Source organism: Amycolatopsis sp. NPDC052450 (assembly GCF_044547565.1).
Classification (GTDB): domain Bacteria; phylum Actinomycetota; class Actinomycetes; order Mycobacteriales; family Pseudonocardiaceae; genus Amycolatopsis.
The window spans coordinates 6995-121734 of sequence record NZ_JBIUAQ010000003.1; the positions used below are offsets into that span (position 1 = coordinate 6995).

102 protein-coding genes, 1 tRNA gene and 1 pseudogene (1 of these 104 cut by a window edge) are annotated in these 114740 nt (G+C 67.8%); 49 read left to right on the forward strand and 55 right to left on the reverse strand.

The window, feature by feature from the left end; genetic code table 11:
* Nucleotides 1-487: 487 nt before the first annotated feature.
* Together ACIHAO_RS07400 and ACIHAO_RS07405 are read left to right on the forward strand one after the other, a co-directional pair.
* Nucleotides 488-1213: an AraC family transcriptional regulator gene (locus ACIHAO_RS07400; RefSeq protein ID WP_199749136.1), complete on the forward strand. Its 726-nt coding sequence runs from the start codon at nt 488-490 to the stop codon at nt 1211-1213.
* A 91-nt stretch (nt 1214-1304) separates the two neighbouring features.
* Nucleotides 1305-2030: a TetR/AcrR family transcriptional regulator gene (locus tag ACIHAO_RS07405; RefSeq protein ID WP_396555418.1), complete on the forward strand. Its 726-nt coding sequence runs from the start codon at nt 1305-1307 to the stop codon at nt 2028-2030.
* Between the two features lie 30 nt (nt 2031-2060).
* Here the strand turns inward: ACIHAO_RS07405 and ACIHAO_RS07410 are convergent, their stop codons facing one another.
* Genes ACIHAO_RS07410 through ACIHAO_RS07430 form a run of 5 tightly spaced genes read right to left on the reverse strand, consistent with a single transcriptional unit; the run spans nt 2061 to nt 11578 of the window.
* Nucleotides 2061-3725 carry an acyl-CoA carboxylase subunit beta gene (locus ACIHAO_RS07410; protein ID WP_396555420.1) on the reverse strand — a complete coding sequence of 555 codons (1665 nt, stop codon included), beginning with the start codon at nt 3723-3725 and terminating at the stop codon, nt 2061-2063.
* Complete coding sequence (locus ACIHAO_RS07415) at nt 3722-4750, reverse strand: NAD-dependent epimerase/dehydratase family protein (protein WP_396555422.1); 1029 nt, start codon at nt 4748-4750, stop codon at nt 3722-3724. Before ACIHAO_RS07415 ends, ACIHAO_RS07410 begins: the two co-directional genes overlap by 4 nt.
* A gap of 21 nt (nt 4751-4771) precedes the next feature.
* Nucleotides 4772-5284 (reverse strand): flavin reductase family protein, encoded by a 513-nt coding sequence (locus ACIHAO_RS07420; RefSeq protein WP_396556040.1) that lies wholly within the window; start codon nt 5282-5284, stop codon nt 4772-4774.
* 28 nt (nt 5285-5312) lie between these two features.
* Complete coding sequence (locus ACIHAO_RS07425) at nt 5313-5780, reverse strand: acyl-CoA thioesterase (RefSeq protein WP_396555424.1); 468 nt, start codon at nt 5778-5780, stop codon at nt 5313-5315.
* On the reverse strand, nt 5780-11578 hold the full coding sequence (locus ACIHAO_RS07430) for an SDR family NAD(P)-dependent oxidoreductase (protein WP_396555426.1): 5799 nt from the start codon (nt 11576-11578) through the stop codon (nt 5780-5782). The genes ACIHAO_RS07425 and ACIHAO_RS07430 overlap by 1 nt, the downstream gene beginning before the upstream one ends.
* A gap of 448 nt (nt 11579-12026) precedes the next feature.
* Here ACIHAO_RS07430 and ACIHAO_RS07435 point away from each other — a divergent pair, with 448 nt between their 5' ends.
* The 11 genes from ACIHAO_RS07435 (at nt 12027) to ACIHAO_RS07485 (ending at nt 25412) form a co-directional block, all read left to right on the forward strand.
* Entirely contained in the window at nt 12027-12998 is a 972-nt protein-coding gene (locus ACIHAO_RS07435) for a hypothetical protein (RefSeq protein ID WP_396555428.1), read from the forward strand.
* Nucleotides 12999-13008: 10 nt separating this feature from the next.
* Entirely contained in the window at nt 13009-13995 is a 987-nt protein-coding gene (locus tag ACIHAO_RS07440) for a DUF1702 family protein (protein ID WP_396555430.1), read from the forward strand.
* A 397-nt stretch (nt 13996-14392) separates the two neighbouring features.
* Complete coding sequence (locus ACIHAO_RS07445) at nt 14393-15409, forward strand: DUF1702 family protein (RefSeq protein WP_396555432.1); 1017 nt, start codon at nt 14393-14395, stop codon at nt 15407-15409.
* Complete coding sequence (locus ACIHAO_RS07450; RefSeq protein ID WP_396555434.1) at nt 15406-17352, forward strand: CRTAC1 family protein; 1947 nt, start codon at nt 15406-15408, stop codon at nt 17350-17352. The genes ACIHAO_RS07445 and ACIHAO_RS07450 overlap by 4 nt, the downstream gene beginning before the upstream one ends.
* 5 nt (nt 17353-17357) lie before the next feature.
* Nucleotides 17358-18398 carry an enediyne biosynthesis protein gene (locus ACIHAO_RS07455; RefSeq protein WP_396555436.1) on the forward strand — a complete coding sequence of 347 codons (1041 nt, stop codon included), beginning with the start codon at nt 17358-17360 and terminating at the stop codon, nt 18396-18398.
* Nucleotides 18395-19756, forward strand: coding sequence for a cytochrome P450 (locus ACIHAO_RS07460; RefSeq protein ID WP_396555438.1), 1362 nt, complete (start codon nt 18395-18397; stop codon nt 19754-19756). Before ACIHAO_RS07455 ends, ACIHAO_RS07460 begins: the two co-directional genes overlap by 4 nt.
* A 43-nt stretch (nt 19757-19799) precedes the next feature.
* A complete protein-coding gene (locus ACIHAO_RS07465) occupies nt 19800-20354 on the forward strand; it encodes a DUF5987 family protein (RefSeq protein ID WP_396555439.1) in 555 nt (184 codons plus the stop codon).
* Nucleotides 20351-21988: an FAD-dependent oxidoreductase gene (locus ACIHAO_RS07470; protein WP_396555442.1), complete on the forward strand. Its 1638-nt coding sequence runs from the start codon at nt 20351-20353 to the stop codon at nt 21986-21988. Before ACIHAO_RS07465 ends, ACIHAO_RS07470 begins: the two co-directional genes overlap by 4 nt.
* Before the next feature lie 211 nt (nt 21989-22199).
* Complete coding sequence (locus tag ACIHAO_RS07475; RefSeq protein WP_396555444.1) at nt 22200-23000, forward strand: TIGR03084 family metal-binding protein; 801 nt, start codon at nt 22200-22202, stop codon at nt 22998-23000.
* Entirely contained in the window at nt 22997-24016 is a 1020-nt protein-coding gene (locus ACIHAO_RS07480; RefSeq protein WP_396555446.1) for a carboxymuconolactone decarboxylase family protein, read from the forward strand. Before ACIHAO_RS07475 ends, ACIHAO_RS07480 begins: the two co-directional genes overlap by 4 nt.
* A 16-nt stretch (nt 24017-24032) precedes the next feature.
* Entirely contained in the window at nt 24033-25412 is a 1380-nt protein-coding gene (locus ACIHAO_RS07485) for a DHA2 family efflux MFS transporter permease subunit (protein ID WP_396555448.1), read from the forward strand.
* A gap of 851 nt (nt 25413-26263) precedes the next feature.
* Here ACIHAO_RS07485 and ACIHAO_RS07490 read toward each other — a convergent pair.
* Both ACIHAO_RS07490 and ACIHAO_RS07495 read right to left on the reverse strand, forming a co-directional pair.
* Nucleotides 26264-26695: an SgcJ/EcaC family oxidoreductase gene (locus tag ACIHAO_RS07490; protein ID WP_396555450.1), complete on the reverse strand. Its 432-nt coding sequence runs from the start codon at nt 26693-26695 to the stop codon at nt 26264-26266.
* 31 nt (nt 26696-26726) lie between these two features.
* Entirely contained in the window at nt 26727-27905 is a 1179-nt protein-coding gene (locus ACIHAO_RS07495; RefSeq protein ID WP_396555452.1) for an acyl-CoA dehydrogenase family protein, read from the reverse strand.
* Nucleotides 27906-28172: 267 nt separating this feature from the next.
* Between ACIHAO_RS07495 and ACIHAO_RS07500 the strand changes: the two genes are divergently transcribed.
* The 5 genes from ACIHAO_RS07500 (at nt 28173) to ACIHAO_RS07520 (ending at nt 33338) form a co-directional block, all read left to right on the forward strand.
* Nucleotides 28173-29570, forward strand: a complete 1398-nt coding sequence (locus ACIHAO_RS07500; protein WP_396555454.1) for an FAD-dependent oxidoreductase — start codon at nt 28173-28175, stop codon at nt 29568-29570.
* Between the two features lie 56 nt (nt 29571-29626).
* Entirely contained in the window at nt 29627-31006 is a 1380-nt protein-coding gene (locus ACIHAO_RS07505; RefSeq protein WP_396555456.1) for an FAD-dependent oxidoreductase, read from the forward strand.
* 147 nt (nt 31007-31153) lie between these two features.
* A complete protein-coding gene (locus tag ACIHAO_RS07510) occupies nt 31154-32140 on the forward strand; it encodes a sigma-70 family RNA polymerase sigma factor (RefSeq protein WP_396555457.1) in 987 nt (328 codons plus the stop codon).
* Between the two features lie 5 nt (nt 32141-32145).
* Complete coding sequence (locus ACIHAO_RS07515) at nt 32146-32739, forward strand: TIGR03086 family metal-binding protein (protein ID WP_396555459.1); 594 nt, start codon at nt 32146-32148, stop codon at nt 32737-32739.
* A gap of 59 nt (nt 32740-32798) precedes the next feature.
* Nucleotides 32799-33338 (forward strand): pyridoxamine 5'-phosphate oxidase, encoded by a 540-nt coding sequence (locus ACIHAO_RS07520; protein ID WP_396555460.1) that lies wholly within the window; start codon nt 32799-32801, stop codon nt 33336-33338.
* A gap of 318 nt (nt 33339-33656) precedes the next feature.
* Here ACIHAO_RS07520 and ACIHAO_RS07525 read toward each other — a convergent pair whose 3' ends face one another.
* The gene (locus ACIHAO_RS07525) at nt 33657-35114 is read right to left on the reverse strand and encodes an MFS transporter (RefSeq protein WP_396555461.1); all 1458 of its coding nucleotides are present in this window, start codon (nt 35112-35114) and stop codon (nt 33657-33659) included.
* A 185-nt stretch (nt 35115-35299) separates the two neighbouring features.
* Complete coding sequence (locus ACIHAO_RS07530; RefSeq protein WP_125785570.1) at nt 35300-35878, reverse strand: dihydrofolate reductase family protein; 579 nt, start codon at nt 35876-35878, stop codon at nt 35300-35302.
* A 251-nt stretch (nt 35879-36129) separates the two neighbouring features.
* Between ACIHAO_RS07530 and ACIHAO_RS07535 the strand changes: the two genes are divergently transcribed.
* Together ACIHAO_RS07535 and ACIHAO_RS07540 are read left to right on the forward strand one after the other, a co-directional pair.
* Nucleotides 36130-37278, forward strand: coding sequence for an acyl-CoA dehydrogenase family protein (locus tag ACIHAO_RS07535; protein ID WP_396555463.1), 1149 nt, complete (start codon nt 36130-36132; stop codon nt 37276-37278).
* Nucleotides 37279-37331: 53 nt separating this feature from the next.
* Nucleotides 37332-38492: an epoxide hydrolase family protein gene (locus ACIHAO_RS07540; protein WP_396555465.1), complete on the forward strand. Its 1161-nt coding sequence runs from the start codon at nt 37332-37334 to the stop codon at nt 38490-38492.
* A 13-nt stretch (nt 38493-38505) separates the two neighbouring features.
* On the opposite strand, the gene ACIHAO_RS07545 is transcribed toward ACIHAO_RS07540, so the two are convergent.
* The gene (locus ACIHAO_RS07545; protein WP_396555467.1) at nt 38506-39402 is read right to left on the reverse strand and encodes an alpha/beta fold hydrolase; all 897 of its coding nucleotides are present in this window, start codon (nt 39400-39402) and stop codon (nt 38506-38508) included.
* Nucleotides 39403-39478: 76 nt separating this feature from the next.
* Between ACIHAO_RS07545 and ACIHAO_RS07550 the strand changes: the two genes are divergently transcribed.
* Both ACIHAO_RS07550 and ACIHAO_RS07555 read left to right on the forward strand, forming a co-directional pair.
* Complete coding sequence (locus ACIHAO_RS07550) at nt 39479-40105, forward strand: winged helix-turn-helix transcriptional regulator (protein ID WP_396555469.1); 627 nt, start codon at nt 39479-39481, stop codon at nt 40103-40105.
* A gap of 24 nt (nt 40106-40129) precedes the next feature.
* Complete coding sequence (locus ACIHAO_RS07555; protein ID WP_396555471.1) at nt 40130-40897, forward strand: class I SAM-dependent methyltransferase; 768 nt, start codon at nt 40130-40132, stop codon at nt 40895-40897.
* 261 nt (nt 40898-41158) lie between these two features.
* Here ACIHAO_RS07555 and ACIHAO_RS07560 read toward each other — a convergent pair whose 3' ends face one another.
* The 3 genes from ACIHAO_RS07560 to ACIHAO_RS07570 all read right to left on the reverse strand — a co-directional run bounded on the left by ACIHAO_RS07560 (nt 41159) and on the right by ACIHAO_RS07570 (nt 42245).
* Nucleotides 41159-41593, reverse strand: a complete 435-nt coding sequence (locus ACIHAO_RS07560) for a hypothetical protein (RefSeq protein ID WP_396555473.1) — start codon at nt 41591-41593, stop codon at nt 41159-41161.
* Between the two features lie 77 nt (nt 41594-41670).
* Complete coding sequence (locus ACIHAO_RS07565) at nt 41671-41961, reverse strand: hypothetical protein (RefSeq protein WP_396555475.1); 291 nt, start codon at nt 41959-41961, stop codon at nt 41671-41673.
* Between the two features lie 17 nt (nt 41962-41978).
* A complete protein-coding gene (locus ACIHAO_RS07570) occupies nt 41979-42245 on the reverse strand; it encodes a hypothetical protein (RefSeq protein ID WP_125785575.1) in 267 nt (88 codons plus the stop codon).
* 143 nt (nt 42246-42388) lie between these two features.
* Between ACIHAO_RS07570 and ACIHAO_RS07575 the strand changes: the two genes are divergently transcribed.
* The 3 genes from ACIHAO_RS07575 to ACIHAO_RS07585 are packed head-to-tail and all read left to right on the forward strand — an operon-like array spanning nt 42389 to nt 44393.
* The gene (locus tag ACIHAO_RS07575) at nt 42389-42823 is read left to right on the forward strand and encodes an XRE family transcriptional regulator (protein WP_396555477.1); all 435 of its coding nucleotides are present in this window, start codon (nt 42389-42391) and stop codon (nt 42821-42823) included.
* A gap of 2 nt (nt 42824-42825) precedes the next feature.
* A complete protein-coding gene (locus ACIHAO_RS07580; RefSeq protein WP_396555479.1) occupies nt 42826-43308 on the forward strand; it encodes an ImmA/IrrE family metallo-endopeptidase in 483 nt (160 codons plus the stop codon).
* Nucleotides 43305-44393: an MAB_1171c family putative transporter gene (locus ACIHAO_RS07585; RefSeq protein ID WP_396555481.1), complete on the forward strand. Its 1089-nt coding sequence runs from the start codon at nt 43305-43307 to the stop codon at nt 44391-44393. The genes ACIHAO_RS07580 and ACIHAO_RS07585 overlap by 4 nt, the downstream gene beginning before the upstream one ends.
* 9 nt (nt 44394-44402) lie before the next feature.
* Here the strand turns inward: ACIHAO_RS07585 and ACIHAO_RS07590 are convergent, their stop codons facing one another.
* Complete coding sequence (locus ACIHAO_RS07590; protein ID WP_396555483.1) at nt 44403-45080, reverse strand: hypothetical protein; 678 nt, start codon at nt 45078-45080, stop codon at nt 44403-44405.
* The gene (locus tag ACIHAO_RS07595) at nt 45080-46564 is read right to left on the reverse strand and encodes a glycosyltransferase family 2 protein (RefSeq protein ID WP_396555485.1); all 1485 of its coding nucleotides are present in this window, start codon (nt 46562-46564) and stop codon (nt 45080-45082) included. The genes ACIHAO_RS07590 and ACIHAO_RS07595 overlap by 1 nt, the downstream gene beginning before the upstream one ends.
* A gap of 428 nt (nt 46565-46992) precedes the next feature.
* Between ACIHAO_RS07595 and wecB the strand changes: the two genes are divergently transcribed.
* Both wecB and ACIHAO_RS07605 read left to right on the forward strand, forming a co-directional pair.
* Nucleotides 46993-48213 (forward strand): non-hydrolyzing UDP-N-acetylglucosamine 2-epimerase, encoded by a 1221-nt coding sequence (gene wecB, locus ACIHAO_RS07600; RefSeq protein WP_396555487.1) that lies wholly within the window; start codon nt 46993-46995, stop codon nt 48211-48213.
* Complete coding sequence (locus ACIHAO_RS07605) at nt 48210-49931, forward strand: DUF2334 domain-containing protein (protein WP_396555489.1); 1722 nt, start codon at nt 48210-48212, stop codon at nt 49929-49931. Before wecB ends, ACIHAO_RS07605 begins: the two co-directional genes overlap by 4 nt.
* A gap of 51 nt (nt 49932-49982) precedes the next feature.
* Here ACIHAO_RS07605 and ACIHAO_RS07610 read toward each other — a convergent pair whose 3' ends face one another.
* Complete coding sequence (locus ACIHAO_RS07610; protein WP_396555491.1) at nt 49983-50465, reverse strand: hypothetical protein; 483 nt, start codon at nt 50463-50465, stop codon at nt 49983-49985.
* A gap of 249 nt (nt 50466-50714) precedes the next feature.
* On the opposite strand from ACIHAO_RS07610, the gene ACIHAO_RS07615 reads away from it, so the two are divergent.
* A complete protein-coding gene (locus tag ACIHAO_RS07615; RefSeq protein WP_396555493.1) occupies nt 50715-51599 on the forward strand; it encodes a hypothetical protein in 885 nt (294 codons plus the stop codon).
* A gap of 60 nt (nt 51600-51659) precedes the next feature.
* Here the strand turns inward: ACIHAO_RS07615 and ACIHAO_RS07620 are convergent, their stop codons facing one another.
* From ACIHAO_RS07620 to ACIHAO_RS07645, 6 genes are all read right to left on the reverse strand, one after another.
* Entirely contained in the window at nt 51660-52745 is a 1086-nt protein-coding gene (locus ACIHAO_RS07620) for an SAVED domain-containing protein (RefSeq protein WP_396555495.1), read from the reverse strand.
* A 151-nt stretch (nt 52746-52896) separates the two neighbouring features.
* Nucleotides 52897-53127, reverse strand: coding sequence for a hypothetical protein (locus tag ACIHAO_RS07625; RefSeq protein WP_396555497.1), 231 nt, complete (start codon nt 53125-53127; stop codon nt 52897-52899).
* Between the two features lie 114 nt (nt 53128-53241).
* Entirely contained in the window at nt 53242-54498 is a 1257-nt protein-coding gene (locus ACIHAO_RS07630) for a tetratricopeptide repeat protein (RefSeq protein ID WP_396555499.1), read from the reverse strand.
* Nucleotides 54495-55661, reverse strand: coding sequence for an ATP-binding protein (locus ACIHAO_RS07635; RefSeq protein ID WP_396555501.1), 1167 nt, complete (start codon nt 55659-55661; stop codon nt 54495-54497). The genes ACIHAO_RS07630 and ACIHAO_RS07635 overlap by 4 nt, the downstream gene beginning before the upstream one ends.
* On the reverse strand, nt 55658-56101 hold the full coding sequence (locus ACIHAO_RS07640) for a hypothetical protein (protein WP_396555503.1): 444 nt from the start codon (nt 56099-56101) through the stop codon (nt 55658-55660). The genes ACIHAO_RS07635 and ACIHAO_RS07640 overlap by 4 nt, the downstream gene beginning before the upstream one ends.
* 205 nt (nt 56102-56306) lie before the next feature.
* On the reverse strand, nt 56307-56513 hold the full coding sequence (locus ACIHAO_RS07645) for a hypothetical protein (protein ID WP_396555505.1): 207 nt from the start codon (nt 56511-56513) through the stop codon (nt 56307-56309).
* Between the two features lie 638 nt (nt 56514-57151).
* Here ACIHAO_RS07645 and ACIHAO_RS07650 point away from each other — a divergent pair.
* Both ACIHAO_RS07650 and ACIHAO_RS07655 read left to right on the forward strand, forming a co-directional pair.
* Nucleotides 57152-57436 (forward strand): annotated as a pseudogene (locus ACIHAO_RS07650) (fatty acid desaturase); the annotation flags it as partial.
* 167 nt (nt 57437-57603) lie between these two features.
* Entirely contained in the window at nt 57604-57819 is a 216-nt protein-coding gene (locus ACIHAO_RS07655; RefSeq protein ID WP_396555507.1) for a hypothetical protein, read from the forward strand.
* A gap of 53 nt (nt 57820-57872) precedes the next feature.
* On the opposite strand, the gene ACIHAO_RS07660 is transcribed toward ACIHAO_RS07655, so the two are convergent.
* Together ACIHAO_RS07660 and ACIHAO_RS07665 are read right to left on the reverse strand one after the other, a co-directional pair.
* Nucleotides 57873-59147 (reverse strand): threonine/serine exporter family protein, encoded by a 1275-nt coding sequence (locus ACIHAO_RS07660; RefSeq protein ID WP_396555509.1) that lies wholly within the window; start codon nt 59145-59147, stop codon nt 57873-57875.
* A gap of 128 nt (nt 59148-59275) precedes the next feature.
* Nucleotides 59276-60076: an SAM-dependent methyltransferase gene (locus ACIHAO_RS07665; protein ID WP_396555511.1), complete on the reverse strand. Its 801-nt coding sequence runs from the start codon at nt 60074-60076 to the stop codon at nt 59276-59278.
* 134 nt (nt 60077-60210) lie between these two features.
* On the opposite strand from ACIHAO_RS07665, the gene ACIHAO_RS07670 reads away from it, so the two are divergent.
* Nucleotides 60211-60954, forward strand: a complete 744-nt coding sequence (locus ACIHAO_RS07670) for a DUF6597 domain-containing transcriptional factor (protein ID WP_396555513.1) — start codon at nt 60211-60213, stop codon at nt 60952-60954.
* Nucleotides 60955-61038: 84 nt separating this feature from the next.
* On the opposite strand, the gene ACIHAO_RS07675 is transcribed toward ACIHAO_RS07670, so the two are convergent.
* From ACIHAO_RS07675 to ACIHAO_RS07695, 5 genes are all read right to left on the reverse strand, one after another.
* Nucleotides 61039-62325, reverse strand: a complete 1287-nt coding sequence (locus ACIHAO_RS07675; RefSeq protein WP_396555515.1) for a cation:proton antiporter — start codon at nt 62323-62325, stop codon at nt 61039-61041.
* A gap of 96 nt (nt 62326-62421) precedes the next feature.
* Nucleotides 62422-63762 (reverse strand): NAD(P)/FAD-dependent oxidoreductase, encoded by a 1341-nt coding sequence (locus ACIHAO_RS07680; RefSeq protein ID WP_396555517.1) that lies wholly within the window; start codon nt 63760-63762, stop codon nt 62422-62424.
* Between the two features lie 49 nt (nt 63763-63811).
* Nucleotides 63812-64921, reverse strand: a complete 1110-nt coding sequence (locus tag ACIHAO_RS07685; protein ID WP_396555519.1) for a beta-ketoacyl synthase N-terminal-like domain-containing protein — start codon at nt 64919-64921, stop codon at nt 63812-63814.
* Nucleotides 64918-66111, reverse strand: a complete 1194-nt coding sequence (locus ACIHAO_RS07690) for a beta-ketoacyl-[acyl-carrier-protein] synthase family protein (RefSeq protein WP_396555521.1) — start codon at nt 66109-66111, stop codon at nt 64918-64920. Before ACIHAO_RS07690 ends, ACIHAO_RS07685 begins: the two co-directional genes overlap by 4 nt.
* Nucleotides 66112-66133: 22 nt before the next feature.
* Nucleotides 66134-66409 (reverse strand): acyl carrier protein, encoded by a 276-nt coding sequence (locus ACIHAO_RS07695; protein ID WP_396555523.1) that lies wholly within the window; start codon nt 66407-66409, stop codon nt 66134-66136.
* A 264-nt stretch (nt 66410-66673) separates the two neighbouring features.
* Between ACIHAO_RS07695 and ACIHAO_RS07700 the strand changes: the two genes are divergently transcribed.
* The 9 genes from ACIHAO_RS07700 (at nt 66674) to ACIHAO_RS07740 (ending at nt 74142) form a co-directional block, all read left to right on the forward strand.
* Nucleotides 66674-67672: an AfsA-related hotdog domain-containing protein gene (locus ACIHAO_RS07700; RefSeq protein ID WP_396555525.1), complete on the forward strand. Its 999-nt coding sequence runs from the start codon at nt 66674-66676 to the stop codon at nt 67670-67672.
* 22 nt (nt 67673-67694) lie between these two features.
* Nucleotides 67695-68327 (forward strand): HAD family hydrolase, encoded by a 633-nt coding sequence (locus ACIHAO_RS07705; RefSeq protein WP_396555527.1) that lies wholly within the window; start codon nt 67695-67697, stop codon nt 68325-68327.
* Nucleotides 68324-69028: an SDR family oxidoreductase gene (locus ACIHAO_RS07710; protein ID WP_396555529.1), complete on the forward strand. Its 705-nt coding sequence runs from the start codon at nt 68324-68326 to the stop codon at nt 69026-69028. Before ACIHAO_RS07705 ends, ACIHAO_RS07710 begins: the two co-directional genes overlap by 4 nt.
* Before the next feature lie 207 nt (nt 69029-69235).
* Entirely contained in the window at nt 69236-70750 is a 1515-nt protein-coding gene (locus ACIHAO_RS07715) for an acyl-CoA carboxylase subunit beta (protein ID WP_396556042.1), read from the forward strand.
* Nucleotides 70751-70781: 31 nt separating this feature from the next.
* Nucleotides 70782-70964, forward strand: a complete 183-nt coding sequence (locus tag ACIHAO_RS07720) for an acyl-CoA carboxylase subunit epsilon (protein WP_396555531.1) — start codon at nt 70782-70784, stop codon at nt 70962-70964.
* Nucleotides 70957-71955: a beta-ketoacyl-ACP synthase III gene (locus ACIHAO_RS07725; protein ID WP_396555533.1), complete on the forward strand. Its 999-nt coding sequence runs from the start codon at nt 70957-70959 to the stop codon at nt 71953-71955. The genes ACIHAO_RS07720 and ACIHAO_RS07725 overlap by 8 nt, the downstream gene beginning before the upstream one ends.
* Nucleotides 71956-71969: 14 nt before the next feature.
* Nucleotides 71970-72245 carry an acyl carrier protein gene (locus tag ACIHAO_RS07730; RefSeq protein WP_396555535.1) on the forward strand — a complete coding sequence of 92 codons (276 nt, stop codon included), beginning with the start codon at nt 71970-71972 and terminating at the stop codon, nt 72243-72245.
* The gene (locus ACIHAO_RS07735; RefSeq protein WP_396555537.1) at nt 72242-73396 is read left to right on the forward strand and encodes an acyl-CoA dehydrogenase family protein; all 1155 of its coding nucleotides are present in this window, start codon (nt 72242-72244) and stop codon (nt 73394-73396) included. The genes ACIHAO_RS07730 and ACIHAO_RS07735 overlap by 4 nt, the downstream gene beginning before the upstream one ends.
* A 119-nt stretch (nt 73397-73515) precedes the next feature.
* Nucleotides 73516-74142: a class I SAM-dependent methyltransferase gene (locus ACIHAO_RS07740; protein ID WP_396555539.1), complete on the forward strand. Its 627-nt coding sequence runs from the start codon at nt 73516-73518 to the stop codon at nt 74140-74142.
* A 185-nt stretch (nt 74143-74327) separates the two neighbouring features.
* On the opposite strand, the gene ACIHAO_RS07745 is transcribed toward ACIHAO_RS07740, so the two are convergent.
* The 3 genes from ACIHAO_RS07745 to ACIHAO_RS07755 are packed head-to-tail and all read right to left on the reverse strand — an operon-like array spanning nt 74328 to nt 76059.
* Nucleotides 74328-75107, reverse strand: coding sequence for a thioesterase II family protein (locus ACIHAO_RS07745; protein ID WP_396555541.1), 780 nt, complete (start codon nt 75105-75107; stop codon nt 74328-74330).
* Complete coding sequence (locus ACIHAO_RS07750) at nt 75104-75541, reverse strand: MaoC/PaaZ C-terminal domain-containing protein (RefSeq protein ID WP_396555543.1); 438 nt, start codon at nt 75539-75541, stop codon at nt 75104-75106. The genes ACIHAO_RS07745 and ACIHAO_RS07750 overlap by 4 nt, the downstream gene beginning before the upstream one ends.
* Nucleotides 75538-76059 carry a MaoC family dehydratase N-terminal domain-containing protein gene (locus ACIHAO_RS07755; RefSeq protein WP_396555545.1) on the reverse strand — a complete coding sequence of 174 codons (522 nt, stop codon included), beginning with the start codon at nt 76057-76059 and terminating at the stop codon, nt 75538-75540. Before ACIHAO_RS07755 ends, ACIHAO_RS07750 begins: the two co-directional genes overlap by 4 nt.
* 45 nt (nt 76060-76104) lie before the next feature.
* Between ACIHAO_RS07755 and ACIHAO_RS07760 the strand changes: the two genes are divergently transcribed.
* Nucleotides 76105-76896: a BTAD domain-containing putative transcriptional regulator gene (locus ACIHAO_RS07760; protein WP_396555547.1), complete on the forward strand. Its 792-nt coding sequence runs from the start codon at nt 76105-76107 to the stop codon at nt 76894-76896.
* Here ACIHAO_RS07760 and ACIHAO_RS07765 read toward each other — a convergent pair.
* From ACIHAO_RS07765 to ACIHAO_RS07775, 3 genes are all read right to left on the reverse strand, one after another.
* The gene (locus ACIHAO_RS07765) at nt 76887-77528 is read right to left on the reverse strand and encodes a response regulator (protein ID WP_396555549.1); all 642 of its coding nucleotides are present in this window, start codon (nt 77526-77528) and stop codon (nt 76887-76889) included. The two genes, ACIHAO_RS07760 and ACIHAO_RS07765, sit on opposite strands and share 10 nt — an antisense overlap.
* A complete protein-coding gene (locus ACIHAO_RS07770; protein ID WP_396555551.1) occupies nt 77518-78636 on the reverse strand; it encodes a sensor histidine kinase in 1119 nt (372 codons plus the stop codon). The genes ACIHAO_RS07765 and ACIHAO_RS07770 overlap by 11 nt, the downstream gene beginning before the upstream one ends.
* Before the next feature lie 74 nt (nt 78637-78710).
* Nucleotides 78711-79358: a DedA family protein gene (locus ACIHAO_RS07775; protein ID WP_396555553.1), complete on the reverse strand. Its 648-nt coding sequence runs from the start codon at nt 79356-79358 to the stop codon at nt 78711-78713.
* Between the two features lie 101 nt (nt 79359-79459).
* Between ACIHAO_RS07775 and ACIHAO_RS07780 the strand changes: the two genes are divergently transcribed.
* Entirely contained in the window at nt 79460-82183 is a 2724-nt protein-coding gene (locus ACIHAO_RS07780; RefSeq protein WP_396555555.1) for an AAA family ATPase, read from the forward strand.
* Nucleotides 82184-82187: 4 nt separating this feature from the next.
* Here ACIHAO_RS07780 and ACIHAO_RS07785 read toward each other — a convergent pair whose 3' ends face one another.
* Together ACIHAO_RS07785 and ACIHAO_RS07790 are read right to left on the reverse strand one after the other, a co-directional pair.
* The gene (locus ACIHAO_RS07785) at nt 82188-83201 is read right to left on the reverse strand and encodes a hypothetical protein (protein WP_396555557.1); all 1014 of its coding nucleotides are present in this window, start codon (nt 83199-83201) and stop codon (nt 82188-82190) included.
* A 33-nt stretch (nt 83202-83234) separates the two neighbouring features.
* A complete protein-coding gene (locus tag ACIHAO_RS07790; protein ID WP_396555559.1) occupies nt 83235-84692 on the reverse strand; it encodes an MFS transporter in 1458 nt (485 codons plus the stop codon).
* Nucleotides 84693-84915: 223 nt separating this feature from the next.
* Here ACIHAO_RS07790 and ACIHAO_RS07795 point away from each other — a divergent pair, with 223 nt between their 5' ends.
* The gene (locus ACIHAO_RS07795) at nt 84916-85452 is read left to right on the forward strand and encodes an ester cyclase (RefSeq protein WP_396555561.1); all 537 of its coding nucleotides are present in this window, start codon (nt 84916-84918) and stop codon (nt 85450-85452) included.
* Nucleotides 85453-85587: 135 nt separating this feature from the next.
* Here ACIHAO_RS07795 and ACIHAO_RS07800 read toward each other — a convergent pair whose 3' ends face one another.
* On the reverse strand, nt 85588-87768 hold the full coding sequence (locus tag ACIHAO_RS07800) for an MMPL family transporter (protein ID WP_396555563.1): 2181 nt from the start codon (nt 87766-87768) through the stop codon (nt 85588-85590).
* 532 nt (nt 87769-88300) lie between these two features.
* Here ACIHAO_RS07800 and ACIHAO_RS07805 point away from each other — a divergent pair.
* Nucleotides 88301-88954: a MerR family transcriptional regulator gene (locus ACIHAO_RS07805; RefSeq protein ID WP_396555565.1), complete on the forward strand. Its 654-nt coding sequence runs from the start codon at nt 88301-88303 to the stop codon at nt 88952-88954.
* A 356-nt stretch (nt 88955-89310) separates the two neighbouring features.
* On the opposite strand, the gene ACIHAO_RS07810 is transcribed toward ACIHAO_RS07805, so the two are convergent.
* The 16 genes from ACIHAO_RS07810 to ACIHAO_RS07885 form a co-directional block, all read right to left on the reverse strand.
* Nucleotides 89311-89712 (reverse strand): nuclear transport factor 2 family protein, encoded by a 402-nt coding sequence (locus ACIHAO_RS07810; protein ID WP_396555567.1) that lies wholly within the window; start codon nt 89710-89712, stop codon nt 89311-89313.
* A 187-nt stretch (nt 89713-89899) separates the two neighbouring features.
* Nucleotides 89900-90613 (reverse strand): 3-oxoacyl-ACP reductase FabG, encoded by a 714-nt coding sequence (gene fabG, locus ACIHAO_RS07815; RefSeq protein ID WP_396555569.1) that lies wholly within the window; start codon nt 90611-90613, stop codon nt 89900-89902.
* Nucleotides 90610-94377, reverse strand: coding sequence for an amino acid adenylation domain-containing protein (locus tag ACIHAO_RS07820; protein WP_396555571.1), 3768 nt, complete (start codon nt 94375-94377; stop codon nt 90610-90612). Before ACIHAO_RS07820 ends, fabG begins: the two co-directional genes overlap by 4 nt.
* The gene (locus ACIHAO_RS07825; protein WP_396555573.1) at nt 94374-95585 is read right to left on the reverse strand and encodes an acetyl-CoA carboxylase biotin carboxylase subunit family protein; all 1212 of its coding nucleotides are present in this window, start codon (nt 95583-95585) and stop codon (nt 94374-94376) included. Before ACIHAO_RS07825 ends, ACIHAO_RS07820 begins: the two co-directional genes overlap by 4 nt.
* Nucleotides 95560-96570, reverse strand: coding sequence for a hypothetical protein (locus tag ACIHAO_RS07830; protein WP_396555575.1), 1011 nt, complete (start codon nt 96568-96570; stop codon nt 95560-95562). The genes ACIHAO_RS07825 and ACIHAO_RS07830 overlap by 26 nt, the downstream gene beginning before the upstream one ends.
* A complete protein-coding gene (locus ACIHAO_RS07835; protein ID WP_396555577.1) occupies nt 96567-97991 on the reverse strand; it encodes an MATE family efflux transporter in 1425 nt (474 codons plus the stop codon). The genes ACIHAO_RS07830 and ACIHAO_RS07835 overlap by 4 nt, the downstream gene beginning before the upstream one ends.
* On the reverse strand, nt 97988-98854 hold the full coding sequence (locus tag ACIHAO_RS07840; protein ID WP_396555579.1) for a hypothetical protein: 867 nt from the start codon (nt 98852-98854) through the stop codon (nt 97988-97990). Before ACIHAO_RS07840 ends, ACIHAO_RS07835 begins: the two co-directional genes overlap by 4 nt.
* The gene (locus ACIHAO_RS07845; protein WP_396555581.1) at nt 98851-99096 is read right to left on the reverse strand and encodes a hypothetical protein; all 246 of its coding nucleotides are present in this window, start codon (nt 99094-99096) and stop codon (nt 98851-98853) included. Before ACIHAO_RS07845 ends, ACIHAO_RS07840 begins: the two co-directional genes overlap by 4 nt.
* Nucleotides 99075-100841 carry a carbamoyltransferase gene (locus ACIHAO_RS07850; protein ID WP_396555583.1) on the reverse strand — a complete coding sequence of 589 codons (1767 nt, stop codon included), beginning with the start codon at nt 100839-100841 and terminating at the stop codon, nt 99075-99077. Before ACIHAO_RS07850 ends, ACIHAO_RS07845 begins: the two co-directional genes overlap by 22 nt.
* On the reverse strand, nt 100838-102022 hold the full coding sequence (locus tag ACIHAO_RS07855) for a beta-ketoacyl synthase N-terminal-like domain-containing protein (protein ID WP_396555585.1): 1185 nt from the start codon (nt 102020-102022) through the stop codon (nt 100838-100840). The genes ACIHAO_RS07850 and ACIHAO_RS07855 overlap by 4 nt, the downstream gene beginning before the upstream one ends.
* On the reverse strand, nt 102019-102777 hold the full coding sequence (locus ACIHAO_RS07860) for a hypothetical protein (RefSeq protein WP_396555587.1): 759 nt from the start codon (nt 102775-102777) through the stop codon (nt 102019-102021). Before ACIHAO_RS07860 ends, ACIHAO_RS07855 begins: the two co-directional genes overlap by 4 nt.
* Nucleotides 102774-103514, reverse strand: a complete 741-nt coding sequence (locus ACIHAO_RS07865) for a hypothetical protein (RefSeq protein ID WP_396555589.1) — start codon at nt 103512-103514, stop codon at nt 102774-102776. The genes ACIHAO_RS07860 and ACIHAO_RS07865 overlap by 4 nt, the downstream gene beginning before the upstream one ends.
* Nucleotides 103514-104596 (reverse strand): hypothetical protein, encoded by a 1083-nt coding sequence (locus tag ACIHAO_RS07870; RefSeq protein ID WP_396555591.1) that lies wholly within the window; start codon nt 104594-104596, stop codon nt 103514-103516. Before ACIHAO_RS07870 ends, ACIHAO_RS07865 begins: the two co-directional genes overlap by 1 nt.
* Complete coding sequence (locus ACIHAO_RS07875) at nt 104593-104826, reverse strand: acyl carrier protein (protein ID WP_396555593.1); 234 nt, start codon at nt 104824-104826, stop codon at nt 104593-104595. The genes ACIHAO_RS07870 and ACIHAO_RS07875 overlap by 4 nt, the downstream gene beginning before the upstream one ends.
* A gap of 43 nt (nt 104827-104869) precedes the next feature.
* Nucleotides 104870-105697 carry a 2OG-Fe dioxygenase family protein gene (locus tag ACIHAO_RS07880; RefSeq protein WP_396555595.1) on the reverse strand — a complete coding sequence of 276 codons (828 nt, stop codon included), beginning with the start codon at nt 105695-105697 and terminating at the stop codon, nt 104870-104872.
* Nucleotides 105698-106547: 850 nt separating this feature from the next.
* Nucleotides 106548-106620, reverse strand: a tRNA-Ala gene (locus ACIHAO_RS07885).
* Nucleotides 106621-106889: 269 nt separating this feature from the next.
* Between ACIHAO_RS07885 and ACIHAO_RS07890 the strand changes: the two genes are divergently transcribed.
* A complete protein-coding gene (locus ACIHAO_RS07890) occupies nt 106890-109043 on the forward strand; it encodes an RICIN domain-containing protein (protein ID WP_396555597.1) in 2154 nt (717 codons plus the stop codon).
* Between the two features lie 101 nt (nt 109044-109144).
* A complete protein-coding gene (locus tag ACIHAO_RS07895) occupies nt 109145-109699 on the forward strand; it encodes an HdeD family acid-resistance protein (RefSeq protein WP_396555599.1) in 555 nt (184 codons plus the stop codon).
* Here the strand turns inward: ACIHAO_RS07895 and ACIHAO_RS07900 are convergent.
* Complete coding sequence (locus ACIHAO_RS07900) at nt 109686-110411, reverse strand: hypothetical protein (protein ID WP_396555601.1); 726 nt, start codon at nt 110409-110411, stop codon at nt 109686-109688. The two genes, ACIHAO_RS07895 and ACIHAO_RS07900, sit on opposite strands and share 14 nt — an antisense overlap.
* Before the next feature lie 25 nt (nt 110412-110436).
* Here ACIHAO_RS07900 and ACIHAO_RS07905 point away from each other — a divergent pair, with 25 nt between their 5' ends.
* The 3 genes from ACIHAO_RS07905 to ACIHAO_RS07915 all read left to right on the forward strand — a co-directional run.
* A complete protein-coding gene (locus ACIHAO_RS07905; protein ID WP_396555603.1) occupies nt 110437-112092 on the forward strand; it encodes an FAD-dependent oxidoreductase in 1656 nt (551 codons plus the stop codon).
* Entirely contained in the window at nt 112089-113510 is a 1422-nt protein-coding gene (locus ACIHAO_RS07910) for an ATP-binding protein (RefSeq protein ID WP_396555605.1), read from the forward strand. Before ACIHAO_RS07905 ends, ACIHAO_RS07910 begins: the two co-directional genes overlap by 4 nt.
* A gap of 366 nt (nt 113511-113876) precedes the next feature.
* Nucleotides 113877-114740, forward strand: the 5' portion of a protein-coding gene (locus ACIHAO_RS07915; RefSeq protein WP_396555607.1) for a hypothetical protein. The gene runs 225 nt beyond the window's last position; only the first 864 of its 1089 coding nucleotides appear in the window; its start codon is at nt 113877-113879; its stop codon lies off the right edge, out of view.

Here is a 114740-nt window from a genome sequence, read left to right on the forward strand (position 1 = left end):
GGGGGGGGCGGGCCCCCCCCGGGGGCCCAACCGGGGGGGGGGGGGTGTGGCGGCCCATTTTTGGTTTTGGGGCCCCGGGCGTCCCCAATGCCACATTGGGCGCGTCCCGGTGGTTTGTGAACGGAATATTACCGAGTTGATCAAAGGGGTGTACGTTATCCTAGTGGTGGCCCCTAAAGCAGGCTACTTCGGTTATGCTCAACTCGACGGCCGAATTCATTGTCGGTAACCATCCAAGAAAGTGTCACTCGTTCGGCGCAATCTCTCTGCCGAACAGCGGCGGCCTTGCCGCCGAATGGCCGACCCGCCGAAGTCGGGACTTTGTTAGTGTGTTATTGACTAAGTACTTAGTGTGATATGCCCGCTGTGAGCATTGCCGCCCCCTTTATCGCCTGATATGTTGACTGCCATGACGTAGGGGGTCAGGGGGCTGGGGGCTATGGACAAATTCTCAGAGCAAGTCGTTGTCGAGCGTGTGATCGTTTCGATGCAGGAGAATCTTGGCGAGCGCCTGACAGTGGACGATATGGCGCGGAGTGCCATGTTCAGCAAATTCCACTTTACCAGAGTCTTTCAACGGGTGACCGGGGTTTCGCCGGCGCGTTTCCTGTCCGCCATGCGGATCCAGGAAGCGAAGAGACTGCTCGTTTCCACGGCGTTCACCGTCGCGGATATCAGTTACCAGGTCGGCTACAACAGCCCTGGCACCTTCAGTTCGCGATTCAAGGAGAGCGTCGGGGTTTCGCCCATCGCGTACCGGCAATTGCGCGGTTACGCGCCAGTCCCGGCGCAGCGGCGCGGTTCGGAATTGGAGAGCCGGTCGTCGACCCTCCGTGGCGATATGCAGGTCTGCGGTGAAGGGGAACGTGGCCTGACCTTCGTCGGCCTGTTCCGCGACCCCATTCCGCAGGGCAACCCGGTCAGCTGCAGTGTGCTGTCCGAACCGGGGGACTTCGTGCTCGAGAACGTGCCGGAGGGAACCTGGTACCTGCTCGCCCAGTCCGTCGCGCCGGGTGCCGAGGAGACCGTGACCGGTTCGATCGGTCCGGACGGCGCGCCGTTCGTCGGTTCGCGCGGCCCGCTCGTCGTGCATCAGGACGTTCCGGTGATCGATGTGGACCTGGACCTGCGGCCCGCCAGGGCGATGGACCCGCCGGTGCTGCTCGCCCTGCTCGACGTGCGGACGGCCGCGCTCCAAGAACGCGCCAGTTGAGTTCGTCCCGCCGCTCGCTCGACGATCTTTGCGAACAGTTCACCGCGATCATCGAAGGGTACTAGATGTCGATATTCGGCAGGTCCGTTTCATGAGCCCGCGCAAGCCGGACCCGAAGGCGAAGCGGGCGTTGCTGGAAATCGGGGCGAGGCTCCTGGCCGAAGAGGGGCCGGGAGCCTTGTCGACGCGCCGGGTGGCCGCCGCGGCGGGAAGTTCGACAATGGGGGTCTACACCCATTTCGGCGGCATGCGCGGCCTTGTCCGTGAGATCGTCCACGAGGGTTTCGCCCGGCTTCAGCAACATATGACGAGTGTGTGCAAGACGGCTGATCCGGTGGCCGACATGGCGCTGCTCGGCCGCGCTTACCGGTATACGGCCTTGGCGAATCCGCATCTGTACGCGGTGATGTTCGGCGGTGCCTCGCTCGCCGGTTTCTCGTTGTCGGAGAAAGATCGGCAGCACGGCCGGTACACGTTGTCGAACGTCGTCGAGTGCGTGGGCAGATGCCTTTCCGCCGGTCGTTTCTCCCCGGCCGACGCCGGGCTGGTGGCGCATCAGATGTGGATCGCCACCCACGGCCTGGTGACCCTCGAACTCGGCGATTATCTGCTCAGTCCGTGGGACGCCGATCATTGTTTCGAGGTGCAGCTGGTGGGTTTGATGGTGGGCGCCGGCGACGGAAAGGAGGAGGCGAACCGATCCGTCGCCGGATCGCGCGAACGTATGCGCGCCGAGTTCCCGGCGGCGGCGGGCGCGGTGCCGAACGGGTCGCCCGCGGCCGCGCCTTCGCCCACCGGTTGCCTCTGCGGCTCCTGAACACCGGGCTCCTGAACACCGGAGCCCTCGTTACAGCGGCACGTTTCCGTGTTTGCGCCGGGCGGGCTGGCGCTGCTTGTCCTTCAGCATCGCCAGCCCCGAGGCCACGGCGGCCCTGGTCCGCGCCGGATCGATGACGTCGTCCACCAGGCCGCGTTCGGCCGCGTAGTAGGGGTGGACCAGCTCGTCGAGGTACTCGTCCATCAACGTCGTGCGCAGTGCCGCCGGGTCGGCGGAGTCGGCGAGTTCCTTGCGGAACAGGACGTTCACGGCTCCCTCCGCCCCCATCACCGCGATTTCGTTGGTGGGCCACGCCAAGGACAGGTCGGTGCCGATGGACCGCGAGTCCATCACGATGTACGCGCCGCCGTAGGCCTTGCGCAGGATGACCTGGATCCGCGGCACGGTGGCCTCGCAGTAGGCGTAGAGCAGCTTCGCGCCGTGCCGGATCACCCCGGCGTACTCCTGCTCGGTGCCCGGCAGGAAGCCCGGGACGTCGACGAGGGTGACGAGCGGGATCCCGAACGCGTCGCAGAAGCGCACGAACCGGGCGGCCTTCTGCGCGGCCTCGATGTCCAGAACCCCGGCCAGCACCAACGGCTGGTTGCCGACCAGCCCGACGACCTCGCCGTCGACGCGGGCGAACGCGCAGACGATGTTGGCCGCCCAGCCCTCGTGCAGTTCCAGGAACTCGCCGTCGTCGACCAGTTCGGTGATCACCGACCGCATGTCGTAGGGCTTGTTGGGTTCGGCGGGCACGATTTCGGCCAGTCGCGGGCGGCTGTCGTGCCGCGCGTCCCGCGGCCTGGCGCGGGGCGGCAGGTCGAGGTTGTTGGCGGGCAGCATCGACACCAGATACCGCACGTCGTCCAGGCAGCTCTCCTCGTCGTCGTGCACGAAGGTGGCCACACCGGATCGCTTTCCGTGCACGTCGGCGCCGCCGAGTTCGTCATGGCTGACCCGCTCACCGGTCACGGCTTCGACCACGTCCGGACCGGTGAGATAGAGCTTCGCCGTGTCGCGGACCATGAACGTGAAGTCGGCCAGCGCGGGGGAGTAGGCCGCCCCGCCGGCACACGGCCCGAGCACCACGTTGATCTGCGGCACGATCCCCGAGGCGGCCACGTGCCTGCGGAAGATCCCGCCGTAGCCGTCGAGGGCCAGCACCCCTTCCTGGATGCGTGCGCCGCCGCTGTCGTTGATCCCGATGATCGGCGAGCCGGTCGACAGCGCGAGGTCCATCACCTTGTGGATCTTCGCGGCGTGCGCGGCGCCGAGTGAACCGCCGAAGATCGTGAAGTCCTGGGCGTACACGAACACCCGGCGGCCGTCGATGGTGCCCGAACCCGCGATCACGCCGTCGGTGTGCGGCCGGTTCTCGCCGATCCTGAACCCGCTCGCGTGGTTACGCCGGTAGAGCTCGATCTCGGTGAAGGAGCCGGGGTCGAGCAGCAGGTCGAGCCGCTCGCGCGCGGTGCGTTTGCCGAGGGCGTGCTGCCGGTCCACCCCCATGGCGTTGCCCGCCGTCGCCCGCTCGTGGAGCGCGTCACGCTGCTCGCGCAGCAGGCTCATCGTCCGTTCGGGAGGCGGTGCGGGGGCGGGCGCCGGCCGGTCGCGGCGGTGCCCGTTGACCGGGCGCGGCGGATCGGGCCGGTGGTGGGGCACGGGGATGAAGTCGAACTCCGCGGTGCTCATGCCACCGCCTTCGCGATCCGGCCGGACTGCCGGTCGGCGAGCAGTCCCCGTTCGTGCAGCCAGCGAACCGTGTCGCGCATGGAATCGGCCACCGGCCGCGCGGTCACGCCCCCGGTGGGTTCCCCTTGCGCGACCCCGGTCGCGCAGCCGCACAGGTAGATCGCGCCGTACTCGGCCGGGATGTGCCACGGCCACACACGCTGCAGCGCGCCCGTCAGGCGGCCGACCGGTGTCATCGCCTTGGCGGGGAGGAAGACCGCGGGCAGCGCCCTGGCGGTCACCTCGCGCAGGGTCCGGACGTAGTCCCGGGTGGACAGATAGGTGCCGGGGCCGAAGAACCGGTTTCCCGACAGGATGTCGGCGTCGATCAAGCGCGCGTGCAGACTCGCCGTGTCACGGACGTCTCCCACCGGGAAGCCGCCGGCGGGCCAGATCGGCATGAGACCGCGTAAAGCGTTGCGCAGCCGGGCGTTCTGGTCGCCGAGATACGGGTCGTGTGGCCCGATGAGCGCGGACGGATAGGTGATCACGACGGGCGCTCCTTCCCTCTGGTGACGCCGCGCGATCTCCTCGGCGGCGGCTTTGCTCGCGAGATAGGGCTCGCGCGCGGTACCGACCGGCGTGTCGGCCCGCAGCGTGCCCGCCGCGGCGGGCAGCATCGCCCCGACCGTGGACACGTGCACGATGCGGCCCGCCCCCGCGCGCCGGGCGGCGCCGAGCACCACGTCGGTGCCGATTTCGTTGGTGCGCCACATGACGCGTCGTTGCCTGCTGTCGAAGGAGTACACGGCGGCCGCGTGCAGCACGGCGTCGGCGCCGCGCACCAGCGCGGCGACCCGGCGTTCGTCGGTCACGTCCCCGGTGATCACCTCGATCGCGCTCGTGTCGACGCCGAGCGGTGCCAGTGCTTTGTCCACAGTGGACTCGTCACGGACGAGCAGGCGCAGGGAATGGCCCGCCCTGGCGATCGCGGCCACCGAGTGGGAGCCGAGGAATCCGGTCGCGCCGGTCACGCTTACCAGCATCGAACGTCTCCGTTTCACGGGTCAGGCCACCCGGTGGAAGGCGCCGGCGTAGAACACCAGCGCCTTCTGGTCGGGGATCCGGCGCGAATCGAGCACCCGGCCGAGGAAGATGGAATGGTCGCCGCCGTCATAGGACTCGGCCAGCTCGCATTCCAGCCAGGCGAGCGAACCGGACAGCAGCGGAGCACCCGTGCGCGGGCCCGGCACCCAGTCCACCGCGTCGAACTGGGCCACCCCGTTCGGGCGGCTCCGGTCGGCGAAGTACCGCGCCAGATGTTCCTGGTCGGCGCCGAGCATGGACACCGCGAACGTGCGTGACGACATGATCGCGGCGTGCATCCTCGCCGTCCGGCTGATGCAGCACAGCACCAGCGGCGGTTCGAGCGACACCGAGCTGAACGCGTTGGCGGTCATCCCGTGACAGCGTTCGCCGGGCGCGGTCACGACGGTGATCCCGGTGGCGAACTGGGACATCGCCTCGCGCAGTGAGACCGGCGCCGGATCGGCAGCCTGCCGGAAACCGGCGGTGGACATCGGCACGGACTGCCCGTTGCTGGTCATGTCATCCTCCCGCGGTCATGAGCGCCGCGCGAGCGGCGGACGGCGATTCGGCGTACGGGGCGAGTGCCGCCCGCAGTTCTTCGGGCACCCTGGCCGGGACGGTGTCGGCGTTGGGGCCGCGCATGCACGCGACCCGCTGCCGTCCCTTGGCCACCATGAGCTCGACGCCTTCCTTGAGGTGCACGTAGTCGAAGCTGAACTGGATCTGGGTCTGCGTCAGTTCTTCGAGCCGCATGCGCACCGACAGGTCGTCGAAGGCGGTGATCTCGGCGTAGAACTCGCATTCGACCTTGAGCGTGAACAGCTTCAGGTCGTCCTGGAGTTCGGCCAGCACACCCGGCGCGCGATCCCGCAGGAACATCTCCCGGCACCGTCCCTGCCAGCGCAGGTAGTTGACGTAGTAGACATTGCCGACGATGTTCGTCTCCTCGAACCCGACGGTGTGCCGGATCTCGAAATAGCCGGGCATCAGCGCCCCTCCTTGCCGGTCAGTACCGCGAACACGACCGGATCGGGGAGGTCCTCGATCCGGGTCACCCAGGTGGCGATCACCGCGTCCCCGGCGGACAGGGTCACCCACCGGTCGGCGTGGACCTTGTCGACGGTGAGCGCCTGGGTCGTCGCGCCGGCTTTGCGCAGGCATTCCAGCGCGGCCCAGATCCGGGTTCCCGCCACGGACATCTCGTCGCCGAGCAGGCTCAGGACGGACAGCTGCCGCTCGCCGAGCAGTTCGGCCCAGTCCCGTTCGGAGCGGGTGAGCGCCACCTCGACGTCACAGCCGATCCGTCCGGTGCCCGCCAGTGCCAGCGTGAGGCCCGCGCCGTGGGCCGCGGAGACCTCGGCGCCGTCGATCTCCGGCTTGCCGTCGGGCCGGTAACGCACCGATACCGGCGTGTTCAGTGCCCTGCCCAGTGCGAGCGCGGTCTGCGCACGCCGCTCGGGGACGGCCACCGTCTTGGGGTCGGGTTCGACCACGACCGCCCTGCTGCCACCGAGCACCCGCTCCAGCGAGCGCTCCAGGTAGCCGCTCAGCATGGGCGCGACCCACGGGCCGGCGCCGTCGTTCTTGCGGACCGCCCGCAGCGTCAGGCCTTCCCAGCGCTCCAGCAGTGCGCCGTCCGGCGTGAACAGGTCGATGTCGTAGGTGTAGCTGTCGCCGTCCTGCACACGCTCCTTCGCGTCGAGCACGACATAGTCGGGCACGTCGTCCGGCGGCATGAGGTGGATCCGCTCGATCCGCTCGGGCAGCAGGGTGGCGTCCGGGACGCAGCATTGCAACGCGTGCATCGCGGTGTCCCGCGTGCCCGGGTCGGCGAGCACCATCTCCTGCGGCAGGAACGTGTCGAACCAGCCGGTCTGGTGACGGGCGTCGACCTCGGCCACGGCGTGCCGCGCACCGGCCCGCCGGTAGCCGAGCAGCCGCTGGAAACGCTTGCCCTGGAACATGATCCCGCCGTAGAGCTCGGCGGCGGGGTCGACCGGGACCGGGGGCAGCCCGGTCGCGACGGCCGCCGGTTCCCCGGACAGGTCCGGCCGCGGCCAGCGCAGTGTCGCGCGGAAGTGGTCGGCGCCGAAGCCGGTCTCCTCACTGCGGATCACCACGTCGACGGTGTCGCCGTCGACGGCGAGCGCGGCGAGGCGGATCGTGGTCGAGCCGTCCGGACGCACCACGATCGGCCGGAGGAACTCGAGGTTCTCCAGCACCGGGGGACCCTCGTTCCCGGAGAGCGCGACGGCGGCCTGCGTCATCGCCTCCATCCCGATCACCGCCGGGAACAGCAGGTCACCGTCGAGCAGGTGATCCGACAGGTAAGGGTCGCTGCTCTCGGACAGGCCCGCCTCGGTGACCAGCTCGACACCCGGGTAGTGCACGAGAGTGCGGTCCAGGAAACGCCCCAGCGGGAGCGCCGGACGTCGCAGGGTCAGCGTCGGCAGCCCGCCGGTACGCCCGCTCACCACCAGCACCGGTCCCAGTTCCGGGTCGCCGAGCACCTGGCGCAGGACCGCGAGGCCGTTTTCGGTGGAGATGGGGGTGATGCCGTCCCGTTCGAGTGCCTCGACGACACCCAGCCGCTCGCCCATGCCCGCGCCGGACCAGACCGACCACTCCAGTGCGATCGCCCGCGCCCGCGGGTGTTCGGCCTGGAAACGCACGGCCAGTTCGCTCATCCAGTCGTTGGCGGTGGCGTAGTGCGCCTCTCCGCGCAGGCCCGCCCGGCCGATGATGCTGCCGAAGGTGATGAGCAGTTTGATCCGGTCCTGATCGACGGCGGCCAGTACCGCGCGCAGCCCGTCGATCTTGGGCGCCAGTGTCGCGCGGAACTTCTCCTCGGTGAGGCTGTACAGCGAGTCCGGCTCGTTGCGGCCCGCGCCGTGCAGGATCGCGGTCACCGGGCCCAGTTCCGCCTCGGCGGCCGTCACCGCGGCGGCGACCTGGCCTGCCGAAGTGACGTCGGCGCGGTGATACGAGTACCGCACCCCGGCGGCTTCGAACCGCTCCAGGTTGGCCGCGAGTTCGGCGTCTTCCGCCGGGTCGGCACGGCCGAGCAGGGCGAGCCTCGCGCCGGAATCCTTGGCGACGGCCAAGGCGCTTTCCGCGGTGATTCCCTTGCCGCCACCGGTCACGAGCAGGACGTCCGTGTCGCCGAGGTTCGACGGCTCGGCGGCGAGCCGGGGCATCGGCCGCAGCACCGGGACCGAGCGCGTGCCGTTCGCGGCGTACCGCACCTCCGCGAAACCGGCGGTGCCCGCGGTCTCGGACACGACCCGCGTCACCGCGAGCCGGATCCCGTCCGGATCGACCGTCAGGACATCGGGGAGCTCGACGATCGTGGTGGGCGCCGAGGGGTCTTCCAGATGCAGTGTCTTGGCCAGGCCCGAGGCGCCGAGCCCCTGCTGGACGACGACGAACCGGGTGCCGTTCGGCCGGGACACCGCGGCGCGGCCGGCGTCGAGGAACAACCCGGCTTGGCGCTCGTCGCAGTCCGGAGGCAGGCACAGCAGCACACCCTCGCCGAGGCCGGCGGTGGCCAGCGCCGCCCGCAGCGGCTCCGCGAGCGGGTGTCCGTCCGGGGCGAACACCGCCCAGTCACTCGTCTCCGTGCCGGCGTGCGGCGCGGCGACGGCGCGCGGCTGCTCGGTCCAGGTGACCGCGAACGGGCGCACCCAGGACGCCACCCCCGCGGCCTCTCCCGACGGCTGCCCGGCGTCGTGCGCGGTGTCCGCGAGCTGGTCGATGATCTCGGCCAGCTCACCGAACCGCGCGGTGGCGAAGTTCGGCGTCGCGGTGAGCGGCGGCCTGCCGAGCTCGCGGGTGACCTCGTTGACGATCTGGCCGACGGTGATCGAACTCAGGTGCAGGTCGTCGAGCGGGTGGGTGTCCGGGCCGACGGCTTCCAGCGGAAGCTCGACGCGCTCGGCCGCCAGCCTGCGCAGCAGTTCCAGCGTCGAGGTCTTCGTGTCCGCTTCCTCGGCCACGGTGCCCGCCGGGTTCCGCACATCGGCGGCGTCGGCGGCGACGAGCAGATCCGCGCTGATCTCCGGCGCCGTTTCGCAAGGGCTGGCAAGGAAACTGAACTCGGTGTCCGTCGGCAGCGGTTTCACCGCGCGTCCGGCGTACAGGACGGCGGTGTCGATCGAGGCGCCCGCCGCATACGCGGCACCGACCACGGACAGCAGCGGAGCCAGCGACGTGTTGTCGGTGTCCATCGACAACACCGGTGTGTCCGGGGAGATCCCGGTCAGCAGACCGGCGAGGACCCGGCCGGGCCCGACCTCGAGCGCGAGATCCGCGCCCTCGACGGCCTTGGCGGCGGCGGCGTGGAAACGCACCGGCTCCAGTACCTGCTCGCGCAGCAACTCACGCAGGTCGGTGTCCGGGGCGAGGACGTCGCCGGTCACGGTGGACACGACGTTCCCTGTCAGCGGGCGGAAGCCGATCCCGGCGAGCCGTTCGGCCATCGCGCCCGCCGCCGGGGTGACGAAGGGGGAGTGGAACGCGTGGGAGACGTTGATCCTGGTCGCGTTGACGCCCGCGGCGACGGCCTTCTTGCAGACCAGCTCGACCGCCTCCACGGCGCCGGAGACGACCGTCTGGTCGGGCCCGTTGTAGCCGGCGATGACCACGCCGAGCCCGTTCGCCAGGTGCAGCGCCTTCTCCGGGTCGGTCCCGAGGCTCGCCATCGTGCCGCCGCCCCGGCTGGCACTGGCCATCACCTTGCCGCGGATCGCCGCGAGTTCGAGCACTTTCGTCCCGTCCATCGCCCCGCCCCAGGACAGCGCGGTGAGTTCACCGAGGCTGTGCCCGACGGCCGCGTTCGCCTCGATGCCGAGGTTGTCCAGCACCCGCAGCGCGGCCACCGAGCCCGCCACGATCCGCGGCTGCGCGACCTCGGTGGCCACCTGGTCGCCGTGGGCGGACACGCCCGCCTCACGGAAGATGCTTTCGGCGATCGGGAACCGGCGCCGGATCGCGCCGACCGCGCCGCGGCCGGAACCCTGGCCGGGGAACAGGAAGGTGATCTTCGGTGCTTTGGCACCCGAGCCCGCGAAGATGCCGTCGGACGCGTTGAAGATCTTGGTCGTTCCCGAACCGAGCAGGGCGCGGAGTTTGCCCAGTTTGCGGACGGCTTCCTCGGGCCCGGTGGCGACGAGCGCCGCACGCAGGGGCCTGCCGGACAGCGAGCCGGCGAGAGTGAAGGCCAAGTCGGAAAGTTCGGCGTAGGACAGCTTCGCGACCAGTTCTTCGAGACCCGCGATCTTGTCGCACAGCGCGTCCGCGTCGTCCGCGTCCAGCAGCAGCACCTCGGCGTCCTGACGCCCGCCGACCAGGTTCGTGGCGCGGTTGGGCAACTCGGTGCGGCGCCGCACCCCCGGCGCCTGCTCGATCGCGATATGCGTGTTGATCCCGCCGAAGCCCATGGCCGAGACACCGGCGCGGATTTCCTGGTCCCGCGGCCACAACCCGGCTTCGGCGGGGACGAACATCGTCGCGTCGTCCTCGAGCAGCAACGGATGCGGATCCTGCTGGCCGGTGCCCGGCGGGATGACCTGGTTGTGCACCGAGAGCGCGGCCTTGATCAGCCCGGCGACCCCGGCCGCGGCCTTGGTGTGCCCGAAGTTGCCCTTGACCGAGCTGAGCGCGGCCTTGGGGGCGCCAGGGGCGGCGTCACGGCGGGCGGAGGACAGCGCGGTGATCTCGGTGGCGTCGCCCAGCGCGGTCCCGGTGCCGTGGCCCTCGAAGTACGAAACCGACCCGACGTCGTAACCCGCCCGGTGGTACGCGCGGGAGATGGCCAGCCGGTGCCCGCTCGCCTCCGGGCGGGTGATGCCGCCCTTGCCGTCCGAGGACACACCCCAGCCGGTGATCGACGCGTAGATCTTCTTGCCGCGGGCGAGCGCGTCCTCCTCGCGCATCAAGACCACGACGCCGGAGCCCTCGCCGGGCCAGAAGCCGTTGGAGTCCCGGTCGTACACCTTCATGTCGCCGGTGGCCAGCGCGCCGGTCTTGGCGAAACCGATCACTTCGAACGGGTCGATCGAGAGGTCCACACCGCCCGCGAGAGCGACGTCCAGATCGCCTTCGATAAGGGATTTCGCCGCTGTGACAACGGAAAGCAGGGACGAGGAACAGGCGCCGTCGACGGTGTACCCGCCGCCGGCGAGGTCGAAGTAGTTGCAGATCCGCCCGGCGATGGTGTTGGCGAGCCCGCCCGCGAGGGTGTCCTCGTCGATCGGCGGGAACGGCGCCTTGTACTTCGGCTCCAGGGTCTGGAGGAACTCGGCGACCGTGCCGTCTTCCCAGCCCTTTTCGGCCAGCGCGGCGGCCACCGTCCGGCGCACGTACGGCCAGCGCAACCGCATCAGGTTGGCACGGGCGAATTCACCGGTGAGGCTGTTGCCGATGACGACGCCGGTGGACTGCTTCGGAAGTCCTTCACCGCCAGGGAAATCGGCGTCGGCGAGCGCCTGTGCCGCGACGTCGAGGGCGAGCCAGTGGGTCATGTCGGTCGACCGGAACGTGCTGCCCGCGACCTTGTACTGCACCCGGTCGAACTCGAAATCACGCAGTACGGCGGCCTTGCTGGAATAGAAGCGATCCGGCGCCGCCGGATCGGCCGAGAAGTAGTCGGTGTGGTTCATCCGCTCGTCGGGGAGACGGCGAAACGCCCGGCGACCTGCGAGGACGTTGTCCCACAATTCGTCGGTGGAACTCGCGTCCGGATAGCGTAGGCCGATGCCGACGATTGCTATTCGCGTGTTGCTCATCATTCTCCGGGTCCTCCGCCGATGATGTCGATAAACAGAAATGCACTCGCCGAATGCGGCACTTATTCGGTGAAAGGATAAACTCGCCAACCTGCTACCCGAGGCTGCCTGTTGACGTCTCCCGGGGCATCTTCGAATGTGCGGTCAGTCGGCCTGTGAGCAGCCGAAACGGCATAACGGCGTGATTCATCGGGATGGCGCGCAATTCCATGGAAGCGTTATGAATCGACGGCTCCCGGTAGGCTGACCAGGCGGTTACGCTGGTGTCCGACGGGGTGGCCCGGTGATCACGAAGCGGGCCCGCACCGAGGCCGGACGGCGTACATCGGGTATTGAGCACGATCCCGAACATCTTGTCGGAATGTGCGGTCATCCCCTTCGGCGGCGTCTCGCGGGGCGATTGTCGTTTATGTTGTCCGAGGCACAGCTCTCGGGCGAGGGGACGCAGATGGTGCAGCAAAGCGTGAAATCCGCGAAGGCAGGCGACTCACTCGCGTCATCGGCGTTCGTGCCGGGATACGTTCCCGGCAGGCGATGGTTGATCATCTTACTGAGCTGTCTCGGCGGATTCCTGCTGACGGTCGTCTGGTCGGCGGAGTTCGTCGACCGGGTCATCGGCGACAACGTGGCCAACACGCTGCTCGGGCACGACGTGAAGGAAACCCCGATAGCCGGGGTCGCCGCGGGGATCATGTTCGCCTTGGTCTCCGGTATCGCCGGCACGTTCACCGCGTGCAATATCGCGGTGTTCGGCGCGATGGCGCCCATGCTGGGCTCCACCGGAAGCAGGTGGACGAGGTTCGCGCAGGCCTTGAAACCGTTGGGCTGGCTGTCGGTCGGGATGATCGCGATCTCGGCCGCCTACGGTGCGCTGGTCGGCTTCGTCGGCACGAGGATGCCCCAGTTCGCGACGTCGCCGAACGCGCCGGGCGCCTTGTCCGCGCGCAGTGTCCAGTCGCTGGTGGTGTTCGGGCTGATCGGCCTGATCATGTTCTATCTGGGACTGGCCGCGCTCAAGGTGGTGCCCGACCCGTTCGCGCGTGTCTCGCGGCGTTTTCCCCAGGCGCCGATGGTGTTCATGGGAGTGCTGATCGGCGGCTTCCTCATCGGCAGGCCGTTCGCCCTGTTCCGGCAGATGTTCCGTGACGCGGCGGAGAGTCACAACCCGCTCTACGGCGCGGCCGCGTTCGTCCTGCAGTCGGTCGGGAACATCGTGATCATGGCGATCCTGTTCCTGATCCTCGCCACCTTCGCCGGTGGACGGCTCCGGCGGTGGATCGCCGCCAGACCGAGCAGATTGACCGTGCTGATCGCGGTCTCACTGATCGTGGCCGGCGTGTTCACCGTCCTGTACTGGGATGTCCGCCTGCTGGCACGGCGCGACATCATCCCCTGGTACCCCGTCGCCCCGTGGGGCTGAGGAGCAGACCATGCCCACCGCACTCGGATCCGTTCGCAGGTACGTGCTGACCCCGCAGTTGCGCGACGTGACCTTCGCCAGACGCGGGTTCCCGGCGGCGGCCGCGCCCGCGGCGGGCACCCTCGAGGCGATCCCGCAGGCGGTGCTCTGCGGGTTCGAGTGGGGGATCGACGCCAGGGATCAATGGGAGCTGGAGCGCAGGCTCGAACTGGTCCTGCCCGAGCAGCTCGGCTTCGCCTACGAGGGCGCGACCATGGCCTGCACCGTGCTGGACGCCATGCGCGGCGGCCGGGGCACGCGGACACGCGAGCTGCTCGAAGGACCGGGCGCGCCGCATATCTTCCTCGCCTACATCGGGATCGGCTTCGCCATGGCCCGGCTGCCGAGGGCGTTGTGGGGCAAGGTGATCCCGGCGCTGAGCTCGTCGCCGTACCACCCGACGATGAGCTGGCTCGCCGTCGACGGCTACGGCTTCGACCGCGCCTACTTCGACACCCGGAAATGGGTGGACGAGCAGCGGGTCCCGAAGCCGTATCCGTGGCAGGGCTGCCCGGAGTACTTCCCGCGAGCGATCGACCAGGGGATCGGGCGGGCACTGTGGTTCATCAACGGCGCCGTTCCCGAGGCCGTCGCCGAGGCTGTCGGACGCTTTGGCGAGGCACGCGGACCGGACCTGTGGAGCGGGGTCGGTCTCGCGGCGACCTTCGCCGGTGGTTGCCCGCCGGACGGGTTGGCGGACCTCCGCCGCGCGGCCGGGCGCTACCGGCCCGACCTCGCGCTGGGCATGGTGTTCGCGGCCAAAGCCAGGGTCCACGCCGGTTTCGTGCCGGAACACAGCGAGCAGGCCGTTCGCGCGTTCGGCGACCTGACCGTCGCCGCGGCCGTGCGGCTGGCCGACGGGACCGCCGTCCACGACGGCGGAAGCCCCGCCGAACCGCCTTATGAGCTGTGGCGGCAGAAGATCCGCGCGCATTTCGCTTCGCTCGACGCCGGCTGAGGTCGGTACCGGGGGTCGTGAGTGGCGATTCGGGATCTTGAGGGTATGGCAAACTTGGCGTGCTCTGGGGAAGCCGGGTCTGCTCCCAATGTGGCATTGGGGACGCTGACCGTCCCCAATGCCACATTGGGGGCATGAGGCCGCGGCGCGACCCCCGGCACCGACCAGGCCACGTTTGCCGTACCCTCCTCGCCACTCGCGGCCCCTTCGCGCCTGACTGCGGCCGAGGGTATCCATGGGGCATTCGGTCGCCAGAGTTTGTCTCTTGTGGACGGTCCGGGTACGTCGCGTAGGCTCTTCGCCGCCAGTCGGTGTCCATTGTGGACATACTTGACGCTGTACCAGAGCACATTCGGAGTGGCCCGCACCGCCGCCCACCTGTGAAGCTCTGTTCGGGATGAATCGCCGAACGAGGGACATACGGAGGCGGATCACATTGGCGACAGGTTGGCGCGCACTAAGACGCCGGGTCTTGACACCGAATGTTTCGGCGACATTGCTGGATGTTCGCGGTTTTCACAAAAAGAACCCGGCCGCTCAGGAAATGCTGGAGAGCGTCGGTAAAACGTTCCTCACCGGATACGGGTACGCCGCCGAGGCGCGCACCGTCGAAGAGGCCGCGGAGAATCTGGAAACCGTACCGGCCAGATTCCGCGGATTCGCGTACGAGGGTGCGGCCATGGGATTCACCGTCCGGGACAGGCTGCCCTTGGGGCCGAGCGGGCTCACCGAGAAATTCCTGGCCGGTCCGGGTGCGCCGCATATCTACATGATCTACGTCGGGATCGGCTGGGCGATGGCGCGGCTGCCGAAGTTCCGCTGGCCGAAGAGCGCGACCACTGATCCGCTGCTGCGCTGGCTCGTGCTGGACGGGTACGGGTTCCATCAGGCCTACTTCCACACCGCGCGCTACGTGCACGAGCAGTACCAGGAGCGGGATTTCCCGTGGCCCGAAGGCCGCCCCCGCTATGCCGCCAACGCCATCGACCAGGGGATCGGCCGCGCGATGTGGTTCGTCGGCGGTACCGATGCCGCGCGTGTCACGTCGATGATCGGCCAGTTCCCCGAGTCACGCAGGGCGGATCTGTACAGCGGGGCGGGGCTCGCCGCGACCTATGCCGGCGGGGCCGACGAGCAGGAGCTGCGCGTGTTCGCGGACCGGGCGGGCCGATTCCGTCCCCAGGTCGCACAGGGCAGCGCGTTCGGCGCGGAAGCGCGGATCCGGGCCGGACTGCTCGTGCCGCACACCGAAACGGCCACTCGGATCCTGTGTGGTTTCTCCGCCGAGAAAGCGGCGCAGATCACCCAGGACCTCCGCCCTGACAAAGTCGTCGACGGCGAATCGCCCGCTTTCGAGGCGTGGCGCGATCGTATCGCCGGAGAATTCGTCTCTCTTGGAGGTGTCAGTCAGTGAAGTCTGTAGCCGGCTGGTTGCGCAAGCAACTACCAGGCGTCGTCGCGCTGGTATTGATGGCGGCCATGTTCGTGGTCGCCGAAAAGCCTGCGACCTCCGCCGCCGAGACGGCGAATCTCGCCGGGAAATTCGGGTTCACCCCGGTTTCGATCGCGATGCCGAGTGGTTTCCCGCAAAAGGAGATCCGCAGGGTCAACAAGGACTATAAGCATATCGACGCGTGGATCTCTTCGGTCGGCGCGGCCATCGCGATGAACGACGTCGACGGTGACCGCCTTGCCAACGATCTCTGCGTCACCGATCCGCGGATCGACCAGGTCGTCGTCACCCCGACGCCGGACGCGAAGGCGGACCGGTACGCGCCGTTCGCGTTGTCGCCGGGCCCGCTGCCGATGAACGACCGCATCGCGCCGATGGGCTGCCTGCCGGGCGACTTCAACGAAGACGGCCGGACCGATCTCCTGGTCTACTACTGGGGACGCACCCCGATCGTGTTCCTGGCCAAGCCGGACGCGACCAAGCTCACCCCCGCCGCGTTCATACCGGCCGAACTGGTCCCCGGCAACGGTGGCGCCGAGTACAACGGTCCGCAGTGGAACACCAACGCGGTCGCCTTCGACGACTTCGACGGCGACGGGCACGGCGACATCCTCATCACGAACTACTTCCCGCACGGTCCGGTGCTCGACGACCGGGTGTCCGGCGGTGTCGAGATGAACGACTCCATGTCGGCGGCCTACAACGGCGGCGAGGACTACTTCTTCCGCTGGACCGGCGCGACGACAGGAGCGAGCCCGTCGGTGAGCTATCAGCGCGTCGACGACGCGCTGCCGGTCGACGTGTCGAAGGGCTGGGAGCTGGGCGCGGCGGCCAACGACCTCGACGGCGACGGCCTTCCGGAGCTCTACCTCGCCAACGACTTCGGGCCGGACAACCTCCTGTACAACCAGTCCACCCCCGGCAAGCTGAAGTTCTCCTTGGTCAAGGACGTGCGTTCGCCGGTCATCCCCAAGTCCAAGCAGGTCGGCATCGACTCGTTCAAGGGCATGGGTGTCGACTTCGGCGATCTCGACGGTGACGGGCTGTACGACATGTTCGTCAGCAACATCACCTCCTCGTGGGGCATCGAGGAGAGCAACTTCCAGTTCATGAACACGGCCAAGGACCAGGCCGACGTGCGGGCCAAGCTCGCCGAGGGCACCCCGCCGTTCGCCGACACCAGTGGTCCTTCGCGCACCGCGTGGTCCGGATGGGGCTGGGACGTCAAGACGGGCGACTTCGACAACGACGGCGCCGTGGAGATCGCGCAGGCGACCGGCTTCGTCAAGGGCCAGGTGAACCGGTGGCCGCAGCTGCAGGAGCTGGCCACGGCCAACGACGGGATCCTGTCCAGCCCCGGCGCGTGGCCGAACGTGAACCACGGCGACGACATCGCGGGCAGCCAGCGTCTCGCCTTCTACGCCCGCAGTGCCGACGGGACCTACGGCGACATCTCCGGGGCGTTGAAGCTCGACGTGCCGGTGCCCACCCGCGGTATCGCGACCGGTGACTCCAACGGTGACGGCAAGCTCGACTTCGCCGTGGCCCGGCAGTGGGACCAGCCGGTGTTCTACCAGAACGTCGCCAAGGACAGCGGTGCCTACCTCGGGCTGCACCTGTTCCACGAGGCGGCGACCGGACAGGCTCCCGGCACGCCGGCGGTCGGTGCCCAGGTGACGGTGACGACCCCGGACGGACGCAAACTCGTCGGCCGCGTCGACGGCGGCGGTGGCCACTCCGGCAAGCGCAGCAACGAGGTGCACATCGGCCTTGGCGACCTCGACGGCCCGGTCCAGGTCCACCTGAAGTGGCGTGACCGAAGCGGGCAGATCCACGAGCAGGACCTGAAGTTGACCGCTGGCTGGCACACCCTGCAGCTGGGCGCCCAGGCCAAGGAGAAGTGATCGGTATGGCTGACAACACGACGAGCACCGCGGCACCTCCGCGGCACGACCCCAAGGTCACCATCGCGTTGCGCAACTTCGCGATGTCGATCTCGGTGTTCAACATCATCGGCTACGCGCTGCTGGGTTTCGAGCAGCCGTGGATCTGGCCGTTCATCGCGCTGGCCACCGGTTACACCGTGGAGATCGGCCTGGAGGCGCTCGCCGCCCGGGTCGACCACCGGGCACCGCGCTACGCGGGCCGGGGCGTTCGAGGGATGGTGGAATTCCTCTATCCGGCGCACATCACCAGTCTCGCCATGAACATGCTGATCTACGTCAACGACCAGGTCTGGGTGCTGATCTTCGGCGTGGTGGTCGCGGTCGGCACGAAGTGGGTCCTGCGTGCCCCGGTGCGGGGCAGGCTTCGGCACTACATGAACCCGTCGAACTTCGGCATCGCCGTACTGCTGCTGATCTTCCCGTGGGTGAACATCGCGCCGCCGTACCACTTCACCGAGCATGTCTCCGGCTTCGTGGACTGGCTGGTGCCCGGGATCATCATCCTCGGCGGCACCATGCTGAACGGGAAGCTCACCGGCCGGATGTGGCTGATCGGCGCCTGGGTGATCACCTTCGCGTTGCAGGCGATCGTCCGTGGCATCTTCTTCGACACGTCCATTCCCGCCGCGCTCGGCATGATGACCGGTGTCGCCTTCATCCTCTTCACCAACTACATGGTGACCGACCCCGGGACCAGCCCGTCGAAACCGGCTTCGCAGATCGCGTTCGGTGCCGGCGTGGCGATCATCTACGGCTTCCTGATGGTCGCGCACATCGCGTACGGCATCTTCCTCGCGACGGCGATCGTCTGTCTCGTCCGCGGTTTGTTCCTGTGGGGCCTGCACTTCTCCAACAAGGCCCGTGAGGAGTTCGAGGCGAAGCAACGGGCCGAGGCCGCCACACCGGAGACCAACGGTGACGGCAAGGTGACGGTCTCGCTGACCCCCGCGCCACCGGCGACCCTGGACGGCACGGGCGAGGACAAGAAGGTCGTGCGGACATGACCGTCGCGCCGCAGCGGGCCCGGTCGCTGTCCGGCCCGCCGCGTACCCAGACGTTCGGTCTGCTCAAGAAACTCATCGGTGACCGGCTCGCATTGATGACCTCGGCGGCCGACACCTATGGGGACGCATCCCGGATCGCCATCGGGCCGAAGACGCTCTATTTCTTCAACCATCCGGAATACGCGAAGCACGTGCTGGCCGACAACAGTGGCAATTACCACAAGGGAATTGGCCTGGTCCAGGCGAAACGCGCCCTCGGCGACGGTTTGCTGACCAGCGAGGGCGAGCTGTGGCGCAAACAGCGGAAAACGATCCAACCGGTGTTCCAGCACAAACGCATCGCCGCGCAGGCGGGTGTCGTCGCCGAGGAGGCCGCGAAACTCGTCGGCAGGCTCAAAACGCATGTGGGCGGTGGCCCCGTCGACATCGTCGAAGAGATGACGGGGCTCACCCTCGGCGTGCTCGGGCGGTCCCTGCTAGACGCCGATCTGGGCACGTTCGACTCGATCGGGCATTCGTTCGAGGCGGTGCAGGACCAGGCGATGTTCGAGATGGTTTCGCTGAGCATGGTGCCGACGTGGATCCCGCTGCCCAAGCAGCTGCGGTTCCGCAAGGCGCGCAAGGATCTCGACCGGATCGTCGAGGCACTGGTGGTCGAGCGCAAGGCCGATCCACGCGTCGACGGCGACGACGTGCTGACCCGGCTGATCGCTTCGACCAAGGAGGAGCCGCGGCCGGAGGTCGCCAAACTGCGGATGCGGGACGAGCTGGTCACGCTGCTGCTCGCGGGCCACGAGACGACCGCGAGCACGCTGGGCTGGACCTTCCATCTGGTGGACCGGCATCCGGAGGTGTTCGAGCGGCTGCACGCAGAGGCGGTGGAGGTGCTCGGCGATCGGCCACCCGCCTACGAGGATCTGCACCGGCTGACCTACACGACCATGGTGGTCGAAGAGGTCATGCGGCTCTATCCGCCGGTGTGGATCCTCACCAGGCAGGCCCAGGAGGCCGACGACATCGGCGGCTATTCGGTCCCGGCCGGCGCCGACGTCGTGGTCTGCCCCTACACCCTGCACCGGCATCCGGAGTTCTGGGACGACCCTGGTCGGTTCTCGCCGGAACGGTTCTCCGCGGAGAACACGGGCAGCCGTCCGCGGTATGCCTACATTCCCTTCGGTGCCGGTCCCCGGTTCTGTGTCGGCAGCAATCTCGGCATGATGGAAGCGGTGTTCGTGATCGCGATGATCAGCCGCGAGCTGCGACTGAAGAAGCGGCCGGGATACGAGGCCGTCGCGGAACCGATGTTGTCGCTGCGCGTTCGCGGTGGCCTGCCCATGACCGTCCATTCGGCACAGTGAATTCCCCCGTAGCACTCCGGTCAGATGACGAGGGTATCGGAATATGGATGATTACCAGCTTCAGACGATGACGCTCGAAGCGTTCGCGGACACCATCATCCCCGGCGAGAAACGAGCACCGGACGACCGGGCGATCGCGGGGGTTTCGGACGGGGGCGGCGCGGTCGCCGCCGGTGCCATCGAACTGCTCGAGTGGGACGCCACGGGTGTCTCCGAAGGTCTCGGACCGTTGTCGGCCGCGCTCAACGGGCACGCGACGGCCTACGCGCACGAGTTCGGTCTCACGCTGGACGAGTCCGTCCCGCCGTTCGTGGCCCTGGCGTTCCCCGACCGGACCGCGCTGGTGGAGCGGCTCACCACGCCGGGCCATCCGGAGAAGGACGGGTGGGTCCTGCTCGCCCTGTTCAGCAACATGGCCTACGACAGCGCCGCGCACATGAGCACGACCGACGCGATCGAACAAGGACATCCCGGCCTGCTCGCGATGGGTTTCGCCAAACCGGAATCCGACGGCCTGTGGCGGTTCCCGAAGTATTCGTACGGCAGGGTGCTGGCGAAGTCGCATCCCGACACCACCGAATCAGGGAGCCTGGCATGAACGCGACCGAGAAGACCGATGTCGTCGTCATCGGCAGCGGATTCGGTGGCGCCATCGCCGCCTACCATCTGGCCGCGGGCGGGGCGAACGTCGTCGTCCTCGAACGCGGGCCCTGGCTCTCCGGTGAGGACTTCGACCACGACTACCTGCTCGGCAAGTCGTACACCCGGGTCTTCGATTTCGTGGCCGGCGACGGGATGAGCGTGCTCGGCGGGAACTGCGTCGGTGGCGGCAGCGTGGTGTACTTCGCCGCGCTGCCGCGAGCGCCGCGGTTCGTCTTCGACCGCCACGGCAGCATCGGGCGCCGCATGTGGCCCGAGGCCATCAGCCGCGACACGCTGGATCCGTGGTACGACCGCGTCTCGGAAGTGGTGCCGGTCCGCAAGCAGAGCTGGAGCGAGGTCACCTACGCCGGCGGGCTGTGGGCCGCCGCGTGCAACCACTCCGGCCGGACCGCCAACCCCGTCCCGGTCGGGATCGACGCCGCGAAATGCACCAACTGCAACTGGATGATGGCGGGCTGCCGGTTCGACGCCAAGCAGTCGCTGCTGTTCAACTACATCCCCGGCGCGGTCAGCCACGGCGCCGACATCCGCCCGCTCCACGAGGTTCAGCGGATCACCAGGAACGACGACGGCGACTACCGGATCCACTACACCCGCGTCGACGAGGTGGACTACCGGCTCCAGGAGCCCGGCGGCGCCATCGACGCCAAGATCGTCGTCCTCGCGGCGGGCGCCGCGGCCACCCCCGTCATCCTGCAACGCTCCGAGCCCGAACTCGGGCCGATGCCCCACGCGGTCGGCCGGTACTTCTCCGGGAACGGCGAGCGGCTCAACACCGCGCTCATCGACGAAGACCGCGTCAGCGAGGTGCTCGGCCTGTCCCGTGAGGACGGACCGGCCTACGCCGCGAACCAGATCGGCAAGGGCCCGGTGGTGGCGAACTGGGACAAGCTCGACGGCTCGCGGCCCGAGTACACCCGGTTCTCCCTGGAACAGCTGTACTTCCCGCCAGGGCTCGGCACGATCCTCGCCCAGGCTCCGGACGCGACCGGCCCGGCCTGGTTCGGCCTCGCCAAGAAGGAAATGCTCAGTAAGTGGCGGTCATGGCTGACCATCTTCCTGATGACCGAAGACGACAACGAGGGCGTCTTCGGCCCGCCGCCGCCGACCGGCAACGCGTACCGGATCTCCCAGCAGATGCTGGGCCGCGGTTCGCTGCGGTACGACCCGACGCCGAACACCCTGAGCGGCTGGGCGATGGCCGACGCCGAGGTCAAGTCGATCCTGGAACGCGACGGGCTGGCCAAGGTCATGCCGTGGACCAACGACGTGGTCGGTGCCTACACGGTGCACCCGCTCGCGTCCTGCCGCATCGGCGACGATCCGGCGACCTCGGCCCTCGACGACCGGCACGAACTGCGCGACCACCCCGGGATCTTCGTCACCGACGGCTCCGCGGTCCCCGGCGCGCTCACCGTGAATCCGGCCTTGACGATCGCCGCGCTGGCCGAACGCGCCATTCCCGCGATCGTCGAAGCGGCGCGGGAGCGCGGGGTGCGGGTCGAGTACGGCGCCCCGCTGCCGTCCAGGGTGACGACGACGGCGCCCGTAACGGCCCCCGTCAGTTGAGAGCGCTCACCGGTCCGTGAAGGCCTCCTTGAGGGACCCAGAGTCCCTCAAGGAGGCCTTCACGGACCGGCCAACACTCGCGACGGGAGCTTGTCCATTGTGGACATATCGGCTGCCGGTTCGGCGCACGATGGGACATGACAGCGCACCGGCGGCACCGCCAAGCTAAGTCCAAGGAAATCCTTGTCGATTCGCGTGAAAGGTGAACGGCGTGGCCGGTTTGCGGGAAGTCATTCAGGATCTGGACGCCGACGGCGATGAGCTCGACGCGCTGCTCGCGTCGCTCACGCCGGAACAGTGGGCTACGCCGACCCCGGCGCCGGGGTGGACGATCGCGCATCAGGTGGCGCATCTCGCCGCGACCTTCCGGATGGCGGGGCTGGCCGCGGCCGATCCGGAGGGGTTCAAGAACCTCGCCGGCAGCCTCGGGCCGGATTTCGACGCGAACGTCCACGCCGCGCTGTCGCAGTTCCTGCCGGATCCTCCCGCCGTGCTGTTCGACCGGTGGAAGGCCGAACGCACCGCGGCGTCGAAGGCACTGGCCGCCGCCGATCCCGCCGGTTTCGTTCCGTGGCTGGTGAATCCGCTGCCGCCGTCCATTCTCGCGAGTGCCGGGATGATGGAGATGTTCGCCCACGGCCAGGACATCGCGGACGCGCTCGGCGTGCGCCGGACCCGGACGGAACGCCTCGGCCATCTGGTCGCGTTCGCGGTGCGGACGTGGGACTTCGGCTACCTGGCCAGGGGGCTCACGGCGCCGGCCGAACAGTTCCGGTTCGATTTGGTGTCGCCCGCCGGTACCCGGTGGGGTTTCGGGCCGGAGGACGCCACCCAGCGCGTCGAGGGTCCGGCGGAGGACTTCTGCCTGCTGGTCACCCGGCGCCGTCACCACTCCGACCTCGCCCTGGTGGCCACCGGCGAGCACGCGGCACAGTGGCTGGAGATCGCACAGGCCTACCGCGGGCCCGCGGGCGAAGGACGCGAAGCGGGACAGTTCAGTCAGGGATCATGACCTCCAGGCTGTTGCGAACCGCGTTGCGCCGCTCGCTCAGGCAGATCCGCTACGTGACCCCGGTCGCGCCGCGGCGGGCGACGGGGCTGGTGGCGGACGTGTACCGCCAGGTCGAACGCGACTTCGGCATGCTCGCTCCGCCGATGGCGCTGCACGCCGCCGCCCCGGCGGCGCTCGCCGGGAGCTGGATGATGTTGCGGGAGACGCTGGTCGCGCCCGGCCTCGTCGATCGACGGACGAAGGAACGCGTCGCCACCGCGGTGTCGCGGTCGAACGAGTGCCCGTACTGCGTGACGGTGCACGGCGCGACGGTGCGGGGGATCGGCGCCTCGGCGGATCTGACGGCGGACATGGACATCGCTGCCTGGGCACGGCTGCCCGGGGTGGCGGAAACCCGCCCGTTCCCGGCCGACCACACCGCGGAACTCGTCGGGGTCGCGGTGTGCTTCCACTACCTGAACCGCATGGTGAACGTGTTCCTCGACGATTCGCCGCTGCCGGACGGGATCCCGGCGGCGGCCCGCGGCGCGGCGGAGGCCTTCTTCAGCAGGTTCATGGGTGCGGTGGCGGCCAAACCGGGTGAGCCCGGCACGTCGCTCGGGTTGCTGCCGCGGGAACCGCTGCCGCCGGACCTGCGGTGGGCGGCGGGCAACCCCGTCATCGCGGCCGCGTTCGCCAGTGCCGCCGCGGCGATCGACGCCGCCACCCGGGACAGCGTCACCGAGGGAGTCGCCGCGCTGGTCCACGCCCGGTTGGCCACCTGGGATGGTCAGCCGGCCGGACCGAGCCGGGCCTGGGCCGAAGAGGCGATCACCGTGTTGCCCGCGTCCGAACGCGCGGCCGGTCGGCTCGCGCTGGTGACCGCGATGGCCTCCTACCAGGTCGACGAGACGATCGTGGCGGAGTTCCAGCGCGTCCATCGGGAGGACAGGGCGCTGGTCGAGGTGACGTCATGGGCGAGTATGGCGGCCGCGCGAAGGATCGGTGTACTGAAAACCGGCCAGGATGCGCGGTGACCTGACGCGGACCGGAATGCGGTCCGATCCCTGGCTCGCGCTCGGCGTGCTGTGCCTCGCCAACTTCCTGATCCTGCTCGACACCACGATCGTGAACACCGCGGCGCCGGTGATGATGCGCGTGCTCGATGCCGGGATCGACGAGATCCTGTGGATCTTCAACGGTTATCTGCTGACCTTCGCCGCGCTGCTGATCGTCTTCGGCCGCCTGGGCGACCTCGTCGGCCCGCGCGCGGTCTTCATCGCCGGGCTGGCCGGGTTCACCGTCGCATCCGTCCTGTGTGGACTGTCGACCACCCCCGGGACGCTGATCTTCTTCCGGGTTCTGCAAGGTGTCGGCGCGGCGGCCCTGGTGCCCCAGGCACTCGTGTTGATCTCGGTGATCTTCCCGGCACGGCGCCGTGGCGCCGCGTTCGGGATCTTCACCGCGGTCGCGGGCCTGGCGTCGGTGAGCGGGCCGACGCTCGGCGGCCTGCTCGTCACCGAGTTCGGCTGGCAGTCGGTCTTCTACCTCAACGTGCCGATCGGCCTGATCGCGATCGTCGCGACCTTGCGGCTCGTTCCCGCCCCGCGCACCGCACGCTCGCACCGGTTCGACCCGGTCGGCGTGCTGCTCGCCACCACCGGCCTGACCGCGTTGGTGTTCGGGCTGATCGAGGGGGAGCGGCACGACTGGGGCACGGTGGCGGGCCCGGTCTCCATCCCGGCGATCTTCGGCGCCTCGGTGGTGTTGCTGGTGACGTTCGTGCTGTGGGAACGGCGCCGCGCGGAACCGCTGGTGCCGCTCACGCTGTTCCGTGACCGGAACTTCGCCATCGCGACCACGATCACGCTGATCACTTCGTTCGCGTTGTACGGCCTGCTGCTGGTGTTCGTGCTCGAGACGCAGACACTGCTCGGCATGAGCCCCGTCGAGTCCGGGCTGAGCGCGCTGCCCTGGACGCTGGCGCTCAGCGCGGTCGCTCCGGTCGCCGGCAGGCTGACCGACCGGATCGGCGGCAAACCCCTGCTCGTTTCCGGGCTCGCGCTGTTCGCGCTCGGCGTGCTCGGCGTCGGTCTCCTGCCGGACTCCTCGTCGACCGCCGCGGTGTTCGTCCTCCCGCTGATCGCGGTCGGCGTCGGACAGGGCCTGACCCTGGCGCCGGCGACGACCGAGGCCATGCGCGACATCACCCCCGGGGATTCCGGTGCGGCGTCCGGGATCCTGAACACCGCCCGGCAGATCGGCGGCGCGCTCGGGGCGGCCGTGGCAGGCGCGATCCTGCAAAACCGCGTCACCGGGGAACTCGAGCAGCACGCATACCTCTCCGCCGCCCGCACGGCCCTCGCCGTCCTGGCCGGTGTACTCGTGGCCGGTGCCGCCCTCGCCACGCTCATGAAGCCCAAGCCACGTTGAGGGCACGAAACCCGGCGTGTTCCGCCTTCAATCACGCGTGTCTCGCCTTAGCGAAGTACATGAAGGCCCCCTTCCTTGCGCTAGTGTCCCGAGTCGGAAGTTCGTGTGGTACTTCGGCGTGGTGCCGAAGGATCTTGTTCTTGTTTTGTGCGGTGAAGATGCTGGCTGCTGAGGCCGTGAGCACTTCGCTGACTTCAAGGTAGCCAGGATGCCTTCATGGCGAGGTTCCGGACCGGCTACGGGAGCCGGCCCCGTCTTGAGTGTCCATAAGGGACACTTTCGGGCGGCGATATGTCCGGCTTGTGGATAAATGTGCGGTTTTTCGGTGGGGTGGGGGGGGGGGGGGGGGGGGGGGGGGGGGGGGGGGTGGGGGGGGGGGGGGCCCCCCCCCCCCCCCCCCCCACCCCCCCCCCCCCCCCCCCCCCCCCCCCACCCCCGCGCAATGTACCCAAAATGGACACTTGTGCCTGCCCGGCGTCCTTTGTGGACGGTCAAGAGCCTCATCTTCACCTCATGACCCCCGGACCAGTCGCGAAACGGCCGGATATCGATACGGATTTACGGCGCGAACTTCCGGTTCAGGACACTAGGCGCAAGGAAGGGGGCCTTCATGTACTTTCACGACCGGCCGCCGAGGTCACAGCCGCCCACCGTCACCAGGGACCACATCCAAAGGTAGCGAAAGCCTCCTTCCCTACCTTCAGAGTAGGCAAGGAGGCCCTCACGGCCAGGAGAACGCGTATGCAGGAGGCGACACGCGAAATCGCACATATGGCGAAGGCACCCGCACACGCCGATGCGCCCGAACGCCGTCCTCTGACTGGACGTTCGGGCGCAAGACCGGCGTGGTGTCAGTTCACCGACGTGCCGGGGACGGGAAGGCGCTGGGTGGCGGGGCTGTTCTGGTAGGCGGCGAGTTTCCACTCGCCGTCCTGCTTCACCACGAACCACGCCGCGCGGATCGCCTGCGCGTCCGAGACCTCGGACTCGCCGGGTGCGAGTACTCCGCCCTGGGTCAGCAGCAGGCCGACCTCGTTCGAGAAGAACCGGATGTCGACCGGCTTGCCGGTCACCTGGGTGCCCTTGTACTGGTCGGCGAAGGCGTCCTTGAGGTAGGCGCGGATCTCCTCACGGCCCTTCTTGTACAGGCCCGGCAGGATCATCGTGCCGTCCTCGGTGAAGACGTCGGCGAAGGTATCGGCGTCGTTGTACGCCCACGCCGAAATCACCTTCTGCGTGAGCGCGGCGACCGCGGCCTGCTCCGCCTTGGTGCTGGAGTCCATGGGTTCCCTTCCCTTTTCCGGATTTCGGCGATCAGAAGTACAGCGTGTTGGGTTCGAGACCGCAGAGCACGCGGCCGTACAGCTCCGTGTTGGTGTCGGGGTGCATGAGCGCGTGCAGGTTGACGGCCTGGACGTCCCGCTGGATGCGCTGCATGGGCACGTCCGTGTAGATCGACGACCCGCCGCTCGCGGTGCTGAAGATGTCCACCGCCTCTTTGACGAGCGCGCATACCGCGCCCATGTCCGCGCGCGCCTGCGCACGCTCCTCCAGCTTCCACGAGGTGCCGTCGACGCTCTTGGTGTCCACCAGGGACGTCAGGCGCTTGCCGTGGAACTCCGCGGCGTCCAGTTTCAACGACGCGCTCGCGACCTGGAGGTGGGTCAGCGGTGCCTCCCGCTGACTTTCATAGGCCGTGTAGGTGATCTTCCGGTTCGGCAGGCGTTTGAGGAAGAACTCCTTGGCGGCGTTGCCCATCCCGAGCACGCTGCCGACCGACGAGGCGGACGCGACGGGCAGCAGCGGGGCCCGGTAGATCGGCGCGTCGGCGTTCCGCACGCTCGCGTACTGCCCCTGCAACATGGCGGGGAGCGGCATGATGCGTGCCTGCGGGACGAACACCTCTTTCGCCACCGTGCTGACACTGCCGGTGCCCTTGAGCCCCGAGGTGTGCCAGTCGTCGACGATCAGCAGGTCCGACATCGGCACCAGGGCCATGATCGGATAGGGCTCGCCCTCGCCGCCGACCAGCACGGCGATGACCTCCTGCCAGTGCGCGTGATGGGCACCGCTGATGAAGCCCCATTTGCCGTTGATCACCACGCCGCCGTCGGCGGGGGTGGCCATCGCGGTCGGACTGAGCGTGCCGCATACGCGAACGTCGGGTGTCGAGAACACCTCGTCCTGGACCTCGTCCGGGAATTGCGACGCCATCCAGGTGGGAATCCAGTACACCGCCGCGGTCCACGCGGTGGACCCGTCCGCCCTGCCCATTTCGGCCGCGACGTCGAGAAGTGTCGCGGTGTCCGCCTCGAATCCGCCGTACCGCTTCGGTGTGCGCAATTTGAACACGCCGGCGTCCGCCAGTGCGTCGATCGTGTCGTCGTGGAGCCGACGGTTTTCCTCGGCCCAGCCTGCCTTGTCTCGGAGACTTGGCCGCAGCTCGGAGATACGCCGCACCAGTTGCTCACGCGTGGGAATTTCGGTGGACAAGACTGAAACCTCCTCGTGAAGGCGTGGACGGAACGCGTTCACCGCCGTCTGTCCGCCCCGGTGTGCAAGACGCTTTCACCGTGGGTGGGCCGGGGCATCTTCGATCGTGCCGCGTTGGATCGGGCGCACCCGCGCACAACCAGAGATGCGTGACCGGGCACGACACTGTCATGGTCGGTCCATTGCCGCCGCACCCTCAAAGATGCGCCGCCGTTCCGCCTGCTGAAAGCATTACCCGAGCTGATCACGAGAAAGGGGACTGGCGCCGTGAGTAACGTGACCGGGAGACGGGCGATCGTACTGGGCGGCAGCATCGGCGGAACATTGGCCGCGCGGGTGCTCGCCGAATTCTTTTCCGAGGTGCTGATCGTCGATCGCGACGAGATCGTCGGCGTTTACGAGGCACGCAAGGGAACTCCGCACACCCGGCACGCACACGGCCTGCACGCTCGTGGCCATTTGATCATCGAGGAATTGTTCCCCGGTTTCACCGAAGAATTGCGCGCCAATGGCGTGCCGACCGGTGATCTCGGGGAAATGCGCTGGTTCTTCGACGCACGGGAGTTGCGGCCGTCACGCACCGGATTGATCTCGGTGACGGCGCCACGCCCCTTCCTGGAAGGGTATCTACGCGCTCGCGTCGCCGAATTGCCGAATGTCAGGGTTCTGGAAAAGCACGACATTCTCGGCCTGCTGGCCACACCGGGCCGGGACCGCGTGATCGGGGCACGGGTCCGGTCGCGCGCCGAGGGCGCCGAGGAGGAGACGCTGGCGGCCGATCTCGTCGTGGACGCGACCGGGCGTGGCTCGCGGACTCCCGCCTGGCTGGAGGAATTCGGTTACGCCCGCCCGCGTGAGGACAAGGTCAAAGTCGGCCTCGCCTACACGACCCGGCTCTACCGGACGCGGCCGGAATGGTTCGGCGGCGTGCAGTCGATCAACCCGGTCGCCTCGCCCGCGCATCCGAGGGGCGCGTTCTTCGGGCAGATCGGGAAGGACACGTGCATCCTTTCGCTGACCGGGATCCTTGGCGACCATCCCCCGACGGAACCCGGCGCGTTCCTCGAATTCGTCCGCTCGCTGCCGGTGCCGGACATCTACGACGCCGTCCATGACGCCGAAGGACTGGACGCGCCGGTGAGCTTCGGCTTCCCGGCCAGCGTCCGGCGCCGCTACGAGAGCCTTTCCCGCTTCCCGGACGGCCTGCTGCTCATCGGCGACGCGCTGTGCAGCTTCAACCCGGTCTACGGCCAGGGTATGAGCGTCGCGTCCATCGAGGCACTGACCCTGCGCGAGCATCTGCGGAAGGGTGGTGTGCGGCCCGGATCGTTCCTGACGGACCTGGCGAAGGTGATCGACGCGCCGTGGGACATCTCGGCGGGCGGCGACCTGAACTTCCCGCGTGTGCAGGGCCGCCGCACGCTCAAGGTGCGGATGGGCAACGCGTACATGTCCCGTCTCCAGTACGCCGCGACCAAGGACGCCGGGGTCGCCGGCGCGTTCATGCGGGTGGCGGGCCTGATCGACCCGCCGGAGACCCTGATGCGGCCGTCGATGGTGAGGCGTGTGCTGAAGCACGGCCTCGGCAGGCCGGCCCCGGGCCCGTCCCGGTCCGCGGCGCCCAAGCCGCTTGCTCCGCTCCGCGATCGGGAGGAGCTGTCATGAAGATCCCATGGGCCGTCGCTCATCCCTAGCAGCGGTCCCTGAAACGGAGGCTTCACGTGGTCGATCATCTAGGCGAACGAGCGGTCGTTCTCGGCGCGGGTATCGCCGGTCTGCTGACAGCTCGGGTGCTGTCCAAGCGGTATCGCACGGTCATCCTCGTCGAACGAGACGAAATCATCGGTGTGACCGGTACCCGTCGCGGGATACCGCAGGGCTCGCACGCGCACGCGTTGCTCGCCAAGGGCCAGCAGATCCTGGAGGACCTGTTCCCGGGGCTGCTCGCGCAGATGCAGGACGACGGCGTCCCCATCGGCGACATGGCGGGCCGTCTGCGGTGGTACTTCAACGGCGCCCGGCTGGCGCAGAAGGACTGTGGCCTGCTGAGTGTGTCGGCGACCCGGCCACAGCTGGAGGCCTACATCCGTGAGCGGGTCTTCGCTCTGCCGAACGTCGAAGTCCTCCAGAACACGGTGATCCGCGGACTGGTCGTCTCCGACGACAAGGCGAGGGTGAAGGGTGTCCGGGTCGCGGGCACGACCGCCGAGGCCGACGACGTCCTCACCGCGGACCTGGTCGTCGACGCGACGGGCCGGGGCAGCAGGACACCCGCCTGGCTGGAGGAGTTCGGCTACGAACGGCCGGGCGAGGACAGCATCAAGATCGACCTGACCTACACCTCGCGCAATTTCACCTTGACCGAAGATCCTTTCGGGAACGACCTGGCGATCAACCCGGTCGCCTGTCCGGCGAACCCCCGGGGCGCCTTCTTCGTCAATCTCGGGAACGGGGAGGCACTGGTCTCCCTGACCGGGATCATCGGCGACCGGCCGCCCGGTGAACTCGACGGCTTCCTCGACTACACGCGATCGCTGTCCGCTCCCGAGATCCACGGCGCGGTGCACACGGCGAAACCGGTGGGCGAGGCGACGTCGTTCCGGGTCCCGGCGAGCATTCGACGGCGGTACGACAAGCTGACCCGGTTCCCGGCCGCTTTCCTGGTCATCGGTGACGGGGTGTGCGCCTTCAACCCGGTCTACGGCCAGGGAATGACCGTGGCCGCCATGGAGGCTGTCGCGCTCGCCGAGCATCTCGCGAAGGGACAGCCGCGGCCGGTCGAATTCTTCCGCGAACTGAAACCGATCATCGACGTGCCGTGGAGCATTTCCGCGGGCGGTGACCTCGCTTTCCCGGAAGTGGTCGGAAAGCGGGATCTGCAGGTCCGCATGGGGAACGTCTTCATGGCGCGCCTGCATACCGCCGCGCAGGTGGGCGGCAGGTTCACGGCGGCGTTCTTCCGGGTGGCGGGCCTCGTCGACCCGCCGCAGACGCTCATGCGGCCCGCCTTCATGCTCGACGTCCTGCGCACGGCACGTCGAGTGGTGAAGGGACGACCTGCCCGCGGAGCGGACGTGGGCCTTTCGAGCGCCACTCGATAGGGCTTGTTTCCGCGGATTCGGCGGTCACACAGGGTGATTTTCGGCGCGAGCGATGAGTTTCGGCGGGCCCGGTGGTCTGTATCGTTGTGACGTCGAATCGCCGGCGGGGACGAGGCATGGGTGCCGGTGAGGTGAGGGGAGGCAGCAGTGCTGGTCGAGGAGGATTTCGAGCGGGTGACCGCGCCTTTCCGCCGTGAGCTGCTGGCGCATTGTTACCGGATGCTCGGCTCGGTCCATGACGCCGAGGAGCTCGTCCAGGAGACGTACTTGCGGGCTTGGCGCGGCTTCGGCGGGCTCGAACAGCACTCGTCGTTGCGCCAGTGGCTGTACCGGATCGCGACCAATGTCTGCCTCACCGAACTGGAGCGCAGCGGACGGCGGCCGTTGCCTTCGGGCCTCGGCCATCCTCCGCTGGACGTCGCGCCGAGCGCGCTGGCGCCACTGCCGCACGTGCGGTGGGTCGAACCGAGCCCGGACAAGGTGTTCGGGGCGGGGACGGAGGATCCGGCCACCGTCGCGGCGTCGCGCAACAGCATGCGTCTCGCCCTCGTGGCCGCTTTGCAGCTGCTGCCACCGAAACAGTGCGCGGTCTTGTTGTTCCGTGACGTGCTCAAGTGGCAGACACCCGAGGTCGCGGACCTGCTGGGAATCAGCCACGCCGCGGTGAACAGCGCGTTGCAGAGAGCCCGTGCGACGGTCAAGAAGGCCGCTCCCGCGGAGGACGAGGTCGTCGACGTGCCCGCCCGCCGCGCGGTGCTGGACAAATACGTGGCCGCCGTCGAAAACGCGGACAGCAGCGCGCTGGCCGGGATCATGACGGAGAACGCGGTCTGGGAGATGCCGCCGTTGCCGATGTGGATCGCCGGCCGCGACGCGATGGAGTCCTTCATCGATCGCTTCTGTCCTTCGGCGGCGGGGGACAACCGGCTCGTCCGGACCTCGGCGAACGGGCAGCCCGCGTTCGCGGCGTACCTGCGGGGAAGCGACGGAGTGCACCGCGCACATCAACTCAACGTCGTGTCGGTCACCAACGAAGGAATCGACCACATCGTGTCGTACCAGTCGCCCGGCCTGTTCGAGCTCTTCGACCTGCCGGAGGTCTTCGGCCGCCCGTCTGGACCGAGCGGGACGTGAAACCCGTGCCAGGAGTGGGGTTCGCGGACGGGTCGAGGCTGCTGGAGGGATCGATCGTCTACGCGCTCGTGGTCTTCACCGATATCGCCGAGGTCGATCTCGAGCGGGCCACGCCGTGCAGCGAATGGACGCTGCGCGAACTTCTCTGGCATGTCAACGAATCCATGGCGGATCTGCACGAGGGGATCGTGACCGGGGGAGTCGAACTCTTCAAAGTAGGGCAGGGGGCGATGGTTTCGGCGCCGACGCCTAAGCCGGGACCGACGATCACGGCACAGGTGCTGGCCAGCCGCCTGCTGAGCGTCGTGAGCATGCGGGAATCGTCGCCGTCACTGTCCATCGGCGACCGTCCACTGGACGGTGGCGTCGCCGCGAGCGTGGGGGCGATCGAGGTCGCCGCGCACGCGTGGGACATTTCGCACGCCTGCGGCCACAATCTCGACGTTCCGAAGCAACTGGCTCGTGACCTGCTCGAATTGAGCCACTCTGTCATTCCAGAGTCGCATCGGTCGCCCTTCTTCGCGCCCCCGGTCAAAGTGGGGCCTTCGGCGAGTGAGACGGACAAGTTCGTCGCGTTCCTCGGGCGAATGCCAGGGTGAAACCGAACGACGAGATCGGCGCCTCGTTCCGGCGTCGTGACTCCGTGAGGAAGTACTAGATGAAATACTCCGACATCGTGCGACTCGTGGAGACCGATCCGGTCGTGCGGACATTGCTGGAGATGCCCATCGCGCTGCGGATCGGATACACGGGCCTGGACGGCAGCCCCCGAGTCATCCCGGTCGTCTACCTCTGGGACGGCGCGGCCTTCGTCTTCGCGTCACCGGCCGCGGCGTACAAGGTGAAGTCCATTGTGGCGCACCCGGAGGCCGCGTTCTCCCTGGACGTCGGTCCCGGCCCGACCGCGGCCGAGGCGCGGGTGAAGATCTCGTCGTCGCTCGGCCTGCCGGTCGTCGACTACGCGCCGATCGCCGTGACCGGACGCGGGACCACTTCGATCGAGATCTGTTCCGGGATTCCGCAAATACATCTGGAGATGGCCCGCCGGATGATCGGCGACGACAGGAAACTGAAAGACTGGGCCGACGGGCACGTCGAACGGGACAACGACTGGGCGATCATCTCGCTCACCCCGACCCATATCTCGGTCTGCGACTTCGTTTCCCGGTTCCCGCCGACGGCGGAACTCGGTCCGTGAGGGTGAGGCTTTGCCTCCGGTGCGGAACCGATCTAGCTGAGCTCGGGTGGATCGAGAGGGGAGGATCTGGGACGTTGAACGTCCCAAATCCTCCCCTCTCGCCTTCATCGCTGAAGCGACATGATCGCCGGACGAGGAACGCTCACCGGTCCGTGAAGGTGAAGGTAGTAAAGGAGCCCTTCACTATCTTCAGGGCGACCACCTGGCACGACACTTTTGACTTTCGGTCCACCAGAACCCAAGCCCTCTTTTGCCACTCACGACAGAGAAACCAGGGCCGCGCCGGTCTCCCGGCACGGCCCTGGCATCGAGGGGTACCTACCGTCCTGTCGCGCCTTCGACGGGTGCCGGATCTGGGGTTCCGGTGTCGCCGGCGGGCGCGGACAGACCGGCGGCCCTCTTCCCGGGGGAGAACGCCGCGACGATGGCACCGAAGACGGAGCCGATCGCACCGACGTAAAGCGCCGCTTGGAAGCCGTCGATCGCGGAAGCCGGGCTGGCGTAGCTGCCGTACATCGCGAAGACGGCGCCGAGAATGGCGACACCGAAGACGCTGCCCAGTTCCTTGACGGCGTTGTTGGCCCCGGCCGCGGTCCCCGTGTCGCCGGGGGGAACGGAACTCAACGCGAGCGTCGTCATCGTCGGGAAGCACATGGAGATACCGACGCCGGACACGATGAGCGGGCCGATCAGTTGCCCGTAGCCGATGCCGGGCGCCGTGACGGCTCCCATCCACGCCAGCCCGGCGGTCTGGAGCAGCATGCCGGCGACCATGAACGGCCGGGTGCCGAACTTGTCGGCCAGGCTGCCCGCGATGGGCGCGACGAGGAACGGCATACCGGTCCACACGAGGAGACGCAGACCTGTCTGGAGCGGGTCGAGGCCTAGTCCGGTCTGCATGAGCTGCGCGAGGATGAACAGGGTGCCGATCACCGAGATCTGCTGACAGAAACCGACTATGTTCGCGGTGGCGAAACCACGGTTCCGGAAGTACGCCAACGGGATCATCGGGTGACTGGTCCGGGTCTCCCATTTGACGAACGCGGCCATCAGGACGGCGCCGAGGATCAGCGCGCCGATGACCTCCCAGCTGCCCCAGCCCATGGTGGGCGCCTGCACTCCGGCCCAAGTCAGCGCGAAGAGACCGACGCCTGCCAATGCCAGGCCGCCCAAGTCGAGTTTCGGTCGCCCGCCGAACGATTCACGAAGGACGCCGTAGGCGAGGGCCATCGCGATGATCGCGAAGGGAACGTTCAGCCAGAAGATCCATTCCCAGGACAGCCCCTCGGTGATGAAACCACCGACGACCGGGCCGCCGGCGATGCCGACACCGGCGATGGCTCCCCAGATGCCCATGGCGGCGCCGCGCTTCTCCGGCGGGAAGTTGTCCGCCAGGAGGCTCATGCTCAGCGGCATCGCCACCGCGGCGGCCGCACCCTGCGCGAACCGCGCCAGGATCAGGGTGTCGATGGAGGTCGACATCGCGGCCAGCACGGACGCGAGCGCGAACAGGCCGAGCCCGAGCACGTACATCCGCCTGCGCCCGAAGCGGTCCCCGAGCGCGGCCCCGGTGAGGACGAGGCAGGCGAAGACCAGGTTGTAGCCGTTGATGGTCCATTCCAGCTCGGAAAGACTGGCGCCCAGCTCGGCCTGCAAACTCGGCAACGCGGTCGCGACCACGACGACGTCGAGTGACGTCAGGAAGACGCCGATGCCCACTGCGACGAGCGCCCATCCCGGCCGGAGACGGGGCGGGGTGACGGTCGAGGTATTCAAGGCCGCACCCCCTTTGCGCCCATCGAAGCTGTAGTTCTCGTCATTGCCAGACACTCCTGTTCGATGCTCGTGATGGTCGGTAGTCGCGTGCAGGCGACAGAAGTACAGACCAGACCGGAGTGCCCAAACTGATCGCTGTGCCGGGAATCAGGCGGTGACCGGTCGCGATCGCCGGACGGGCGGCGTCAGTCGCGGCGTTCGTAGGTGGCGACGATGACGTCGCCGACCGTGCGTGACGAGGCCAGATCGAAGTCGGCGGGGATCGCGCCGTCCACGAAGAGGCGCTTCCCGGACCCCACGACCACCGGGAAGAAGAGCAGCCGGTACTCGTCGACCAGGCCGTTCCGCATGAGCGTATGGGTCAGGTTGCCGGAGCCCGACACCCAGATCGGTCCGCCCGTTCCGTCCTTGAGCTCTTTCACGGCGGAGGCCACGTCGCCGTCGATCATGGTGGTGTTCACCCAGTCAGCGGACTTGACGCTGCGTGACGCGACGTATTTGTCCATCGCCTCGAGGCGTTTGTTGATCGGGTGATCGCCGGTCGTCGGCCAGTACGCGTAGAAGATGTCGTAGGTCTTCCGGCCGAGCAACAGCGCGTCCTCGTCGGCCGTCCACGTGAAAAAGGTGTCGCTGAGCAGGCTGCCCGCGTGTTTCGCGGTCCAGCCGCCACCCTCGAAACCACCTTCGCGGTCTTCGTCCGGCGTTCCCGGCCCCTGGACCACGCCGTCCAAGGACACGAACTGTTGCACGATCACTTTCCGCACGATGTCTCCCTTCGTCTCGTATATACAGACTCGCCGGCACCGGAAAACTCATCGCCCGGTGCGGAGGTTTTTCCCGTGATCACGGATCGTAGTGCGGACGGCCGAGAGGATCCCGTGGCGGCGCCGGACGGCACACTCGGAGATGCAGCCCGGGTTCGCGGCGGACAGGATCCAGTCATACCGCGCTCCAAGCGAACGAATCGCCGGAGGTCAAGATGGTGCTGGATATCCAATCCCCTTCACGAGAGGAGTTGGTCGCGCGCGCATCCGAGCTGGTCCCTCTCATCAGGGGACGTGCTCAATGGATCGACGAGAACCGGCGGCTCCCCGCGGACGTCATCGAGGGGATCGAACGTTCCGGGCTGCTCAAAATGCGCGTTCCCACGCGATACGGTGGATATCAGAGTGACGCGAGAACGCTCATCGACGTCCACGCGGAAATCGCTCGCGGTGACAGTTCCGCCGCTTTCTGCGTTTCGGTCTGGTCGCTCATCAACTGGATCGCCGGGTTGTATCCGGACGAGGTGCAGGACGAGGTGTTCGCGACGCCGAACTCGCGGGTCTGCGGAACGCTGGCGGCGAGCGGGAAAGCGTCGCGGACGAACGGCGGCTACGTCATCAGTGGCGAATGGAGGTTCAACAGCGGGGTACTCCACAGCCACTGGAAACTGGTGGTCGCCGAACCCGATGAAGCGGGCGCCGGTGAAGGTCCGATCATGGCGATCCTGCCGGCGTCGAGCTTCGAGGTCATCGACGACTGGCACACTCACGGCCTGCGTGGTTCGGGCAGTGTGAGCGTTCGCGCGCACGACGTGTTCGTCCCCCAGGCGCGGGTCCGTCCGGTGATGGAGTTCTTCGACGAGCAATGCAAATCGGAGACGAACTCCACCCAGTCGATCTATCAGGTGCCCATGCTGGTCACCTCCACCATCGCCACGGCCGGCCAATGCCTCGGCGCGGCCGAGGCCGCCATCGAGCATTTCCTGGACCGGCTTCCCGGGCGGAAGATCACGTACACGGATTACGAATCGCAGCAGACCGCGCCGCTCACGCATCTCCAGGTCGGCGAGGCCACTCTGCTCGCCGAGGAAGCGCGGCTGCGGGCGCGGACGTTCGCCGACCTGGTCGACGCGAAGGCGGCGCGCAACGAGCCGTGGACGCAAGCCGAACGCATTCGCTCCCGGGTGGAAATGGGGCGGGTGGCACAATTGGCGCAGGAGTCCATCCGGATCATCTCGACCGCGAGCGGCGGTAGTTCGATCTACAACGATGTGCCGATTCAGCGAATACATCGGGATATCGAAACGATCGCGTTGCACGCGTTGACGAGCCCGAACACGAACCTCGAACTGCTCGGCAGGCATCTGTGCGGGCTCGAGCCGAACACGACGTATCTCTGAGGCCGTTCCGTCCCGACTGGTCACCACGTCGGCACTACACGCGAGGAACTCCATTGAAACCCTTTCGCATCGAAATACCGCAATCGCAGCTGGACGATCTCGATCGTCGCCTCGACCAGACGCGCTGGCCGCGGGATCTTCCCGACGTCGGCTGGGATCGCGGCGTGCCGACCGCCTATCTCAAGGAGGTCGTCGACTACTGGCGGAACTCCTACGACTGGCGTGCGGCAGAGGCGGAACTGAACACGTTGCCGCAGTACGTCACCGAGATCGACGGCGCGAACATCCACTTCATCCACGTTCGTTCGCCCGAACCCGACGCGCTTCCGCTGCTGATAACGCACGGATGGCCCGGGTCGGTGGTCGAATTCCTCGACGTGGTGGGCCCGCTGACGAATCCGCGTGCGCACGGCGGCGATTCGCGCGACGCGTTCGATCTGGTGATTCCCGCGATGCCGGGATTCGGTTTCTCGGGTCCGCCCTCCGAACCCGGCTGGACGATCGAACGGATCGCTTCGGCGTGGGCGGTGCTGATGGAACGCCTCGGCTACGACCACTATGTGCCGCAAGGCGGGGATTTCGGCTCCGGGGTCTCCCTTTTCGTGGCGTTGAAGGATCCGGACCACGTGGCGGGTCTCCACCTGAACACCCTGGTCACGAAACCCAGTGGGAACCCGGACGATCTCGTCGGCCTGAGCGAGTCCGACCAGGCCCGGCTCGACCGGACCGCCCGTTTCGTGGACGTCCTCTCCGGTTCCATGAAGCTCCAGGCGACCCGGCCGAACACGATCGCGTACCCGCTGGTCGATTCCCCGGTCGGCCAGCTGGCCTGGATCATCGAGAAGTTCAAGGACTGGGCGGACGCGGAGACCAGGCCGGAGGACGCCGCGAGCCTCGACCGCATCCTGACCAACGTGATGTTCTACTGGCTGACCGGCACCGGCGGCTCTTCCGCGCAGCTGTACTACGAGATCGTCGACCAGCTGCCCATCGCCGCGACCACCGGGACGTATCCGCCGATTTCGGCGCCGCTCGGCGTCGCGGTGTTCCCGGAGGCACCGTTCATGTCCATCCGGAAGTTCGTGGATCGCGACTTCCCCAATGTGGTGCACTGGGCGGAGTACGACCGCGGCGGGAACTTCGCCGCACTGGAAGAGCCCGACCTGTTCGTCGGTGATCTGCGAGCTTTCCGGCGGGCTCTGGACGCCCAGTGAACCCGGTGTGAATTCAGTCCGTGCCGCGATGCGCCGTTGTCCAGCGGCGCATCGCGGCGACGAACTCCTCGGGCGCGTCGGATTCCACGTAGGTGCCGGCGCCCTCGACGATCACGGTCTCGTGGTCGGTGAAGGTGGCTTCCAGGCGTTCGCGTTCCTGGGGGCGGAAGGCGATGTCGGCGTCGCCCCACACGATCAGTGCCGGGAGGTGCGAGATGGCCGCGAGGCCGGCCTCGATCTCGGCGAAGAAGGCGCGACTGGCGCGGACCCGGCCCGGGAACACGGCGGAGGCCTGGCGTCGCCGGGGAGTGCCCAGCGCCCGGCGGTAATGGGTCATTTCGGCGGCGCTCGGCCTCCGGCGCCGGTGACCGGTGGGGATGAACGCGTTGACGAGGAGGTTGAGCCGCCGGACCAGGAAGCGGGCCGGAGGTCCGCCGAGGAGCCGGGAGAAGGCCTCGAAGTGGAAGACGCCGTTGACCGGCCAGGCCCAGGTGTTGGCGAGCACCAGCCGATCGAAGACGTCCGGCCGCCGCTGCACGGCGGCCAGGCCGATCAGGCCACCCCAGTCCTGGCCGACCAGAGTGGCGTTCTCGAGGCCGAGCGCGTCGACGAACGCGGTGACCACGTCCGCGTGTTCCTCGGGCCAGAACCGGTAGCCGGGTTTCGCGGTCGACAGCCCGAAGCCGGGGTAGTCGAGGGCGACGCAGCGGAACTCGCCGCGCAGCGCGCGGATCACGTCGCGCCAGAGGAACGACCATGTCGGGTTGCCGTGCAGGAAAAGCAGTGTGGGCCCGGATCCCTCGTCGACGTAGTGCACGGTGTGCCCGTCGATGTCGGCGAAACGGCTCTCGAACGGGAACAGGCTGTCGTCGACCCAGGCGGGTCGCACGCGCTCGGTGGTGTCGACCATGGCGGCCCCCTCAGGGTTTTCTCGGGTAGGCTTGAGCTTGTCACGCACACTTGAGAAAAACAAGCGGGAGCTACGAATGCGCGGCTACGGCCAGTACTGCGGACTCGCCCGGTCGCTGGAGGTCGTCGGAGATCGGTGGAATCTGCTCATCGTCCGCCAGCTCCTCCTCGGCCCCGCCCGCTACCGGGAACTGATCGACGGCCTTTTCGGCATCGCGACCAACCTCCTCGCGGATCGGCTCCGCGACCTCGAAGCGTCAGGCGTGGTCGAGCGGCGGCTGGCAGGCTCGGGCAGCGTCGTTGAGTACGCCCTCACGCCGTGGGGTGCCGAGCTGCGCGAACCGATCGAGAGCCTGATCCGCTGGTCCGCCCCGTTGATGGTCCGCGGCCCCGGCGACGACGCCTTCCGCCCGGAGTGGCTCGCCCTCGCCGTCCCCGCCCTGCTCGGTTCCCGGGTCAAGGTCCGCGTCTCGGCGACGGTCGGCCTCGAGATCGGCGGCTCGACTTTCCAGCTCCGCGCGACCCGCGCCGGCTTCGAAATCGGCCCGCACGACGGCCGCGAACTCGACGCCACCGTCCGCGCCGAACCCGCTTGCGTCCTCGGCCTTTCCGCCGGCGCTCTCACGCTCGCCGACGCGCGCGGTCTCGGGCTGGTCGAGATCGATGGCGACGAGTCCGTGGTGCGCACCGTCTTCGCCGCCTGACCGCACGGTCGATACGGTTGCCGGATGAGCGAAACGCTGGACGAGACCGTCGCGCGGATCATGGCGGGCGTGAGCACGAAGATCGCCGACGGCGACAGCATGTTCGCGAGCAACAACATCGAGCACTACCTGAGCGTGTCCAAGGACGCGTTGCGTGCGGTGCTCGCCGCGCTTCAGGTCACCGGACGGCCGGAACCCCGGCGGCTCTTGGATTTCGGATGCGGTTACGGGCGGGTGATGCGGTCCTTGCGTGCCGCTTTCCCGGCGGCCGAGCTGATCGCGTGCGACATGGACCCGGCGGCGCTGGCCGGCTGCGCCGAGGCGTTCGGCGCGCGGGCGGTGCCCGGTGCGCCGGATGTGGACGACATCGAGCAGGTCACCGAGGTGGATCTGCTGTGGTGCGGTTCGGTGCTGACCCATCTCGATGCCCCGAACTGGGGCCCGCTGCTGCGCTACTTCTCACGCGCGCTGGCTCCCGGCGGGGTCGCGGTGGTCACCACGCATGGCCGCCGGATGGCGATGCGGGCCGAAGCGGGCAAGGACTACGGGCTGGACGCGCGTGCCACCGACCGCATGCTCGCCGCGTACAAGGCCTGCGGTTTCGGCTACAACGACTACGCGGGCAACGACGGGTACGGCATTTCGCTCAGCTCGCCCGGCTGGGCGGTGCAGCGTGCGCTGGAGACGCCCGGCCTGCGCCTCGCCGGGTACGACGAGGCCGCGTGGGATCTCCACCAGGACGTGATGGTGCTGGTCAAGGACGCCGACGCGAAACTGAAGGCGGACCTCTAGGCCGTGTCCTGTGAGGATCGCAACGTCGGGTGCAGGGCGGTGGCGGAGAGGGGGCCTTCGCTACGCCGGTGCTGTCGCTGAAACTCATGGTCGAGGTACGTCGCGAAAGCCACTTTCGCGACGCCAGGCGTCGCGAAAGTGGCTTTCGCGACACGGTCGCCTCACGGCCGCGAGCGAATCCCCGATGTCCGGTTCGAATCAGCGAGAGCGACACGGCCCAGCGGATATGCGACTTTCCGGGACCCTGCTGCAGGACGCGACCTAGCCGCGCTTCAGGATGACGAGGAACTGGCCGCCGCCGGGCTCGACACCCGCGGTCACCGGCACTCCGGGTAGCAGCCGGGAAAACCGGTCGACCAGCCAATCCGCCGCCTCCCGGGCGTCCTGTTCGGTCGGGCTGCGGGCCACCAGTTCGCGGCCGCCCTTGCGTTCCAGCCGTCCGGCGACGGTGATCAGCGGCGCGGGTTCGACCACGTGCAGGCGATCCGGCCAGGCGATGACCACCTTGACCGCGCCCTTGCGGGTGTTGCAGCCGCGGTGCGCGAGCCGCTCGGTGACCTTGGCCTTCCGGTCGGCGGTCCGGCTGTCGACACTGGGGCCCCGCGGGTCGTTCACCGACATCCCCGGGTCGACCGGTTCGTCGCAGACCCAGCATCGCCAGCCGTCGCGTTCGGCCACGTCGTCGAGAAGACTCATCCGGTCAAACTAGCTTGGATTCCGTGAAGGCCTCCTTGAGGGACCCAGGGTCCCTCAAGGAGGCCTTCACGGACCGCCTACTTCGTGCAGTGGATCCCGGCTTCACCCCGGTACATCACGAAGCTGATCTTCACCGAGTACAGGTGGATGGTCACGCACTGATCGGGCGTGTACCCGTACATGGAGGCTTCGTTGTAGGCCTGCTGCAACGCCGTCCGCTTCGCCGACGCCGAGGTCTTCTCGACGGTCGTCCCGAGGAACGCGCGGGTCTCCTGCACGGTCGTCGCGGCACTCGCCACCGTCGGCGCGAGTGTCATGAGTCCGGCGAGGACCGCGGCCCCCGTGGCGCGGGCAATCGTTTTGTTCATGGTTTCCCCTCCTGATGTCAGCGCTGGCAGTAGAGCCAGACGGTCGCGCTGTAGTAACTCGTGTGTGACCGGACGTCGGAAGCGCGGACGTAGCACTGCGAGTCCAGCCAGCCCGTGTTGCGGGCGAAGGTGCGGGCGACCTTCTCCGCCGAGGTGATGGCCGCCCCTGGGCCGGGGCCGATGCCGCTGGCGTGGAACTCTCCGGTCTCCACGGCCAGCGCCGGCGGCGCCGACAGGGTCACCGCGGCCACCGCCAGTGCCGCCGCGGTCAGCAACTTCTTCATGGGAACTCCCCCTCCGGTTCGTCAGCCAGAATCGACCGACTCCCCATGGTCATTCATCTCAGCTAACGTGGAAACCGTAGGGGAGAATCTTCACGGTTGTCAACTCACATGAATGCTCAACCGGGAGTCATTCATTTCAGCTTATGGAGGTGACGGTGACCGAACCACGGGCGACGACGCTCACCGACCGGATCGACCGCCTCTTCCAGGTGGTCCGGCGGCCCAACGGGGAGCAGTACAGCCACGAGGAGGTGGCGAGAGCCTGCCGGGAGAACACCGGCGAGTCGTTTTCCGCCGCCTACCTCTGGCAGCTGCGGACGGGCCGCCGGGACAACCCGACCAAGCGGCATCTGGAGGCGCTCGCGGCGTTCTTCCAGGTTCCGCCCGCCTACTTCTTCGACGACGAACAGGGGAGGGCGCTTGCCGAAGAGGTCGAGTTGCTGGGAGCGTTGCGCAACAGCGCGGTGCGCAACCTGGCGTTGCGTGCGGTGACGCTGTCCGAGGAGGGGCTCGGAACCGTGACCGACATCGTCGAGGCGATCAAGCGGCGCGAATCCAAGCGTGACCAGGGGGAGTAGCCATGCTGGGCAGGAAGAGCGCGCTCTGGCGCAGATGTGAGCGCATCGCGGCCGCCGTGCGGCTACCGGATCCGTTCGAGGTCACCACGTTGTTCGGCGAGGTCGCGGCGATGCGGGGGCGGCCCATCGAACTGGTGCCGCTCGAGGCGCGGCCGGGGGCGCCGTGCGGGGTGCTCGCGGCGACCGATCGGGCCGACTACGTCTTCTACACGCGGGACACGTCTCCGTTGCACCAGCGGCACATCCTGCTGCACGAACTCGGTCATCTGCTGTGCGGGCACGTCGAAGGCGAGGTGCGGCCGGAGACGATCGCCGCGATGGTCGCGCCCTCGCTTTCGGTGGACCTGGTCCGCCGGGTCCTCGGCCGCACGACGTACGCGCACGAGCAGGAGAAGGAGGCCGAACTCGTCGCGTCGTTGCTCATGCGCCGCGCCGTGGGCACCGGGCCGGGCTCCGACCGGCTGCGCCACGCCCTCGGTTCATGATCAGTTATCTGTCCGCCGCGCTGCTGGCGTCGATCGGCTTCACCCGGCTGGTGGCGGTCCGCGCCGGGCCGGTGCATCTGGCCACGTTCTTCCTCAGCATGGCGGCGGGCCTAGCCCTCTCCGCCGAAGCCACGGTCCGGTTCCTCGGCGACGACCTGCTCCCGCGGCTGGTCACCAACGCGCTGCAACTGCTCGCGATGCGTGCGCTGGTCCAGGTGGTCCGCAGTACCCGGTCCCCGGAGAAGCCGACGCCGTTCTGGCCCATCGTGCTGTGCTGGGCGCTGATGATCCTGTGCTACCTGGACATCCTCCCGCATCGGCTCGAGCTGGGCACGCCCGCGTTCCAATGGCGGTTCAGCGTCGTCGCCTACCAGGTGGTCCTCACGACGTACGGGGTCACCTGCCTGGTGATGTTCACCCGGACGCTGGTCCGCAGTGCCGCGGACCGTCCACAAGGGACCTTCCGGACCGGCCTGCGGATCCTCGTCTGCGCCGCCGTCGCGACCATCGCGTGGGTGCTGTTCTCCGGGCTTCCCACGCTGTGGCTGGAGATCACCGACCTCTCGGACCTCGATTTCATGCCACGCGCCCGCCTTGTCGGACTTCTCGCGATGGTGCTGTGGGGCCTCGGCGGACTGTTCACCACCTGGGACGGCGCGCTCCGGCTGATCCGCTCGTGGCAGGGGATCCGGGCGGTGACCCCGCTGTGGAAGGAACTCGTCGCCGCGCATCCGCAGATCGCCTTGCCGGTACGCCACGACCTCGAATTCAAGCTGTACCGCAGGGTGATCGAGATCCGTGACGGTCTACTGGCGTTGCGGGCCCACGTTCCGCCGCACCTCGGGGACTGGCTGCGCGCCCCGGTCGACGAACCCACGCGCGCCGCCGCCGAACTCGCGGCGGCGCTGGTGATGCGCGAGGCAGGCCGAAGCTGGCCGCATCCGTCGTCCGGGCAGGATGAAGCGCACCCCAGCCTGCGGGACGAAAGCGCCTGGCTGAGCGCCGTGTCGTCGGCGTTCACGCGATCCCTTGTCGTGCGGGAGGTGCGGCGACGCGCGATGGCGGAGGCCGCACGCCTCTCCTGACGGGCGTCGTCACGGAGTGGGCTTGCCGAGCTCCAGCGTGGCGTTGTGCAGCGACGAGTACAGCGGGTCGGAAGTGAAGTCCGGCCCGGTTTCCTCGCCGAGGTAGACGTCGATGTGCCGGTCTCCGCCGAGTCCGGGAGTGAATTCGTCCATGATCCGCCAGGAGGCGGAACGCAGCCTGTCGCAGACTCCCGCGTCGATCGCCGTGCCGTCCTCCGCGGTGCCGCAGCCGGTGATCCGCAGTTCCCGGCCGTCGCCGAGGACGGCCGGATCCGCGGCGGCGGAGACGAACGGCTCCAGCGGGCGGCCGTGGCTGTCGCGGGGTGCGTTGTCCAGCCAGAAACCGGTGTCGTGGGACCAGTTCAGGTAGCGGCCGGCGTGACGGCCGCTGACGATCCGGCCGGTTCCTTCGTCCTCGACGGCCTTCACGAAGTCTTCCGGGTAGCTGCCGAGAGGATCGTCGCCGCGTTCGCAGTCGAGCACCAGACAGCCGGTGACCGGCACCGGGTCTTCGTCGTGGTGCGACTCGACGGCGGTGTAGTACACGGTCACGTACCAGCCGGTGGACGCCTCCGTCCCGGAGTCGCCGCGGTCGATGGTGGAGGCCGCGGCGAGGGCCAGCCCGGCGGCCGCCAGGACGAGAACGAGCTTGTTCCGTTTCGGGCGGCGCCGGTGCTGGCCTGCCATCACACCCGCTCCAGTCGTTGCGTCGGTTCGGTTTCGGCCAGCGGGTGCGGAACCGGCCGGGTCCGCTCGGCGGCGGCGAGGACCTCGGCGGGAATCGGCTGGGTGACACTGGGATCGACCGTCACCGATGGGGCGGCCGGGCGCGGTGGCGGGAGCGGCGCGGGTGCGGGCATGGGGACCGGCGTCGGCGGCGCGGGCCTGCCGTCTTCGGACAGCCGTTCGGTCTTGGCCCAGCCGTTGCGTCCGGACAGCAGCCGGAACAGCGCCCGCCACGTCGCGATGATGCCCAGCGCCAGGAACCACGGGTAGAGCAGCCCGGCGAACAGGCAGCGGAAGATGTTCTCGTCGCGGAGCCGGACCCAGTAGACCAGTCCCCAGAGCAGACTCGGCAGCATGGCCAGCCCGACCAGCATCGCGGCCGACGTCGGCAGAGTGTCCACTGTGGCCACCAGCCCGCCGAGCGTGCTCCCGGTCGCCAGTGCCACGGCGGACGCCGCCACCAGTCCGACCAGCAGCAGCGACATGGGCACGGTCAGCCAAGGCGAGAGCAGGTAGATCAGGAAATCGGTAAGGCCGGCGCCGCTGACGAACCTCGACGTGGTCAGCCCGCGAAGGTGCCGGAAGCACTGCAGGTTTCCTTGCGCCCACCGGGTTCGCTGGCGCAGCAAGCGTTTCACGTCGGTCAGCCCCTGCTGGGTGACCCACGCGGATTTCGTGTAGCGCACGCGGATCCCGTCCAGGTGCAGGCGCAGGCCGAGTTCCAGGTCCTCGACCAGGCAGTCGGACCACGGGCCGGGGTGGAACCGCGCGAGGACGGACAGCCGGGTGAACTGGCCGTTGCCGCCCAACCCGACGCTGCCGACCAGATCGCGCAGGGACTGCGAGGAGTCCGCGATGGCACCGAATTCCAGATCCTGGAGCAGCGCCAGCGTTTTGTGCCGGTTGTGGATGCGCACCCGGCATTGCACGGCACCGACCGACTTCTCCGCCATCAGTTCGGCGATCTCGTCGAGCATCCCTTCGCTGCAGCGGCCGTCGCCGTCCACGATCCCGACGATCGTCTGCTCGATCGTGCCTTCCCGGCCGGCGATGTCGAGGATGTAGCGGTACGCGGTGTTCAGGCCCTCGCCCTTGCCTTGGCGGGCCATCGGCAACTCACGGCGCAGGACGTGCAGCCGCGGATCCCGGATGCCGGCGAGGATGTGCGGCGTCGCGTCGTCGGAGGCGTCGTCCACGACGACGACCCGGACCGGCGTGTACCGGGTTCCGGTGGCCAGCGCGTTGCGCACCGTGTTCGCGATGACGCGTTCTTCGTTCAGCGCCGGGATGACGATCCAGAACGGCACCGGATCCGGTGTCCGGCGCACACTGCGTGGTCGTTGCGGGGATCGCCAGGCGAACACCGCCAGTACGAGGTTCTGCAACGGCCACCAGATCAGCACGCCGACCATGACGGTGGCGATGACGGACAGACTGGTCTCCATTTCGCTACTGCCCCCTTTCCCGTTCCGGCGCGATTCGGATGAGAATCGACCGGGTGGCGAAAAGCAACAGAACGAATGCGGCGAGTGACAAGGGCAGCCAGACGCCGGCCCCCGCGGCGATCCCCATGGTCGCCGTCGCGCCGACGGACGGCCCGATCCGGACAACAGACATTTCTCCCCCAAGATTCAGCGTGCTCAATTCCTTGTGTGTGAAGGATTGTGCGTGATGCGTCGGACCCCCCGGCCGATCCCGCATCCGTGGACTACGACGTGACGAATCGCGCTCCGGTTCCCTCGATCGGGTGAGGAAAGTCGGCGGGAACCGGACAGAACCACTCTGCGTCGCATCGGTCACAGCGCCCCGCACAAATGATCACGCGAAGTGCGCGAATCGCTGAAAAGAATGTTCGAACCTTAGGGGAGTAATGGTGTGGAATCGACAGGAAAGCGAAGCGGCCCGGCCTCGGGTCTGGCTGGTGATGGGGACCCGGCCGGAGGCGATCAAACTGGCGCCGGTCGCCGGGGCGATCGCCGCGGCCGGCCGGATGGAGCCCTACCTGGTCGCCACCGGACAGCATCCGACGATGGCCGGGCAAGCACTGGAGACGTTCGGCGTCCGCGCGGACGCCACGTTGCCGCTGCACCGCCGCGACGGCGGCCAGCCCGAACTGCTCGGCCAGATGCTGAGCGGTCTGGACGCGCTGGCCGATCGTGAACCGCCCGCGGTGGTGGTGGTCCAGGGGGACACCACGACCACACTGGCGGGCACGCTCGCCGCGTTCTGGCGGCGGGTGCCGGTGGTGCATCTGGAGGCGGGCCTGCGCTCGTTCGATCTGGCCGCGCCCTTCCCGGAAGAGCTGAACCGGCGGCTGGTCACCCAAGCAGCTTCTCTGCATCTGCCACCGACCTCGGCGGCGGCCGCGAACCTGCTTCGCGAGCAGGTTCCCGCCGAGCGCATCGTGGTCACCGGCAACACTTCGGTGGACGCGATCCGCGCGATCGCCGACCGCGGGGCGGTGGCGTACCAGGACGAGCGGGTCGCCGTGGCCGTCGAGGCGGCCACCCGCGGTGAGCGGCTGGTGCTGGTCACCGCGCACCGCCGCGAATCCTGGGGTGAACCGCTGCGTCAGGTGCTGCGCGCGGTCACCGAACTGGTCGCCCGGCACGCGGACGTACACGTGGTCCTGCCCGCGCATCCGAACCCGGCCGTCCGCGAGCTGGTCGACGACGAACTGGGCGGCCTGCCTCGCGTGGTGGTCACCGAGCCGCTGCGCTACGAGGAATTGGCCGGTGTGCTCGCGGCCGCCACGCTGGTCTTGTCCGACTCCGGCGGGATCCAGGAGGAGGCACCCACCTTCGGCGTGCCGGTGCTGGTGTTGCGCGAGGTCACCGAACGGATGGAAGCGGTGCACGCGGGCTGTGCCCGGTTGGTCGGCACCGATCGCGAGCTGATCGTGCGGACGGCGTCGGAACTGCTGACCGACCGGCGGGCCCGGGCGGCCATGATGACCAACGGCAACCCGTTCGGCGACGGAAGGGCCGCGTCGCGCACCGAGCGCGCGCTGGCCAGGCTGCTCGGCCTGAGCGCCGAACCGGTCGAGGAGTTCGACGCGGATTCGCGTGTGGTGGCGGGGGGCGTGCTGGTATGACCCGCAAGGAAAACCGGCGCCGGCGCACACCCGCCGGACTGCGCTTCGCGGCGCTGGCCGTCGTCGTCGCGACCGGCTTGGTGATGCTGGTCGTCTACACGCGCCCGGCGAGCGCGATACTCGCCTCGCCCGCGGCGGCCCCGGTCTCCCTCGGCGACCGGCTGGAGATGACCAGCGAGGTCGGCAGCCCAGGCCCCGGCGGGAACCGCGCGCACCGGACGCTGGTGGTCTACGACGCCGGTGAGCGGGACGCGCCGAACCCGCCCGCCGGCGCGGACGAGGCCGGAATGGCCGAGGCGCACGCGATGCAGACCGCGAACCTGGTCTCGCGGGCGGGCGCCTGGACGATGCGTGCCGCGGCCGACTACCGCGCGGGCGAGATCGGTGGATACCAGGCGCTGGTCTACGTCGGTTCGATCAGCGAAGCCGCGCTACCGGCCGTGTTGCTCGCCGACGTGGCGGCCGCGAAGGTGCCGGTCGTCTGGATGGGCGAGAACATCCATCGCCTGGCCGAACACGACCCGGGCAGCACCGCGCGCTGGGGCTGGACGCCGGTCGGCCGCACACCGACCTCGCCGACCGAGGTCCGCTACAAGAACGTGTCGCTCGAGCGCAACCCCGAGATCGGCTCGATTCCGTTGGTACGGCGGGATAACCCCGCGGTCAACGAAGTGCTCGCGGACAGCGTCACGGCCGGTGAGCGCACGCCGTGGGCGGTGCGCTCGGGAACCTTCACCTACCTCGCGGAGGCGCCGTTCTCCTACGTCAACGAGGGAGACCGATATCTCGCCGCCGCCGACATCCTGCTCGGCACGCTCGCTCCGAAAACCGTGGAGCGGCACCGGGCGCTGGTGCGGATCGAGGACATCGGCCCGCGCACCGACGCCGGCCAGATCCGCCGGATCGCCGATCTGCTGGGCGGGCAAGGGATTCCGTTCTCGCTCGCGGTCTATCCGTACTACGCGGACCCGCACGGTGTGGCCAACGGCGGCAGGCCGACCTTCGCCCGGCTCGTCGACAGCCCGGCACTGGTGGACGCGCTGCACTACGCGATCCGGCGCGGCGCGACGATGATCATGCACGGTTACAGCCACCAGTTCGAGGAGATGGCGAACCCTTACGGCGGGGCGAGCTCCGCGGACTACGAGTTCTACACGGCGATCGTGGACAAGAACAACCACGTCGTCGAGACCGGCCCGGTCCCCGGCGATTCCGCGGAATGGTTCCGCGGGCGGATCGCCACCGGGCTCGGCGAGTTCCGCCGGGTCGGGCTGCCCGAACCGGAAGTGTTCGAGTTCCCGCATTACGGCGGCTCGGCGGTGGACTACAAGGAAGTCAGCTCCCACTTCGCGGCGCGCTACGACCAGGGCAGCTACTTCGCGGGATACTGCCCGCGCGGCGCCTGCGGCTCCACCTCGACGGTGTCCTACCAGACCAAATACGGTCAGTACTTCCCTTACCCGGTGCGGGATGTCTACGGCGCGGTGGTGATACCCGAGAACCTCGACCACGTCGCGCCGGAACCGTTCAACCAGCATCCGGCCCGGCTGCCCGCGGACCTGCTCGCCGACGGCGCGAAGTCCAAGGTGGTCCGCGACAACGTGGCCAGCTTCTTCTTCCACCCGTTCCTGCCCTTGGAACACCTGAACACGGTCGTCCTCGGCCTGCGGGCGCAAGGATACGAATTCAGCACCGCCAGTGAGGTCGCCCGCGGCTGAGCACCCGCGGCCGGCACCCGGAAAGGTGCCGGCCGCGGTCGCCGTCTGATCTCAACGCCGGTAGTGGACCTCGCCGCGCAGCGCCGGTGCGGTGGGGTCCGCACAGCGCTGCTCGAACGTGGCGTCGAGGGCGGTGAGTCCCGCGGCGCCGCGTTCGATGCGGCTGATCGTGAACGTCGAGTAGTCGTCCGAGCAGCCCAAACCGGTGGCGATGGCGAGGATGTGGGCTCCCGCCGCGTGGTCGTACGAGCCGACCTGGAGCGCGCCGGACGGGGCGTTGAAGTCGAGCCTGAAGTGGTAGAAACCGTTGTCGGCGTCGGCGTCCACGCGCAGGACGTCGCCGACCTCGCGGATCATCACCTCGTGCTCGGGCGAGTCGACCCAGTGGCCGCTCTTCCCGTCGACCGGGAAAGCACCCTGTTCGGCGGCGAAGTCGATGCTCGCGATCGGCTCGCCGGCCGCCGCGGCGGGTGCGAACGCGCCGATCAGACCCGCGGCGACGGCGAACGTGGTGAAGGCATGACGGAGCTTCATGATTCTCCTCGGTGTACGCCGCCCCCAGTGAGCGGACCTCACCGATCTTGCCCAGATTTCCGTCGCTCCGCACGAGTAGTACTACTCAGCCGGTCTCGACTGTCCTATGTGGAGTGTCGCGAAAGTCTCAAGAAACCCGCGCGTGTACAGGATTTTGAAGAGCTTCGGGCGCCATTGCCGGGTGGCCGGTGATGTGCCAGCATCGTCGGTATGACGGTCGGCGATGTCAGAATGGCCACTTTTGTCTTCTTGCGAGATCGGATCGCCGGGCTGCTGGCGCCCACTGGCTGCGGTTTCGACATCTACCCGCACGGATCCTTCGTGAAGGGGACTCAAGTCGATCCGTACGGCGACGTCGACATCGTGGTCGAACTTTGTCACCCGGTCGTGCCCGAGTGGCGAGGTGGCTTCGAACCGGCCCCCGGTACGCGGTTCGGCAAACGGGTGAAAGGCCGGGCACCCACGCCGGAATTCCTGTGGTTCAAGGAAACCGTGGCACGAGCGCTGAGCTACGACTTCGACACGATGTCGCCGGGCCTGGCGACCATGGTGGCGTGGGGCAAGGTCCAGCGGGTACTCAAGGTGGCGCCGGTCTTCCCCGGCCACGTCAACGCCGATCTGCTGGTCTGCCAACGGTTCCTGGAGACGCCGCCCATCTCCGTGAACACGGCGGACCAGGGGGTCATTTTCTGGGACGGCCACGGTGAACTCCAGGTCAGCCATCCGCGGAAGTACATCGCGAAAGTCAAGGAAAAGGACATGCGTACCGACGGCATGTTCACGCAATTCGTGCGGCATCTGAAAGCGAACCACGTCGGCATGAAGCATCAGGGCGCCGGGAGCAGGCGTTCGTCCATTCCGGGGCAGAAGGTCCCCATGGACTCGTCACTGGGCGTGTCCTCGGCGACGCTGGAAATGCTGGCGTACGGGGTTCCCAACGATCACTACTCCCGAAGCCTGAACGCGACGCGGAAGAAGGTGCGAGCCTACCTTCGCACTGTCGCCGAGACCGAACGCTCGCGTGAGTCCTTCGTGCCGTGGGATCTCGTCAACGACACGACCTATCCGCAGTGGATCGAGTTCATGCACGGAGGATTCAGGATGCTGCTCTCGAACGAGAAAATATGGTCCTGACGGCCAGGCCCAAGGGGCCTTCACGCGCAAAACCCGGCATCACGCAAGAAACGCCGCAGGTCACGCAGTAGGTGCCGAAGGGGGAAACGGCTCGTAGGAGCCGCTGGTCGCGTCGAAGGTGAACGCCGTCCACCGCCCGTGTTCGGGCGAGGCCAGCCGGGCACCGAGGGCGACCGCGATCGCGACCGGCCCGCTGAGGAAGATCGCGTGCCCGCCGGTCCGGGCGCCTGCGGTCAGCGGCGCTTCCCGCCAGGCGCGGCAGATCTGCTCCACCGCCCCGGTGAAGGTGGCGGTGTCCTCGGTCAGCAGCGGTGACCCGGTCCGGATCCGCAGGAGGTAGCCGAAACCATGGCGACGGCAGGATGCCATCACCTGGTCGAAGAACTGGTCGCCGCGGCCCTGCAGATCCACCGCGAGGGCGACCTTGTCCGGGTCACCACCGTCGACGGCCTCCAGCCGGTCGACGTCCAGCGGTTCGACGTCGGAGTCGATCGCGCGCAAGGAGGTCGCGGGGAAGTACGCCGGCGCGCCGTCAGCCTGCCGGATGGCGTGCACCACCACCTCGCGGGCGTGGGTGTAACCCAGCCGGGCGCCGAACCAGAACGCGACGTGCAGCGGCATGGTGGGGATCAGGTTGATCCGGACGGCGTCGGGGGTCAGGCGTTCGGCCATCGTGGTGGCGGACAACGTCTCGTCGGCGAGGGCATCGACCAGTTCACGGTCCCAGGCGCCGTCGCCGGGCAACTCGATGCCGGTCTTCAGCGTGATCGTGCAGGTGCGCTGGCTGAACTTCTCCGCCTGCTGCTCCAGTTGCCGGGCGCGGGCCCGCCCGCGCCTGCCGTCCGACGCGGTGACCACGATGCCGACCCGCACCCGACGGCGGAGACGGCTTCTCGCCCACAGGCCGAGCGCGACCAGGGCGAGCCCGGTGGCGAAGGCCAGCACGAACCACCACCGCCCGGCCGGCTCGCCCGCCAGGAACGACTTCGCGGCCTCGACGCCGAATCCGCCCGCCGCCATCCCGCCGACCGTGAGCGGGGCCGTGCCATCGGTGACGGCCGCCCACCGTCCCGCGGAGCCGCCGGAAGTGTCACCGGAGCCGACGACCGTCAGCCGGGGCGAGACCGGCCGTCCTGAATCTGTCACCACAACCATCCGTTCGGGGCCTGTGTTCGTGGTGTGCTCGAACCAGCGGATCGGACCACTCTATTCGGCAGGCCGGCGGACTCGCCGTCGTGGTCGAGGACGGGCGACCCGGTCCTCCCACGCGATCACGCGGGAGGACCGGACTGTCCGGCTACGGCTTGATGTAGAGGTCCCACGACCAGGCCGACGCGGAACAGAAGTAGGCCGACCACCGGCCGTCCTGCCGGCCGAAGTAGCCGTTGATCCGGCAGTCGCCCTCTGTCGACCAGCTGGACTCGTAGTAGTACCTCGGGTCGACGCCCGCGCTGGCAGGTTGCGCGAACGCGATCATCGACGCCAGCGCGCCCACGACGGCAGCGGTGGCCGCGATCTTCTTCTTCACTTGTGTAACCCCAGTTCTGTCTTGTGACACGTGCGCGAACAAATAATCATGAAACGGGCTCGCTTGTCCGCGGAACGGGCACACTGAACAGTGCCGCGCCGCGTCGGACCGGGATCACTTGCCCCGGGGTGCCGGTCGAGGGTCCCGGCCGCCGAAGCCGGCCACCCGGTCCCAGATCCAGTCGGCCATCGAGTCGGCGACGGGTTCGTCGGGCTGTCCCGGCCGGCGCCGGACCAGCGCCCCGAACGCGACGACGACCAGGTAGGACCCGGCGTCGTCGGTCATCACCTGTTCCCAGACCTCGTTCTCGGGCCAGTCGGGGTGCGCTGCCGGGTCGGCCTCGATCTCGGCGTCCATGGCGATGATCTCGTCCGCCGACATCAGGCGGAACGGCTCGGCCGAACCCCAGGCGGCACCGGAGCCGGGCTGCTGGCCGTCGTGCCAGGTCACCAGCCGCTTCGCCACCATCGAGCCGACCTTCTTGCCGGCCAGATCCGCGGCGCCTGGCCGCAGGGTGGCGCGCAGGTCGGCGGGCAGCACCGCGTCCAGCGCCGCCAGCGCGGAAGGCAGGTCGATGCCGAGCCGATGGTCGCGCATCTGCTGCCACGCCATCTCGAGCGCGCCAGTGCCTTGGATGTCCGCCAGGCTGATGTCGTCGCCGCGCGCTTTCTCGACGATTTGCAGCATCGCCCGAGCGGTCCCCAGCAGACTCCGCAGCAGGTCGTCGGTCGGATCCTCGCGCAGCAGCCGCAGAGCGAGTTGTTCGGCGTCGTCGAACCGGTACTGCGCCAGGTAGGCGTAACCGAGCAGCATGCCGACCCAGGAGTCCGCCGCGTCGGCCCGGATGGCCTCCTCGGCCGCGGGAGCGAACCGTTCGGGTGGGGCGAAGCTTTCCAGCAGGTACTGCGCGCGTTTCCGCAGCGCTTTGGGGAGGTCGTCCGCCGCCGTCCGCGCGCACAGTGCCACCGCCTCGTCGAGTTGCCGCCACCCGGCCTCGTGCTCCCCGGAGCGTGCCTGGGCGTGGCCGAGTTGCATCCAGTCGTCCCAGTCCTCCTGGTTCTCACCCAGCACGGTGCGCGCCCATCGCAGCGCCTCGTCATGGTTGTCCTCCGCTGATTCCAGCTGTCGAAGCGCACGAGCCGCCATCGTGAACCAGCTGTTGCGGAGAGCGGCGACCTGGAGGAACAGCCGCCGCGCCTCGCCGACTTCGCCGCACGCCTCACGGTGATCGCCGAGCACCATCAACGCGCTGCTCCGCTGCGGCTGGGTCGCGAGCACCCGCAGCGCCAGCTCGGCGATCTTGGGATGCGTCGGCTGTGCCTCGACGAGTTCCCAGGCGAGGTCGAGGTCGCGCTCCGCGTCGGCGCTCATCGCATGCCTCGCTTGACCCGGTATGCCCGGAGCTGGTCGAAGGTTCCGTCGTCGACGCCGTATTCCAGAACCGGCGCCACCTGGTCGAACCAGGACGTCGTGGACGGGGTGATGCCGCCGACCGCGGCCAGCAGCGCGTCGGTGGTGACCGGCACCAGCTCACCCTTGCCCAGCGACTCGACCATCGCCTGCTGCAGCACGGTTGTCGTCAGGTGGCCGAGGTCGGCACCGGAGAACCCCTCGGTCGCCGCCGCGACGGCCACGACGTCGACATCGTCGGCGGGTTTGCCGTCAAGAGCGCCCTGGACGATCGCCGCCCTGGCGACCGCGTCGGGTGGCAGTACCAGCACGGTCTTGTCGATCCGGCCAGGTCGGCGCAGTGCGGAGTCGATGTCCCACGGCCGGTTCGTCGCGGCCAGGAAGTACACCCCGTCGTTCGCTCCGGCCATGCCGTCGAGCTCCTCGAGAAGCTGAGTGACGAGCATCCGCATCGCGTGCGATCCGCCTCCGCCGGAGGTACGCCGTCCACCGAGCGCGTCGAATTCGTCGAAGAAGATCACGCACGGGGTCGCCGCGCGGGCATGGCGGAACACGCTCTGGATCGCCTTCTCGCTCTCCCCGATCCACTTGCTGAGCAGGTCCGCGAGCGTCACGTGGAGGAAGGACGCGCCGAGATCGCCGGCGATCGCCCTGGCGATGAACGTCTTGCCGCACCCGGGCGGGCCGTACATCAGCAGCGACCCGCCCGGCTTCTGCCCGAACGCCGCCGCCAGCGCCGGGTTGCGCAGCGGAGCGAGAAACGCGGTGTCCAGGTGCTGCTTGACCTCGGCGAGACCCGCGACGTCGGCCAGCGTCACCGCCGGGCGCTCGGCATCCCACAGCGACGACGGCACAGTGGAGCTGTCCTGGTCCTCCTCGGCCGGGGCCGGAACCGGGTTCGAAGTTCGCAACCGCGCCGCCATCAGCCGGGCGCGCAGGAGCCGGGCCCGCGCCGGATCGCCGCCGCGGGCCTCGAACGCGGCCAGTTCGGTGGCGGCGCGGTCCGGGTCCTGTTCCAACAGCAGCGTGACGAAGTCCTCGCGCAGTGCCAGATTGCCGGGGTCGGCCGCCACCTCGCGCGCGATCACCTCGACGAAGCCGTCGTCCGGAGTGTCACCGTTCACGGCGCGGTCCCTTCGATCCAGCCTTTGAGCAGCCCCAGGTTCGCCAGCGGGATGTAGTGGCCGATCCGCGGATGGTCCAGCGTCACACCGAAGACGCCGGCCTCGCCGAACGAGGCGACGTAGTCGATCGCGGCAGGCATCGGCACCCCGAACAAGGGCACCGTGCCTCCCTCCGGATCGGCGAGGCCGAGGCCCCGGGCGGCTTCGTTCGCACGCGCGGCGCTGCTGTAGAGGCAGATCATCGGCCCCTGCTCGGCGGCCACCGCGTACGGACGGGGCCGGTCGGCCGGGCCGCGCGCGATGAAGAAACAGTGCTCCAGCGAAGTCGCCTGGCGCCACAACGCGATCTGCGCCGTCGTGTCCCCGGCGGGAGCCGCTTTGACCGCCTCGTCGAGGCGATCCAGCTCCGCGACCATCTCGGGGCTGTTGTCTCTGGTCATTCGGTTCTCTCTCGTCCGGGCTGCCGTTACGTCCGTTTCCAGAGCAGAGAAAACCATCCCGTCGATCGAGGCGGACAGGCGGCCGTCCTTGTCCGCATGATCCCTGTCAAGGACAACGGAAACGGCGGCAACCGAGCACGGTCTCGCCGTGTCAGGCCGAAGTGGACCGGGTTCGTCGTTCGCCGGATTCGCGGGTGGCGGGCTGTTAGGGTCCGGCCATGCGAATGTGGTGGTGTGGCCTGGTCCTGGGCGCGGTGGCGCTGCTCGGCGCGTGCGCCGGGGGCGGATCGGGGAGCGGCAGGGTGGCGCCCTCGACGACGGTGACGACCCCGACGACAGCGCTTCCGCGGCCGACCCCGGTGACCACCACGACGCAGACGACGCCGCCGACGCCGGAGACGACCCGGACCACGACTCACCGCACCACGACGACTGCGAAGCGTACGACCGCGAAGCGTACGACGGCCCCGCGTCACACTTACACTCGGAGACGTTGAGGGTTCACTTGGCCGGAGTCCGCGCCCCGTAAGGCAAATGTGTCGTGTTCCTGGGCGAGACCAGCGGCGGGGCGAAGGCTCTCTTCGCTGCGTCTGATGCGGTGATGGGCTCCTTCGGACCTGGCGTGTCGTGAAGGGTCCCTTTGAGACGTTCACCGTCTCAAAGGGACCCTTCACGACATCCCTGCGGGCCGCGATCACTCGTGTGAGCGCCTGGCTGGAGTCCTTCACACCCCTCGGCTCTAGCGGTCTTTACTGTGGCCACCGGTCGTGTCCTTTGCCCCGGCTCGACGAGTCCAAAGGCACGTGGCTGCCGGCCGAGCACTACCGGCGGCATCCCGGAGTCAGGCCGGGTGGCGGTTCGAGACCCGGAGTGAGAGGCCTTTTCGGCAGATTGGTCTCTTGGTGGCCTTCGCGGCGTGCTTCTGGGCTGGCCCGCGAGAGGGGGTCGTGAGTGGCAAGGAGGGTTCTATTGAGGGGCAAGGCAAACGTGGCTGGATCGCGCCGTGGTCCGATGCCCCCAATGTGGCATTGGGGACGCTGACCGTCCCCAATGCCACATTGGGGGCATGCCCGGCTTCCGACTCCCCGCACACACCGCCTGGGGGTGACCAGCCTCCTCAAGCCCACCGGAAGTCCGCTGTTCCACCTGCTGTCCGGGAACCTCAGCCACCAGATCGAGCACCACCTGTTCCCGGACATCCCGTCCCGCCGTTATCCGCGGATCGCGGCCGAGGTGCGGGACATCTGCGAGAAGCACGGCCTGCCCTACAACACCGGTTCCCTGTCGAAGCAACTCGGCTCGGTCGTCCGCAAGATCTTCCGCCTCGCTTTGCCATGATCGAACGGCCGCCCACGCCTCGCGGACCTCGTTGGGCGCGACCGGCCGATCCGGCGCCGAAGACAGGACCTCCCCGGCGTCGGTCCCAGGGTGTGGCGCGAGCGTGTCGACGGCGGGTCGCAGTAGTGTGGAGGTGAATGGGGGGAGGAGGGTTCCATGGGTCTATGACGATCGACAGCAACAGAAACCTCTGTCGCCGCCGGAACTGCGACGATGCCGAGTTCTGGCTGGGTTTGTGTGTCCAGGACTGGGTGCGGTGGCAGGACGGCTTGGCCGCCCTCGACCTGCCGGACGACGAGAGACCGGCGCCGCCTCGCAGCGTGTTCGTCGCCCCGATGCACGCGGACAGCGTGTCGCGGCGGGTGATGGCGACGGGTTGACGCTGCCTCGCCGGGTGAGGCGCCGAAGAGCCGTCACCGAGAAGCGGCTTCGTTCAGTTCAGCTCGGGAGTACGGCTCGCGGTGCGGTGTAGCGCGGCGAGCTGGAGGCCGAGTACCACGCCGACGCCGATGGCCGCGGTGGAGACGATCGCTTCGGCCACGGCGGTCCAGGAGCCCGGGACTTGAGCGAATACCTGTGACAGGCTCAGGTACATCGCCGGTCCCGGCAGCACGGCGCCGGTCAGCCCGGGAATGGTGACGACGGCGGTCGGCACCTTCAACGTCCGCGCGGCCGCGCCTGCCAGGACACCGAGCACCGTCGTCGCGAGAAAGATCGACAGCGGAGCGGCAAGGCCGAGTATCGAGTGGCCTGCCCGGTTCACCAGGGACGTGACGACTCCGGCGCCGCAGGCCAGCGGCCACCACCGTACGGGCGTCCCCATCAGGATGGCGTTGCCCAGCGAACCGACCAGCGCCGTCAACGGCACCAAGGCGAGAGGTAACGCCGCGAGCTGGACCCGGCCCGCCTCCCCGAGGATGTCGAGGTCGTTGGCCACCGACACCACGACCATGACCCCGGTGACGATCGCGCCGGTCAGCAGCAGGACCGTGACCATGCGCGCGGCGGCCATCAGGTGGTAGTCGCCGACCGCGTCTTCCACCAGGGACACCAGCGACAGGATCGGCAGCAACAGCACGAGGTTGGCCGCCGAGAGGCTCGCGGCCTCGTGCCCGTCGAGCAGGCCGAGCGACAACAGCGAGATCGCGGTGACGAGTACGGTGCTCGCTTTGGCCGCGACCTGGAAGAACTCGGCGATGCCGATCGTTCCGAGCGCCCAGCCGACGCGGTTGGCGAGAACGAACAACGCGGCCGCGACCACCGCGGCGAGGACGGTGCCGTTCGCCTGCAGGCAGATCATCGCCGCGAGGAGGCATCCGCCGAGCAAGCTGATGTACCACGGCCAGGTCGGGCCCGCCGCGGCGAGCTTGCGAACCGCACGCTCGGCTTCGTCAGGGGAGATCGCGCCGATGCCGGCACGGACCGCGAGCGCTTCCAGGTCGCCCATCCGGCCGATGTCGCGGGTGTCGTTCGCCTCGATGCTGCCCAGCAGCACCACCGGCTCGCCGCCGCCGCTCGGGCAGTACTGCAGATGGATCGCCCGTACCCCGACCGAGATCCGCGGATCCTCGATGCCGCCCGCACTCGCCAGCCGGCGAACCGTGCGGACGACGACCGCGGTCTCGATACCCTGGCGGAACATCTGCATCGCCACGTCGAGAGCGAAGGCCAGCACACGCCGGGCCCGCGCCCGCTCGTCCTCCGACATGGCCGGAACTGTAAGGGCGCCGACCGGTCCGGAACGCGATCGCGAGCGGCACGGTCGCGCGGCTTGACCCGATCGGGTTCGTTCCCGGACGTGAAGCCTCGAAGCCGGAGACCGAGGCCTTCGGGGCGTCAGATTTTGCGTCCGACGCCGGCGTAGACGTCGTCTGGTTCGATGTCGCGGAAGCCTGGTTCCGGTCGCCACAGTGGTGCGCTCACCACACCGGGATCGATCAGCTCCAGTCCGTCGAAGAGGGTGACGACTTCGTCATAGGGGCGGAAGTACATGGGGTCCCGGCTGTTCTTCATCGCGTCGGTGACCGCTGCCATTTCGAGGGGCGCGTGGTCGGCGGTCAGATGCGACAGCGCGACCAGGCTGCCGGCCGGCAGCGCGTCGCGGTAGTGGGTGACGATCTCGGCGGGACGCAGGCTGTCCGGGATGAAGTGGAACACGGCCACCATGAGCAGCCCGATCGGCCGGTCGAAGTCCAGCGAAGCCCGCACCGCCGCGGAGTTCAGGACAGTCTGGGGCCGGCAGAGGTCTGCTTCGACGACGGTGGCGTTCGGGTTGCCGTCGAGGATGAGGCGGCTGTGCGCGACGGCGACCTTGTCGTAGTCGACGTAGACCACCTGGCATTCGGGGTGCACATCTTGCGCGATTTCGTGCACGTTGCCGACAGTCGGTATTCCCGAGCCCAGATCGAGGAACTGGGTGACGCCCTGCTCGACCATGTACCGCACGGCGCGGCGAAGGAACGCACGGTTGGACGCGGCGACCCGACGGCCTGAGGGGAGGACGGCCATGACCTTTTCCCCGACGGCACGGTCGGCGTCGAAGTTGTGATTGCCGCCGAGCAGCCAGTCGTAGACCCGTGCCGCACTGGGCACTCGGACGTCGACACCCTCTGGAACCCGTTCGCCCGACACGGACATCCGCACCTCGCAACGTCTTGATCGTGGTCCACCGTCGTCACCGGTACGGTACCGACTTCGATGCCGGCTCGGTGATCGATTCGAGTTCGGCGAAAGTCCGTGTGGCCTTGGCTCGCAGCGATACACTCTGCTGTGTGGGGCGGGATGTTCGTGAGCTGCGGAGTGCGTGGACCAGCTATCAGCGCCACGCGTTCCACGAGCCGTCGACGGCGCTCGCGCCATGGGTGGAGCGGTACTGGGAGGCTCGCTGGGACTACGCCGAGCCCTACCGGCAGAAGATCGTGCCGTACCCGAACGTGCACCTGTCGTTCAGCGGTGGCCGCGCAAACGTCAACGGCGTGTGCGGCGGCTACCAGATCAAAGTCCTCGAGGGCCGCGACCACGTCTTCGGCGTCGCGTTCCGGCCGGGCTGCTTCCGCCCGTTCCTCGGCGCCTCCGTCTCGACGATCACCGACCGCGTCGTCCCGGCGACCGAGGTGTTCGGCCCGGACCTGCCCACGACGCTCGACGTGCCGACCGTGGAAGCGTTCCTGCTGAAACACCTGCCGGACGACGACAGCCGGGTGCGCCAGGCGGTGGCCGCGGTCGAGCTGATCGCCAAGGACAAGGCCGTGACCAGGGTCGAACGGCTGGCCGTCGAGCTGGGACTGAGCGTGCGGGGGCTGCAACGGCTGTTCGCGGAGTACGTCGGCATCGGGCCCAAGTGGGTGATCCGCCGCTACCGCCTGCACGAGGTGACCGCACGCATGGCCGCCGGTGGCGTGATCGACTGGGCCGCGCTGGCGGCGGACCTCGGATATGCCGACCAGGGCCACTTCATCCGCGACTTCAAGAGCATGTTCGGCGAGCCACCGACCTGGTACGCGCAACGGTATTAGTCCGAGTGCGAGCCGGAGTGGGATCGCCAGGGGCCTGGCGCGCTCTTGACCGTCCACAAGGGACGCTATCGCCGGACGCACCGATCAACGTGAGTGCCGACCCGCGCGCTGGGGGTGTGCCGGAGGCAGGTACGTGGAACCGGGATCCGGCGGGAGTGCCGCGACAGCCCGGTTCTCACGGTTCAGCACGTTCAGCAGCGGTCCCGCCATGGCCGTGGTCAGTAGCGCCATGAGCACCATGAGCGAGAACAACCCTTGGTCGATGACGCCGAGCTGAAGGCCCACGGTGAGCACGATCAATTCGGTCAGGCCGCGGGTGTTCATCAGGGTCGCGAGTATGGTCGCCTGCCGCCACGGGATCCGGTGCAGGCGCGCGCTCGCGATGGTTCCGGCGAACTTCCCGCCCACGGACAGCAGCACGATCAACCCGAGTTCGACCAGGTTGGCCACCGCTATCGTGGACAGATCCACGTTCAATCCCGCGACGACGAAGTACACGGGCAGCAACAGCACGCCGCTGATTCTCTGCACGCCTTCCCAGCCGTCGCCGGGAAGGTGTCCGTGCTCGTCTCGCGGCATCACCAGGCCGAAGAGAAACGCGCCGAAGATGAAGTGCAGCCCGATCCACTCGGTGGCCGCCCCGGACAAAAGGAGCCCGGGGATCGCCACCACGAGTAAGCGGCCGCGAGAGTGGTCGGTTCGCATCGCCCTGCCCACGCTGCGCAGTAGCGGTCGCACCACGAAGAACATGATGGCGCCGAACGGAACGGCGAGCGCGATTCGCCAGCTCTGCTCGTGACCGCCACCCACCAGTGTCGCGATGAACGCGAGGACGGACCAGGCGACGAGATCCGCCACCGCCGCGGCGGACAGGGCGAGCACGCCGGTCGGGGTACGGCTCAATCCCCGGTCGGCGAGGATGCGCGCGAGCACCGGAAACGCGGTCACCGACATGGCCGTGCCGACGAACAACGCGAACGCCAGGCCGTTGGTGGTCGGATGGCGGACGACAAGATACGTGGCCAGTGCGCAACCGAACGCGAACGGCACCACGACGGAGCTTATCGAAACCGTGACCGCGGCGAGCCGGTTTCCGCGTAACAGCCGGCGATCCACCTCTGTTCCCACCGCGAACATGAACAACGCGATGCCGATGTTCGCCAAGGTGCCGAGCAGTGGCCGGATTTCGTCGGGGAACAGGGAACCGGAGAGTGCCCCGTCGAACAGTGTCGGTCCCAGCAGTATGCCGACCGCGATCTCGCCGATCACCGCGGGTTGATTCATTCGTCTCGCCATGGCGCCGAATATCTGGGCGGCCGCGACGATGACGGCGAGTGCGAACAGAACGTGGAGCATCAAATCGGGTTTCACGATCTCAATTCCCCTGTCCTGCGGTACTCATGGCAGTGCCCTGCGAAGGCGGCCGGGAAGTGCCCGAGCGGATCGGGCACTTCCCGGCCGCGTGGCCTACGGTGCGACAGGGTCGCCAGATGCTCGAAGATTGCCGAGGTAGGGGTGCCATACGTGGCCTGGGTCCTGCTCGACCTCGGCCACGACCTCGCGCATCGCGGCCAGCGCCTTGGGGTTCTCTTCGTACATGTCACCCTGTAGCAATTGCAGGACGTCGAGCCGATAGCGGGGATCCTGAACGAAGGCCCCGAACAGGATGTTCAACCGGTAGTAGATCGAGATGAATTCGTACCAGTTGCGCGTCCCCAGCTTCTGCAGGCGCTCGTACTCGCTGAACTGACTGCGATCGAACTTGTCCGCCTTGAAAGCGGCGGAAATCTCCTGACAGGCCAGCCGGGCGGTGTTCATGGCGATACTGACCCCGCTGGAGAAGATGGGATCGACGAAGCGGGCCGCGTCCCCGATCATCACGTAGCGGTCACCGGCGACCTGTTTCATCGAATAACTGTAATCGCCCTCCGCCTTGAAGGGGCGAATCTGCTCGGCCTTTTTCAGTTCTGTGGCCAGGTCGGGCCGGGTCTTGACGAATTTCCAGAAGAACTTCTCCCGGTCCACGTTCGCGTCGGCGAACTGCTTCTTCTGGGTCACCACACCCACGCTGGTGATGGTGTCCGTGATGGGAATCTGCCAGACCCAGGTGTCGGTGATCGGCAGGAAGTGGATGAGGATGTTGTCGACTTCCTTCGGGCCGGCGGCCAGCGCGTGCCGGTCCAGGTTCTCGAACCAGCTGTGGATCGCATACTGGTTGAAGACCGAGTCGGGGACCTTGGTCTTCAGCTGACGGCCCATCAGTGTCTGCCGCCCCGACGCGTCGACGAGCATGCGGGCGCTGAACTCGACCGATCGGCGGCCCATCTTGGTGTGGACCACGACGTGGCCGGGGTCGTCCAGGTCCACTCGCTGCACGTGGACTCCCTGGAATACCTTCGCACCAACGGTTTCCGCGTGCTTGAGCAGGATGAGATCGAATTTCGCGCGGTCCACGTGGTAGGTGTACGGACGGTCGACGCCCTCCTGGTCCCGTTCACCGAACTGCACCTCGGCATGGCCGTCAAAGTCGAACGTCAACGCGGGGTTGTTCAGCTGGGAGTGCAGGCCGGGAGTCGTCCACGACGCGCCGTACTTCTTCGGGAAGCCGGCCTGGTCGACCTCCGCCATCACGCCGGTCTCCAGCATGACCCGCGTGGTGGCGGGCACGAGGGACTCGCCGACATGCTGCCGAGGGAAGGTCTCGCTTTCGAAGACCGCGACGGACAGGCCGTCCATCGCGAGGTACGCGGCGGCGGTCGATCCCGCGGGCCCGCCACCCACGATGATCACATCGAAATCCGTGGTCATTTCTGGTTACTCCTCTTGTGAGGTCCGGTCGGATACGGGATTGGCGTGTTCAGCAGGCTCTGCGCAGCAGGAGACATCCGACGCTGCCGTCGCGCCCGAGTGAGGTGACCAGGCCCAGCCGCTCGGCCGGATGGTCCGCGCCGGACCAGCGGGCGAGCAGTGCGGCCGCCTGCAGGGCCCCACTGGCGCTGAAGCACTCACCCAACGCGTCGGACACCCGGACCGTCGTGGGCAGCGTGCCAAGGGCGAGCCGCACACCCTGTTCCTCGATCCGCCGGGCGCCTATCTGCGCACCCGCGCCGAGTGACACGACGTCGATCTCCTCGGCGCGCAACTCGTGGCGGGCCAGCAGACGGCCGATACACCCGGCGATCCCGGCGGCCAGGCTGGTGCGTTCGCCGCGCGCGCCGCAGTAAGCGGTCGCCGCGCCGAGGGCCTCGGCCATGATCGGCCTGCCGTTCGTCACAGCCTTGTCTTCGAGGACGAGGATCGCGCATCCTTCGCCGAGAGCGGCATCCGCTCGCAGGAGTCCGGACTTGTACCAAGCCCACGCCATGTGCGGGGTCAGCTCTTCGATGCCGCCTGCGAGCATGCTCGTCGCGTGACCGTTGTGTATCGCGTTCAGCGCGTAGCGCACGGCCGAGGTGCTGGAGACGTGGCCTCCCGCCAGTGTGGAGTTGACGCCCTTCAGGGAGTTCCAGATCGCCATCTGGCCCGCGCAGGAATTGAGGACGGTGTTGGGGAAGCGGGACGGTTCGATCATGTACGGCTCGTCCTGCACCAGCGTGTCCGTGGCGATTTCGGCGAGGCTGGCGATGCTGCCGGTGCTCGTTCCCAGCGACACGCCCGTGCGGGGGCGCAATTCGCGCTCCTCGGACCGCCCGGCGCTGTCCAGCGCCGCCTTGGTCGCGATCAGCGCGATGCCGACCATGCGGTCGAGCCTGCGCGTTCCCTTTCTGCCGACATGGTCGCGCAGGGACAGCTCCGGCAAGGTACGCAGAGCGAGTGGTGGATAGGCCTCGGCGTCGGATCCCGGTTCGACCTGGGACATCGACGGGGTCCGCATCAGCTCGCGTAACCCGGCCAGGCCGACGCCGGCGGGTGACACCACGCCGCAACCGGTGATGGCGATCGGCCGGTGGATCCCGGTACCGGTCACGAGACCCTCCCCAGGACGGTGATCGCGTTGTTCCCACCGAAGGCGAAGCCATGGTTGAGGGCGATCCGTGGATTCGCGGCGCGGGCCACGCCGGGCACGACGTCCAGACCGGGGCCCAGCGCGGGGTCGAGCTGTTCGAGATTCGCCGTGGGTGGCAGGAAACCGTCGTACAGCGCCTTACAGGTGATCACGGCGCCGAAGCCGCTCGCGGCGCCCATGGTGTGGCCGAGCATGGACTTGATCGAGCTGATCGGCGGGATCCGGTCCCCGAACACGGAGCGAACGGCGGCGATCTCGGCCGCGTCGTTGACCGGCGTTCCGGTGCCGTGGGCGGAGATGTAGTCGACGTCTTCCGGGCCGATCGCGGCTGACGCCAAGGCCGCCTCGATGCAGCGCGCGAGGCTCTCCTTGTCGGGGTGCACCATGTGGTTCGCATCGCAGTTCACGCCGTAACCGAGCACCTCGGCGTAGATCCGCGCACCGCGGTCGAGGGCCTGTTCCAGCGGTTCCAGCAGGAGGCTGGCCCCGCCCTCACCGGTGATGATCCCCGCACGACCGACGTCGAAGGGCCGGATCACGTCGTCGGCGAGGGCACCCAGTCGCAGGAACCCCGCGTGGGTGTGGCGATTGACCGAGTCGGCGCCACCGGCGAACATGAAGTCCGCCTCGCCGGTCCGAACCATGTCGTATGCGTAACCGAGGGCGTAGTTGCTCGCCGAGCACGCCGTGGCGATGGTCTGCGCTTCACCGCTGAGGCCGAGTTCGCTGTTCACCGCGCCCGCGACCCGGTTGGCAGGCGCCTGGACGACCAGCCGCGGGTCGATCGTCTTCAACCCGGAGCCGAGCCATTGTTCCGCCAGGCGCTGCTTGACCGCGGATTCACCACTGGTGGTACCGATGACCGACCCGGCGGCGCCGGCGCTGAGCACGTCCGGGTCGACGTCGGCGTCCCGCGCGGCCAGGCGTGCCGCCGACGCCGCGAACAGACCGCTGCGTCCCCATCGGGAGGGGTCGATCTGCTCCAGGATCGTCTCGGGCTCGAAGCCCTGGACCTCGCCGCCGATGTTCTTGGGAAATCGGGTCGTGTCGAAACTCGTGATGGGCGACATGCCGTTACGGCCCGAACGGATCGACTCGGTGAACTCGCCGACGCCGATCCCGACGCTTGAAACCACCCCCAGGCCGGTCACGGCGACTCGCCGGAATCGCTTGTCAGACAACGGGTGCCGTCCCGCTGAACTCGTTGACGACCTCGAAGACCTTGTCCAGGCTCGTCAGCCTGCCGATGTGGTCGGAGGGGATCACGATGCCGAGTTCCCGCTCGAAGCGGGCCACGACCGCGAGCAGGGTCAGCGAGTCCGCGTCGTACTCGTCCTCGAAAGGCGCGGTACTGGTGAGCTCGTCATCCTCGATCTCGAGTTCCTGCACGATGATCGACGAGATCCTGTCTCGCAGGTTTTCAGATGTCTGTGCAACGTGCTGAGTCACCGGATTCTCCCTATTGCGGTCATCTACCGGGAATACTTCAGCGACGCTAAGTCAGGAAATGGCACGCTGGCAATTCCGGTGCTCCCAAAGGGGTAGCGCGCCCGTCGGAAAGTGGTACGTCAGGCGCACCGACGGACCACGTCGTAATCTCCCTTGGAGGGGGAGTGCGCGAGTTTTATCCGCGATTGATGTCACTTTGACGTGTGCCGCGTATGAATTGCCGGGCAGAAACGAACTTTCTTCCCTCAGAAACCGGAGAAGAGGATGTCTGTGCCCGAGCACGGCGTTAGTGAAGTCGACGACCGCCCGGCGCTGAGCTTCCAGCGGACGGTGGACCGCTCGCTGGTGCATCGAACGGCCGTCGCCGAGGTCTTCGTGGTCGACTCGATCGCGACCGGCGACCAGCGGTGCGAGGTCGGTGCGCAACTCCCGCTGACTCACGGCTACTACAGCGACCACCTTGCCGAACCCGCCCGCTACGACCCCATCCTGCTCCTTGAAGTCTGCAGGCAGGCGGCCATCTACGGGTCTCACGCGATCGTCGGCGTTTCCCTGGGCACGGCGATGATCATCGACTCGTTCACGTTGCGGCTGCACGCCGACGGACTTCGCACCGGCAGCAGGCCGGGCGACCTCGTGCTCAGCACCACGTACCGCGGCGAGCCGACCAAGCGGGGGCGGGTCCGCAATGCGGGCGTCAGCCAGGAACTCATCCTCGACGGCACCGTCGTGGGCAGGCATGAGATGAACCTCACCGCCGTGCGCGACAGCGAACTGGAGGCCCTGCGCAAGCACCAGCGCGGCGCCGCCCCGCCGAGCACGGCCGACTATCGGGGACACGCGAGCGGGCATCCGGTCCCGCCGCATCTGGTCGGCAGGCGGGATCCGCGCAACGTGGTGCTCGCCGGCCTGCGGCGCGGTGACGGCGGCATCACGGCCACCGTGTCACCGTATTTCGGGAACAATGCCCTTTTCGACCACGATTACGACCACCTGCCCGCGATGGTGATCGCGGAAGCAGCACGGCAGGCGGCCACGGCGACGGTGGACGACGGTACCGGCGCGCTCGTCCGGAACCACGTGATCACCGGGATAACCGCCTCCTTCGAGCATTACGCCGAGCTGGACGAAAAACTCGTCGTCAGCACGTCCACCCGTGTGAAACCGGACGGCGCGAACACCGTGGACGTCACCTTTTCGCAAGGCTCGTCAAGAGTCGCGGAGATCTCCTTGGAGATTGTTTCGCGCCACGGTGGTGAATGACGTGGGCCGGCGGATATCGGCGGTGTGGACTGATTTCGGCGGGGTGCTCACTCCTCCGCTCAGCCACACCATGAGCAAGTTCTGCACCACGATGAAGCTCGATCCCGCGGCGGTGATGGACGCGGTCGGCAAGGTCACCCGGACCTACGGCACGACCGACATGATGGAGCCGCTGGACACCCCGCTGGTGACCGAGGCCGAGTGGCTCGCACAGGTGGACGTGGTGTTGCGCGAGGACCACGGCGTCTCCACCCACCTGACCACGCTGGCCGATATCTGGTTCGACGGCAGGGAAACCAATCACGAGTGGGTGCGGGCTCTGCGCGGGTTCTCCGCGGCGGGCTTGTTCGTCGGGTTGATGTCGAACATGGTTCCCACCTGGGACGCCCACTGGCGGCGCATGGTGCCCGTTTCGGAGCTGTTCGACGACGTCCTGCTCTCGTTCGAGGTCGGTTGCCGCAAGCCCGACCCCGCCATGTTCCAGCTCGCGGCCCAGCGTGCAGGGGTACCCGCGGGCGAGTGCCTGCTCGTGGACGACCTGGAACACAACTGCGCCGGAGCGCGCGAGGCCGGCTGGCACGCGGTTCTGTTCGACGACGCGGCAGGCGCACTTGCCGAGATGACACCTCTGATCACCACGCGGGAGCTCGCATGACACGTTCAGTACTCATAACCGGTGGCAACCGGGGAATCGGCCTGGCCATCGCGGAGGCGTTCGCCGCGGCGGGCGACAAGGTCGCCATCACCTACCGCACCGGCACGCCTCCGCCGGGGTTCTTCCCGGTGCGCTGCGACGTGACCGACACCGACTCCGTGAACGACGCGGTCGAGCAGGTCACCGCCCAGCAAGGGCCGGTGGAGGTCATGGTTTCCAACGCCGGGACGATCAACGACGGACTGCTGCTGCGCATGTCCGACGCCGACTTCCTGCAGGTGCTGGACACCAATCTGCTCGGTGCGATGCGCCTGACCCGTGCGGTCGTGCCGGGCATGGTCGCCGCTCGATGGGGACGGTTGATCTACGTGTCGTCGGTGACCGCGCTGCTCGGCGCGCCAGGCCAGGCCAATTACGCCGCCTCCAAGGCAGGTCTGATCGGCCTCGCCAGGTCCGTCGCGCGGGAGCTGGGCTCCCGCCGCATCACGGCCAATGTCGTGCTGCCCGGTCTGGTGGACACGGACATGACCAAGGGCATCACCGACCAACGGCGCGCACAGATCCTCATTCAGACCGCGCTCAACCGCGCCGGTACCCCCGAGGAGGTCGCCGCCGCCGTCACTTTCCTCGCCGGCGAGAACGCCGGCTACATCACCGCCGCCCTGTTGCCCGTCACCGGCGGTGCGGGCACCGGAAACTGATCGGAAGACAAGGTGAATGGGAATGTGTGAAGAACTGGTCTTTCGAGCCCGGCAGGCGGATTCCAGCCGGGAGCCGGACGCCGGAGCCGGTGTTCCGACGGCCGCGCGGAGGCAGGGGTGAGCATCGACGAGGCCGCCAGGGCTTCCGTCTCGACCGGTGCGGCGGCCGACGTCACCTTCCGCGCCCAGGTCGCGGAGCTGGCGCGCATGAAGGAGGCGCTCAACGCCGGTCCGGGGCCGCAGGCCACCCAGCGGCAACACGACAAGGGAAAGCAGACGGCACATGAGCGGATAGCCGCCTTGCTGGACGACGACTCCTTCGTCGAGATCGAAGGGTTCCGGCGTCATCAGGCGACCGGATTCGGGATGGAGCACAACCGGCCGCACGGAGACGGGGTGATCGTCGGCTGGGGCACGATCGAAGGCCGCCAGGTTTTCTTGTACGCCACCGACTTCAGGGTGTTCGGTGGCTCACTGGGCGAGGCACACGCGGCGAAGATCCACAAGGTGATGGACCTCGCGCTGGCCACGGGAGCACCGTTGATCGCGCTGAACGACGGGGCGGGCGCCCGGATCCAGGAAGGGGTCGGCGGGCTCGCCGGATACGGCGGGATCTTCCAGCGCGCGGTGCGCGCCTCCGGGGTCATCCCGCAGATCAGCGTGATCCTCGGCCCGTGCGCGGGCGGGGCGGTGTACGCGCCCGCGCTCACCGACTTCGTGTTCATGGTGCGCGGCACCGCGCAGATGTTCCTCACCGGTCCGGAGGTCGTGCACGCGGTGACCGGCGAGCAGATCACCCATGAGGAGCTCGGTGGCGCCGGAGTGCACGCGACCAGTTCCGGCGTGGCGACGTTCGTGTCCGAAGACGAACGTTCGTGTCTGCGGGACGTGCGCTATCTCGTCTCACTGCTGCCATCGAACAACCACGAGGCGCCGCCGTCCGCGTCGACCGCGGGCGTGCCGGAGGCCGACGGCGAGCGGCTGCTCGACATCGTCCCGGCCAATCCACGCTTGCCCTACGACATGGTGCGGGTCATCGAGGAACTGGTGGATCACGGGGACTTCCTCGAGATGCACGAGACCTGGGCGAGCAACATCATCTGTGGTCTCGCCCGCATCGGCGGCGAGGTGGCCGGGATCATCGCGAACCAGCCCGCCGTCTTGGCGGGCGTGCTCGACATCGCGGCGGCGCAGAAGGCCGCACGGTTCGTGCAGACCTGCGACGCGTTCAACATTCCGCTGATCACTTTGGTGGATGTGCCGGGATTCCTGCCCGGCTCGCGGCAAGAGCACGACGGGATCATCCGGCACGGTGCGAAGCTGCTGCACGCCTATTGCGCCGCTACCGTGCCGCGCGTCCAGGTCATTCTGCGCAAGGCGTACGGCGGCGCGTACATCGTCATGGACTCGCGTTCGATCGGCGCGGACCTCTCTTTCGCCTGGCCGATCAACGAAGTCGCGGTGATGGGCGCCGAGGGCGCGGCGAACATCATCCACCGCAAGGCGATCGCCGCCGCACCGGACCCGGACGCGGAACGGCAGCGGCACATCAAGGAGTACCGCAGCGAGCTGATGCACCCGTACTACGCCGCGGAGCGCGGGCTGGTCGACGACGTCATCGATCCGCGCTCAACGCGACGTGTACTCATCCGGTCGCTCGCGGCGCTCCGCCGCAAACGGATGCCGAACGTGGACCGCAAGCACGCGAATCCGCCCTTCTGATCTCGGGCCGATGCTGGAGAGGAAGTCAGGAATGGATCTTCGAATCGTCGGCGGACAGCCCGACGACACGGAAATCGCCGCACTCGTCGTCGCACTGAGCGTGGTGTCGCGCGAGCCGGACAGGTACCGGCCGGCACGCGAGCCGCGGCCCGGGTGGGACGGCCGCACCGGAACCTGGTCACCCACGAGCGAAGGGGAGTCGTTTCATGGCTGACGCCGCCGTCGTCGACGCCATCGGTCATTTTCTGCCCGAAGGCCGGGAAACGAATGAGGAACTGGCGAGTCGCATCGACACCAGCGACGAGTGGATCAGGACCAGGACCGGTATCGCCGCCAGGTCCCGCGCGGACGCCGACCAGCCGACTTCGGAGCTCGCGACTTCGGCGGGCCGGGACGCGCTGCGGCGGGCCTCGGTGGACGACGTGGACACCGTCATCGTGGCCACCACGACGCCGGACATGAAATGCCCGGCGACAGCCCCGGTCGTGGCTGACGCGCTCGGCCTGGCAGGCGCGGCGACATTCGACATCAACAGCGCCTGTACCGGGTTCCTCGCGGGCCTCGCCACCGCCTCCGGGCTGATCGCCACCGGTAACGCCCGCTCGGTGCTGCTGATCGGGGCGGAGAAGTACTCGTCGATCATCTACCCGTACGACCGTGGCACCGCACCCATCTTCGGTGACGGCGCCGCGGCCATGGTGCTGCGCCCGGGCACCGCGCGGGAGTGGGGATCGATCGGCCGGGTGCACCTCGGCTCCGACGGCGGTTTGTGGAGCCTGGCCCATGTGCGCACCGGCGGCAGCCAGTACCCGGTCGCCTCGGACGATCCGCACGACCCCTATCTGCGGATGGACGGCCGGGCGACCTACCGGCACGCGGTGGAGCGGATGACGCAATCCTGCGTGCAGGCACTCAAGCACGAGGCGCTCACCGCGGAAGCGGTCGATCTCCTGGTGGCACACCAGGCCAATGCGCGGATCCTCCGTGAAGTCGCGCGAGAGCTCGAAATACCACCGGAGCGGGCACTCGTGGACCTCACCGACGTCGGTAACACAGCGGCCGCGTCGATCCCGCTCGCGCTGAGCCGGGCGCAGCAGCGCGAGGACCTGCGGGGCGGCGAAACGCTGTTGCTGACGGCGTTCGGTGCGGGAGCCAGCTGGGGCGCGACGGTGTTGCGGTGGCCCGCACTCGGAACGGCGAACTAGGAAGGGTGAAACGGATGAACGAGATCACTGTCACCGAGGTGTGCGAGTTCCTGCGCGGCCTCGCCGAGCGGCTGGACCTCGATCTGGACGGCGTGGAGATCACCGCGGCGTCCTTGCTCGAGGAAGACCTGGAGATGGACTCACTGAACCTGATGGACTTCCTGGTCCTGCTGGAGCGCAGGTACCAGGTCAAGATCACCGACGAGAACCTGCGCGAGGTCGAGACGGTCGCCGATGTGGTGGCCCTGCTCAACGAGCTGACCCGGGCGAGCACGGTGGCGAACTGGTGACCGTGGTAGCGGAGACGGCGCGATTCTGCGCGGACGTGCTCACCTGTGCGGCACGTCCGGACGGGGACACCGTGTACGACGACGCGCATCCCCTCTGGCAGAAGTTCGTCGCGGCGGGGCTCGCGAACTGGTGGTTACCCGAACGGTACGGCGGCCGGGCGGTCTCGCTGGGGGATTCGGTCGAGATCTCGGCGCGGCTGTCCTATCACGATCCGGGCTTCGCGTTCAGCGCGTTTCTGCCGATACTGGGTTCGCGAATGCTCGAGTTCTTCGGTAGCGCCGAATTGGCCCGGCGATACCTGCCGGAGCTGAGCAGCACGGGATCCTTCTGCGCCACACTGGGCAGCGAGGCCAGGGCCGGCAGCGAACTCGCGAACACCGAGACGACGTTCCGGCGGCACGGGAACAGCTTGGTGATCAACGGACACAAGCAGTTTTCCACGAACCTGGCCTCTGCCCGCTTCTGCCTCGTTCTCGCGCGCAACGCCGACGACGAGCGGGACTTCGCGGTGATCCTCGTGCCGGGAGAGGCGGAGGGATTCCGGGTCGAGCATCGCTGGCGGATGTCCGGCCTGCTGGGCACCGGCACCTATGCGGCCACCTTCACCGACTGTGCCGTGCCCGCGGGCAACGCGCTGAACGGCAACGGCATCCGCGTTCTCGAAGTGGGACTCAACGGGAGCCGGATTCTGATGGCCGCCATGGCCATCGGTATGAGCAGGCGAATCCGTGACCTCAGCATGGAGTACGCGGCCACCAAGCATCTCGGCGGTGCGCCACTGAGCCGCAACGCCGTATTCGCCGCCCGGATGGGCCAGTTGGAAATGGAGCTCGAAACCATCAAGAGCCAGTGCGATCGCGCGGCGCTGGACTACGACGAGCTTTATCAAGGTGCCCGGCCGTCGGAAACGTTCCACGGTAAGGGCGTCCTGAAGTCGGCGGTCGTGGCGAAGATGCACAGTGGCCAGGTGGGCTGGAAGATCGCCGGCGCCGCCTCGGAGGGTTTCGGTGGGCTCGGGTACACCGAGGACCACGAGATCCAGCGTCTGATGCGGGCGATGCGGCACATCTCGATCGTCGAAGGCAGCGACGACGTGCTCCGGGACCTGATCTACGGCCGATACGTCAGGCGCGCCTCGCGGCGTGGGTGAGTCCTGCCGCACCGGCCTCTCTTGCCTGCCAGTCATTCCGACGGATGCGCCCAGGAAACGCGCCGCTCTAGCTTCGGACACAAGCGACTGGACGTTGCGATGACACGGAAAGGTATCCCATGGGTGTGCAGCAGAGCACGACCGCACAGACTCGCGACAGCCTTCTCTTCCTGGGGGAGTTCGCACGTCGTCCACTCAAGACCGCTGCCATCGCGCCGAGTTCTCCGGCGCTGGCGGCCGGCATGGTCGCGCCGGTTCCCGAGAACGGTCAGCCCGTCGTCGTCGAGCTCGGCGCCGGGACCGGCTCGTTCACCAAGGCGATCCAGCACAAACTGCGCGGTCGTGGCAGACACGTGGCCATCGAACTGAACCCGAAGCTGGCCGACCTCCTCCGGCATCGCTATCCCGGGGTCGATGTGGTGTGCGCCGACGCGACCGAGCTGACGGCGGTACTCGAACGGCGCGGTCTCGGTCCGGTGGACGTGGTCGTCAGCGGCCTGCCGTGGGTTTCGTTCCCGACCGAGGCGGGCAGGTCGCTCGCCACGTCGGTGGCCGACTCGTTGTCACCGAACGGGGTTTTCACCCAGTTCACCTACTCGTGGACGAGGTGGGCGAACCCCGCACGGACCAGACTGCAGGCACTGCGCGAACGGTTCGAGGAAGTGGTCGTCAGCACCACGGTGTGGCGCAACCTTCCGCCCGCGGCGGTGTACGTGGCGCGCCGGGCCCGGCGAGCGGAGGCTTGACGACCGGGTCGACGAGAGCGAGTTGTCACTCAGGGTGAGGGGTGTGTGGAAGTAGGGACGTTCACTGTCCCTATTTCCACACACCCCCCCGCCTCCGCGGGTCCGGCCTGTGTGAGCGGACCCCGGTCGGCTCACACAGGCCGGTCCTTCGATCCGGGAGTCCCGCCTGAACCGCCGTGAGGACTTCAGGGCAGGGCGTGCCGGGATCTCCCCAGGACGGTGCCGACGTCCGCGACGATGCTGCGCACCAACGGTTCGGGGTCGTCCTGGAAGTAGAAGTGGCCGCCGGGAAAGGGACGTACACCCAGAAATTCGTTGGTGTGCCGAGACCAGTTCGCCGCGTCGGTGATCCCGGCGACAGGGTCGCGGTCGCCGCAGAACGCCGAGACGGGCCGCGTCAGCAGGCTGCCGTGGCGCGTCGGATGCCAGGTTTCCGCGGCTTCGAGATCGGCGCGTACCAGCGGCTCCACCCGTTGCCAGAGCCACTCGTCGCGCAGCACTCGATCGGGCAACCCGTCCAGCGCGATCAGTTCGGCTCGCAGCTCGGCCGACGGCAGACCATACAGCGGCGGCCGGGTGCGCGTGATCGAGTGGAACGGTCCGGGATGACCGGACACGCCGACCCATTCGGGCTGCGGCAAGCCCGCCGCCTGCAGCACGAGGGCGGTGTCGAAGGCGACCAGGCCACCCATGCTGTGGCCGAACATCGCGTAGGGCGCGGGTCGCTGTTCATCCAGATGGACGGCGAACGCGTCGCTGAGCGTGGTGATGTCCCGAGCGGCGGGATAGGGCGCCTTCGCCCGCCCCGGCGCGATGACCAGCCGGACCTCCCAGCTCTCGGGGAGCAGGGCAAGCCAGGGGCGGAACACGGTGTGCGAACCACCGGCGTGGTGCAACAGGTAGAGCCGCAACTCCGCGTCCGGCACCGGCTTGGGGCACACGATCGTGAGGAGTCCGCCGGTCATGTTGGCTGCCTCAGCACGACAAGCGCGTGGGCGCGCCCCAAGACCTTCTTGGTGCCATGGTGGACGGTCAACCGGATCCGGAACCGGCCGGGCTCCGGCGTTTCGGTGACGGTCCCCCCGACCGACAGGCAGGCGCCTGTGTCATCGTCGGGCACCACCACCGGCTGGGTGAAGCCTGCCCGGCAGTCGAGAACGATCGCCTGCGGCCCGGCCCATTCGACGACCGCGCGGATCGCCAGCCCCAGCGTGAGCATGCCGTGCGCGACCACCCCGGGCAGGCCTGCCTGCCGCGCTCTGCGGTCACTCCAGTGGAGGGGGTTCAGGTCTCCGGACGCGGCGGCGTACCGGATGAGGTCGGACCGGGTGACGGTGAACTGCCGGACCGGGAGGCTGCTGCCCTCGGCGGGCCCGGTCGCCCGCGATGGCGCGGTCATCCCGGCCTCCTGTCCGGCGTTGCGAGCGCGACGATCGTCGACGTCGAGGTGCACACATGGTTGCCGGACCTGTCGCCGATCTCCGTGACCGCGGTGATGACGCCGGCCTTGGCGACCGATTCGTTGTCAGACAGGGAAACCTTCGCGGTGAGGACGTCACCGGAATGAATGGGGCGTGTGTAGGCGAAGCGCTGGTCCCGGTGCACGACCTCGGCCAGTTCCGCGCCGTACCGGGCGAGCGCCGACTCGAGTGCGCGCATCGTCAGCGCCAGTGGAAAGGTCGCGGGAGCTGTCAACTCGCCGTCCAAGCCGTCAGCCGGAAAACCGAGTGCGATAGTGAAATCGCGAATCTGCCTGCGGCTTACCTCGACCTCGAAAGTAGTGACTATCTGGTGTGCGGGTGGATGTTCGTTGGGTTCCACGTTGGCCATTCTACGGACAATTCCGGTGTCGAGAAATGGCCCGATCGACGACTGTCCGCGGCGGCGTGATGTTTCTTTGGAGGTAGGCCGTGGCATCTTCGGATTCGAATGTCCACCGGGTTCGGCGAGACCACTATGCTGATGGACAGTACATACTTCTGGGGAGGAATCGTGCTGCTGAACATCCTCGGTCCGCCGGAATTGTGCGGCCGCCGCCGGAATCTGCAGATCGCCGGCCGCAAACTCGGCAAAGTGGCCGGGCTGCTCGCCGTTCGGGCGAATCAATATGTTTCCACGCAGACGATCAGTGAAGAGTTGTGGGCCGGATCTCCACCGCGCAACGAGCTGACGACGATCCGCACGCACGTGTACAACCTGCGGCGAATGCTGGAGTCGGTACAGGGCGAGCCACCGCAGGCCCGATTGCTGACCCGGCCGATGGGTTATCTGCTCTCGGTTCCCGCCGAGCTGGTCGACGTCGCGGTGTTCAAACACGGCGTGACGCGCGGTCGCGTCCTGCTCGCCGAGGGCCGGAACGCCGAAGCCGCGGACACCTTCCGGGACGCCCTTGCCGTGTGGCGGGGAAGTGCGCTCGCCGGGGTGGCCGCGGGTCCGGTGCTCGCCGGTCACGTCGCCGAGCTGACCGAACGACGCGCGAACGCGCTCGAGTACCGCATCGAGGCGGACCTGCTGGCGGGACGCCACCGTGAGCTGCTTCCCGAGCTGCGGGAGCTTGTCGGTGCCGATCCGCTGAACGAGTGGATGCAGGCCCGGTTGATCGAGGCGCTGGTTCGGCTGGGCCGCTCCGGCGAGGCCCTGCGCAGCTTCCAAGACGCGCGTACGCAGCTCGACGAGCAACTCGGCCTGGAGCCGTCGGTCGAGCTGCGCCGGGCGCAGCACCGGATTCTCGCCGCGGCGCACGGTCAGAGGTAGGCCGGCAGTAAGGACGCCCCTTGGGCTTTGCGCACCGCGTCTATGCGGGAGTTCGCGTCGAGCTTTTCGAATATGTTGCGCAGGTGGCGTTTGACGGTGCCTTCGGTGATGGACAGACGCGAGGCGATCTGCCGGTTGCTGAGTGCCTCGGCGACCAGGTCCAGCACCTCGAGCTCCCGTCTCGACAGCGAGATCGGTCTGTCGGCCGGGTGAGTGCCGTCGCCCAGCCCGCCGGACGTCGCGACGATCACCGCCTGCCCGGCCCGCACACTGCGGATCGTGGACACGAGGTGTTGGCGGCTCACGTTCTTGGACACGTAGGCCGAGACGCCCGCGTTGAGCAGCTTGTGGACCGACGCGGCGCCGTCGTGCATGGTCAGGATGATGATGCGGGGCGCGGGGATGATCTGCCGCAGGCTCGCCACCGTGCGGATCGGATCGTGCTTCGGCATCTCGAGGTCGAGCAGGACGATATGGGGCTTGGCGCGGGCGGCGACGGCGAGCACCTCTTCACCGTCGCCTGCGACGCCGCTGACCAGCAGGTCCTCCTCGACCAGAAGAGTGTCGCGGAGGGCTTCACGCAGTAATGTGTGGTCGTCGGCGATGACGATGCGAATGCCTTCAGTTGACATGGTCGTCCAACTCCGTCCTGATGGGAATCCAGATATTGATTCGGGTTCCTCGGTTCGGCGCGCTGGTGAGCACGAACTTTCCGGACAGGTTCTCGACGCGCTCCTTCATGGACAGCAATCCGGTTCCGCCGAGTGTGCCGAGATCGTCGGGAACCGCGAAGCCATGGCCGCTGTCCTTGATGACCGCACCGATCTGCCCGGGGGAGACTTCGACCATCACGAACGCACTCGGCGCGTCGGCATGGGCGATGATGTTGCGCAGTGCCTCCCGGAGCAGGATGAACATCTCGCTTCGCAGATGACCGGAAATGGATCTTTCGTCACCCTTGACGAATATCTCGATGCTGGACGGCTCGACCTCGAGAGAATTCACGAACGACTGGAGTGCGGACCTGATGCTGTTCACCGGGGATTCGAGCCGGAGGCCCGCGGCGAACCGCCGCGTTCCCTTGAACAGGTCGGACAGCACCATGCGCAGTTGCTCGAGATGGCCGGCGCTGTCCGGGTGGCCGAGTTCGACCAGTTCGAGCCTGCGCAACGCCAGGCTGAGGTTGCTGCCGTACCAGTCGTGCAGTTCCCGGGCGATCCGCTCCCGTTCCGCGGTCTGCGCCAGCTCCAGCCGATGGATCACCACCGTTTGGTACCAGGCCTTCGAGATCCGGCTCCGAGTGGCGATGCTTTGCTGCAGTGATCGTACTGTGAGCAATCCTCGGTCGGAAGTGTGCGCGGTGGCGGGATCGCGCCAAAGATGCTCGAGCAGCGAATCGAACATGCTGGACCACGCGTGGGTCAACTCGTCGAGCGGGATTTCCGCATTCGCCGCCGCCATGCCCATCACCGAGGCAAGTGCCAGCTTTGCCTCGTTGACGACCACCCGCCCCAGTCGCATTGTCTCCATGCAGTCCGCGAGGACATAGTCCAATTGGACGTAGCATTCGTTGAGCACGTCCTCGTTTGCGAGCAATTTGTCCGCGAACTGCGCGAGCCGGATGCGGTAATCGGTCCGTAGCAGTTCGATCTCGTCCGCAACGGCGCAGCATCCTGTATACCGATGTGACATTTCCCCCCCAATGTGGCACTGCCCCCCAAAAAACACCGGCCGCCGCACGCGGCCGCGGCCGGCGCGGTCGCCTGTTGCCCTGTGTGCACACCCACTGGTGATCGCCCCCCTCCGTAGCTATATCACAGGTTCACGGCGCGGTCCCCGTCGATTTCTTCGCGACCGGCACGGTCCCTCTTTGTTCGCAACCGATTTCGCACGGCGACGGTGATGATCAGTAGAATTCCGGCGATGCACAGCGCCGGAAGCCCGGCCATTGAGACCGCCAGCTCGGTTCTGTGATAAGCGTCGCCCGCGGTCCACCCGAGCGTGATCAGTGTGCACGCCCAGACGGCGGCGGCCGCGGCCGTGATCACGGCGTGGCGCAGCCTGGGGACACCGGCCTGTGCGGCGAGCCTCGGGGCGACCGTTCGCAACACGCCCAGGCACTGGCAGACCGCGAGGGTCATCGCCGCTCGCCTCTCCAAGCCGTTCAGCAACGCGGAGGTACGGGTGGAACCAAGCCGCCGGGTCGTGGCCCGCCACAGCGGGCCCTGGCGTGCGCGACCGCGCAAATACCCCACCTGGCTGCCCACCGCCGACGACAACGCCACGGTGGCGGCGATTGTCACCACCGGCACGACGTCGAACCGCGCCAGGGCGCCGACGGTGAGCACGGTGGTGGCGGCCGGAAGGAACACGCCGATGGCCAAACCCGACTCGGCGATCAGTAACGCCGCCAAGGCGAGATGGAGCAGCGGCCCCGGCAGCCCGGTCATGAACTCGATCACGTCACCACTCCCAACACCTGTCATGCCGGGTTCGAGCATGCTGTGCCCGCCTGCGGGGCGAATCCGTCGCGATGACTGATATTCGTTGATAGGGTTGATCTGTGCTTCACGGCCGTGATCAAGAAATCCATCTGATCCGTCGCCTCGTCGATGACGCCGGTCGTGGCGACCCCGGGGTTCTGGTGCTTCGCGGGCAGGCGGGCGTCGGAAAGACGGCCTTGCTGGACGAAGCGCGCGCCCACGCCGACGGCGTGACGGTGCTGTCTTGCTCGGGCTACGAACTCGAAGCGGGTTTCGCGTTCAGCGGGCTGCATCAGCTCTTGTTGCCGGTTCTCGACCAGATCGACTCCCTGCCGCAGGCACAGTCGGCGGCACTGCGCAGTGCGCTGGGCATGACCAGCGGCCAGGTAACGGATTTCGCGGTTTCCGCGGCCGCCTTTTCTCTGATCACCACGATTTCCGAACAGAAACCGGTGCTGATCGTCGTCGACGACCTGCAGTGGCTGGACGGCGCGTCCCTGGCCGCGTTCATGTTCCTGGTACGCAGGCTGGTGGCCGATCCCATCGCCGTTCTGATGGCCGTGCGAGAACCCAGTGACCTCGACACCTCGTTCCTGCCGGAACTGCGGCTGACCGGACTCACCGACGACAGCGCCGCCGAACTGCTGGACCGGCACGGATGGCGCTCGTCGCGCCAGGTGCGCACGGCGTTGATCGAGACGACCGGTGGCAACCCGCTGGCATTGATCGAACTCACTCGCGGTGGCGCGACCGGCCAGCTGGCCCACGATCTGATGCTGAGCGGAACCGTGCCGCTGAGTGACTCGCTCGGTAACGTCTTCGCGAAACGAGCGGACGAACTGGGGGACCAGTCACGGCTGCTGACCCTCGTCATCGCCGCGCAGAACGGGGCGGACGTGGGTCTCACCCTGGCCGCCGCACGCCGGCTCGGGATCACCGAGACCGCGATGGAGCCGATCGAGGCGTCCGGGTTGGCGCGGCTTTCCGGAGCGACCGTGGAATTCTCCCACCCGCTCATCCGGTCGGCCCTGTACCAGCGCGCATTGTCGCGAGACCGGTCGCGGGTCCACCTCGCACTGGCCGCCGAACTCACCGAACGCGGCGATCACCCGCGCTCGATCCATCACCGGACGATGGCCGCGACCGGACCCGACGAGGCACTCGCGGCGGAACTGGAACGAATGGCCGAGAAGGTGGTCGAGCGGGGCGGGGCCGCCGCCGCGGCGCACACCATGCAACGGGCGGCGGAGCTGAGCCCGGACCCGCTGGACCACCGGAGGCGGCTGACCGCGGCGGCGTTCGCCGCCTGGCGCTCGGGCCAGGCCGAGGTCGCACGGGCGATCACCGAGCGAATCGGTCCGGCACTGGCTCGGACCGGCACCAGCGTGGAGGCGCAGTTGTCGCGGCTGCGGGGGCTCATCGAGACCGACAGCGGCGACCCGTCGCTGGCCTACTCGCTGCTCGTCCGCAGCGCCGAGAGAATCGCTCCAGAACTGCCTGAGGACGCGCTGTGGCTGCTGTTCCTGGCTACGGAAGCCGCCGGGCTCGCAGGCGATCCGGACGGCCAGGTGGAGGCCGCGCGGCGGCTCGCGAATCTCGGCATCGACAAGGCGTACGACCGGATCGGGCGCTGGGTGTACGGCGCGGCTGTCGGGAACCTGGACCCGGAGAGCAGTGACCCGGACACGGTACTGGACTCGATACCCCCATCCGTGCCGGTCAACGATCCGCGCCGGGTGATGCTGGTGCTGGGGGTCGGTATTCGCGGGCACAATCCGCGGCAGGTGCGGGACCACGGTGTGGAGGTCTGTGCGCAGCTGCGTTCGGTGGGGATGACCAACGTCCTCACCACGATTCTCACCTGGCTCGCCGACCTGGAGTATCACCTCGGGTTGTGGGATTCCGGGATCACGCACGCCCACGAAGCGGCCCGGCTCAGCCAGGACAGCGGGCAATGTTCGCGAAGGGCGGTCGCCGTCGCACTGCTGGCGCGCTTCGCGGCGGTCAGGGGAGACGAGCAGTCCTGTCTCGAGCACGCCGATCTCGCCCTGAACCTGGCGTCGCCGCTGGGAAACCGGACAGCCACGGCGATCACGTCGTGGGCGCGCGGTCAGCTCGACCTGGTCAAGGCGGATCCGCGCGGCGCGCTGGAGCGGATGCTCGCGATGAGTTCCCCGATCTCACCGCACGCCAACGCCATCGTCGCCAGGAGGGCGATACCGGACCTGGTGGAAGCGGCATACCAGGTGGGTGACCTCGATCGGGTCCGCGAGGAGCTGCGGGCCTTCGAGCTGTGGGCCGGGCGGTCCAACCTCGAATGGGCCGGGCTGTATGTGGACTGGTGCCGCGCGATGGTCGGACAGGGCGACGTCGAAACGTCCATGAAGCGCGTCCTCGCCGCGGCCGCGGTATCCGACTTCCCGTTCGACCACGGGCGGATCCACCTGTTCTACGGTGGCTGGCTGCGTCGTAACCGCAGGTTGCTGGAAGCCCGCGAACATCTCCGGGTGGCGGCTCAGTTGTTCAACAGCCTGGGTGCGAGCCCCTGGGAAGCCAACGCCACCACCGAGCTACGGGCGGCGGGCGGGCAGGCCATGCCGAGTGACGAGCAAACAGCGGCGTTGACCCCGCAGGAACTGCACGTGGCGCAGCTGGCGGCTCGCGGGCTCAGCAACAAGGAGATCGCGATGGAGCTGTACATCAGCCCACGCACCGTCGGATACCACCTGTACAAGCTCTTTCCGAAGCTGGGAATCACCGCGCGGTCGCAGTTGCGGTCGCTCCGGATGTTCGAGAGAACCTGAGCCTTCAGAAGGGAACCCTGCGCAACCAGAACGTCGTCTCGGTCATCCCGCCGGTCAGCAGCTTGTCCATCTGGCCGCTCAGCGCGTAGGTACCCGTCGGTCCGTACGCCACCGCCGTCGGCGCCCTCAGCGGCCACGGTCCGGCCTGGTCGACCAGCCGCGCCGTGCGCCAGCCGTCGGCACTGCCGAGCCCGACGACGGCGTCCACCACACCAGGCGCGCCCAGATTGTTCCGTGCGGCCAGCAGGGTCCCGTCGGGCCGCAGGGTGAAACCCTCGACGCCGCGGAGCGGTGCTTTCGTGGCGACCACCGAGGTCTCCGGCCGTCCGTCCAGGGAGATCCGAAACAGCGATCCGGTGTCGTATCGCGCCGTGAGTAGGTAGCCATCGGGGTGCCAGGCGATCCCGTTCAGGCCGATGTCCGGGCTGCGGAATCGCGGATCGGTGACCAGCGCCCGAACGTTTCCGTGGCGATCGATGACCTGCACGGTGGCGGACACACAGTCGGTCACATAGACCGAGCCGGTGGCGTGGTCGACCGTGACGTCGTTGGCGAAGGTATCGGCACGACCGAGTGCGGTGTCGATCTTCCGCACGACGCGTCCGGTGACCAGGTTGATGACGGCCACACCGGACGTGGGCGGCTGCGTGACGGGGACGAAACGCCGGACCCAGTAGTCGCTGTAGGCCACGTAGAGGCGCTTCCGCGACCGGTCCACTTCCATTCCCAACGTGGACACGAGACCGAGACTCGGCACGAGCGGCCGTACCGTGCCGTCCAGGCCGACCACGGACACCGTGCCCTGGGTGGCCGAACCGACCAGGAAGGCGTGCCGGTACGGGTCCCACGCGGTGCCTTCGGGGTAGAGCGCGGGTGCCGTCACGGTGATCAGCTCCGGGCCGCAGTCCGGTGCCATGCCGCTCGCGGCGGCGGACGCCGTCGGGTCGGTGGCGACGAACGTGGCCGCCCCCAGCGAAGCGAAGCCCGTGAGCGCCACTCTGCGCGATATGCCCGCCATTTTCCGTCCTCCAGATCTTCGGTCTTCACAGTGTCAGTCGATCGCGGCAGGCAGCGAATCCCGCGGGACCCGGGCGGCGCCGGCGCCAGGAACCGTGCTGTCGAGCGCCCGGCGAATGAACAACGCGGCGGACACGCCCGCGGCGACGACCACGACCCCGAGCCACAAGGCGTGCTGGGTTCCCACGGTGAACGATTCGGCGGCCGTGGCCTGCGAGCCGGCCGCCTGCGAGCTGGTGAACCCGTGGGTGAACAGCGTGGTCAGCACCGCGATACCGAGGGCACCGCCCAGTTCCCGAACGGTGTTGTTCACCCCCGACGCCTTGTTGTGCTCGGCGTCGGCCACGGAGCCGATGACCGTCGCGGGATTGGCCGCGAATACCAGGCCCATGCCGATGCCCGCCAGGATGAAGGCCGGAATCATGGCCCCGTAGGACATTTCCGGTTCGATCGCCAGCGCGAGCCACGCGAGCGCCGCGGCCTGCATGCCGGAACCGATCGCCTGGAGAAGGCCGCCTCCGACGCGCTCGATCAGCAGGCTCGCCAGTGGCACGACGACCACGGGCACGGCCGTCCACGGCAACGTGCGCAAGCCGGCCTCGAACGGCGTGTACCCCATCGGGCCTTGCATGAACTGCGCAAGGAAGAACACCGAACCGAAGACGCCGAAGTGCGTCGTCAAGGCCACCGCGTTGCTCAGCATGAACGCCCGGACGCGATACATCCGCAGCGGAACGAGGGGCTCGGCGACCCGCCGCTCGTAGAGCACGAATCCGGTGAAAAGCACGGCGGCCGACGCGATACCCGAAATCGCGCGGCCGCTGTCCCAACCGTGGTCGGCGGCCCCGACGATCCCCCACACGGCGGCGACCACCGAGCCGATGATCAGCAGGCCGCCGACGATGTCGATGCTCCGATCGTCACCACGGCTCTCCCTGATCGCCCACAGCACCATCGGCAGGACGAGGAATCCGATCGGCACGTTGATCCAGAAGATCCAGTTCCACTCCAGGTATTCGGTCACCAGCCCGCCCGCCAACGGACCGAGCGCGATACCGAGACCATTCACCCCGCCCCACACCCCGACGGCCATGTTGCGTTGTTTCTCGGAAACCGCCGCGACGGCGAGGGTCAGGGAGACGGGAAGGATCATCGCCGCCCCGGCGCCCTGCAAAACGCGTGCGGCGACCAGTGTTTCCACCGAACCCGAGAGCGCACAGGCCGCGGACGCGACCGTGAACAGGGCGATACCGAGCAAGAACACCCGGCGCCTGCCGAAGCGGTCACCGAGGGCCGCTCCCGCGAGCAAGAGGCCGGCGAAGGCGAGGACGTAGCCGTTGACCACCCACTGCAGGGTCGACTGCCGCACACCGAAGTCCCCGGCGATTTTCGCCAGCGCACTGGTGACGACCAGGTTGTCCAAGGCCACCATGAACATGGGTATCGCGGATGCCAGCAATGCCCACAAGGTCCGCGGGGTCTTTCGCGTCATTCCTGGTCTCCTGGTCGGTCAATGGAAACGTCGTCCATTTCGCCACGCGTCGAGCGTTCTGATTCGACGGTACCCGTAGCGATCTGAGCACAGTGCGATATTCGTCAAAAGTGACACAGGGGATGTGACTTAAGGACAGGATGGCGCCTGTCCGGCGATATGACTATTAGACTCTCACCTGCGCATCCTCGATGTTCGATTTCATTCTCATGAAAGGAAACCGATGGCTGAAAACCTTGCTGAACTCGCTGAAGAAGTCGGCGCCAGCGGAGAGGTCGTCCAGCAGGTACTCGCCGTGCCGCCGGAGATGGTGGAAACGATCATCGGCATCGCCAAGGTCGTCGCGGCCGCTGATCTGGAAGGGGCCCGTAAGTATTTGAGCGCCGACTTCATCGACCACGAGTCGGCTCCGGATGAGCCCATCGGTCCGGAGGGCTTCATTTCGGTAGTAAAGGACGTGCACAAGGCATTCCCCGACGCGACCTGGCAACCGGAGGATTTGTTCGCCACGCACGACCGATACGCGGTGCGGGTGAAGTTCGAGGGAACGCAGCTGGGCGAGTTCCTTGGCTACCCGCCCACCGGAAAGCGGGTTTCGGTGACGCAACTGCACTATTACCGGGTCGTCAACGGAAAGGCCGTCGAGCACTGGGGCGGCCGCGATGTCATCAAGATGCTTCGCCAGCTCGGCCTGTACTCGCGCGAGGACAGCATCGAGGCCATCGCGGCCGACCACGCCAAGGCCGCTGCCGCGGAGTGAAGGACCCGGCCATCTCGCACCGGAATCACCGGTGCGAGATGGCCGTTTTCCTGTCCTGGGCCGGCGGCGACTCACGCGATTCGGGATTGGCCCCGCTGAGGAGCCAATCCCGAGTTACGCCGAAGTGATCCGCGCTCAGACGGACGCCGACGTGTGCGGTTTGGCCGGCGCCGGCTCCGAACCGGTGCTCTCCCGGAGGCCGTGCCGTTCCCACCATCTGGCCATGGGACCCGGCGCCCACCATGCCCATTTGCCGAGCAGTTTCATCGAGGCCGGCACCAGCAGACCACGGACCACGGTGGCGTCGACAAGGATCGCCACCACCAGCCCGACCCCGATCATCTTCATCAGAGTGACGCTGGCGAGCACGAATCCGCCGATGACCACCAGCATCAGCAACACGGCGCCGGAAACGATCCGCGAGTTCTGCTGCACCCCGGCGGCGATGGACTCGTCCACATCACCGGTGCGGTCCCATCGTTCTTTGATCCTGGCGAGCAGGAAGACCTCGTAATCCATGGCGAGCCCGAACGCGATCGCGACGATGAACACGGGAAAGTTGACGTCGACCGCGCCGACCGGGACGAATCCGAGGAAGTCGTGCAGGAACCCGTCCTGGAAGATCACCTTGATCACGCCGAACGCGGCGGACAGCGACAGGAGGTTCAGCACGATCGCCTTCAACGGCAAGAGCACGGACCCGAACGCGAGGAACATGACCACGAAACTCAGCATCGCGATGAACAGGATCACCCAGGGCAGCCGCGAACTGATCATTTCCACGATGCCGAACCGCGACGCGGGCATGCCGGTCACCAACGTGGTCGCCCCGTCGGGAGGTCGTACCGCGTGCAGGCCGTCGACCATGGCGCGCGCCTCCCTCGCCTGCGGATCCATCGAATAGTGCAGGGTGACCCTGGCGAGATCGTCCACGGTTCTCGTCACCGCGGCTCCGGAGATGCCCGGTACCGCGGCCAGCTTGTCCGCATAGGCGTCCAGCGCGGGTTTGGTCGCCGGGTCTCCCGCGGGCCCCGGGGTGCGCACCACGACGGTCATCAGCCGGGCCGGATCCTGCTCGAAGCCGCTCGCCATCCGTTCGGTGACCGTTCTGGCGTCCGCGCCCGGCGGCAGGACCCAGTCGCCGGGGCGTGCCCAGTTGGCACTGAGCACCGGGGCGCCGAGGCCGAGCAGCGCGGCCACGATGAGAACGGTGGCCACCACGGGCCGCTTCATGACCAGCCGGGCCACCCGGGACCAACGCCCCTCCGTGGTATCGGGCCTGCTCCGCCACGGCAGGGGTACTCGCAACGAGTCGATCCGGTGCCCGGCGATCCGCAACAGTGCGGGCATGAGGAGCAGTGAACCCAGCACGGCGAAGAGTACGACCGCGATACCGGCGTAGCCCATCGAATTGAGGAACTGTGCCGGGAAAAGGGTCAGGCAGCCGAACGACGCGGCGGCGGTGAGTCCGGAGATCATCACCGTCCTGCCTGCCGTGGCCGTCGTGATCCGTACCGCCTCGTCGAGACTCGATCCGGCCGCCAGTTGTTCGCGAAAGCGGCTCACCATCAGCAGTCCGTAGTCGATGGCGAGGCCGAGGGCGAGGATCGTGATGACGTTGACGGCGAACGACGACACGTTGGTGAACATCGTAACGACGCGGACGACGACGAACGAGCCCATGGCGACGAAGACCGCCACCGCGAGCGGAAGAGCGGCAGCGACCAGGGTCCGGAAGACCAGGAGCATCAGAACAAGCAGGATCGGGATCGAGATCACCTCCGCCCGCACGATGTCACTGGTGTTCCGTTCGTTGACCTGATCGGTCATCGCGGTGAGGCCGCCGAACCGGGTTTGCAGCACCGGCGAGGTCAGGCCCGGTTCGATCGCCTCGAACTGGTCGACCCGTTCGTACTCGTCAGTGGACGGGAGTTGGATCGTGGCGTAAGTGGCGTGCCGATCCTTCGAGACGAACGCGGGGTCGTTGGTCGTCCAGAAGGTGTCCAGGGACACCACGGCGCCGGGCGGCACCGAACTGACCGCGCCGCGCACCGCGTCGGCGAACTCCGGCTGGTCGACGGTCAGCGTCGGGTGCTCGTAGAGCACGACCAGGTCGGCGGTCTTGCGCCCGAGCGGGCCGGCGAGAACCGCGTCCGCCCGAGCCGATTCACTGCCCGGGTCCTCGAAACCCGCGCCGGTACTCAGCGCGCCGAACACGCCGGTCCCCCAGACCGAGGCGAAGAGGAAAAACAGAACTGACCCGATAACGACGAGCCGGCGCCGGCGCGCCGCGAATTCGCCGATGGCGGAGAACATGGGGTTCCCTTTCTTCAAGGTATGGAATGGAGCGCAATCAGGTCGTCACCGGAATCTCAGCTGATCCGCGATTCCTCAAGGAACTCCGGGGCACGCCATCGAAGCACTGGCGCGAGGATTCCGGGCGGGCCGGTGAGGCCGCCGCACCCCCAGGCCACCTCCGTTCGCGACGACGTGATCCGCACCTCACGAGCATCGGTCAGGCGTCGCCGGACCTCGTCCTGCCCTGGACCGCTGGGCAGCGTGGGCCGCGCGCAGCGGAGAGATGGTTCATCGCCGGTGTCCTTTGCAGCCGTCCTTCTGCGGTCGATCGCATCGTCGGGCCTGAAGGAGGTCGCCCACATCTGTCAAAATGACTGGCTACTTGCAGCTGCCAGGCCGTGCTGCTCGCTCGAATCGATGACGAACTCGGCGAGGGGATGTCGCGTCCTGCGCGCATTGATCGGGGCGGAGCCGGCTGCTATCAATGGCTATCGACCCAAGCTGTCTGCTTCAAGGTGGAAGTGCTGTCAAAAGTGATGAGGTCAGCCCCATGCGTGTCGCTGAATTGAGTAGGTGCACTGGAATCCCGCTACCGACGATCAAGTACTATTTACGGGAAGGACTGCTGTTCCCGGGCGTCCGGACCAGCCCGAATCAGGCACGGTACGACGAGCGGCATGTGCGACGTCTGCACCTCATCCGAGCGCTGATCGACGTGGGCGGGCTGTCGGTGAACGCGGCGTGCGACGTCCTGGAGCAGATCGACTCACCGGGTGTCAGCGTGCACTCGGTACTGGGAAAGGCGCAGTGCGCGACACCCCCGCGGCGCGACCATGTCGACGACGACGCGGGTACCTCGGCGGAGGACGTGGTTCGCGGACTGCTCACTCGGCGTGACTGGAAGGTGAAGGACACCAATCCGTCCCTGAAAACGCTCGCCGAGGTGGTCGCGACACTGGTCAGGTTGCGGCAGGAGCGGCTGCTGCCCTTGCTGGACGCCTACGCCGAGGCCGCCGAACTGATGGCAGGCCGGGAGGTGGCCGAACTCGCCAAGCTGGACGACGTCGACGGATCGGCCGAGGCGGCGAGCATCTGGATCGTGTTCGGTGACGTGCTGATGTCGGCGCTGCGCAGGTTGGCGCAGGAGAACGCCTCGCGCGTGGTGCTCAACGCCCGGGTTCCTCCCGCTGCCTCGACGGCGTAGCCGCCGTCCGTCGGTCGACCACGGGAGGCCCCGTTGTTGTCGTTGAAGTACCGCAACTCTGGCGAGGTCGGTTGCACCGACTCGGTGACGGAACCCGGTCACTCCTTGACCATCCACAAAGGATGCTCTCTGAATGCCCGGTTGCCGCCTATCTGGGCGGTTCTTGACCGAGGTCGTGAGTGGCGATTCGGATTCTCCTGAGCGGTAAGGCAAACGTGGCGTGCTCTGGGGTCACCTCTGGCGGTGTGCGCGGAGAATCGGAAGCCGGGCATGCCCCCAATGTGGCATTGGGGACGCTGACCGTCCCCAATGCCACATTGGGGGCATCGGACCGCGGTGCGCACTCTCCTGCTGGGTCAGGGTGTGGCCGACGGAAGGTCCATGATGCCGGTGGCTTGTGACCAGACACAACGCCACGTGTCGCCGGCCTGGGTGTAGACGTCGGTGTGCCAGGCCTCGTGCCGCGGGATGTCCGCGCCGTCGACGGTGAGTTCGATGACGCACCGGTAGCGGAGGACGACGACGTCGGCGCCGACGATGGCGTCCACGTCGCCGGTCAGCCGCAGTTCCCGGTAGGCGACGCGCCCGGTGGTGAGGAGATCCAGGTATTCGGCCTTCGTCCACACGGTGCCGGTCGGGTTGCACAACCGGTACTCCGCGGCGTGCAAGCGGTCGTAGGTGCCGCGATCCACGTCGAGGAGACACTGGATCCGATCCTGCTCGGCCTTGATCACTTGGCCGGCCACATCGTCGGTCATACGCGCTCCTGTTCACTCGTTCGGTTCTGGTCGGCGACACGTGTGCCTGCGACCAAGTCAGAAGGCGGGGAAGCGACGATATACGACCCGGGCGGTGGAGGTTGACTCGAATTCTCACTGCATCACGCTGTTCTCCGGCCTGATCACCGCGGTATGCGGCTGGAGACACGACGATAGACGTCGGCGTTCAATGGCCCATCGCGGCGCCGCCATCGACCGGGAGTACCGCTCCGGTGACGTAGCCCGCGGCCTCGCTCGTCAGGAAGGCGACCGCGGCAGCCACCTCTTCGGGGCGGCCGATGCGGCCCGCGGGTACCTGGGCGAGGATGTTGTCGCGCTGCTTGCTCGTCAGCGCCGCGGCCATGTCGGTGTCGGTCAGTCCTGGCGAAACGATGTTGGTCGTGACGCCGCGGCCACTCAGTTCCCGGGCCAAGGCCCTGGCGAAACCGATCAGACCGGCTTTCGTCGCGCAGTAGTTGGCCTGGCCAGCCGCCCCGGTCAGCGCCGCCGACGACGAGATGAAGACGATCCGTCCCCAGCCGCCGCGGAGCATGCCTTTCACGGCCCGCTTCGCGACCCGGTAGCTGCCGAACAGGTTGGTCTGCATCGTGGCGTCGAAGTCCTCTTCGGACATACGGAGCAGGAGGGCGTCGCGGGTGATGCCCGCGTTGACGACGAGTAGTTCGACCGGACCCTGGTGCTGCTCGACCTCGGTGAAGGCTCGCTGAACGTCGTCCGGGTCCGTCACATCGCAGCGGACGCCGAACAGTGCTTCCGGCGGTGTCCCGGTCCGGTGGGTCACCGCGACGCGGTGTCCTTCGGCGGCGAGCCGGCGAGCGGTCGCCAGTCCGATGCCCCGGTTGCCGCCGACCACGAGAGCGGAACGCGATACGAAGCTCATTCATCCTCCAGTACGTGAGTGAGCACCTCGCCGATGAGGGCCGCGGGCTCGGAAGCGAGCACGTCGAAGTGCCCGCACGGCAGGTCGTGCGTCAGGACCCGGCCGGAGACGTGTGCCGTCCAGGTCTGGTCGGCTGCGCGCGGTTCGGCGGCGGCCCGGAAGAACAGGAGATCTCCGCGGAAGGTCTTCGGCACGAACTCTCGCATCAACCGGTGCAGCCCGAGGGATGTCCGGACGAAGCCGTCGGGATCGTTCTCCAGTATCGCACCGATGCCGTGCCCGTCTCGCAGTTCGGCGAGCACCTCGCGCTCGTCGGGCATGGGGGGTACGTCGGTGGGGTCGAGCAGCACCGAGTCGAGCATGGCGAGTAGTTCGACTTGCTCGCCCTCCTCCTGCAGCCGGGTGGCCAGCGCGTGTGCCGCGAGGCCACCGAACGACCACCCGAGCAGCCGGTACGGACCGGTGGGCGACACACCGCGAATCTGCGCGAGGTAGTCCTCGACCAGGTCGTCGAGGTGCTCCGGCTCGTGGTCGGGTTCGGTGATCGCCCGCGCCTGCAGGCCGTACACCGGCTGGTCCGCGGGGAGGTGCCTCAGCAGCCGGGAGTACGACCAGCTGAGTCCCATGCCGGGGTGAACGCAGAAAAGCGGTCTGCGGTGGCCATGCTTCCGAAGCGGCAGCAGCACGTCGAAGTCACCGGACGGCGAATCCGACGACAGCAGCCGGGACAACGCGGCCACGGTCGGCGCCTCGAAGAGCATTCGGAGCGATATGTCGACGCCTGTCACAGCGCGGGAGCGCCCGGCGAGCCGGGCCGCGAGGAGCGAGTGCCCGCCCAGGTCGAAGAAGTCGTCGTCGGTGCCGACCTCCGTGAGGTCGAGCACCTCCGCGAACAGATCGGCGACGACCTGCTCCATCGCGGTCGACGGCGGACGGCCGGCGCCGGCCGAGAACTCGGGGGCGGGCAACGCGAGTCGATCGGGTTTCCCGTTCCGTGTCAACGAAATCTCGGCCAGCACCAGTATCGCGGCCGGGACGAGATAGCCGGGCAACGTGCGCGCCAGCGCCGCTCGCGCGTCGGCGGGGTCGACCGGTCCGGTCACGTATCCGACGATCTGTTTGTCGCCCGGCTTGTCTTCGCGGACGAGCACGGTCGCCTGACCGACACCGGGCAGCTTTCCGAGTGCGGACTCTATCTCGCCGAGTTCGATCCGGAATCCCCTGACCTTGACCTGGTCGTCGGCGCGGCCGACGAACTCCAGGGCGCCGTCCGCCCGCCACCGGGCCAGGTCACCGGTGCGGTACATCCGGGAAGGTCCGTACGGATCGGGGACGAACCGCTGCGCCGTCAGGTCCGGGCGCCCGAGGTATCCCATCGCCAGTCCGGCGCCGGCGATGTACAGCTCTCCGGTGACACCGGGGGGCAGCAGGTGGAGATCGGGGTCCAGCACGTAGACCTTGGTGTTGTCCATGGGGGTGCCGATGGGCAGCCCGTCGTCGGCGGTGTAGGGCGCCCGCACCGAATGCGTGGTGGCGAACGTGGTGGTTTCGGTCGGTCCGTATCCGTTCGTGACCACAAGCGAAGGACAATGCCGGAGAACCCGCTGAACGGCGGCCGCGGACACCACGTCGCCGCCGGTCAGCACCTGACGCAGACCGGCGAAGGAGGCCGGGTTCGTCTCCGCCAAGAGGTGGAAGAGGCCCGCCGTCAGCCACAGGCCGGTGATCCCGTGGTCCGCCACCACCCGCGCGATGTCGAGCTCGCCGGGCGGCGCGACTACGACTTCCCCGCCGGTCAGCAGCGGCACCCACAATTCGAAAGTGGACGCGTCGAAGGCGTGCGGAGAGTGCATCAGCACCCGCCGCAGCGACCCATCACTCCAGCGTCGGTCGAACGCCAGCTCGGCCACGCACCTGTGGGTGATCACGATGCCCTTCGGGGAACCGGTCGAGCCCGAGGTGTACATGACGTAGGCGGGGCGTCCCGGGTGAACGACGACGTCCGGATCGACGGCGACCTCGTCATTGGCTGGAAGGTCGCCTACGACGACCACCTGAACACCGGCACCGAGCCGACGACGACGGTCGGTGAGCAGCACGGTGGCCCCGCTCTCCGCGACGATCAGCTCCAGCCTGGCTTCGGGATCGCCGTGGTGCAGAGGCACATACACCGAGCCGTTCTTCAGCACCGCGAGAATCGACACCACCAGTTCGACCGAACGTTCGAGCAGCACGGCGACGGGACGGCCGGGTTCGACGCCAAGCCGCCGCAGCCGACGCGACAAGCGATTCGCGCGCGCGTCCAGTTCGGCGTAGGACAAGGTCACGCCGGACGCGGTCACCGCGGGAGCATCGGGCGTGCGGCGCACCTGAGCGGAGAAGAGGCCGGACAGCGAGCCTTCGGGAATCTCGGTGGCGGTGTCGTTCCACTCGTGGAGGATCTGGTCGCGTTCGGCGTCGTCGACGATGCATACCGAGCGGACCGGCAGCCGCGGATTCGCGGTCATCCCCCGCAGAAGCCGGACCAGGTGCCGGGCCATCCGGTGGACGGCGTCAGGTTCGATGACCTCCGGATTGTGCTCGAAGTACGCGGTGACGCGATCTTCGTCCTCCACGAAGCTGATCATCAGGTCGAACGCCGCCGTCGGGTTCCCCAGCGGCCTGCGGGTGAAGCGAAGCCCGCCGTGAGCGGCCGTCGAGTCAGTCTTTTTCCAGTGGTTCAGCACCATCCGGAAGAACGGGTGCGCTCCCGCCGTGCGGTCCGGATTGAGTTCCCTGACGACCTGGTTCAGCGAGACCTGCTGGTGTAACAACGCGTTGAGCACTTTCCCGCGCACTTGGCCGACGAGGTCGTCGAAGTCCGTGTCGCCGGTCAGCCGCACGCGGAGCGGCATGGTGTTCACGAGCAGGCCGACCAGGTTCTCGGTACCGGGAACGAGCCTGCTGGACAGGGGCACGCCGAGCGAGAGATCGGTTTCGCCGGTGTAGCGGGACACCAGCGCGAAGGACGCGGCGGCGAGCACCGTGAACAGGCTCGTCGACCCGGCGGCCGCCCGCCGGTGCAGCCCGGTCACCACGTCGGCGGGAAGGACATGGCCGTACGTGGTCGCGTGCCTGTTGTCCGACGCGTGGGTCATCGGCAGGCGCACGGCGGGAGGTGCGTCGCGCAGCTCGGTGGTCCAGTACGCCAGCGCGCGCTTGGCACGCTGGCCTCGGGCCTTTTCCTGTTGCCGAACAACGTGGTCCGCGTAGTCGAGAGCCGCGGGGAGCGCGAGGGGCGCTCCGCGCACCGCACGGTCGTACAGCACGCACAGCTCCCGCGCGAGGACCTCGGCCGACGCGCCGTCGGAGATGAGGTGATGGAGCACGAACAGCAGCAGATGCGTGGTGTCCGCGAGCCGGTACGACGTCACCCGGAACAGTGGCCCGGACTCGAAGTGGAACGGCCCGGCCAGCTCGTCGGACATCAGGTCCGGCAACCTGTCCGGATCATCGCGCAAGTCGGCTTCGGTGAGAGGTACCCGTGTCCGCGAAGCGATGACCTGGACAGGTACGCCGGCGTCCTCCACGATCGTCACGCGCAGCGCGGCATGCCGGGTCACCAGCGCGGCCAGCGCGGCCGACAACGCGGCGACGTCGAGCGAACCCTCGACATCGAGGGCGAAAAAGACGTTGTGCGCGCTGGGAACCGCGCCCAGCCGTTCGACGAACCAGAGACCCTCCTGTGCCGGAGACAACGGCACCTTCCGCTCGGCGGGAGTCATGTCCTCTCCGGCACCGTCTCGATCACACAATCCCGCTGCACCCGCTCCAGCAACCGCTCGGCATCCGCGGCGGATTCGCAGGGGAAGTAGGCGGTGAGCACCGTCTCGACGTTCAGCGGTGGCGCGAAGACGAACTGACCGTTCTCGCGGTAACGCAGGATCGTTTCGGCACCGTATTCGGCGCATCGTGCGACGACGTCGTCCACATTGGTCAAATAGCCGTTCTTGGCCGCGCAGAAGTCGTACTCCAGACCCGCTCGCGAGTGCACCGGTTCGAGGTCGACGTGTTCCCGCCCCAGCTTCCGATGGATGTCGTAGGCGTCCAGTCCGGTGCAGATGCGGAGCAGGTTGCGCACCGACGCGCCACCACCGGACAGGCGGGGCGCGATCTCCAGCACGTGCAAACCGCCGTCGGCGTCGTAGCGGAACTCGGCGTTGAACGGTGAATTGTCCAGTCCGACCCCGCGGACGACGTGCTCCAGCAGCGCGGTGATCTCCGTTCCCTTCGCCCTGTCGAACGGCTCGGAGACGCAACCGGTCTCGTGGAAGGTGGGCAACCCGGTCAGTTTGGGGAGCTTGCGGTGAAAGAGCAGGGGGACGACCTCGCCGTCCACCACGAAGCCGTCGGCCATGATCTCGTCACCGTCGAGGTACTCCTCCACGATCACCTGCGAAGGGCCCCGGCTCTCCAAGAGCAGTCCACAGACACGTTTGACCGAGACGAACGCCTTCCGGAAGTCCTCCTCACGATCGACGCGGACCACCCCCGCGCTGTAGAAGCCGTTGGAAGGCTTGAGAACCACCGGGAATCGCAACGACCGGAGCGTCTCCGCCAGCGCGTCGGGCACGCTCGTCGACAGCGGGAGTTCGATATGCCGTGCGATATGCCCGCGCAGCGCGGGGTGCGCTTTGAACAACGACTTGTCGGTCAGGCAGTTCAACGCGTCGATATCGCGGGCCGGGAGTCCACGCGCCACCCGTAGCAGATCGGTGTGCACCTGGTAGCCGTCCCTGAAGGAAACGATGTCGTCGAAGCCCGCGAGATCGCCCTTCTCGGTCACCAGCGAGGTGAGCTTGTCCTGCCAGCGCGCCCGCTCGCCGGGTGGCAGCGCCGGCGGTTCGAAGAACGTCACGTCGGTTTCGCGGTCCCCGCAGTGGCGTAGGTAGTCGAGGGAGTCTTCCTCACGTCCGAGCACGAGCACGTTCATCGGGCTGCTCCTTGTCCAACGTGGTACGGATCTCTTGCCACAGTGCGGTGGTGGTGTCGTCGATCCGGTGGAACCGGTCATCGATCCGCTTCCGCACCGACGGCGACAGGGTGGCTTCGAATTTGAGTGCCTGGAGCGCGAGCACCTTCCAGTGCCCGACGAGCTCACCGCACAGGTCCACCGCTCGTGCACCCATCTCGGCGCGGACCAGCGAGCGGTTGAGCAGATTCAGGTTCGGCAGTACGTACAGGACGTTGATGTGATCGAACAACCGGCGCGCGGCACGCGTGGCACGTTCATCCCCGTGAGCGAAGAAGCCTGCGCAGAACCGTCGGTACTCGGCGACAGCGTCGTGGTAGGCGACCTCGTCGCCGAACCGCCGGGCCTGCCTGGCGAGGTCGGCACGTGCCGTGGCGCGGTCGCGGGCCGGGGCGGTCGCCGAGATCGTGTGGAAGAAACCCATGTGGTCATAGGTTTCGGTGGCGACGCTGTCGATGATGGCCTCGCCGAACGCTTCGGCGGACAGCCAGGCGTCGCAGGCGAACCGCTCGGTGTCGACCACCAGCGAATCGTGGACGCGCACCCTCTGGAGGTCGGCGGACACTTCCTGGACGAGGACCGCGTGAAGGTATCCGGGGTTGGTCGCGTACACCTCGGCGTAGGCGAGATGTTCGGAGTTGGTCCACGCCACCACGCCTTTGTGGGCACGCAGGAGAGACCGCAGCTGCTCGCGCCAGTTCCCCTCGTCGATCGCCTCGGTGCGGACGTCGTGGCCGAGAGCCCGGAGTCCGCGCATGCCGACCTCTTCGACCGCGAAGGTGTACTCGGGATACCCCCGCTCGTCGTGGCCCGAGCGCAGCAGATAGCCGTCGCCGCGCTCCAGCACCTCGGCCTCGCCGAACACTTCGTCGTGCAGCGACGCGAGCCGGACGAGGCTTCCGGTGTAGCAGTTGACCGCGGGTCGCGGGAATCGTTCCAGTATCACTGGGCCGCCTCGGCCTCCGCACTGCCCTCCGCGCCGACCTTGGCCGTGGTGGGATCGACGAGATGGTTCTCACGGCCGCGGACAGCCTTGCGAATCCGCCAGAAATAGACGGCGCCGATGATCGCCTCGAACACCGATCCGACGATCCACGACAGCGGCAGGAAGTCCGCGTCGCCCGGATTGGTCACCGAGATCCACAGGATGATCGGCAGGCTCATGCCCCAGATGAAGACCAGCCGGGTGACGAACGAGAACCTGGTGAGCCCGAAACTCTCCAGCACCGCCGAACCGACCATGGAGAACAGGAACGTCAGCGAGTAGGTCCACAGCGTCGCGCTGGTCGCGATCGCGACGTCCACCGTGTGCTGGTCGGCGTCGTCCAGGCCGAACGGCATCAGCAGCAGCTTCGGCGTGACCAGCTGAAAGAACGAGATGATCGCGATGTAGCAGCTCGCCAGCAGCAAGGTGACCTTGATGGTGCCCTTGATCCGCCGGTAGTCGCCTTCCCCGATCGCGTTGCCGCACAGGACCGAACAGCCGACCCCGAGCCCGATGATCGGGATGATGGCGAGGTAGTTGATCGACAGGATGACGTTGTTCGCGGCGAGCGCGACGGTCCCGAGCACGGCCGCTATCCAGACGAACGCGGTCTGCCCGAGCACCTCGATGGCCGCCGACCCGCCGGCGGCCAGACCTCGCCGCAACCGGAACCGGACTCGACCGGTGATCGTCGACCACCCGTCCCGCACCAGGTGCCTGAAACCGGCGTAGAAACCCTTCGGCAGGAAGAGCAGGTAGCCGACCATCATCACCAGTGTGCCGATCAGTGTGCCGATCGCCGAACCGGCCATGCCGAGTTCGGGCAAGCCGAACTTGCCGAACACCAGGCCGACGGTGAACACCACGTCGACCGCTTGGCCGACCAGGCCGACGGCGAGCGGAACGGTCGTCTTGCCGATGCCGTTGAAATACGACGCCAGCGAGACGTTGAGCACCATGACCGCGCCGAACCGGGCCGCCCACACCAGGTACACCGCTTCCAGCGGGATCAGGTGCGCGGGCTGGCCCCCGATCCGCGGGATCAGTGCGATGAGCGGTGCCAGCAGGAAGAGCACGACGCCGAGGACGACGCCGAGGACGATGCCGAGGACGGCCTCGCGCCGTGCCGCGTCGTCCCCGTCCCGGCCGAACGCCTGGGCCACGGAAGACCGCGAGATCGCCGCGACGCCGGTGAAGAAGGTGGTGATGGCGACGGCCGTGAACACCGCGGGGCCCGAGGCCTGCAGTGTTTCCGGCGAATACCGGGCGAGTGTGATCCGGTCGACCAGCATCATCACCAGATTGCCCACCATGCCGCCCATCAACGGCAAGGACACCCTCGCGATGGCGCGCGCGGTGGTGGACGTCGAGGGGAGGGTCATCCGATCAGCGCCGTCCTTGTGGCGACCGCCGCCAGGATGCGGGAGGTCAGCAGGTCCGGGTCGTATCCGGGGGTCTGCGCCAGCAACGTCAGGAGCAGACGTTCGATGCCGAACGCGACGCACGCCGAGTGCGATGTGCCGCGGTCGGGGGACCCGATGGCGAACGCGGTGGTGAACAGGTCACGGTGCAGGTTGCGCGAACCCACGGACACCTCGGCGCCGTCGGTCCACGGGATCCGCACCTCCTTCTTGACCCCTCGCGCCAGCTGTACCTTGCGCGTCACCTCGGACCGCTCGCCGTAGAACACGTCGCTGGCCCGCTCCACCGTCACGTCGGCGGCCAGCTCGCGCAGGAACGCCACACCTCGCTCGAACATCACCTCGCACTGACGGAGCACCTCGTCGGCGCCGCCGATCAGGACGAGCTCGCGCATGGTGAAACTAGCCAGCCGCGTGGGCTCGGCGGAGGCGGGCTCGAACCGGTGGCAGGTGCCGCGAGCGGTGAAGACGCCGAGGTCCGGCAGGTCGGCGCTGCCCGCGAGATGGGCGAACGTGTGGTAGCAGGTCGAAGGGCTGAGCAGCCAGCCGTCCGACCCGGTCGACGGCGGCCCGCCGTGCGGCACGGCGGCCATCGGAATGCAGGGCAGCTTTTCGAAGAACCCGATCGAGGAGAGCGCCTCCCGGTCGATCAGGGTCGGGCACGAGTGCGGGGTCGCCGTCGTGTTCGCGCCCACGACCTCGACCAGCGCGGTGTCCAGTGTCTCGAACGCCTCGTGCAGCGCCCCCGCGAAGCGGTAACCGATCAGGCCGGAGTCATTGCGCACGACCGACAGCAACCGGCGCTCACGCAGTTCCTCGATCACAGTCCTGCTCCCGCGAGCAGCTTTTCGACACTGTGTACCAGCGCCTCCCGCGAACCGAGATCGAACGCGACCTGGTCGGCGTCGTCGAACAGGACGTCGAGCCGCTCCTCCAGGCCGACCAGGAAACGCATCTGTCCCAGCGAGTCCGTGATGATCTCGGCGGGTTCCGCGTCCGCCGGGACCTCTTTGGCGGTCGCGAGCTGGGACAGCAACTCGTCGACTACGGCTTTGACGTCTTGCATGCCACGAACCCTTCGATGTAGAGCCGGTCGAGTGAGGTAGCGACGAACGTGTCGACCGCCGTGCCGGGCGCCATGATCAGAGGCTGCCCCTTGACGTTGAAAGAGGTGTTGACCACGCAGCCGAAACCGGTGTGCCGCTTGACCTCGCTGAGAAGCCGGTGGAACTTCTCGTTGAAGTCCCGCTTGACGACCTGCACCCTGGCCGACCCGTCGGCGTGCACGATGCCCGCGACCGAGTCACGGTTCTCGGGGCGCACACCCGCGGTGCACAGCATGTAGCCGGTCGGCCCCAGCCCCTTGGTTTCGAACAGCGCGGCGCAATCGGTGTCGAGCACCGCGGGCGCGAACGGCCGGAACGGTTCGCGGAACTTCACCAGGCCGTTGATCCGCTCTTTGATCCGGTGCCCGCTCGGCAGGCCGAGGATCGACCGGTTGCCCAGCGCCCTCGGGCCGAACTCCATGCGCCCGTGGAACCAGGCGATGATCCGGTCCGCGGCGAGGTCGGCCGCCGCCGCGTCGAAGTACTCGTCGGTGAGACCGACGTACTTCCACTCGATCGCACCGGTGCCCGCCACGCGCTCCAGCTCCCGCCGCACCTCGTCGGCGGTGTATCCCGGCCCGGTGTACGGATCGAACTCGGCGGTCTTGGCGATGTATCCGAAGCCCTGCTGCCGGCTGACGTGCAGCGCGGCACCGAGCGACGTGCCGTCGTCACTGGAGGCAGGTTGAACGAACGCCCGCTCGACCTGGGGCAGGTCACAGATCGACTGGTTGGCCTTGCAGTTGAGGAAAGTACCGCCGGCCAGGCACAGCGACGTCTCACCCGTTTTGTCCAGCCAGTGCGACACCAGCGCGACGAGCACCTCGGTCAGCTTCGCCTGTAACGCGGCGGCGAAGTTCTCGTGCGCTTCCGTCAGCTCGTCACTTTCACCGCGACGGGTGACACCGCTCGTCTCCAGGAACTCCATCGCGCTGGGGTAGCCCTGTTCGGCGCCGGTGAGCGCTCCACGGGGCCACTCGACGCGGACACCACCGGTGGACGGATCGAACCGGACCCACTCGTCGAAGAACCCGCGGTGCACGGACTTGTCCCCGTACGCGGCCAAACCCATGACCTTGTACTCGTCGGAGTTGAACGCGAAGCCGAGGAACCGGGTGCAGATCGAGTAAAGCAGGCCGAGTGACGCACCGATCGACTGGCTGTACACCTTCTCGATGCCGCTCGCGGTCGCGGTGTAGACCGACAGCGCCTCCGTCTCGCCCATGCCGTCGGACACCACGCACAACGCCGAGGAGAACCCGCTCGGCATGAAGGCCGACGTGGCGTGTGCGAGGTGATGGTCCACGGGATGGAAACGTTCTTCGACACCCGCCCAGCCTGCCTCGGTGAGCGCGTCGACGACGGTGCGGCCGGACAACGCCTTCTCGAAGTACTCGGGCGTGCGTGCGAAGACCCGCCGGTACCGGTCGTAGTCGAAACCATGCGCGATCGCGTCGACCTGCTCGTAGCCGATACCGGCGGCGCGCAGGCAGTAGTCGATCGCGTTCACCGGGAGCTTCCCGGTGCCTTTCTCGCCGGAGAAGCGCTCCTCGGCGGCCGCGGCCACGACCTCGCCGTCCACCACCAGACAGGCGGCGCTGTCCAAACCCTGGCACACCCGCGCGTCCAAAGAGGACAGGTTCGGGTTCTCCGCGCGGAGGTACTCCTGCGCGCGGGGGAGGCCACTGATCCCCAGAACGATCATTTCCGGTCCACCGCCTTGAAAAGGGTGATCGCGTTGTTCCCCCCGAAGCCGAACGCGTTGTTCTGCACAAGCCGCAGTTCGCGCCGTACGCCGGGAACAGCCGTCACCAGATCGAAGTCGTACTCGAACTCGCCGGTCTCGATGTTGGTCGGCGGCATCGTCTGGTGCCGCAGCGCCAGGCACGAGGCGACGCCGCCGAGCGCGCCCGCCGTGGCCATGAGGTGACCGGTGGTGCCCTTGATCGCCGACACCGAGGCATTCGGGTAACGCTCGCTGAAGATCCGCCCTTCCACCGAGTCGTTGGCCTTGGTGCCGGTGCCGTGGGCGAAGATCCCGTCCACGTCTTCGGCACGCACCCCGGCCGCCGCCAGCGCGCGGGTGTGGCACTCGCCGACGCCACCGGCGTCCGGGTTCGTCGGGTGCTTCGCGTCGTTGTTGCTGGCGGCTCCCAGCAACTCGGCATACGGGCGTCCCTCGTGTGCCACCCGTTCCGCGCGCAGGACGAGGAACGCGGCTCCCTCGGAGATCGTGATGAACCGCCTGCTCGCGGAGAACGGGCGGCAGCGCTGCGGGCCGAGTGCGTTGAGCGTGTGGAAGCCGGACCACACCTTCTTGGAGAAGACATCGCCGCCGCCGACGACAGCCGTATCGACAGCGCCGGAGCGGATCATGCGCAAAGCGAACTCGAGGCCGACGTTGGCCGACGCGCAGGTGTTGTGAATCGTGAACGCCGGCCCGGACGAGCCGATCGCGGAGGCCACGTTGTCGGCGACCGCGTGGCTGGAGTAGATCGTGTCTCGCCAGCGGTCCGTCCGGCCCTCGACCAGTTCGTCGACCAGGTCCGCCTCGGCTTCGTTGTTGCCGACGACGACGAGCGCGTTCCGAAGCTGGGGCGACGAGGCCTCGAGACCGGCGTCGGCGATCGCCTGGAGCGCGGCGTGAACGGCGAACATCGACGAGTCCGGGAGGTCGCGGCCGACGGCTCCACGGACGCTCTCGGTGACCTGTTTCCGGTCCGCTTCGGTGAGAAGCCCCGCCATGAGGCCGGGTTTCAGACCGGGGTAGACGGGGTCGATGGCCGAGAAGTTCGCGCGCAGTTCGCACAGCGCCGACCAGATCTCGTCGATCTCGATGCCGATCGGTGTCACAGCGCCGACACCGGTCACCAGTGTCTTGTTCACCGGGCCCTCCAGATGGTCGATACGGCGTCGCGCACGGTCAGGTACATGTCGGCTCCGTCGGTGATCTCGCCCTCCCAGACGAGGATCGAGCCGAATCGGCGAACTCTGGTGCGCGCGGTCAGCGTCCCTCGCCGGAAGTCGGCGCCCGTTCGCAACCTCAACCGCCCGAACCGCGCGAACACGTACTGCGGAACCCGATCGGACGGTGTCGAGGACTTGGGCGGAGTCAGGTGTTGAAGGCACAGTGCGAGGTTGCCGAGGCACTCGAGAAGGACGAGCGTCCGCCAGCCGGTCAGGTGCCCGAGGTACGGCTGTGCGCGAAGGATCTCGTCGAGATCGAGTGAGCAGCCGGCTTCGTTCTCGCCCACCAGTAGCGATTCCGGCAGAAACCAGAACTCTTCCGGTCGTAGCCCGGCCGGCGTCGGTCGCGGCGCCAACGAGGCGACGCTGTCCGTCTCCTCGTCGAACGTGGTGTCGTGACCTGCGGTGAACCCGGCGCATGTCCGGTCTCCGGCCGTCACGGTGACTTCTCCGGGACGAGAACCTGCCCCGTAGACGAAAGTTTCTCCGGGGCGCACGAAGTCCGTGAACCGGACGTCGGAGAACGTTGCCACGGCAGCGGATTCGGTGTTCATCGCGACGTGCCCGGCGAGCAGGAGCGCTCCGGGCACCACGCCGAACCCGGGCAGGTGATAGCGGAACACTTCGAGCCCGGCGTCGAATCGGTGTTCCGCCACGCGAGTGTTCCCCGTCATGCGAGAACCCTCCTCACGGTCACCGTCGCCGACCGCTCACCCGAGGACAGCGCCAGTGCGGCCTTTTCACCGACCGCGAGCTCGGACACCGCGATCAGGAAGCGGTGCGTGAGCAGCGCCCTGTTCCACTCGGCGTCCGCGGCGTCGCTGAACGACGCGTCCGTTTCCCCGGCGAGGTCACCGAAGTGGAACTCGGCACGGTGTGTCTTCCCGTCGCGAACGTTGAAGTAGGTCACGCCATCATGGACGGACCTGTTCGCCGCCTTCTTGGCGACGTCCTCAACGGCTTCGGCGCAGTAGACGTCGCCGACCATGACGTGTGCGCCCCCGCCTCGCACCGAGTTGACGTGCAACAGCGCCTGCAGCAGGGCGAACACCGGGGTCAGCGCCCCCGAGTTCAGCGTGATGTTGCCGCCCGTGATGCCGTTGCCCAGGTTCAGGAACGTCGACGCGGAACTGGTCGTCGAATGCGGGAACTGCTGCGCGGAGACCGGCGGCTCGCCGGCCATGACGGCGCGCTGGAGCCGGAGCATCGCGTCCAGATTGCCGTACTCGGTGCCGACGACCACCGTTTCCAGCGAGGCATCGCCGACGGTGATGTTCTTGCTTGCCAGATACAGGCAGAAGCGGGTGAAGTCGTCGCGGAAGCGATCACCCTTCTGCTCGACCACTGTCGCGAAGTCGTCCGGGAGCGTGGCGCAGTGATCGGTACGGTCGAGCGAAAACGTCAAATCCATCAAGATCTCCCCCCAGTCCGCAGGACGCCGTGCAGCCGCATCGCGTGGACGAGCCGGTCGATGCCGATACCCGCGCAGCAGGTCGACTCGATACCGCTTCCGGCCTCGTCCAGGCCGAACGCGGTGGTGAACACGGAGCCATGCAGGTTGATACTGCCCACGGAGAGTTCGCCTTCAGGCAAGGGAATCCGGACCTCGTACTTGCCGGCACCCCGCACCTGGGCGTCCCGCTTGAACATCGGCTCGTCGCCGTAGAACGCGTCCGCGGCCGTGACGATCCGGTAAGGCAGGCCGATCTCGCCGAACAGCCTCTCGAACGAAGCGAGAAACCGATCACGGTAAGCCGTCGTCTGCTCAGCGGCGCCCATGGTGACGAGTTCGAACATCGAGAACTCGGCCAGCCTGGTGGGGCCGTGGTTGTGCGACTCGTGGCGGAACACCGGGCCGAGCACCGTGAACAACCCGGTGTCGTACCGTGCGAGAAGCTCCTGCGCGCGCGAATACACGTGGTAACAGGTCACCGGGTTGAGCACGACGTCGCTCGGCTCGTAGAACGTCGCGAGCGCACTGGTCTGCGTGCCGTCGAGGCCGGCGACGGTGACGCTGTCCCAATAGTTGCCCCGGATCCGGGAGACGGCGTTCACCAGGTTGGGGAACTTCTGGTAGTACCCGGCGGTGAGCAGCACGTCCCTGGGGATCAGAGCCGGCACGGCCAAGTGCGGCGCGCCGTACTCCTCGGCGAAGAAGGAGACGACCAGATCTTCGGTCTCCCTGGTGATTCGCCCCCACTCCGGCCCTTGCAGGTACACGCCGTCGGCGACCTTCACCCGGTCGTCGTCCGAGAGTTCGCCGGCGCGATCGCCGCTTGTCGTGTTTTCGGCGACCACCTTGGACGGCACCGGCCGGTGGCCACGCAGGAAATGCGTGACCACGCGCCGGATGTCGTCGTCGGGAAGCCCGTTCGCCGTGGTCACCGAGAAGGAGTCGCCGTCGCTGTGCAACGCGACGTCCCGGTAGAAGAAACGAAGTGCCTTGCCGAGCTCGGTGAGCGTTTCCTCGTCGAGCGCGCGGTCGAACCTCACGCGGCTACAGCCTGGCTGACCTCTGCCCAGAGCTGGCCCACGGTCTCGGCACTGATCAGCGCTTCCTCGCTGAGTTCCACATCGAACTCGCGCTCGACGTTGAGCACGATGTCGATCATGCGCAACGAGTCGATCTCCAGGTCACCCTGGAGGTTCTGGTCGACGGTGATGGTGAAGTCCTCGTCGAGTTCGGCGACCGACTTCAGGATTTTCGTGAAACGCGTGTCCATTACATCCCCCATGCGAAGTAAAAAATGGTTCTGTACAGAGAAGTCAGATGTGCTGACGCATCACCGTGAAGTCGACAAGCACGACCGCCCGCTGTCCGGCCTCTTCCGATGAACCCTTCCTGATGGGCGCGACGTAGTGGCTGACCTTCTCGTCGGTGATACCGTACGACTCCAGCGGCCGGGTGAGTTCGAATTCGGCCATGATCAGGTCCGGCGAGATCTCGCTCGGAATCATGTGCCTGCAACGCGGCGGTGCGATCACATTGTGCCCACCGATGGCGTTGCGCCGGTACATCAAGTGAGCGAAGACGAACGGCTCACCGTCCTGATGCAGTTCGTTGGGCGAGGAGATCGCCTCGCGCTCTTCGTCGTCGATGGACAGCTTGATCAGGTGCACGCCGACGTGCAACGGCCAGGCCCTGTCCGCGGCGCTCCACGTGGTCTGGTCGAAGTCGAAGAGCACGATGTCCTTCAACAACTGATTGTTCAGCGACGACTCGGTCATCGCGGGAAGCGTGCGCACCACCCCCGCGAAATCCGGGTTGAAGTCACCCTGGAAATAGCCGTTGACGCTGTCGCTTTCGGACTGACGCACTTCCGGGATCCACGTGAACGTCCGCGACCACGGCAGCATCACCCCGCGGGCGTACCGCCGATAACGGCCGGCGTCCGTGGCGTAGGGGTCGGCGGGCAGATCCTCGAATTCAGCCAGTAACGCTTGGAACTCCGGGTCGGACTCGGAAACATTCAGTCGCTCGGCCAGATCGTAGCGCTCGTAACCGACGTCGAACAGGCGTGAACGCACGGTGGTGGATTCCACCAAGGCCCCCCAAGGCGTAGTGTTCATCAAAGCGGCGATGCCGTGAATCATGGCCAAGTTACGGCGAGATTTCAGCTGATCACACTTTTTGTTGGCCAGATCACTATCGCGGGGTCAGCGGTGATCCATTCGGGGGACAGGGGTTGAGTTCGAGCTGGATTTGTGTACGGACTGTCGGGCTTCCTTTCTCGTCGGTGTCTCCGGATTTCCGGCGAAATCTTCGGATCGCTTTACCGTCTTGACGGATCTGCCGGTGATGACCCGAACGGCGAGACAGTGCGCCGGCTGTGCCGCGCGCCGTCCGAGGGCGGCGGTCTGTCGGGTGGACGGGGTGTCCGTCGGCCCCATCGTTCATTGGGTATTGGGCCCGTGTCCTGTCCTGTGAGTATCGCCGGTCGCGCTGGCTTGCGGAAAGGGAGCGGGGGGACCTTTGGTGTCGCCTTCCCGGCGGGCGTGTGGATATAGGGACGTTGAGTGCCACACAGCCCTCACTCGCCGTCAGGACCATCGCTGACCGTGTGGATTTCGGTGCGTTGCTCACCGCGCGGGGGAGCAAGGGCCTTTGGCCATGACGTCGATGACGGCACAGATCCGAAGGGAGAAGGAGGCGAGCGGAAATCAACCGGCGCGCCGCGACACCGCGACCTGCGGAAGCGACTGATCGGTCGCGCTCACGGTGGTGCGTGTGCTGCCGATTGTTGGTCGGCCGGATGCGACACGGCCGCCTGGGCTACCGCGCCGCAGTGGCGGGAAAGCAGGGGTGCCCTGTGGCAGCTGAGACGCTTCCCGTCTTTCTGCACCGCGAGCCCTCGGCTGAGGTTCCTGAATCGATCCGTCGTCAAACGAGAAAACCCTCCCTGACCTGCGGAAGTTCCGCTGAATCGGGAGGGTTTTCGTACTGTGGAGCTAAGGGGACTCGAACCCCTGACCCCCTCACTGCCAGTGAGGTGCGCTACCAGCTGCGCCATAGCCCCGGAGCGGGTTGTTCTCCGCATCTCGTGTGTCCATACATTACACCGCCCGCCGAGGCCGTTCACGCGGGGGTCACTCTGTGCTGCCTCGAACCGCTGGATGGGCACCGACCTGCATCTTTGCGCCTTATTTTTAGACGTGTATTGACTCCGCGTGTGACCGCCGTTACGTTTTCGTCCATCGTGACGCCGAGGTCCCCGCCCGCTACGCCGCGTCTCCACTGGGCTCCCGCCTCAGCTCGTCCCGCCCGAATGACGCGGAGGAGGTCCTGATGAGGGCCAGAGCAGCCCTGATAGCCCTGTTTTCCCTGGTCGGAGCACTGATCGTGGTGGCTCCGGCGGCGCAGGCGGCCATCGTTCCCGATACCTGGTACACGGTGACGACCACCGGCGGGAAATGCGTGGACGCGCGTGCCGCCGGATCGGCGAACGGGACGGTCGTCCAGCAGTACGCCTGCAATCAGACCTTCTCCCAGCAGTGGCAGTTCCAGCCCACGTCGGGCGGCTACTACCGGGTCAACACGCGCAACGACCCGTCGCGGGTGTGGGACGTCGCCGACGTGTCGACGGCCGACGGCGAGCTGATCCATCTGTGGGCCTACGGCGGCGGGAACAACCAGCAGTGGCAGCCGGTCGAGGAATCCGGTGGGGTGTATCACTTCGTGAGCCGCAACAGCGGCAAGTGCCTGGACATCCCGGGCCTGTCTACCCAGGACGGCACCCAGCTCCAGCAGTACGCCTGCAACGGCACCGGCGCCCAGTCCTTCCGGCTCACCCCGGTCACCGGCACCGCGAACCCCGACCTCGGGCCGAACGTGCTCGTCTTCGACCCCGGTATGTCGCAGTCGGCGATCCAGTCCCAGGTCGACAGCGTGTTCTCGCGGCAGGAGACGAGTCAGTTCGGCTCGGACCGGACGGCGCTGCTGTTCAAGCCGGGCTCGTACAACGTCGACGTCAACGTCGGGTTCTACACGCAGGTGCTCGGGCTCGGACTTTCTCCCGACAACGTGACGATCAACGGCGCGGTGCACGCGGAGGCCGACTGGTTCCAGGGCAACGCGACGCAGAACTTCTGGCGTGGCGCGGAAAACCTGTCCGTGAACCCGGCAGGCGGCACGGATCGCTGGGCGGTTTCGCAGGCCGCGCCCTACCGCCGCATGCATGTCCGCGGTGACCTGCAGCTCGACGACGGCGGCTGGTCCAGCGGCGGCTGGATGTCCGACGTGAAGGTCGACGGTCAGGTCCGGTCCGGTTCGCAGCAGCAGTGGATCTCGCGCAACTCGCAGTTCGGGAGCTGGAGTGGCTCCAACTGGAACATGGTCTTCGCCGGCGTCGACGGCGCGCCGCCGACCGGTTTCCCCAATCCGCCGTACACCGCGGTGAACACGACGCCGGTCGTGCGGGAGAAGCCGTTCCTGTACGTCGACAGCGCGGGCGCGTATCAGGTCTTCGTGCCTGCCAAGCGCACCAACGCTTCCGGTATCACCTGGGGCGCCGGCCAGCCGGGGTCGTCGCTGCCGATCAACCGGTTCTTCATCGCGAAGCCCGGCACGACGGCGTCGCAGCTCAACGCCGCCCTCGCCGCGGGCAAGGACCTCCTGATCACGCCGGGTGTCTATCACCTCGCCGAGACGCTCCGCGTCACCCGGCCGGACACCGTGGTGCTCGGCCTCGGCCTGGCGACACTGATCCCGGACAACGGCATCACCGCGATGACGGTGGCCGACGTCGACGGCGTCAAGGTCGCCGGCGTGCTGATCGACGCGGGCACCACGAACTCGAACACGCTCATGGAGGTCGGCCCGGCGAACTCCGCGCAGGATCACGCGGCCAACCCGACCTCGCTGCACGACGTGTTCTTCCGCGTCGGCGGGGCGGGCGTCGGCAAGGCCACGAACAGCCTGGTGGTCAACAGCGACGACGTCATCGGTGACCATCTGTGGATCTGGCGTGCCGACCACGGCGGCGGGGTCGGGTGGGGCACCAACACCGCCGACACCGGGCTGATCGTCAACGGTGACGACGCCACGATGTACGGCCTGTTCGTCGAGCACTATCAGAAGTACCAGACGATCTGGACCGGCGAGCGCGGCCGGACGTACTTCTATCAGAACGAAATGCCTTACGACCCACCGAATCAGGCCGCCTGGATGAACGGTTCGACGCGGGGTTACGCGGCCTACAAGGTGGCGGACTCGGTGACGGCTCACGAGGCGTACGGGCTCGGCAGCTACTGCTACTTCAACGTGAATCCGAGCGTGGTGGCCGATCGCGCGATCGAAGCGCCGAACAACCCGAACGTCCGGTTCCGCAGCATGGTCGCCGTCTCCCTCGGCGGGAACGGGACCATCGCGCGGGTCGTCAACGACCGCGGCGGACCGGCGAATTCGGGATCGACGGTGGCCAATCTGGTCGCTTATCCCTGATACCCCGGTGCGCGCCGGGATGGCGGTCGCGGCGCGCACCGGCCTCCCCCGAACGAGTGGCGTGCCGCGCGCGAGCCTTCCGGCGCTCCGATACTCGGGCAATGCCTCTCGCCGGTCTCACCGTCGTCGAACCCCGCCTGGCCTGGCCGCTCGCCGCCCTGCGCGGCGGGTTCGCCATCCTGTTCGGCATCCTCGCGTTGATCTGGCCGGGAGCCACGGTCCTCGCCCTCGCGATCATCTACGGCATCTACGCGATCATCGACGGCGTCGGTGGCCTGATGCAGGCCTTCCGGCCGGGTGACGCCGCTCATCGCGCCGCCTACGGGGTCCTGGGCGCCCTCGGGATCATCGCCGGTGTCCTGGTCCTGATCTGGCCGGGGATCACGGTGCTCGTGCTGGCGCTGCTGGTCGGCTTCTGGGCGATCTTCACCGGCATCGTCGAGATCGTCGCGGCGATCCGGCTGCGCAAGCAGATCGAGGGCGAGGCGTTCCTCATCGCCGCGGGCGCGCTTTCGCTGATCGCGGGCATCGTGATCGTGTTCAACCCGATCGCCGGTGCCTATGGGATCGCGCTCCTGGTCGGGATCTACGCCCTGCTGTACGGCGTGATGCTGCTGGTCCTGGCCTTCCGTCTGCGCAAGCTCACGCGGGCCTGAACGCCGGTCGCAACTGGACCCGCGCACCGGCGCGGCGCAGGTTCGACAGGCTCGGCGACCCTTCCACCGCGGTCGCGACGGCGAAGCGGCGGCCTTCGCGGGCGGCCGCGGTCAGGCCGTGGAGAAGCAGCCGCGCCTGTGCTCCTTTGCCGCGATGAGCCCGTGGCGTGGCGGATCCACCGAGGAGAACACCCGGTCCGTGCGTACTCAGTGCCGCGGCGGAGATCGGCACACCGTCCTCGAAGAGCAGCGATCGCCGAAGCCGCGGATCGGCGTGCTCGGCGGCGATGAACGACGTCACCGCGTCGCCGCTTTCGTACCCGTCGAGCAGGATGCGCAGGAAGACGTCGATGTCGGGTGCGTCGTCGACGTCCGCGTCCTCGGCCGCGAGTCCGGCGAGCGGAAGGATCGCGATCGGACGGACACCGGCAGGCACGAGACCGGTGCCGTGGGGGAGACCCGGCGGCAGCACCAGCGTCGGCGGGTCGCCGTCCCAGCACGACGCCCCGGCGAGCCGGACGGCCCGCGCCAGGTTGTCCTCGGTGACCCCGGAGATCGTGCGCAGGAACCGCAGCTCCGGCGCCGTGGCCATGACCACGAGCAGCCCGTCCTCGCGCCACGCGGAGAAGGTGCCGGGCAGACCGGCCGCGGTGGCCGCCTCGCCCGCGACGACGGCACGGGCGTGGATCACTTCTTCGGCTTCGGTCAGCATGGGCCCAACGTAATAGGCTGATCCGGTGAGCCAGCCGATCCTCTTGACCGTCGACGACGATCCCGCCGTGTCCCGTTCGGTCGCCCGCGACCTGCGCAGAAGGTACGGGAAGGACTATCGGATCATCCGGGCCGATTCCGGTGCCGACGCCCTCGAAGCGCTGCGCGAGCTCAAGCTGCGCGGCGACGCCGTGGCCGCGATCCTGGCCGACTACCGGATGCCGCAGATGGACGGAATCGTCTTCCTCGAAAAGGCGATGGACCTGTTCCCGCACGCCCGGCGCGCGCTGCTGACCGCCTACGCCGACACCGACGCCGCGATCCAGGCGATCAACGTCGTCGACGTCGACCATTACCTCCTCAAGCCGTGGGATCCGCCGGAGGAGAAGCTCTATCCGGTCATCGACGCGCTGGTGGAGACCTGGCGCGCGGTGGGGGAGCGGCCGGTCGACGAGATCAAGCTCATCGGCCACCGGTACTCGTCGCCGTCGTTCCACCTGCGCGATTTCCTGGCGCGCAACGCCGTGCCGTACCGCTGGTACTCGGTGGACGACGACGAGGGCCGCCGGATCCTCGACGCGGCGGAGGCGGCACCGCAGGACATCCCGGTGCTGGTCACGCCGGACGGCACGGTGCTGCGTCAGCCGTCCGGGCCCGAACTCGCCGACGCCGTCGGCCTGTCCACCCGGCCCGCGCAGGAGTTCTACGACCTGATCGTGATCGGCGGCGGGCCTGCCGGGCTCGGGGCGGCCGTGTACGGCGCGTCGGAGGGGCTGCGCACCGTCATCGTCGAGCGCAAGGCGACCGGCGGGCAGGCGGGCACGAGCTCCCGCATCGAGAACTATCTCGGTTTCCCGGACGGCGTTTCCGGCGCGCAGCTGACCGACCGTGCGCGACGTCAGGCGCTCAAGTTCGGCGCCGAGGTGCTCACCGCCCGAGACGTCGTCGGCCTCGAAGCGCGTGGTTCGGCGCGCGTGGTGATGTTCGGCGACGGGACCGAGATCGCCGCGCATTCCGTGGTGCTGGCCAGCGGCGTCACCTATCGGGCGTTGGAGGCTCCCGGGATCGCCGAACTCGCCGGCCGCGGCGTGTACTACGGCTCCGCCGCCACCGAAGCGCCCGAGTGCAAGGGCGAGCACGTCTACATCGTCGGCGGCGCGAACTCGGCGGGCCAGGCGGCGGTGTTCTTCTCCAAACACGCCGCCGACGTCACCATCCTCGTCCGCGGCCAGTCACTCGAAGCGTCGATGTCGCACTACCTGATCGAGCAGATCGCCGGGATCGAGAACATCCACGTCCGCACCCGGACCACCGTCGTCGAGGCGCACGGCGACGATCACCTCGAACGGCTGACGTTGCGCGAGAACGGTTCCACCACCGAGACCGTGCCCACCGGTCACCTCTTCATCTTCATCGGCGCGGCGCCGCGCACCGACTGGCTCGGCACCGAGATCCAGCGTGACGACCACGGCTTCGTGCGCACCGGCCCCGATCTGCTCACCGACGGCGGCCCACCGCCGGGCTGGCCGCTGGACCGCGACCCGCACTACCTGGAGGCGTCCATCCCAGGCGTGTTCGTGGCGGGCGACGTGCGGGCGGCGTCGGTGAAGCGCGTCGCGTCGGCCGTGGGCGAAGGCGCCATGGCGGTCACCCTCGTCCACCGTTATCTGGAGGAGCAATGAGCGTTCTGCCAAGGGAGGAACTGCGCGGGCTCTTCCTCTTCGAGCACCTCAGCGACGAACAGCTGGACTGGATCGACGAGCACGCCAAGCTGGAGCAGTACAGCGGCGGCACCACGGTCATGCGCGAGGGCGAACCCGCCACCTGCTTCTACCTCCTGCTGTCGGGCGCGTTGCGGATGACACGGCTCGTCGGCGGCACCGAGGTCGAGACGATCCGATCCGATCAGCGCGGCGCCTACTGCGGCGCGACGCAGTTCTTCGTGCACCAGGAGACCGAACACACCTACGGCGCTTCGGTGCACGCGGTCAGCGATCTCACCTTCCTGACCTTGCCCGCGGCCGAGTTCGCCACCGAGTTCCGCCGCTGGTTCCCGATGGCGACACATCTGCTGGAAGGGATGTACCTCGGCTGGCGCAACAGCGACACCGTGATCGGTTCGCGGCGGCGGCTGCTGGCGCTCGGCGAGCTTTCCGCCGGATTGACCCACGAACTCAACAACCCGGCCGCGGCGGCCGTCCGCGCGACGGCGTCGCTGCGGGAGCGGGTCGCCGGGATGCGGCACAAACTCGCGATGCTGGCGAAGAAGAACGTCGACCCGGCGCTGCTGGAGCAGCTGCTCGAGATCCAGGAACAGCTGGTCAAACAGGTCGCCGCGGCGCCGAAGCTGTCGGCGATGCAGCAGGCCGACCGCGAGGACGAGATCGGCGACTGGTTCGACGGCCACGGCATCGACCAGGGCTGGGATCTCGCCGACATCTACGTCCGCGCCGGGCTGACCGTGCCCGACCTCGATCGCCTGCTGGACTCGGTGGGCGAGACCTTCCTCGACGGCGCCGTCCGCTGGCTGGCATACGCGCTCGAGACCGAGATGCTGATGGGCGAGATTGAGGATTCGACCACCCGCATCTCGGTGCTGGTCGGCAAGGCCAAGCAGTACTCCCAGATGGACCGCGCGCCACACCAGTGGATCGACGTCCACGAAGGACTCGACTCGACCCTCGTCATGCTCGCCGGCAAGATCGGGCCGGGAATCCGGGTCGTGAAGGAGTACGACCACGCGGTGCCGAGGATCCCGGCGTACGCCGGCGAGCTGAACCAGGTGTGGACGAACATCATCGACAACGCGCTCGGCGCCATGGGATCCGAGGGCACGCTGACCCTGCGGACGTCCCGGGTGGACGATCACGTGCACGTCGAGATCGGCGACACCGGACCCGGAATCCCGGCGGAGGTGCGGCAGCGGATCTTCGAACCGTTCTTCACCACGAAGCCGGTGGGACAGGGGACCGGGCTCGGCCTGGACATCTCCTGGCGCATCGTCGTCGAACGGCATCAGGGCGACCTCCGGGTCGATTCGGCGCCGGGTGACACGCGCTTCACCGTGTGCCTGCCGGTCTCGGAGCAGTCCGTGATCTGACGGGGCCGGGCCTGGGTCACCGTGGTCGTGAGTGGCGATTCGGGTTCTAACGAGGCTTCTCTTAGGTACCTACTACGTGACCTGCGGCGCTTGTTGCGTGATGCCAGGTTTGAGGTACATGAAGGACCCCTTCCTGTACCTAGGCGCAAGGAAGGGGGCCTTCATGTACTGGGGAAAGGTGCGAAGGTCGAGTTTCCTCGGCTGAGCCGAGGGACCACCTGCGCTGGTTTTCCTTCTACCCCAACGGTTCGCCAGGAACTGACGACTTCTTTCGTTCATCGATCGTTCATTTCGAAATGGCTCACCCGCGCGTCAAAAGAGTCGAACGGGCTGAAAGATCGAGCTGGTGAACGAGGGGGTGGGCCGATGAAACGTCGTCTGTCGATCGGCCTGGCAGTGGTGCTGCTGCTGGCCGTGGTCGCCGTGATCGTCTGGGGCCGCGGCGGTGACGAGAACACCGCGCGGGGGACCGATCTGACCACGGTGCGCGGCGTCATCGGATCGGAGAAGCTGGCCTTCTTCTCCGACAAGCGGGTGGCGGAAGCGTTCGCCCGGCACGGGCTGAAGGTCGAGGCCGACACCGCCGGTTCGCGGCAGATCGCGAGTATGGACCTCGGGAAGTACGAGTTCGCGTTCCCGTCCTCGTCGCCGGCCGCGCAGCGGATCCAGCGCGACCACAAGGTGACCGGCGTGCACACGCCGTTCCAGTCGCCGATGGCGGTCGCGACCTTCGAGCCGATCGTGAACCTCCTGAGCGCCAACGGGATCGTGCGCAAGGGCGCCGGGGACTACCAGGTGCTCGACATCGCGAAGTACCTCGAACTCGCGCAGCGGGGCACGCGCTGGGACCAGCTTCCCGGCAACACCGCCTTCCCGGCCCGCAAGAACGTGCTGGTCACGACCACGGACCCGCGCGAATCGAACTCGGCGGCGATGTACCTGTCGATCGTTTCCTTCGTCGCCAACGGCAACAACGTGGTCAGCACGCCGGAAGCCGAGGCGAAGGTGCTGCCCGGCGTGTCGAAGCTGTTCATCGACCAGGGCTACACGCAGAACAGCACCGAAGGACCGTTCGAGGACTACCTCGCCGCGGGGATGGGCAAGACGCCGCTGGCGCTGATCTACGAATCGCAGTTCGTCGACCGGCTGGTCCGCGCGGACGGCTCGATCCGGCCGGACATGCGCCTGCTCTACATGGCGCCGACGGTGTACTCCAAGCACACGCTGGTC

Bases quoted from the DNA above. Each gene is read 5' to 3' on its own strand.
- ACIHAO_RS07400 (WP_199749136.1), top strand. From the start codon at position 488: ATGCAGGAGAATCTTGGCGAGCGCCTGACAGTGGACGATATGGCGCGG.
- ACIHAO_RS07405 (WP_396555418.1), top strand. From the start codon at position 1,305: ATGAGCCCGCGCAAGCCGGACCCGAAGGCGAAGCGGGCGTTGCTGGAA.
- ACIHAO_RS07410 (WP_396555420.1), bottom strand. From the start codon at position 3,725: ATGAGCACCGCGGAGTTCGACTTCATCCCCGTGCCCCACCACCGGCCC.
- ACIHAO_RS07415 (WP_396555422.1), bottom strand. From the start codon at position 4,750: ATGCTGGTAAGCGTGACCGGCGCGACCGGATTCCTCGGCTCCCACTCG.
- ACIHAO_RS07420 (WP_396556040.1), bottom strand. From the start codon at position 5,284: ATGTCCACCGCCGGTTTCCGGCAGGCTGCCGATCCGGCGCCGGTCTCA.
- ACIHAO_RS07425 (WP_396555424.1), bottom strand. From the start codon at position 5,780: ATGCCCGGCTATTTCGAGATCCGGCACACCGTCGGGTTCGAGGAGACG.
- ACIHAO_RS07430 (WP_396555426.1), bottom strand. From the start codon at position 11,578: ATGAGCAACACGCGAATAGCAATCGTCGGCATCGGCCTACGCTATCCG.
- ACIHAO_RS07435 (WP_396555428.1), top strand. From the start codon at position 12,027: ATGGTGCAGCAAAGCGTGAAATCCGCGAAGGCAGGCGACTCACTCGCG.
- ACIHAO_RS07440 (WP_396555430.1), top strand. From the start codon at position 13,009: ATGCCCACCGCACTCGGATCCGTTCGCAGGTACGTGCTGACCCCGCAG.
- ACIHAO_RS07445 (WP_396555432.1), top strand. From the start codon at position 14,393: ATGAATCGCCGAACGAGGGACATACGGAGGCGGATCACATTGGCGACA.
- ACIHAO_RS07455 (WP_396555436.1), top strand. From the start codon at position 17,358: ATGGCTGACAACACGACGAGCACCGCGGCACCTCCGCGGCACGACCCC.
- ACIHAO_RS07460 (WP_396555438.1), top strand. From the start codon at position 18,395: ATGACCGTCGCGCCGCAGCGGGCCCGGTCGCTGTCCGGCCCGCCGCGT.
- ACIHAO_RS07465 (WP_396555439.1), top strand. From the start codon at position 19,800: ATGGATGATTACCAGCTTCAGACGATGACGCTCGAAGCGTTCGCGGAC.
- ACIHAO_RS07470 (WP_396555442.1), top strand. From the start codon at position 20,351: ATGAACGCGACCGAGAAGACCGATGTCGTCGTCATCGGCAGCGGATTC.
- ACIHAO_RS07480 (WP_396555446.1), top strand. From the start codon at position 22,997: ATGACCTCCAGGCTGTTGCGAACCGCGTTGCGCCGCTCGCTCAGGCAG.
- ACIHAO_RS07485 (WP_396555448.1), top strand. From the start codon at position 24,033: ATGCGGTCCGATCCCTGGCTCGCGCTCGGCGTGCTGTGCCTCGCCAAC.
- ACIHAO_RS07490 (WP_396555450.1), bottom strand. From the start codon at position 26,695: ATGGACTCCAGCACCAAGGCGGAGCAGGCCGCGGTCGCCGCGCTCACG.
- ACIHAO_RS07520 (WP_396555460.1), top strand. From the start codon at position 32,799: ATGAAATACTCCGACATCGTGCGACTCGTGGAGACCGATCCGGTCGTG.
- ACIHAO_RS07545 (WP_396555467.1), bottom strand. From the start codon at position 39,402: ATGGTCGACACCACCGAGCGCGTGCGACCCGCCTGGGTCGACGACAGC.
- ACIHAO_RS07550 (WP_396555469.1), top strand. From the start codon at position 39,479: ATGCGCGGCTACGGCCAGTACTGCGGACTCGCCCGGTCGCTGGAGGTC.
- ACIHAO_RS07555 (WP_396555471.1), top strand. From the start codon at position 40,130: ATGAGCGAAACGCTGGACGAGACCGTCGCGCGGATCATGGCGGGCGTG.
- ACIHAO_RS07560 (WP_396555473.1), bottom strand. From the start codon at position 41,593: ATGAGTCTTCTCGACGACGTGGCCGAACGCGACGGCTGGCGATGCTGG.
- ACIHAO_RS07565 (WP_396555475.1), bottom strand. From the start codon at position 41,961: ATGAACAAAACGATTGCCCGCGCCACGGGGGCCGCGGTCCTCGCCGGA.
- ACIHAO_RS07570 (WP_125785575.1), bottom strand. From the start codon at position 42,245: ATGAAGAAGTTGCTGACCGCGGCGGCACTGGCGGTGGCCGCGGTGACC.
- ACIHAO_RS07575 (WP_396555477.1), top strand. From the start codon at position 42,389: ATGGAGGTGACGGTGACCGAACCACGGGCGACGACGCTCACCGACCGG.
- ACIHAO_RS07580 (WP_396555479.1), top strand. From the start codon at position 42,826: ATGCTGGGCAGGAAGAGCGCGCTCTGGCGCAGATGTGAGCGCATCGCG.
- ACIHAO_RS07585 (WP_396555481.1), top strand. From the start codon at position 43,305: ATGATCAGTTATCTGTCCGCCGCGCTGCTGGCGTCGATCGGCTTCACC.
- ACIHAO_RS07590 (WP_396555483.1), bottom strand. From the start codon at position 45,080: ATGGCAGGCCAGCACCGGCGCCGCCCGAAACGGAACAAGCTCGTTCTC.
- ACIHAO_RS07595 (WP_396555485.1), bottom strand. From the start codon at position 46,564: ATGGAGACCAGTCTGTCCGTCATCGCCACCGTCATGGTCGGCGTGCTG.
- ACIHAO_RS07605 (WP_396555489.1), top strand. From the start codon at position 48,210: ATGACCCGCAAGGAAAACCGGCGCCGGCGCACACCCGCCGGACTGCGC.
- ACIHAO_RS07610 (WP_396555491.1), bottom strand. From the start codon at position 50,465: ATGAAGCTCCGTCATGCCTTCACCACGTTCGCCGTCGCCGCGGGTCTG.
- ACIHAO_RS07630 (WP_396555499.1), bottom strand. From the start codon at position 54,498: ATGAGCGCCGACGCGGAGCGCGACCTCGACCTCGCCTGGGAACTCGTC.
- ACIHAO_RS07640 (WP_396555503.1), bottom strand. From the start codon at position 56,101: ATGACCAGAGACAACAGCCCCGAGATGGTCGCGGAGCTGGATCGCCTC.
- ACIHAO_RS07655 (WP_396555507.1), top strand. From the start codon at position 57,604: ATGACGATCGACAGCAACAGAAACCTCTGTCGCCGCCGGAACTGCGAC.
- ACIHAO_RS07660 (WP_396555509.1), bottom strand. From the start codon at position 59,147: ATGTCGGAGGACGAGCGGGCGCGGGCCCGGCGTGTGCTGGCCTTCGCT.
- ACIHAO_RS07665 (WP_396555511.1), bottom strand. From the start codon at position 60,076: ATGTCCGTGTCGGGCGAACGGGTTCCAGAGGGTGTCGACGTCCGAGTG.
- ACIHAO_RS07680 (WP_396555517.1), bottom strand. From the start codon at position 63,762: ATGACCACGGATTTCGATGTGATCATCGTGGGTGGCGGGCCCGCGGGA.
- ACIHAO_RS07700 (WP_396555525.1), top strand. From the start codon at position 66,674: ATGTCTGTGCCCGAGCACGGCGTTAGTGAAGTCGACGACCGCCCGGCG.
- ACIHAO_RS07710 (WP_396555529.1), top strand. From the start codon at position 68,324: ATGACACGTTCAGTACTCATAACCGGTGGCAACCGGGGAATCGGCCTG.
- ACIHAO_RS07715 (WP_396556042.1), top strand. From the start codon at position 69,236: ATGAAGGAGGCGCTCAACGCCGGTCCGGGGCCGCAGGCCACCCAGCGG.
- ACIHAO_RS07720 (WP_396555531.1), top strand. From the start codon at position 70,782: ATGGATCTTCGAATCGTCGGCGGACAGCCCGACGACACGGAAATCGCC.
- ACIHAO_RS07725 (WP_396555533.1), top strand. From the start codon at position 70,957: ATGGCTGACGCCGCCGTCGTCGACGCCATCGGTCATTTTCTGCCCGAA.
- ACIHAO_RS07730 (WP_396555535.1), top strand. From the start codon at position 71,970: ATGAACGAGATCACTGTCACCGAGGTGTGCGAGTTCCTGCGCGGCCTC.
- ACIHAO_RS07740 (WP_396555539.1), top strand. From the start codon at position 73,516: ATGGGTGTGCAGCAGAGCACGACCGCACAGACTCGCGACAGCCTTCTC.
- ACIHAO_RS07745 (WP_396555541.1), bottom strand. From the start codon at position 75,107: ATGACCGGCGGACTCCTCACGATCGTGTGCCCCAAGCCGGTGCCGGAC.
- ACIHAO_RS07750 (WP_396555543.1), bottom strand. From the start codon at position 75,541: ATGACCGCGCCATCGCGGGCGACCGGGCCCGCCGAGGGCAGCAGCCTC.
- ACIHAO_RS07755 (WP_396555545.1), bottom strand. From the start codon at position 76,059: ATGCCACGGCCTACCTCCAAAGAAACATCACGCCGCCGCGGACAGTCG.
- ACIHAO_RS07760 (WP_396555547.1), top strand. From the start codon at position 76,105: ATGGACAGTACATACTTCTGGGGAGGAATCGTGCTGCTGAACATCCTC.
- ACIHAO_RS07765 (WP_396555549.1), bottom strand. From the start codon at position 77,528: ATGTCAACTGAAGGCATTCGCATCGTCATCGCCGACGACCACACATTA.
- ACIHAO_RS07785 (WP_396555557.1), bottom strand. From the start codon at position 83,201: ATGGCGGGCATATCGCGCAGAGTGGCGCTCACGGGCTTCGCTTCGCTG.
- ACIHAO_RS07790 (WP_396555559.1), bottom strand. From the start codon at position 84,692: ATGACGCGAAAGACCCCGCGGACCTTGTGGGCATTGCTGGCATCCGCG.
- ACIHAO_RS07795 (WP_396555561.1), top strand. From the start codon at position 84,916: ATGGCTGAAAACCTTGCTGAACTCGCTGAAGAAGTCGGCGCCAGCGGA.
- ACIHAO_RS07800 (WP_396555563.1), bottom strand. From the start codon at position 87,768: ATGTTCTCCGCCATCGGCGAATTCGCGGCGCGCCGGCGCCGGCTCGTC.
- ACIHAO_RS07805 (WP_396555565.1), top strand. From the start codon at position 88,301: ATGCGTGTCGCTGAATTGAGTAGGTGCACTGGAATCCCGCTACCGACG.
- ACIHAO_RS07810 (WP_396555567.1), bottom strand. From the start codon at position 89,712: ATGACCGACGATGTGGCCGGCCAAGTGATCAAGGCCGAGCAGGATCGG.
- fabG (WP_396555569.1), bottom strand. From the start codon at position 90,613: ATGAGCTTCGTATCGCGTTCCGCTCTCGTGGTCGGCGGCAACCGGGGC.
- ACIHAO_RS07820 (WP_396555571.1), bottom strand. From the start codon at position 94,377: ATGACTCCCGCCGAGCGGAAGGTGCCGTTGTCTCCGGCACAGGAGGGT.
- ACIHAO_RS07825 (WP_396555573.1), bottom strand. From the start codon at position 95,585: ATGAACGTGCTCGTGCTCGGACGTGAGGAAGACTCCCTCGACTACCTA.
- ACIHAO_RS07835 (WP_396555577.1), bottom strand. From the start codon at position 97,991: ATGACCCTCCCCTCGACGTCCACCACCGCGCGCGCCATCGCGAGGGTG.
- ACIHAO_RS07845 (WP_396555581.1), bottom strand. From the start codon at position 99,096: ATGCAAGACGTCAAAGCCGTAGTCGACGAGTTGCTGTCCCAGCTCGCG.
- ACIHAO_RS07850 (WP_396555583.1), bottom strand. From the start codon at position 100,841: ATGATCGTTCTGGGGATCAGTGGCCTCCCCCGCGCGCAGGAGTACCTC.
- ACIHAO_RS07860 (WP_396555587.1), bottom strand. From the start codon at position 102,777: ATGACGGGGAACACTCGCGTGGCGGAACACCGATTCGACGCCGGGCTC.
- ACIHAO_RS07865 (WP_396555589.1), bottom strand. From the start codon at position 103,514: ATGGATTTGACGTTTTCGCTCGACCGTACCGATCACTGCGCCACGCTC.
- ACIHAO_RS07875 (WP_396555593.1), bottom strand. From the start codon at position 104,826: ATGGACACGCGTTTCACGAAAATCCTGAAGTCGGTCGCCGAACTCGAC.
- ACIHAO_RS07880 (WP_396555595.1), bottom strand. From the start codon at position 105,697: ATGATTCACGGCATCGCCGCTTTGATGAACACTACGCCTTGGGGGGCC.
- ACIHAO_RS07890 (WP_396555597.1), top strand. From the start codon at position 106,890: ATGAGGGCCAGAGCAGCCCTGATAGCCCTGTTTTCCCTGGTCGGAGCA.
- ACIHAO_RS07895 (WP_396555599.1), top strand. From the start codon at position 109,145: ATGCCTCTCGCCGGTCTCACCGTCGTCGAACCCCGCCTGGCCTGGCCG.
- ACIHAO_RS07900 (WP_396555601.1), bottom strand. From the start codon at position 110,411: ATGCTGACCGAAGCCGAAGAAGTGATCCACGCCCGTGCCGTCGTCGCG.
- ACIHAO_RS07910 (WP_396555605.1), top strand. From the start codon at position 112,089: ATGAGCGTTCTGCCAAGGGAGGAACTGCGCGGGCTCTTCCTCTTCGAG.